Annotated in this window: 110 protein-coding genes (2 of these 110 cut by a window edge); 42 read left to right on the top strand and 68 right to left on the bottom strand. The window is 71.0% G+C overall.

The features are described 5' to 3' along the window. Both CHC09_RS13185 and CHC09_RS13180 read right to left on the bottom strand, forming a co-directional pair. Positions 1 to 192, bottom strand: the 5' end (the start) of a protein-coding gene (locus CHC09_RS13185; protein ID WP_089293360.1) for a phosphatase PAP2 family protein. The gene continues 498 nt to the left of window position 1, outside the view; the window shows 192 of its 690 coding nt (coding positions 1-192); it begins with the start codon at positions 190 to 192; its stop codon lies beyond the left edge, outside the window. 60 nt (positions 193 to 252) lie between these two features. Next, a complete protein-coding gene (locus tag CHC09_RS13180) occupies positions 253 to 885 on the bottom strand; it encodes an FMN-dependent NADH-azoreductase (RefSeq protein WP_089293359.1) in 633 nt (210 codons plus the stop codon). A 120-nt stretch (positions 886 to 1,005) separates the two neighbouring features. Between CHC09_RS13180 and CHC09_RS13175 the strand changes: the two genes are divergently transcribed. Both CHC09_RS13175 and CHC09_RS13170 read left to right on the top strand, forming a co-directional pair. Then, complete coding sequence (locus CHC09_RS13175) at positions 1,006 to 1,497, top strand: MarR family winged helix-turn-helix transcriptional regulator (RefSeq protein ID WP_089293358.1); 492 nt, start codon at positions 1,006 to 1,008, stop codon at positions 1,495 to 1,497. A gap of 54 nt (positions 1,498 to 1,551) precedes the next feature. Then, positions 1,552 to 3,174, top strand: coding sequence for an acyl-CoA dehydrogenase family protein (locus CHC09_RS13170; protein WP_089293357.1), 1,623 nt, complete (start codon positions 1,552 to 1,554; stop codon positions 3,172 to 3,174). Positions 3,175 to 3,204: 30 nt separating this feature from the next. Here CHC09_RS13170 and CHC09_RS48385 read toward each other — a convergent pair whose 3' ends face one another. Then, positions 3,205 to 4,650 (bottom strand): ATP-binding protein, encoded by a 1,446-nt coding sequence (locus CHC09_RS48385; RefSeq protein WP_089293356.1) that lies wholly within the window; start codon positions 4,648 to 4,650, stop codon positions 3,205 to 3,207. A gap of 405 nt (positions 4,651 to 5,055) precedes the next feature. Between CHC09_RS48385 and CHC09_RS13160 the strand changes: the two genes are divergently transcribed. Continuing rightward, positions 5,056 to 6,582: a M20/M25/M40 family metallo-hydrolase gene (locus tag CHC09_RS13160; protein WP_089293355.1), complete on the top strand. Its 1,527-nt coding sequence runs from the start codon at positions 5,056 to 5,058 to the stop codon at positions 6,580 to 6,582. Between the two features lie 100 nt (positions 6,583 to 6,682). Next, positions 6,683 to 7,486, top strand: a complete 804-nt coding sequence (locus CHC09_RS13155) for a class I SAM-dependent methyltransferase (RefSeq protein WP_089293354.1) — start codon at positions 6,683 to 6,685, stop codon at positions 7,484 to 7,486. 23 nt (positions 7,487 to 7,509) lie between these two features. On the opposite strand, the gene CHC09_RS13150 is transcribed toward CHC09_RS13155, so the two are convergent. After that, positions 7,510 to 8,436, bottom strand: coding sequence for an alpha/beta hydrolase family protein (locus tag CHC09_RS13150; protein WP_089293353.1), 927 nt, complete (start codon positions 8,434 to 8,436; stop codon positions 7,510 to 7,512). Positions 8,437 to 8,561: 125 nt separating this feature from the next. Between CHC09_RS13150 and CHC09_RS13145 the strand changes: the two genes are divergently transcribed. After that, a complete protein-coding gene (locus CHC09_RS13145; protein WP_179277073.1) occupies positions 8,562 to 8,966 on the top strand; it encodes an SRPBCC family protein in 405 nt (134 codons plus the stop codon). A 19-nt stretch (positions 8,967 to 8,985) separates the two neighbouring features. Here the strand turns inward: CHC09_RS13145 and CHC09_RS13140 are convergent, their stop codons facing one another. Both CHC09_RS13140 and CHC09_RS13135 read right to left on the bottom strand, forming a co-directional pair. Then, the gene (locus CHC09_RS13140) at positions 8,986 to 9,519 is read right to left on the bottom strand and encodes a GNAT family N-acetyltransferase (protein WP_089293352.1); all 534 of its coding nucleotides are present in this window, start codon (positions 9,517 to 9,519) and stop codon (positions 8,986 to 8,988) included. Positions 9,520 to 9,544: 25 nt separating this feature from the next. Next, positions 9,545 to 10,477, bottom strand: coding sequence for a hypothetical protein (locus CHC09_RS13135; protein WP_089293351.1), 933 nt, complete (start codon positions 10,475 to 10,477; stop codon positions 9,545 to 9,547). Positions 10,478 to 10,682: 205 nt separating this feature from the next. Here CHC09_RS13135 and CHC09_RS13130 point away from each other — a divergent pair, with 205 nt between their 5' ends. The 4 genes from CHC09_RS13130 (at position 10,683) to CHC09_RS13115 (ending at position 12,796) form a co-directional block, all read left to right on the top strand. Further along, positions 10,683 to 11,129 (top strand): hypothetical protein, encoded by a 447-nt coding sequence (locus CHC09_RS13130; protein WP_089293350.1) that lies wholly within the window; start codon positions 10,683 to 10,685, stop codon positions 11,127 to 11,129. 175 nt (positions 11,130 to 11,304) lie between these two features. Continuing rightward, positions 11,305 to 11,667, top strand: a complete 363-nt coding sequence (locus CHC09_RS13125) for an ArsR/SmtB family transcription factor (protein WP_089293675.1) — start codon at positions 11,305 to 11,307, stop codon at positions 11,665 to 11,667. Next, complete coding sequence (locus CHC09_RS13120) at positions 11,660 to 12,292, top strand: SRPBCC family protein (RefSeq protein ID WP_089293349.1); 633 nt, start codon at positions 11,660 to 11,662, stop codon at positions 12,290 to 12,292. The genes CHC09_RS13125 and CHC09_RS13120 overlap by 8 nt, the downstream gene beginning before the upstream one ends. Positions 12,293 to 12,457: 165 nt before the next feature. After that, positions 12,458 to 12,796, top strand: coding sequence for an MmcQ/YjbR family DNA-binding protein (locus tag CHC09_RS13115; protein WP_089293348.1), 339 nt, complete (start codon positions 12,458 to 12,460; stop codon positions 12,794 to 12,796). A 61-nt stretch (positions 12,797 to 12,857) separates the two neighbouring features. Here the strand turns inward: CHC09_RS13115 and CHC09_RS13110 are convergent, their stop codons facing one another. Then, entirely contained in the window at positions 12,858 to 13,523 is a 666-nt protein-coding gene (locus tag CHC09_RS13110; protein WP_239138318.1) for a TetR/AcrR family transcriptional regulator, read from the bottom strand. A 92-nt stretch (positions 13,524 to 13,615) separates the two neighbouring features. On the opposite strand from CHC09_RS13110, the gene CHC09_RS13105 reads away from it, so the two are divergent. Continuing rightward, positions 13,616 to 14,641 (top strand): MBL fold metallo-hydrolase, encoded by a 1,026-nt coding sequence (locus CHC09_RS13105; protein WP_089293673.1) that lies wholly within the window; start codon positions 13,616 to 13,618, stop codon positions 14,639 to 14,641. A gap of 19 nt (positions 14,642 to 14,660) precedes the next feature. Here the strand turns inward: CHC09_RS13105 and CHC09_RS13100 are convergent, their stop codons facing one another. Beyond that, entirely contained in the window at positions 14,661 to 15,695 is a 1,035-nt protein-coding gene (locus tag CHC09_RS13100) for an ABC transporter substrate-binding protein (protein ID WP_089293347.1), read from the bottom strand. Positions 15,696 to 15,911: 216 nt separating this feature from the next. Between CHC09_RS13100 and CHC09_RS13095 the strand changes: the two genes are divergently transcribed. From CHC09_RS13095 to CHC09_RS13085, 3 genes are read left to right on the top strand one after another with little or no spacing between them, the layout of a single operon-like run. Next, entirely contained in the window at positions 15,912 to 16,850 is a 939-nt protein-coding gene (locus CHC09_RS13095; RefSeq protein WP_203833133.1) for a FecCD family ABC transporter permease, read from the top strand. Next, positions 16,847 to 17,839 (top strand): FecCD family ABC transporter permease, encoded by a 993-nt coding sequence (locus CHC09_RS13090; protein ID WP_089293345.1) that lies wholly within the window; start codon positions 16,847 to 16,849, stop codon positions 17,837 to 17,839. Before CHC09_RS13095 ends, CHC09_RS13090 begins: the two co-directional genes overlap by 4 nt. A 28-nt stretch (positions 17,840 to 17,867) precedes the next feature. Further along, on the top strand, positions 17,868 to 18,680 hold the full coding sequence (locus CHC09_RS13085) for an ABC transporter ATP-binding protein (RefSeq protein ID WP_089293344.1): 813 nt from the start codon (positions 17,868 to 17,870) through the stop codon (positions 18,678 to 18,680). Between the two features lie 59 nt (positions 18,681 to 18,739). Here the strand turns inward: CHC09_RS13085 and CHC09_RS13080 are convergent, their stop codons facing one another. From CHC09_RS13080 to CHC09_RS13060, 5 genes are all read right to left on the bottom strand, one after another. Beyond that, positions 18,740 to 19,786 carry an Ldh family oxidoreductase gene (locus tag CHC09_RS13080; protein ID WP_089293343.1) on the bottom strand — a complete coding sequence of 349 codons (1,047 nt, stop codon included), beginning with the start codon at positions 19,784 to 19,786 and terminating at the stop codon, positions 18,740 to 18,742. Positions 19,787 to 19,795: 9 nt separating this feature from the next. Beyond that, on the bottom strand, positions 19,796 to 21,478 hold the full coding sequence (locus tag CHC09_RS13075) for a thiamine pyrophosphate-dependent enzyme (RefSeq protein WP_089293342.1): 1,683 nt from the start codon (positions 21,476 to 21,478) through the stop codon (positions 19,796 to 19,798). A 10-nt stretch (positions 21,479 to 21,488) separates the two neighbouring features. Next, a complete protein-coding gene (locus CHC09_RS13070) occupies positions 21,489 to 22,355 on the bottom strand; it encodes an amidohydrolase family protein (protein ID WP_089293341.1) in 867 nt (288 codons plus the stop codon). A gap of 110 nt (positions 22,356 to 22,465) precedes the next feature. Further along, positions 22,466 to 23,659, bottom strand: a complete 1,194-nt coding sequence (gene lhgO / locus CHC09_RS13065; RefSeq protein ID WP_089293672.1) for an L-2-hydroxyglutarate oxidase — start codon at positions 23,657 to 23,659, stop codon at positions 22,466 to 22,468. Between the two features lie 31 nt (positions 23,660 to 23,690). Next, positions 23,691 to 25,100 carry an aldehyde dehydrogenase family protein gene (locus CHC09_RS13060; protein ID WP_179277072.1) on the bottom strand — a complete coding sequence of 470 codons (1,410 nt, stop codon included), beginning with the start codon at positions 25,098 to 25,100 and terminating at the stop codon, positions 23,691 to 23,693. 154 nt (positions 25,101 to 25,254) lie between these two features. Here CHC09_RS13060 and CHC09_RS13055 point away from each other — a divergent pair, with 154 nt between their 5' ends. Further along, positions 25,255 to 25,542 (top strand): putative quinol monooxygenase, encoded by a 288-nt coding sequence (locus CHC09_RS13055; protein WP_089293340.1) that lies wholly within the window; start codon positions 25,255 to 25,257, stop codon positions 25,540 to 25,542. A 38-nt stretch (positions 25,543 to 25,580) separates the two neighbouring features. Here CHC09_RS13055 and CHC09_RS13050 read toward each other — a convergent pair whose 3' ends face one another. From CHC09_RS13050 to CHC09_RS12995, 12 genes are all read right to left on the bottom strand, one after another. Beyond that, positions 25,581 to 26,594, bottom strand: coding sequence for a hypothetical protein (locus tag CHC09_RS13050; protein ID WP_089293339.1), 1,014 nt, complete (start codon positions 26,592 to 26,594; stop codon positions 25,581 to 25,583). Next, positions 26,587 to 27,030, bottom strand: coding sequence for a GlcG/HbpS family heme-binding protein (locus tag CHC09_RS13045; RefSeq protein ID WP_089293338.1), 444 nt, complete (start codon positions 27,028 to 27,030; stop codon positions 26,587 to 26,589). Before CHC09_RS13045 ends, CHC09_RS13050 begins: the two co-directional genes overlap by 8 nt. A 61-nt stretch (positions 27,031 to 27,091) precedes the next feature. After that, on the bottom strand, positions 27,092 to 27,862 hold the full coding sequence (locus tag CHC09_RS13040) for an alpha/beta fold hydrolase (RefSeq protein ID WP_089293337.1): 771 nt from the start codon (positions 27,860 to 27,862) through the stop codon (positions 27,092 to 27,094). Beyond that, complete coding sequence (locus CHC09_RS13035) at positions 27,862 to 28,233, bottom strand: VOC family protein (protein WP_089293336.1); 372 nt, start codon at positions 28,231 to 28,233, stop codon at positions 27,862 to 27,864. Before CHC09_RS13035 ends, CHC09_RS13040 begins: the two co-directional genes overlap by 1 nt. A 16-nt stretch (positions 28,234 to 28,249) precedes the next feature. Continuing rightward, positions 28,250 to 29,011, bottom strand: a complete 762-nt coding sequence (locus CHC09_RS13030) for a fumarylacetoacetate hydrolase family protein (protein ID WP_089293335.1) — start codon at positions 29,009 to 29,011, stop codon at positions 28,250 to 28,252. 1 nt (position 29,012) lies between these two features. Further along, positions 29,013 to 30,443 carry an NAD-dependent succinate-semialdehyde dehydrogenase gene (locus tag CHC09_RS13025; RefSeq protein WP_089293334.1) on the bottom strand — a complete coding sequence of 477 codons (1,431 nt, stop codon included), beginning with the start codon at positions 30,441 to 30,443 and terminating at the stop codon, positions 29,013 to 29,015. Beyond that, positions 30,440 to 31,351, bottom strand: a complete 912-nt coding sequence (locus tag CHC09_RS13020) for a VOC family protein (protein WP_089293333.1) — start codon at positions 31,349 to 31,351, stop codon at positions 30,440 to 30,442. The genes CHC09_RS13025 and CHC09_RS13020 overlap by 4 nt, the downstream gene beginning before the upstream one ends. Before the next feature lie 81 nt (positions 31,352 to 31,432). Next, positions 31,433 to 32,353: a LysR family transcriptional regulator gene (locus tag CHC09_RS13015; protein WP_089293332.1), complete on the bottom strand. Its 921-nt coding sequence runs from the start codon at positions 32,351 to 32,353 to the stop codon at positions 31,433 to 31,435. A gap of 26 nt (positions 32,354 to 32,379) precedes the next feature. Continuing rightward, entirely contained in the window at positions 32,380 to 33,324 is a 945-nt protein-coding gene (locus tag CHC09_RS13010; protein WP_089293331.1) for a sugar ABC transporter substrate-binding protein, read from the bottom strand. Between the two features lie 53 nt (positions 33,325 to 33,377). Continuing rightward, complete coding sequence (locus tag CHC09_RS13005) at positions 33,378 to 34,343, bottom strand: ABC transporter permease (RefSeq protein ID WP_089293330.1); 966 nt, start codon at positions 34,341 to 34,343, stop codon at positions 33,378 to 33,380. Beyond that, positions 34,340 to 35,863 carry a sugar ABC transporter ATP-binding protein gene (locus tag CHC09_RS13000; protein ID WP_089293329.1) on the bottom strand — a complete coding sequence of 508 codons (1,524 nt, stop codon included), beginning with the start codon at positions 35,861 to 35,863 and terminating at the stop codon, positions 34,340 to 34,342. Before CHC09_RS13000 ends, CHC09_RS13005 begins: the two co-directional genes overlap by 4 nt. Then, the gene (locus tag CHC09_RS12995) at positions 35,860 to 36,432 is read right to left on the bottom strand and encodes a carboxymuconolactone decarboxylase family protein (protein ID WP_089293328.1); all 573 of its coding nucleotides are present in this window, start codon (positions 36,430 to 36,432) and stop codon (positions 35,860 to 35,862) included. Before CHC09_RS12995 ends, CHC09_RS13000 begins: the two co-directional genes overlap by 4 nt. Positions 36,433 to 36,582: 150 nt before the next feature. On the opposite strand from CHC09_RS12995, the gene CHC09_RS12990 reads away from it, so the two are divergent. Then, positions 36,583 to 36,993 carry a cupin domain-containing protein gene (locus CHC09_RS12990; protein WP_089293327.1) on the top strand — a complete coding sequence of 137 codons (411 nt, stop codon included), beginning with the start codon at positions 36,583 to 36,585 and terminating at the stop codon, positions 36,991 to 36,993. Positions 36,994 to 37,156: 163 nt separating this feature from the next. Here CHC09_RS12990 and CHC09_RS12985 read toward each other — a convergent pair whose 3' ends face one another. After that, entirely contained in the window at positions 37,157 to 38,182 is a 1,026-nt protein-coding gene (locus CHC09_RS12985; RefSeq protein ID WP_089293326.1) for a PrpF domain-containing protein, read from the bottom strand. 201 nt (positions 38,183 to 38,383) lie between these two features. On the opposite strand from CHC09_RS12985, the gene CHC09_RS48380 reads away from it, so the two are divergent. Continuing rightward, positions 38,384 to 39,073 (top strand): GntR family transcriptional regulator, encoded by a 690-nt coding sequence (locus CHC09_RS48380; RefSeq protein ID WP_089293325.1) that lies wholly within the window; start codon positions 38,384 to 38,386, stop codon positions 39,071 to 39,073. 16 nt (positions 39,074 to 39,089) lie between these two features. Here CHC09_RS48380 and CHC09_RS12975 read toward each other — a convergent pair whose 3' ends face one another. Further along, positions 39,090 to 40,517 carry a sensor histidine kinase gene (locus CHC09_RS12975; protein WP_089293324.1) on the bottom strand — a complete coding sequence of 476 codons (1,428 nt, stop codon included), beginning with the start codon at positions 40,515 to 40,517 and terminating at the stop codon, positions 39,090 to 39,092. Beyond that, a complete protein-coding gene (locus tag CHC09_RS12970) occupies positions 40,514 to 41,221 on the bottom strand; it encodes a response regulator transcription factor (RefSeq protein WP_089293323.1) in 708 nt (235 codons plus the stop codon). Before CHC09_RS12970 ends, CHC09_RS12975 begins: the two co-directional genes overlap by 4 nt. A 279-nt stretch (positions 41,222 to 41,500) precedes the next feature. Between CHC09_RS12970 and CHC09_RS12965 the strand changes: the two genes are divergently transcribed. Beyond that, a complete protein-coding gene (locus CHC09_RS12965; RefSeq protein WP_239138319.1) occupies positions 41,501 to 42,511 on the top strand; it encodes an LCP family protein in 1,011 nt (336 codons plus the stop codon). A gap of 1 nt (position 42,512) precedes the next feature. Here the strand turns inward: CHC09_RS12965 and CHC09_RS12960 are convergent, their stop codons facing one another. The 3 genes from CHC09_RS12960 to CHC09_RS12950 all read right to left on the bottom strand — a co-directional run bounded on the left by CHC09_RS12960 (position 42,513) and on the right by CHC09_RS12950 (position 45,009). Further along, positions 42,513 to 43,130 carry an MBL fold metallo-hydrolase gene (locus CHC09_RS12960; RefSeq protein ID WP_089293321.1) on the bottom strand — a complete coding sequence of 206 codons (618 nt, stop codon included), beginning with the start codon at positions 43,128 to 43,130 and terminating at the stop codon, positions 42,513 to 42,515. A 180-nt stretch (positions 43,131 to 43,310) separates the two neighbouring features. Further along, a complete protein-coding gene (locus CHC09_RS12955; RefSeq protein ID WP_089293320.1) occupies positions 43,311 to 43,784 on the bottom strand; it encodes a hypothetical protein in 474 nt (157 codons plus the stop codon). Between the two features lie 115 nt (positions 43,785 to 43,899). Continuing rightward, a complete protein-coding gene (locus CHC09_RS12950) occupies positions 43,900 to 45,009 on the bottom strand; it encodes a 5-methyltetrahydropteroyltriglutamate--homocysteine S-methyltransferase (protein WP_239138320.1) in 1,110 nt (369 codons plus the stop codon). A 222-nt stretch (positions 45,010 to 45,231) separates the two neighbouring features. Between CHC09_RS12950 and CHC09_RS12945 the strand changes: the two genes are divergently transcribed. Together CHC09_RS12945 and CHC09_RS12940 are read left to right on the top strand one after the other, a co-directional pair. Further along, a complete protein-coding gene (locus CHC09_RS12945) occupies positions 45,232 to 46,062 on the top strand; it encodes a DUF1028 domain-containing protein (protein WP_089293319.1) in 831 nt (276 codons plus the stop codon). A gap of 694 nt (positions 46,063 to 46,756) precedes the next feature. Then, positions 46,757 to 47,206, top strand: coding sequence for a peptidase associated/transthyretin-like domain-containing protein (locus tag CHC09_RS12940; protein WP_089293318.1), 450 nt, complete (start codon positions 46,757 to 46,759; stop codon positions 47,204 to 47,206). Between the two features lie 401 nt (positions 47,207 to 47,607). Here the strand turns inward: CHC09_RS12940 and CHC09_RS12935 are convergent, their stop codons facing one another. Both CHC09_RS12935 and CHC09_RS12930 read right to left on the bottom strand, forming a co-directional pair. Next, positions 47,608 to 48,258 carry a response regulator gene (locus CHC09_RS12935; RefSeq protein WP_089293317.1) on the bottom strand — a complete coding sequence of 217 codons (651 nt, stop codon included), beginning with the start codon at positions 48,256 to 48,258 and terminating at the stop codon, positions 47,608 to 47,610. 256 nt (positions 48,259 to 48,514) lie between these two features. Next, positions 48,515 to 49,810, bottom strand: coding sequence for a sensor histidine kinase (locus tag CHC09_RS12930; protein ID WP_089293316.1), 1,296 nt, complete (start codon positions 49,808 to 49,810; stop codon positions 48,515 to 48,517). A gap of 109 nt (positions 49,811 to 49,919) precedes the next feature. Here CHC09_RS12930 and CHC09_RS12925 point away from each other — a divergent pair, with 109 nt between their 5' ends. Both CHC09_RS12925 and CHC09_RS12920 read left to right on the top strand, forming a co-directional pair. Then, on the top strand, positions 49,920 to 50,675 hold the full coding sequence (locus CHC09_RS12925) for an ABC transporter ATP-binding protein (RefSeq protein ID WP_089293315.1): 756 nt from the start codon (positions 49,920 to 49,922) through the stop codon (positions 50,673 to 50,675). Beyond that, positions 50,672 to 52,996: an ABC transporter permease gene (locus CHC09_RS12920; RefSeq protein WP_089293314.1), complete on the top strand. Its 2,325-nt coding sequence runs from the start codon at positions 50,672 to 50,674 to the stop codon at positions 52,994 to 52,996. Before CHC09_RS12925 ends, CHC09_RS12920 begins: the two co-directional genes overlap by 4 nt. A 734-nt stretch (positions 52,997 to 53,730) precedes the next feature. Here CHC09_RS12920 and CHC09_RS12915 read toward each other — a convergent pair. Then, positions 53,731 to 54,840 (bottom strand): EAL and HDOD domain-containing protein, encoded by a 1,110-nt coding sequence (locus tag CHC09_RS12915; RefSeq protein ID WP_239138321.1) that lies wholly within the window; start codon positions 54,838 to 54,840, stop codon positions 53,731 to 53,733. Between the two features lie 238 nt (positions 54,841 to 55,078). Here CHC09_RS12915 and CHC09_RS12910 point away from each other — a divergent pair, with 238 nt between their 5' ends. The 8 genes from CHC09_RS12910 to CHC09_RS12875 all read left to right on the top strand — a co-directional run bounded on the left by CHC09_RS12910 (position 55,079) and on the right by CHC09_RS12875 (position 65,861). Then, positions 55,079 to 56,632: a long-chain-fatty-acid--CoA ligase gene (locus CHC09_RS12910; RefSeq protein ID WP_089293312.1), complete on the top strand. Its 1,554-nt coding sequence runs from the start codon at positions 55,079 to 55,081 to the stop codon at positions 56,630 to 56,632. A 171-nt stretch (positions 56,633 to 56,803) separates the two neighbouring features. Continuing rightward, positions 56,804 to 58,111 carry a hypothetical protein gene (locus CHC09_RS12905; RefSeq protein ID WP_089293311.1) on the top strand — a complete coding sequence of 436 codons (1,308 nt, stop codon included), beginning with the start codon at positions 56,804 to 56,806 and terminating at the stop codon, positions 58,109 to 58,111. After that, on the top strand, positions 58,111 to 59,094 hold the full coding sequence (locus tag CHC09_RS12900; RefSeq protein WP_089293310.1) for a glutamate ABC transporter substrate-binding protein: 984 nt from the start codon (positions 58,111 to 58,113) through the stop codon (positions 59,092 to 59,094). Before CHC09_RS12905 ends, CHC09_RS12900 begins: the two co-directional genes overlap by 1 nt. Next, positions 59,091 to 60,284, top strand: a complete 1,194-nt coding sequence (locus CHC09_RS12895; protein WP_089293309.1) for a hypothetical protein — start codon at positions 59,091 to 59,093, stop codon at positions 60,282 to 60,284. Before CHC09_RS12900 ends, CHC09_RS12895 begins: the two co-directional genes overlap by 4 nt. Next, the gene (locus tag CHC09_RS12890) at positions 60,281 to 62,623 is read left to right on the top strand and encodes a serine/threonine-protein kinase (RefSeq protein WP_089293308.1); all 2,343 of its coding nucleotides are present in this window, start codon (positions 60,281 to 60,283) and stop codon (positions 62,621 to 62,623) included. The genes CHC09_RS12895 and CHC09_RS12890 overlap by 4 nt, the downstream gene beginning before the upstream one ends. Positions 62,624 to 62,670: 47 nt before the next feature. Next, entirely contained in the window at positions 62,671 to 63,933 is a 1,263-nt protein-coding gene (locus tag CHC09_RS12885) for a PP2C family protein-serine/threonine phosphatase (protein ID WP_089293307.1), read from the top strand. Positions 63,934 to 63,942: 9 nt separating this feature from the next. Next, a complete protein-coding gene (locus CHC09_RS12880) occupies positions 63,943 to 65,208 on the top strand; it encodes a vWA domain-containing protein (RefSeq protein ID WP_089293306.1) in 1,266 nt (421 codons plus the stop codon). Further along, positions 65,205 to 65,861: a double zinc ribbon and FHA domain-containing protein gene (locus tag CHC09_RS12875; protein WP_089293305.1), complete on the top strand. Its 657-nt coding sequence runs from the start codon at positions 65,205 to 65,207 to the stop codon at positions 65,859 to 65,861. The genes CHC09_RS12880 and CHC09_RS12875 overlap by 4 nt, the downstream gene beginning before the upstream one ends. A 48-nt stretch (positions 65,862 to 65,909) precedes the next feature. Here CHC09_RS12875 and CHC09_RS12870 read toward each other — a convergent pair whose 3' ends face one another. After that, positions 65,910 to 66,425 carry a snapalysin family zinc-dependent metalloprotease gene (locus tag CHC09_RS12870; RefSeq protein ID WP_089293304.1) on the bottom strand — a complete coding sequence of 172 codons (516 nt, stop codon included), beginning with the start codon at positions 66,423 to 66,425 and terminating at the stop codon, positions 65,910 to 65,912. Positions 66,426 to 66,707: 282 nt separating this feature from the next. Between CHC09_RS12870 and CHC09_RS12865 the strand changes: the two genes are divergently transcribed. Beyond that, positions 66,708 to 67,937 (top strand): MFS transporter, encoded by a 1,230-nt coding sequence (locus tag CHC09_RS12865; RefSeq protein WP_089293303.1) that lies wholly within the window; start codon positions 66,708 to 66,710, stop codon positions 67,935 to 67,937. 53 nt (positions 67,938 to 67,990) lie between these two features. Here the strand turns inward: CHC09_RS12865 and CHC09_RS12860 are convergent, their stop codons facing one another. Further along, positions 67,991 to 68,785, bottom strand: a complete 795-nt coding sequence (locus CHC09_RS12860) for an inositol monophosphatase family protein (protein ID WP_089293302.1) — start codon at positions 68,783 to 68,785, stop codon at positions 67,991 to 67,993. Positions 68,786 to 68,881: 96 nt separating this feature from the next. Between CHC09_RS12860 and CHC09_RS12855 the strand changes: the two genes are divergently transcribed. Genes CHC09_RS12855 through CHC09_RS12845 form a run of 3 tightly spaced genes read left to right on the top strand, consistent with a single transcriptional unit; the run spans position 68,882 to position 71,683 of the window. Continuing rightward, positions 68,882 to 69,523 (top strand): TetR/AcrR family transcriptional regulator, encoded by a 642-nt coding sequence (locus tag CHC09_RS12855; RefSeq protein ID WP_089293301.1) that lies wholly within the window; start codon positions 68,882 to 68,884, stop codon positions 69,521 to 69,523. After that, positions 69,520 to 71,286, top strand: coding sequence for an AMP-dependent synthetase/ligase (locus CHC09_RS12850; protein ID WP_089293300.1), 1,767 nt, complete (start codon positions 69,520 to 69,522; stop codon positions 71,284 to 71,286). The genes CHC09_RS12855 and CHC09_RS12850 overlap by 4 nt, the downstream gene beginning before the upstream one ends. 10 nt (positions 71,287 to 71,296) lie before the next feature. Further along, complete coding sequence (locus CHC09_RS12845) at positions 71,297 to 71,683, top strand: VOC family protein (protein WP_089293299.1); 387 nt, start codon at positions 71,297 to 71,299, stop codon at positions 71,681 to 71,683. Positions 71,684 to 72,004: 321 nt separating this feature from the next. Here the strand turns inward: CHC09_RS12845 and CHC09_RS12840 are convergent, their stop codons facing one another. The 4 genes from CHC09_RS12840 to CHC09_RS12825 all read right to left on the bottom strand — a co-directional run bounded on the left by CHC09_RS12840 (position 72,005) and on the right by CHC09_RS12825 (position 76,957). Then, complete coding sequence (locus CHC09_RS12840; protein ID WP_089293298.1) at positions 72,005 to 73,234, bottom strand: fatty acid desaturase family protein; 1,230 nt, start codon at positions 73,232 to 73,234, stop codon at positions 72,005 to 72,007. Positions 73,235 to 73,318: 84 nt separating this feature from the next. Beyond that, the gene (locus CHC09_RS12835; protein ID WP_089293297.1) at positions 73,319 to 74,377 is read right to left on the bottom strand and encodes a ferredoxin reductase; all 1,059 of its coding nucleotides are present in this window, start codon (positions 74,375 to 74,377) and stop codon (positions 73,319 to 73,321) included. Between the two features lie 259 nt (positions 74,378 to 74,636). Beyond that, entirely contained in the window at positions 74,637 to 76,541 is a 1,905-nt protein-coding gene (locus tag CHC09_RS12830) for an alpha amylase C-terminal domain-containing protein (RefSeq protein ID WP_089293296.1), read from the bottom strand. 41 nt (positions 76,542 to 76,582) lie between these two features. Then, positions 76,583 to 76,957 carry a nuclear transport factor 2 family protein gene (locus CHC09_RS12825; protein ID WP_179277071.1) on the bottom strand — a complete coding sequence of 125 codons (375 nt, stop codon included), beginning with the start codon at positions 76,955 to 76,957 and terminating at the stop codon, positions 76,583 to 76,585. An 80-nt stretch (positions 76,958 to 77,037) separates the two neighbouring features. On the opposite strand from CHC09_RS12825, the gene CHC09_RS12820 reads away from it, so the two are divergent. Further along, a complete protein-coding gene (locus CHC09_RS12820; protein ID WP_203833131.1) occupies positions 77,038 to 77,556 on the top strand; it encodes a TetR/AcrR family transcriptional regulator in 519 nt (172 codons plus the stop codon). Here CHC09_RS12820 and CHC09_RS12815 read toward each other — a convergent pair. From CHC09_RS12815 to CHC09_RS12800, 4 genes are all read right to left on the bottom strand, one after another. Continuing rightward, positions 77,553 to 77,906 (bottom strand): STAS domain-containing protein, encoded by a 354-nt coding sequence (locus tag CHC09_RS12815; protein WP_089293293.1) that lies wholly within the window; start codon positions 77,904 to 77,906, stop codon positions 77,553 to 77,555. The genes CHC09_RS12820 and CHC09_RS12815 overlap by 4 nt on opposite strands. A 43-nt stretch (positions 77,907 to 77,949) precedes the next feature. After that, positions 77,950 to 78,780 (bottom strand): ATP-binding protein, encoded by an 831-nt coding sequence (locus CHC09_RS12810; RefSeq protein WP_089293292.1) that lies wholly within the window; start codon positions 78,778 to 78,780, stop codon positions 77,950 to 77,952. 109 nt (positions 78,781 to 78,889) lie between these two features. Continuing rightward, on the bottom strand, positions 78,890 to 79,579 hold the full coding sequence (locus CHC09_RS12805) for a hypothetical protein (RefSeq protein WP_089293291.1): 690 nt from the start codon (positions 79,577 to 79,579) through the stop codon (positions 78,890 to 78,892). 5 nt (positions 79,580 to 79,584) lie between these two features. Beyond that, on the bottom strand, positions 79,585 to 82,344 hold the full coding sequence (locus tag CHC09_RS12800) for a DEAD/DEAH box helicase (protein ID WP_089293290.1): 2,760 nt from the start codon (positions 82,342 to 82,344) through the stop codon (positions 79,585 to 79,587). 86 nt (positions 82,345 to 82,430) lie between these two features. Between CHC09_RS12800 and CHC09_RS12795 the strand changes: the two genes are divergently transcribed. Beyond that, entirely contained in the window at positions 82,431 to 83,156 is a 726-nt protein-coding gene (locus CHC09_RS12795) for an HAD family hydrolase (protein WP_089293289.1), read from the top strand. Between the two features lie 149 nt (positions 83,157 to 83,305). On the opposite strand, the gene CHC09_RS12790 is transcribed toward CHC09_RS12795, so the two are convergent. From CHC09_RS12790 to CHC09_RS12760, 7 genes are all read right to left on the bottom strand, one after another. Continuing rightward, positions 83,306 to 83,503 (bottom strand): hypothetical protein, encoded by a 198-nt coding sequence (locus CHC09_RS12790; RefSeq protein WP_089293288.1) that lies wholly within the window; start codon positions 83,501 to 83,503, stop codon positions 83,306 to 83,308. Positions 83,504 to 83,544: 41 nt separating this feature from the next. Beyond that, positions 83,545 to 84,444, bottom strand: a complete 900-nt coding sequence (locus CHC09_RS12785) for a diacylglycerol/lipid kinase family protein (protein WP_089293287.1) — start codon at positions 84,442 to 84,444, stop codon at positions 83,545 to 83,547. 88 nt (positions 84,445 to 84,532) lie between these two features. Further along, positions 84,533 to 85,489, bottom strand: coding sequence for a twin-arginine translocase subunit TatC (gene tatC, locus CHC09_RS12780; protein WP_089293286.1), 957 nt, complete (start codon positions 85,487 to 85,489; stop codon positions 84,533 to 84,535). Between the two features lie 9 nt (positions 85,490 to 85,498). Next, entirely contained in the window at positions 85,499 to 85,804 is a 306-nt protein-coding gene (gene tatA / locus CHC09_RS12775) for a Sec-independent protein translocase subunit TatA (RefSeq protein ID WP_089293285.1), read from the bottom strand. A 136-nt stretch (positions 85,805 to 85,940) separates the two neighbouring features. Then, the gene (locus CHC09_RS12770; RefSeq protein WP_089293669.1) at positions 85,941 to 86,183 is read right to left on the bottom strand and encodes a hypothetical protein; all 243 of its coding nucleotides are present in this window, start codon (positions 86,181 to 86,183) and stop codon (positions 85,941 to 85,943) included. Between the two features lie 15 nt (positions 86,184 to 86,198). Then, positions 86,199 to 87,188: a helix-turn-helix transcriptional regulator gene (locus CHC09_RS12765; RefSeq protein WP_089293284.1), complete on the bottom strand. Its 990-nt coding sequence runs from the start codon at positions 87,186 to 87,188 to the stop codon at positions 86,199 to 86,201. Then, complete coding sequence (locus tag CHC09_RS12760; protein ID WP_089293283.1) at positions 87,185 to 88,180, bottom strand: helix-turn-helix transcriptional regulator; 996 nt, start codon at positions 88,178 to 88,180, stop codon at positions 87,185 to 87,187. Before CHC09_RS12760 ends, CHC09_RS12765 begins: the two co-directional genes overlap by 4 nt. A gap of 94 nt (positions 88,181 to 88,274) precedes the next feature. On the opposite strand from CHC09_RS12760, the gene CHC09_RS12755 reads away from it, so the two are divergent. Further along, positions 88,275 to 89,351 (top strand): DUF3866 family protein, encoded by a 1,077-nt coding sequence (locus tag CHC09_RS12755; RefSeq protein WP_089293282.1) that lies wholly within the window; start codon positions 88,275 to 88,277, stop codon positions 89,349 to 89,351. Here CHC09_RS12755 and CHC09_RS12750 read toward each other — a convergent pair. From CHC09_RS12750 to arc, 9 genes are all read right to left on the bottom strand, one after another. Continuing rightward, positions 89,348 to 90,844 carry a GGDEF domain-containing protein gene (locus CHC09_RS12750; protein WP_239138322.1) on the bottom strand — a complete coding sequence of 499 codons (1,497 nt, stop codon included), beginning with the start codon at positions 90,842 to 90,844 and terminating at the stop codon, positions 89,348 to 89,350. The genes CHC09_RS12755 and CHC09_RS12750 overlap by 4 nt on opposite strands. 95 nt (positions 90,845 to 90,939) lie before the next feature. Further along, positions 90,940 to 91,155: a hypothetical protein gene (locus CHC09_RS12745; protein ID WP_089293281.1), complete on the bottom strand. Its 216-nt coding sequence runs from the start codon at positions 91,153 to 91,155 to the stop codon at positions 90,940 to 90,942. A gap of 65 nt (positions 91,156 to 91,220) precedes the next feature. Next, entirely contained in the window at positions 91,221 to 92,579 is a 1,359-nt protein-coding gene (gene pafA / locus CHC09_RS12740; protein ID WP_089293280.1) for a Pup--protein ligase, read from the bottom strand. 136 nt (positions 92,580 to 92,715) lie between these two features. Beyond that, positions 92,716 to 93,510 (bottom strand): proteasome subunit alpha, encoded by a 795-nt coding sequence (gene prcA / locus CHC09_RS12735; protein ID WP_089293279.1) that lies wholly within the window; start codon positions 93,508 to 93,510, stop codon positions 92,716 to 92,718. A 32-nt stretch (positions 93,511 to 93,542) separates the two neighbouring features. Then, positions 93,543 to 94,385, bottom strand: coding sequence for a proteasome subunit beta (gene prcB / locus CHC09_RS12730; protein ID WP_089293278.1), 843 nt, complete (start codon positions 94,383 to 94,385; stop codon positions 93,543 to 93,545). A gap of 190 nt (positions 94,386 to 94,575) precedes the next feature. Beyond that, positions 94,576 to 94,791 (bottom strand): ubiquitin-like protein Pup, encoded by a 216-nt coding sequence (locus CHC09_RS12720; RefSeq protein WP_089293277.1) that lies wholly within the window; start codon positions 94,789 to 94,791, stop codon positions 94,576 to 94,578. Positions 94,792 to 94,892: 101 nt separating this feature from the next. Next, positions 94,893 to 96,410: a depupylase/deamidase Dop gene (gene dop, locus CHC09_RS12715; RefSeq protein WP_089293276.1), complete on the bottom strand. Its 1,518-nt coding sequence runs from the start codon at positions 96,408 to 96,410 to the stop codon at positions 94,893 to 94,895. Between the two features lie 47 nt (positions 96,411 to 96,457). Beyond that, positions 96,458 to 97,732, bottom strand: a complete 1,275-nt coding sequence (locus CHC09_RS12710) for an acyltransferase family protein (RefSeq protein ID WP_179277070.1) — start codon at positions 97,730 to 97,732, stop codon at positions 96,458 to 96,460. Between the two features lie 63 nt (positions 97,733 to 97,795). Then, the gene (arc, locus tag CHC09_RS12705) at positions 97,796 to 99,577 is read right to left on the bottom strand and encodes a proteasome ATPase (RefSeq protein WP_089293274.1); all 1,782 of its coding nucleotides are present in this window, start codon (positions 99,575 to 99,577) and stop codon (positions 97,796 to 97,798) included. A gap of 174 nt (positions 99,578 to 99,751) precedes the next feature. On the opposite strand from arc, the gene CHC09_RS12700 reads away from it, so the two are divergent. Then, positions 99,752 to 100,039, top strand: a complete 288-nt coding sequence (locus CHC09_RS12700; RefSeq protein ID WP_089293273.1) for a ferredoxin — start codon at positions 99,752 to 99,754, stop codon at positions 100,037 to 100,039. 5 nt (positions 100,040 to 100,044) lie between these two features. Here CHC09_RS12700 and CHC09_RS12695 read toward each other — a convergent pair whose 3' ends face one another. The 3 genes from CHC09_RS12695 to CHC09_RS12685 all read right to left on the bottom strand — a co-directional run bounded on the left by CHC09_RS12695 (position 100,045) and on the right by CHC09_RS12685 (position 102,854). Further along, positions 100,045 to 100,635, bottom strand: coding sequence for a hypothetical protein (locus CHC09_RS12695; RefSeq protein WP_179277069.1), 591 nt, complete (start codon positions 100,633 to 100,635; stop codon positions 100,045 to 100,047). A 64-nt stretch (positions 100,636 to 100,699) separates the two neighbouring features. After that, entirely contained in the window at positions 100,700 to 101,674 is a 975-nt protein-coding gene (locus tag CHC09_RS12690) for a tRNA (adenine-N1)-methyltransferase (protein ID WP_179277068.1), read from the bottom strand. 28 nt (positions 101,675 to 101,702) lie between these two features. Continuing rightward, the gene (locus tag CHC09_RS12685) at positions 101,703 to 102,854 is read right to left on the bottom strand and encodes a site-2 protease family protein (RefSeq protein ID WP_089293271.1); all 1,152 of its coding nucleotides are present in this window, start codon (positions 102,852 to 102,854) and stop codon (positions 101,703 to 101,705) included. Between the two features lie 189 nt (positions 102,855 to 103,043). Here CHC09_RS12685 and CHC09_RS12680 point away from each other — a divergent pair, with 189 nt between their 5' ends. Together CHC09_RS12680 and CHC09_RS12675 are read left to right on the top strand one after the other, a co-directional pair. Continuing rightward, the gene (locus tag CHC09_RS12680) at positions 103,044 to 104,030 is read left to right on the top strand and encodes a RecB family exonuclease (RefSeq protein WP_307833940.1); all 987 of its coding nucleotides are present in this window, start codon (positions 103,044 to 103,046) and stop codon (positions 104,028 to 104,030) included. 190 nt (positions 104,031 to 104,220) lie between these two features. Further along, on the top strand, positions 104,221 to 104,892 hold the full coding sequence (locus CHC09_RS12675) for a response regulator (RefSeq protein ID WP_089293666.1): 672 nt from the start codon (positions 104,221 to 104,223) through the stop codon (positions 104,890 to 104,892). Here CHC09_RS12675 and CHC09_RS12670 read toward each other — a convergent pair whose 3' ends face one another. Further along, a complete protein-coding gene (locus CHC09_RS12670; protein WP_089293269.1) occupies positions 104,893 to 105,534 on the bottom strand; it encodes an HAD family hydrolase in 642 nt (213 codons plus the stop codon). 98 nt (positions 105,535 to 105,632) lie between these two features. Beyond that, positions 105,633 to 106,325 carry a neutral zinc metallopeptidase gene (locus tag CHC09_RS12665; RefSeq protein WP_089293268.1) on the bottom strand — a complete coding sequence of 231 codons (693 nt, stop codon included), beginning with the start codon at positions 106,323 to 106,325 and terminating at the stop codon, positions 105,633 to 105,635. A gap of 235 nt (positions 106,326 to 106,560) precedes the next feature. On the opposite strand from CHC09_RS12665, the gene CHC09_RS12660 reads away from it, so the two are divergent. Both CHC09_RS12660 and CHC09_RS12655 read left to right on the top strand, forming a co-directional pair. After that, positions 106,561 to 107,337 carry an ABC transporter ATP-binding protein gene (locus tag CHC09_RS12660; RefSeq protein WP_089293267.1) on the top strand — a complete coding sequence of 259 codons (777 nt, stop codon included), beginning with the start codon at positions 106,561 to 106,563 and terminating at the stop codon, positions 107,335 to 107,337. Next, positions 107,337 to 109,868: an ABC transporter permease gene (locus tag CHC09_RS12655; protein WP_089293266.1), complete on the top strand. Its 2,532-nt coding sequence runs from the start codon at positions 107,337 to 107,339 to the stop codon at positions 109,866 to 109,868. The genes CHC09_RS12660 and CHC09_RS12655 overlap by 1 nt, the downstream gene beginning before the upstream one ends. Before the next feature lie 240 nt (positions 109,869 to 110,108). Here the strand turns inward: CHC09_RS12655 and CHC09_RS12650 are convergent, their stop codons facing one another. From CHC09_RS12650 to CHC09_RS12640, 3 genes are read right to left on the bottom strand one after another with little or no spacing between them, the layout of a single operon-like run. Next, positions 110,109 to 110,549, bottom strand: a complete 441-nt coding sequence (locus CHC09_RS12650; RefSeq protein ID WP_089293265.1) for an SRPBCC family protein — start codon at positions 110,547 to 110,549, stop codon at positions 110,109 to 110,111. Further along, positions 110,546 to 110,875: an ArsR/SmtB family transcription factor gene (locus tag CHC09_RS12645; RefSeq protein ID WP_089293264.1), complete on the bottom strand. Its 330-nt coding sequence runs from the start codon at positions 110,873 to 110,875 to the stop codon at positions 110,546 to 110,548. The genes CHC09_RS12650 and CHC09_RS12645 overlap by 4 nt, the downstream gene beginning before the upstream one ends. Positions 110,876 to 110,934: 59 nt before the next feature. Beyond that, complete coding sequence (locus CHC09_RS12640) at positions 110,935 to 111,480, bottom strand: hypothetical protein (RefSeq protein WP_239138458.1); 546 nt, start codon at positions 111,478 to 111,480, stop codon at positions 110,935 to 110,937. Between the two features lie 115 nt (positions 111,481 to 111,595). On the opposite strand from CHC09_RS12640, the gene CHC09_RS12635 reads away from it, so the two are divergent. After that, on the top strand, positions 111,596 to 112,386 hold the 5' portion of the coding sequence (locus tag CHC09_RS12635) for a PAC2 family protein (protein WP_089293263.1). It continues 79 nt past the right edge of the window; the window shows 791 of its 870 coding nt (coding positions 1-791); the start codon lies at positions 111,596 to 111,598; its stop codon lies beyond the right edge, outside the window.

The following is a 112,386-nucleotide window of genomic DNA, read 5'->3' as shown; positions in this document are numbered from 1 at the left end:
GTCGACCAGGCCGGGTTGCGCGAGGGCCACCTCGTGCATCCGGTCGGCGATCCGGACGTCCAGGTCGCGCGGGACGGTAGCGTTCGCGGCCACGAGCGCGGCGATCACGCCGAACGGCACCAGCAGCGCGACGGCGGCCACGGTCGCCTGGGCCGTTCGTACCCCTAGGTCGATCTCCCGCGTATGCCGCATTCGCGGCTTATACCCAGCGTCCCCGCCGCGATGCGCGGCGGGGACGAGCCGGACCCGGGATCAGCGGGCGGCGAGGGCGCGGCCGGCCTCGGTGGCGGCCGCGTGCGCGGCCTCCTTCATCGCGGCCGCGGTCTCGGTGAAGGCGTCCAGCGCCGGGTTCACGCCGACCAGGGTGAACTCGCGCTCGACCAGGGTGAGGTCGGCGCCCCAGATGTCGGCGACGACGCGGCGCAGGTAGTCGGTGTTGTGGTCCCAGCCGTCGCGCGGGGTGCCCGGGCCGTACGCGCCGCCACGGCTGGTCACGACGATGACCGGCTTGCCCTCGAGGAACTTCTCGCCCATGGTGCCGCCGGCCATGGCCAGGTCGAACCAGGTCTTGACGTGCTGGGAGACGCCGTAGTTGTAGAACGGCAGGGCGAAGATGCCACCCTCGGCGTCGCGCAGCTCGGCGGCGAGCTCGCCGGCGAGGGCGACCGCCTGGTTCTGGGCGTCGCTGCGGTCGGCCTCGGGGACGTAGGCGGCCGAGACGGCGAGCTGCCAGGCGTTCGACGGCAGCGGCTCGTTGCCGATGTGCCGGCGGACGATCTTGGTGTCCGGCGCGGTCTCGAGCCACCCGGCCTCGGCGAGATCGGCCAGCGCGCTGCTCGCCGAGTTCGGGCCGAGGATGCTGGCGTCGATACGAAGAATGGCCATCGGTACTGCTCCCATTGCTTTCGGACTTGAACCGTCAACTCAAGGTAGGCCCTGATGAGTTGAAGCGTCAAGTCGCAATGGTCACGGTCGCGGTTGACGATTCAAGCTAAGGTGGTGCCCATGAGCACCGAGGAGCCACGCTGGCTCGACGCCGAGGAGCAGGCCACCTGGCTCGCCATGATCAAGATGATCACCCGGTTCCCGGCCGCCCTCGACGCCGACCTGCAACACCACGCCGGCGTGTCGCTCTTCGAGTACCAGGTGCTCGCCGGCCTCTCGATGAGGCCCGACCGCACCCTGCGGATGAGCACGCTGGCCGAGTTCAGCGCCTGCTCGCTCTCCCGGCTCTCGCACACCGCCCGCCGTCTGGAGTCCAAGGGCTGGCTCTACCGGATCCCCGACCCCACCGACGGCCGCTACACCCTCGCCGTGCTCACCGACGCCGGCTGGGAGAAGGTGGTGGCCACCGCGCCCGGCCACGTCGCCGAGGTCCGCCGGCTGCTGATCGACGCACTCACCAAGACGCAGTACAAACAGCTGCGCCAGATCAGCGAGCGGGTCAACGACGCCATCGGTCACGAGCCCTGCCCCGGCAACGGGAACGGTTGTTAGAAGAGCCCCGATCCGGCCACCCCACTGTTGGTTACCGGGGAGTAAGGTGCGGGCGTGACCCACGAGGTGTTCAACCAGGCTCCCCCGCTCGCTGGACATGACGTCACCGCTGACGCCGCTCTCGTCGCGGCCCTCGAGCGCGAGGGCGCCGGCTGGGCCGCCGGCGACCTGCACAAGCTCGGCCTGCGCGCGGGCACCGCGGAGACCTCGCGATGGGCCGACGAGGCGAACCGGTACGAGCCGCGCCTGCTCACCCACGACCGGTACGGTCACCGCCTCGACGAGGTCGACTTCCACCCGTCCTGGCACCGCTTGATGGACGTCGCCGTCTCCGAGGGCCTGGCCGGCGCCGCGTGGGCCGACCCGCGCCCCGGCGCGCACGTGGCCCGCGCGGCCGGCTTCTACGTCTGGTCGCAGCCCGAGGCCGGGCACGCCTGCCCGATCTCCATGACGTACGCCGTGGTCCCGGCCCTGCGCAACAACGCTGAGCTCGCCGCCCGCTACGAGCCGCTGCTGACCAGCCGCTCCTACGACCCCGGCCTGCGCACCCCCGCGTCGAAGGGCGGCCTGCTCGCGGGCATGGGCATGACCGAGAAGCAGGGCGGCTCGGACGTCCGGGCGAACACCACGACGGCCGTGGCCTCGGCGGACGGCACCTGGCTCCTGACCGGCCACAAGTGGTTCACCAGCGCCCCGATGTGCGACCTGTTCCTGGTCCTCGCGCAGGCCCCGGGCGGCCTCTCCTGCTTCCTGGTCCCCCGGATCCTGCCGGACGGCACCCGCAACACGTTCCGGATCCAGCGGCTCAAGGACAAGCTCGGCAACCGCAGCAACGCCTCCAGCGAGCCGGAGTTCGACCGCACGGTCGCCTGGCTGGTCGGCGGCGAGGGCCAGGGCGTCCGCACCATCATCGAGATGGTGTCGATGACCCGGCTGGACTGCGTGATCGGCTCCGCCTCCGGGATGCGCGCGGCGCTCGTCCAGGCCATCCACCACGCGACGCACCGCTCCGCGTTCGGCGGCCCGCTGATCGGCAAGCCGGCCATGCGCAACGTCCTCGCCGACCTGGCGATCGAGTCGGAGGCGGCGACCGTGCTGACCATGCGACTGGCCGGCGCGGTCGACCGGGCGGTCCGCGGCGACCGGGCCGAGCAGGCGTTCCGCCGGCTGGCCATCCCGGTCGGCAAGTTCTGGGTCTGCAAGCGGCAGCCGGCCGTGGTCGGCGAGGCCCTGGAGTGTCTGGGCGGCAACGGCTACGTCGAGGACTCCGGGCTGCCCCGGCTCTACCGGGACGCGCCGCTCAACTCGATCTGGGAGGGTTCCGGGAACGTACAGGCGCTGGACGTGCTCCGGGCGATCCACCGCGAACCGGAGAGCCTGGAGGCTTTCTTCACCGAGGTCGCCGCCGCGGGCGGCGCCGACCGGCGCCTCGACGAGGCGGTCCGCGACCTCCGGGCCCAGCTCGCGGAGAAGAGCGATCCGGAGGTACGGGCGCGGCGGATCGTCGAGCGGATGGCCCTGGTGCTGCAGGGTTCCCTGCTCGTCCGGCACGCACCGGCCGAGGTCGCCGACGCGTTCTGCGCGAGCCGGCTGGGCGGGGACTGGGGCCACACGTTCGGCACGCTGCCCGCCGGAGTGGACACCGCGAGCATCGTGGAGCGCGCCGCACCCGCCTGACCCCGGACCCCGGCGGGCGGGACGGCTCGGTCAGACGTTGCCGCGCAGGTCCCGCACCGCCGCCAGGAGCTCCGCCTGGGAGATCGGCTCGGCCCGTCCCGTCCGGGCCTCCTGCATCGCCTTGGTCATCTGCACCCGGCGCAGCGCCTCCTTGATGTCGGCGCCGGTCATCCCGGTGCTGGCCACCCCGAGCGCGGTCAGGTCCAGCTCGTCGGCGAACATCCGGAACCCGCCCCGCTCGTGCGCCGCGACGAGGCCCTCGATCATCTTCCGGAAGATCTCCGCGCGGCTCGCCTCGTCGGGCTTCGGCACGCTGATCTTGACGTCGAAGCGTCCGGAACGGATCAGCGACTCGTCGACCCGCTCCGGGAAGTTGGTGGTGGCCACCACGATCACGTCCGGGTTCGCCTCGATCAGATCGTTCATCTCCTGCTTGAAGATCCCGGCCACCGCGTTGAGCGCCTGGCTGGCGGCGTCCCCACCGGCACCGGCATAGCTCACGATCGAGTCGAACTCGTCGAACAGCATCAGCGTCGGAACCCGGTAGCGGCGGGCGTCGCGGAAGATCTGCTTGATGTTGCGCTCCGAGCCGCCGAGCCACTTGTCCAGGATCTCCGGGGTGCGGATCTCCCGGAAATCCGCGCCGATCTCGTTCGCGAGGGCGCGCGACAGCATGGTCTTGCCGGTGCCGGGCGGCCCGTACATCAGCAGCCCCTGCGGGCGGCGCGCGCCCCAGCGCGCCATCGCCTCCGGATGCCGGAACGACACCGCGATCTGCCGAAGCTCGGCGACCACGTCCACCAGACCGCCGACCATGTCCAGGGTGACCTGCTGGGTGGTGACCGGGGCCGGCGGCGGGACGGCCTCCCGGCTGAACACATAGCGGCGTCCGCGCAGCGCGTCCGGTTCGGCCAGCTCGACCACCGCCTGCAGGGTGAGGGTGACGAAGGCGCGCAGGTGGTTCGCGGTCACCTCGTCGCGCGGCACTTCGGCCCGCAACCGGATGACGTCGCCGTCCGCCTCGTGATCCACTTCGGCCCGCAGCCCGACGGCGGCGTCCGCGAAGACTCCCGGTGAGCGGTCCGGCGCCGGGCCGTTCGCCTTGTCGAAACCCAATTTCCGGTACGCCGCGGCCGCCGCCGCACCCACCCCGTCGACGAGCCGGGTGGCGACCGGATCCCCCTCGGCGATCCGCTTGGACAGCAGCAGGCCGATCGGGTCGTGGCCCAGCACCATCCCCCGCATCCGCTCGGTGGTCATCGGCTCCGCACCGGCGTGGAGCCGCGCGACGAACACGTGCGCCGGGTCGGCCGCGTCGGCTGTGCTCGACACGGTGAGCTCGACGCGTTGAACCGGAGCCGGCCATTCGGCGTGGTGCACCAGTTCGACCGGATTAACCCGGGCGGCCGCCAAAATCGTGGACGCGTCGACCAGTTCGACAGCTGCGCCAAAGTACTCGAAGATCTCCCGGTTCATGGCGCCACCTCCGCTTCGCTCCGGCGTCGACACGAACCAACAACTGTGCCAACCGATTCACTCGCAAGCTCGCTCATACCGCCACCTCCGCTTCGCTCCGGCGTCGACATGAGCCAACAACTGTGCCAACCGATTCGCTCGCAAGCTCGCTCATGGGGCCACCTCCGCTTCGCTCCGGCGTCGCCACGACCTTTTGACTGAGCTGACCGATTCGCTCGCAAGCTCGCTCATGGGGGCGCTTTTCCTCCGCTTTCCAACTTTCCCCAGAGTGACACGGTGGCGCTTCCCCGTCACATTCAGGTCAGTTAATCTTCGGACGCTGATCACCCTCGATGCCGTGGGCGCGGCCGGCGACCCCGGCGGCGGCACGCGGTCGTCGCGTCCGTCGAATGTGGAGGAACCACGTTGCGTAAACGCATTCTCGCCGTTCCGCTCACCGCCGCCCTGATCGTGACGCTGGCCGCGCAGCCGGCGTCCGCGGTGGATGAGATCAACACCAAGAAGCTGCGTGACGCGGTCACGGTCTCCGGGATCCTGGGGCACGAGCGCGTGCTGCAGCGGATCGCGACTCAGAACGGCGGGACCCGGGCCTCGGGCACGTCGGGCTTCACGGCCAGCGCCGCGTACGTCAAGGATGTCCTCCGGAAGGCCGGTTACCAGGTCAAGGAGCAGAAGTTCACGTTCCCGTTCTACCGGGAGCTGACACCCGCGGCGCTCACCCCGGTCTCGCCGGCCGGGCCCGCCTACGAGACGGTCACCTACGACTACTCGGGTAGCGGCGACGTCACCGGCCGGGTGGTGCCCGCCCTGAACAACGTCCTGCCACCCACCCCCGCGCCGAGCTCCACGGCCGGTTGCGCGGTCACCGACTTCGCGCCGGCCTCGGCGACCGCGCCCGAGATCGCCCTGATCCAGCGGGGCGGCTGCAACTTCTCGGTGAAGGCCGCCAACGCGGTGACCGCCGGATACGACGCGGCCATCATCTTCAACGAGGGCCAGCCCGGGCGGACCGAGCTGTTCCAGGGCACGCTGGGCGGGCCGGTCGGGATCCCGGTGGTCGGGCTGAGCTTCGCCGACGGCAGCGCGCTCGCCGGAGCGGCGTCCGCCGGCACCGTCAGCGTGCGGGTGCAGACCAGCACCGAGATCAACCTGGACGCGCAGACCAGCAACATCATCGCGGACACCCCCGGCGGCAACCCGGACCGGGTGCTGGTGGTCGGCTCGCACCTCGACTCGGTGGTCGACGGGCCGGGCATCAACGACGACGGCAGCGGCACCGCCACCGACCTGGAGATCGCCGTCCAGCTGGCCAAGCTGAAGATCAAGCCCCGGCAGAAGGTCCGTTTCGCCTTCTGGGGCGCCGAGGAGGCCGGCCTGCTCGGCTCCGAGCACTACGTCGCCAACCTGAGCGACACCGAGCTCACCCAGATCTACGCGAACCTGAACTTCGACATGCTCGGCTCGCCGAACTATGTCCGCTTCGTCTACGACGGTGACGGCTCGGCCACCGGCGCGTCCGGCCCGTACGGCTCCGACCAGATCGAGGCGCTGTTCAACAAGTACTTCGCCGCGCAGGGCCTGGCCACCGACCCGACCGCGTTCGACGGCCGTAGCGACTACGGCCCGTTCATCGACGCCGGCATCCCGGCCGGCGGACTGTTCAGCGGCGCCGAGGGTGTCAAGACCGCGGAACAGGCCGCGGTCTACGGCGGCACCGCCGACGCGCCCTACGACGCCTGTTACCACCAGGCCTGCGACGACATCAACAATCTGAACACCAAGGCCCTGGCCGAGCTGGGTGACGGCGCCGCGCACGCGGTGCTGACCCTGGCCCTCACCAAGTCCGGCTTCTACCCCGACGGCAGCCTCCGGGCCTCGGCCCGCGCCGCCGCGCCGAAGCTTCCCTACCAGGGCGACCACCTCGCCCGCTGACCCCACCAATGATTCCGGCCCCCGTCCCACCCGGCGGGGGCCGGTCACCCTGATCGAAAATCGCTCGCCGGCGGCGGCACCGCCCGCGAGGATTCGCCAGATGGATCAGGTGAGCTCCGAGATCATTACCTTCTACGAGAACCGCTACGACGAAGCCGCCCGGCTGGAGAGACGCCCGCAGAGCCGGCTGGAGCGGATCCGCACCCTCGAACTGCTTCGCGAGGTGTTGCCCGCCGCGCCCGCCAGGATCCTGGACGTCGGCGGTGGCCCCGGCGCCTACGCCCGGGAGCTACTCGCCGACGGTTACCGGATCCGGCTGGTCGATCTCGTGCCGGCGCACGTCGCGCAGGCCCGCTCCGGCGAGCCGCCGATCGACGCCGTCGTCGGTGACGCCCGTGACCTGCCCGAGCCGGACGCCTCACAGGACGCCACCCTGCTCCTCGGCCCCCTCTACCACCTGCACGAACGCGCCGATCGCGTGCGTGCGATCCGGGAGGCGATCCGGGTCACCCGCCCGGGCGGCCCGATCGCGGCGGCGGCGATCAGCCGGTTCGCCGGGCCGGTCGACTTCGCGGCGACCGCGCGGTTCGACGAGCGGATGCTCGCCGAGTCGCGGCGCCTGATCACGGACGGGGTCAACGACTCCTCGATCGGCTTCACCGTGGCCTACTTCCACCGGGTCGCCGAGCTCCTCGCGGAGTGCCGCGAGGCCGGCCTGGCGGACGTCGTCATCCATGGGATCGAAGGCCCGGCCTGGCCCGCGACGGAGGCGGCGGGGACCGGCCCGAACGCCGAGACGATCTTCGACGCCGCGCTGCACCTGGCCCGTGTCTACAGCAGCGAGCCCGACCTGCTGAGCGCGAGCGCCCACCTGCTCGCCGTCGGGACCGCCCCGCTCGGCTGAGGCGCGGGGCGGCCCGGCTGCCGCTACTTCACATAGGTGACGGCGACGTTCGCATCGGCCGCGTCGCCGGTGCTGTAGACGTAATCCTTCGCGGCGGAGTCGCCGAGCTGGGCCAGCAGCCACTGCGCCGACCAGCGCGCGATGGTCTCGACGCCGGTCGCCTGGCCGAGGGTCTGCGCCGATCCGTCCGGGGCCGCCCCGGCCGGGTTCTGCACGTCGGTGATGCCGTAGTGGTTGGCTCCGGACACCTCGATGAACGCCTTCGGGGTACCGCTGGTGAGGTTGTAGGTGGACCGGCCCTCGGCCGGGGCGGCAACCCCGTCGGCGGTGCCCTGGAGGTAGCCGACCGGCACGGTGTTGAGCACCGGCAGGACCAGGGACGTGCCGTACAGCGTGTTGTTGCCGCCGTAGGTCACCACCGCCTCCAGCTCGCTGGGTGCCGCGTTCGCGACGGTGCAGAACGGGATGACGCAGAGGCCGGTGCTCAGGCTGAGCGCGGTGGCCGCGCCGAACGAGTGCCCGGCGAGGACCAGGGTGTGCTCGTCGATCCGGTGGTACAGCGGCGAGTCCGCCCGGGAGTCCTCGGCGTCCGCCCAGTCGACGGTCCAGCCGGCCTGGGCGCCCTCCGGGTAGAGGCCGCTCGTGCCGAACAGGGAACGGCTGTGGTTCGGGACCACGACGACGAAGCCGTAGGAGGCGAGCGTCGACGCGTACACCGAGTAGTAGGACTTGTCGACGTTCGCGCCCTGCAGCAGCAGCGCCACCGGCAGCCGCTTGCCCTGGACCGGGTGGTAGACCTCGGCGGCGTCGCCGTTGATCGTCGTGGGGTAACTGGCCACGGCCGCGCCGGCGGCCTGTGCGGAGACGGGCGCGAGAAGCGACCCGGCGAGTGCGGCGACCGCGGCCACCGACACCAGTCGTTTCCAAGAACGAAACAGTGTCACATTCATGGATACGGACTATGTCCTCAGGGGCGGGCCCCGTCAAGAGCCGTTCCATCGATCGATCACGAGATCCTCCAGCGGCATCGGGCCGGTGACCGGCCACGATCCGGGCAGCGTGCGATGATGCGAACGTGGGCACCGAATCCCGGCATCTGAGCGAGCACATCGACCGCCCGGCCCAGCTCGTCTACGAATACGCCGCCGACCCGGCCAACCTCGCCCACTGGGCACCCGGCCTGGGCGCCTCGGTCCGGCTGGAGGCCGGCCGGTGGCTCGTCGACGTGCCGGGCGGCAGCGCCGAGGTGGTCTTCGTCCCGCACAACGACCTCGGCGTCCTCGACCACGAGGTGCACCTCCCCGGCGGCGGGATCGTCCACGTCCCGTTCCGGGTGCTCGCCGACGGCGAGCAGTCCGAGGTGGTGTTCACGGTCCGCCGCATGCCCGGCATGACCGACGCCGAGTTCGACCGCGACGCCGCCGCCGTCGCCGCCGACCTGGCCCTGCTCAAGGAGATCCTGGAGACCCGGCCCCGCTGACCCCCTTCAGGCGCCGGGGTCATCCCAGCCGTTGCTCCAGAACCTGGCCGGGCCAGCGGGCGTCGCCCTGGGGGACCGTGAACCGCTGGGTCGCGGTGAAGCCCTGGCCCTCGTAGTACCGCACCAGCGCCTGATCGTCCCCGGCATAGCAGTCGACCCGCAGCAGGCTCACCCCGGCGGCCAGCGCGAGGCTCCGGGCGTACGCCAGGAGCCGCCCGCCGACACCCTCGCCGGCATGGTCCCGATCGGTCACCAACAGCATGATGTACAGCTCGGGCTCGACCGCCGGGGTGACCCAGGCCGGGGGCCGGCCGATGCCGAGCGCGCCGACGACCTCGTCACCGCGAACCGCCAGGTGGAGGCCGCGGTCGGCGGCGATCCCGGAGATGAGGGTGGTCAGCCGCCGGCTCCCGGAGAGCGGTTCGGTGCCCCACTGGCCCGGCCGGTCACGCGCGGTCAGCCACCGCACCGCGCCGTCGAGCAGCGCCATCACAGCCGGGACGTCGTCCGTGTCACCCTGCCGGATGTCCGTCCACTCTGCACTGTCGCCCATCTGCCCCATTGTGCCGCAGCGACCGTCAGTGGCAGTTGTCGCCGATCTCCAAGGGGTGATCGGGCTTCGCCAGTGACTCCTGATCCTCGGTGCCGGCCAGGCCGGTCCCGGTCGCGTCCTTCGGGGTCGGCGCGAGCAGCCCCTTGTCAGCCGCGGCGCAGTCCAGCCAGGCGCCGTACGACGTGGCGTTGTGGACCCACATCCCCCGGTCCGCGTCGCGCAGGTTCCTGGTCTGCGGGAAGTCCCAGTCGATCTGATCGTGCCGCACGGCGAGCGGCCCGCTCAGGAACTCGCCCTCGAACGCGTACACCCAGACGAAGTTGGTGGTGATCCGGAGGGTGCGGATGCCGTCCTCGACCACCGACCGGTAGGTCACCCGCCCGCTGACCCGCGGCTCGTTCTTCGGGTCCAGCCTGACCGCCGGGTCGATCCAGGTGGCGAGGCTGACGAACGTGTCGCCCTCGAACCATTTCGCGATCTGGGCGCGCGCGCTCGGCGCGAGCATGAGGAGGAAGTCGTCCGGCCGATGACCGACGGTCATGTCCGGGTCGAGGCGGCCGGCCACCATCGCCTTGCGCACCAACTCCAGGTCGGCCTTCACCTGCGCCGCGCTGAAACCGGTCACCGCTCTGGCCGGCGGCAGCGTGATCCCCTTCTCCCCGACGGGGTACGTCGCGGCGGCCGTCCCCTCGAACGGGCTGGTGGTCTCGGCACGGGTCGCGGTGGTCGCGGTGATCCCGCTCGGGGTGGGCGCCGGCGCGGCGGACTCGCGGGGCCACACCTCGCGCACGAGCGGAACGCTCGCCCAGATCAGGGCTCCGAGCGTGACCGCCGCGACGACATACCGCAGTTTCGATACGACCCCGCCGAATCGGCGCTGCCGCTTGACCTTCCGCTCGGTCCTGCGCGCCCAATCCTGGAGGTTGACGATCGGATCGAGGTCGTCATGCTGGCTCACTATTGCGTTCCCCGTGTCACACGTAGATCAATGCCGCCACAGTATGGACGCTCCTCTCTGTTAACAGAAGACCGCTTTCGATCATCAGCTCGACGGCCGACGACGCCGGACCGCCGGCGACCTCGCGCCGGGTCCGGTTCCGGTTGATCTGGAGGGAAATTTACGGAGGGCTTGACCAGCGCGCATCCACGTCTACCGTTTGGTTATGGACGGCGAGGAGTTCATCCACACGGCCCTCGTCGTGGCGTTCACGGCTGACGCGGGACACCCCCGCGGTCTCCAGCACGCCATTGACGAGATCTACCGGCTGTTGCACGAGGCCCCGGCGGGCCATCCTGATCTCGTCATCGGGTGGGGAGTCCTCTTCGATCTGCTCCAGGAGCGGGCCGAGCGCTCCGGCGACCTCGGCGACTGGGACGCGCTGGTGGACGCGGCCGGCCGCATGGTCCTGGTCGCCGAGCCCGGCACCGAGCTGGCCGTGCGTGCCTGCCGCCGGCAGTGGCAGGCGCTGCTGCTGCGCCACCAGGTGACGCGCGACGCCGCCGACCTGAGGGACGCCGAGGTCGCCGCCGCCGCACTCGCCGCCGCGGCCGCCGCCGTTCCCGCCTCCCCGCATCAGCTTCGGCCGCGCCGGCCGTGGCGATGCGACTGACTGTCTTTACACGGGCCCGAGGGCGGGGTTAGAGTCGTCACCCTGAAGTGGGAGCGCTCCCAGATGCGCCCTTCTCAAAAGTTTCCCCTGCGTGCGGGCCGGGACCCTACTCCCGGCCCGCACGATTTTCCTCAAGGCCACGCTTATATAAGCGACTCCTGATAAGGTGGGCCCCGTGCATGCGTTCGACGTGCTGGGCGACCCGGTCCGGCGCCGGATCCTGGAGCTGCTCGCCGACGGCGAGCAGTCCTCCGGCGCGGTGACCACCGTCATCCGCGCCGAGTTCGGCATCTCCCAGCCGGCCGTGTCGCAGCACCTGAAAGTGCTACGCGACAACGGTTTCGCCACCGTCCGCCCGTCCGGCGCCCGCCGGCTCTACGCGGTCGACGACACCGCGCTGCGCCAGGCCGACGAGTGGCTCGGCCGGTTCCGGCGGTTCTGGACGCCACACCTCGCCGCGATGGCCACCGAGGTCGCCCGCGGCCGGCGGATTCGGCGCCTGACCGCGACCGACGACATCAGGAGCATCGATGATTGACGTGACCGAGCAGATCAACAGCGTCCGGCGCACCCTCGGCGACCGGGTCCTGGAGGCCGGGCAGGCCCGGGTGCTGACCATCAGCCAGGCCTACGACACCGACCTCGACGACCTGTGGGACGTGGTGACCGACCCGGAGCGCATCGCGCGCTGGTTCCTGCCGGTCTCCGGCGACCTGCGCGAGGGCGGGAAGTACCAGCTCGAGGGCAACGCCGGCGGCACGATCACCCGTTGCGACAAGCCCCGTTCGTACGCCGCCACCTGGGAGTTCGGCGGCCAGGTCAGCTGGATCGAGGTTCGGCTGACCCCGGAGGGCGACACCCGCACCCGCTTCGAACTGGAGCACACCGCCCTCGTCGACGAGCACTGGGGACAGTTCGGACCCGGCGCGGTCGGCATCGGCTGGGACTCCGGCCTGCTCGGCCTCGCCATGCACGTCAGCGCGCCCAACGCGCCGCGCGACACCGACGCCATCATGGCCTGGCTGGCGTCCGAGGACGGCAAGAGGTTCATGAAGCTCAGCGGCGACGCGTGGGCGGCCGCGGACGTCGCCTCCGGCGCCGATCCGGAGACCGCCGCAAAGCAGGCCGCGGCCACTTACGCGGCCTACACCGGCGCCGAGTGATCCGCTTTTCTTCCCCGTACGTCGTTCAGCGCGTCGTTCGCCCCGCTCTCCAGCGACCGTGCACTCCGCGGAGCGAAGGACGCGCCCTACTTTCACGGGCCTCCCCGCGAGGTTGACGCCGTGTCAGGCTTGCCTCCATCGGCCGGATGCCGTATGCCGGGCTCCATGGACCCGGAGAAGCTGTTGCGGTACTGCCTTGCCAAACCCGGCGCCTGGCAGGACGAGCCCTGGGAGGGCGACGTCGTCGTCAAGGTCGGCCCGAAGATCTTCGCGTTCCTCGGCACCGGCGAGGCCGTGGGCGTCAAGTGCGGCAAGGGCCGCGACGCCGCCGACGAGTGGCTGGTCCGCTACCCGCAGGACGCCACGGCCAGCGCCTACATCGGCCGGCACGGCTGGAACACGCTTCGCCTGGGCGGCGCCATCCCGGACGACGAGATCCTCGAGGCCGTCGACACCTCGTACGACGCCATCGTCGCCGCCCTCCCCAAGAAGGACCGCCCCTGACCTTCGTGCCGTACCCCGCGGCCGGCCCGAGCGGGGGCCGCCGTCCGTGACGGCCGCGTGCCTAGGCCCGGGTGGAGGTGAGGACGAAGTCGACCAGAGCGGTCGCGTACTGGTCGGCACCGGCGGCCACCTGGTCCCGCAGGTGCGGGGGCGTGGCCAGCACATGGTTCATGACACCGCCACAGACGCAGTCGAGGAGGAGGGTGACGCTGGTGTCGGGCCGCAGCTCGCCTCGGTCGATGGCCCGGCGGACGACGGCCCGGGCGGCCAGGACCTGGGATTCCTGGAGCCGGTGGAAGTGGTCCCGGACCTCGGGCACCCGCTGCGCGTCCACGCGTAACTGCAGAGCCGCGCGCCCGGATTCGCCCAGGTACGAGCGCTGGATCTGGCGGGCGAGGCTGATCAGGTCGTCGCGGACCGAGCCGGTGTCGATGTCCTCGATGCCGTTGAGGCGCGCGGTCAGAGCGGCGGCCAGCAGCGCCTCCTTGTTGGGCCAGCGGAGATAGATGGAGGCTTTGCCGACACCGGCCCGGCGGGCGACCGAGTCGACGGTGAACCGGTGCCAGCCGTTCTCGCCGAAGACCTCGGCGGCGGCGCGGGTGATGCGGTCGTCGACCTCGGGATCGCGAGGCCGGCCCTGCGGGCCCGCCGGCGCGGGGCGAACGGCGGGCGCTGAAGGCGGGGCGGTAGGGGGCTCCGAACTGGCACTCTGTGGGGTTGGTGACATCGAGCGGCCTCCCATTGCTGGCTGATCATGCCCACTATAGGGTCGGCTTCCTAGACGAGACTCGTCTAGGAAATGGGGTTCGGATGGCACCGATGACCCGCGCGAGCGGCGACGAGATCGTCGTGACCGGTGTCACGCAGCGTGAGGCCTGGAAGGCGCGCGTGCTGCCGCCGGTGGAGCGGCTCGCCGGCGGGATCTGGTCGGTGCCGGTGCCGATCCCGGACAGCCCCTTGCGATACACGTTGTGCTATCTGGTTCCCGGGGACGACGGGCTTGTCGTCGTTGACCCGGGCTGGGACAGCGAGGACGGCTGGGCCGCCCTGGAGCGCGGGCTGCGGACCGCCGGCGCGACCCGGCAGGACGTGCTCGGCGTGGTCGTCACGCACGTGCACTCGGATCATCACGGGCTCTCCAAGCGGCTCCAGGAGGGCGGGGCCTGGGTCGCCATGCATCCGCAGGAGCAGGACGCGCTGGTGCCGAGCGGGTCGCCCGCGGACTGGCTGCGGGCGCACCACGTTCCCGAGGGCGAGATCGCGGTGCTGGCCGGGATGATCGGGCAGCACCGGCTGGCCGGGCCGGCCGAGCCCGACGTGCTGCTCGAGGACGGGGACCGGGTGCCGCTGCGGGGGCGGAAGCTGACGACGGTCTGGACCCCGGGGCACACACCGGGGCACATCTGCCTGCTCGAGGCGGAGGCGGGGGTGCTGCTGACCGGGGATCATCTGCTGCCCCGGATCAGTCCGAACATCGGGCTGCAGCGGCCCGGCTCCTCGCCGCTGGGATCGTTCCTGGACTCGCTCGACAAGGTGGCAGCGTACGACGAGCTGGACGCGTTGCCCGCTCATGAGTACCGGTTCCGCGGCATCGGCGCGCGCGCCCGGCAGTTGCGGGTCCATCATGACCTGCGGTGCGAGGAGATCGTGGCGGCGGTCGAGCGACTGGGGGCGCCGACGGTCTGGCAGCTGGCCGCCGAGCTGACCTGGTCGCGGCCGTGGGAGGAGATCGGGCCGATGCGGGTCGGCGCGGTCGCGGAGACCATGGCGCACGTCCGCTATCTGGCCGATCGTGGCGCTCTGCGCTGGTCGGGCGCGGTGGTGACCCGGCCCGCCGCCGGTTAGCGGCGGGCCGGCCGGAGCATCAGGCGAGCTTCTTGGACTTCGTGATCGCCGCGGTGATGGCCTCGATCAGCGGGGCGGCGCCGTTCCAGGAGTAGATCGGCACGGCCTGCCACGGGAAGACCTGGTTGGCCTTGACGGCGGGCAGCGCGTTCCAGGTCGGCTTGGCGGCCAGGTCCTTCGGCTGCAGGGTGCCGGTCCGGGCGTCCAGGAAGATGATGTCAGCCTTGTACTTGTCGGCGTTCTCCCAGCTCAGCGACTCGTAGTAGTCCTGACCCTTGACCTCGGGCATGATCAGGTCGACGCCGAGCTCCTTGAAGTACATGAGGTCGGAGCTGACCGCGGCGCTCGAGACGTAGAAGACGTCGGCGGCGCCGGAGCCGAACAGGACCTTGATGCCGCCGGACGCCTTCGCGGCGGCGCTCAGGTCGGCGGCGGCCTTCTCGAAGCGGGCCTTGGCCTCGGTGACCTTGGGGGCGTTCAGGTCGGCGCCGAGGGACTTGGCCAGCTCGGCGTACCGCTCGATCGGCTTGTTCAACGGCACCCGGCCGACGGTGACCAGGGCCGACGGGGCCACGGCGAGGATCTTGTCCTTCGACTCGTCCGGCACGTACCAGTAGGCGCCCGCGTCGAACTGGTGGGTGACCAGCAGGTCCGGGGTAAGCGCGGCGTACTTCTCGACGGAGAACTCGCCCCACGCGTTGCCGATGATCTGAACCTTGTTGATGTCCAGGTCGCCGGCCTGGTCCTCGGCCGTACCGTCGGCCTTCTTGGTCTCACCGAAGACACCGACGATCTTGTCCTGGAGACCCAGGTCGACCAGGGCGGCGGCGGTGCCGGTGAAGGCGACGATCTTCGACGGGGCCTTGTCGGCCTTCAGCTCCTTGGGCTGGTCGTCGGTGAAGGCCCAGGGGCCGGCGGCAGCGGCGGTCGTGGTGGCCGGCGAGGACTTGTCGTCCTCCTTGCCGCCACACGCGGTCAGCATCGCACCGAGAGCAGCGGCACCGCCCGCTGCGAGCAGGCCACGACGGGACAGGGGAAGGGAGGAAGCAGACATCGTCACATCTTTCGCGGGACAAACAGGCCGGTCACTCGACCGACTGGATGGTTAGGCTAACCTAACGAACCGAACGCGCGTCAACAGGATCCGCCGAAAGCTGACGGGAGCCCGCAACTGTCCACCATCGACACCCTCTCTGACCAGCGGGTTCGCACCGAGCCACCACCGGCGGCGCGGCGCGCGTCCGTTCGTCTGGCCGGGCTCCTGGTCGCGCTGGCGGTGCTCGCCGTCGTGCTGGTCCTCGGCATCGGTTTCGGGGCGCGTTTCCTCTCCCCCGGCGAGGTCTGGGCCGGCCTGGTCGACCCCGATTCGCCGTACTACCGGATCGTCCACGAGATGCGGCTTCCCCGGACGCTGCTGGGCCTGCTCGTCGGCCTGGCCCTGGGCCTGGCCGGCGCGATCATGCAGGCCCTGACCCGCAATCCGCTCGCCGATCCCGGCCTGCTCGGCATCAACGCCGGCGCCTCGGCCGCCGTCGCCAGCGCCGCCGCGTTCCTGGGCATCACCACCTTCTCCGGGTACGTCTGGTTCGCCCTGCTCGGCGCGGCGATCGTCACCGCGCTGGTCTACGCGGTCGGCGGCGGACGCGCGGCCACCCCGGCCCGGCTGGCCCTGGCCGGCGCCGCGCTGAACGCCGCGCTCTACTCGTACGTGAGCGCCGTCCTGCTGGCGAACACCGAGTCCATCCAGGCCGTCCGGTTCTGGACGGTCGGCTCGCTGGCCAGTGCGGACTTCGACACGCTGCGGCGGCTGACCCCGTTCGTCGCGATCGGCGTGCTGCTCGCCGTCGCCATGGCCCGCCCGCTGAACGCGCTGTCGCTCGGCGACGACGCGGCCCGCGCCCTCGGCGCCCGCCCGGGACTGATCCGGGCCGTGGTGATCGTGGCGGTCACCCTGCTCTGCGGTGCGGCCACCGCGGCCTGCGGCCCGATCGTCTTCGTCGGCCTGCTGATCCCGCATTTGGTGCGCCCGTTCACCGGCCCCGACCTGCGCTGGATGCTGCCCTACACGGCGGTGCTCGCGCCGGTGCTGCTGGTCGGCGCGGACGTGCTCGGCCGGGTCCTGGGCAGCCCCGGTGAGCTGCAGGTCGGCGTGGTCACCGCGGTCCTCGGCGGTCCCCTCTTCCTCTACCTCGTGCGAGCGGCGAAATGATGGTCCTCCGTTCCCGCGCCGTGGTCACCGGCGGCGTCGCGCTGCTCGCCATGGCCGCCGTTGCCGTGCTCACCCTGGGCACCGGCGAGTTCCCGATCGCCCCGGCCGACGTGGTCAAAACCCTGGTCGGGCAGGGCAACGCGGCCCAGTCGTTCATCATCAACGAGTTGCGGCTGCCCCGGGTGATCACCGCGATCCTGGTCGGCATGGCGCTGGCCGCCGGTGGCGCGGTCTTCCAGTCGATCACCCGCAACCCGCTGGGCAGCCCGGACATCCTCGGCATCACCAGCGGCGCGGGCACCGCGGCGCTGGCCGTCGTGATCGTCGGTGGCAGCAGCACCCAGCTCTCCCTCGCGGCGGTGGCCGGCGGCATCGCGGTGGCCCTGCTGATCCAGCTGATCGGCGGCCGCCGCGGCCTGCAGGGGTACCGGTTCATCCTGATCGGTGTCGGCATGACCGCGATCCTCAACGGAATCATGGGCTGGCTGCTGACCAAGGGTGTGCAGATGGAGAACGCCCGGGCGATGCTCTGGCTCACCGGCAGCTTCGACGGCCGGGGCTGGGAGGAGGCGCTGCCGCTGCTCGGCGTGCTGGTCGTCACCATCCCGATCCTGGCCGTGGCCTGCGGGCCCGGCCTGCGGATGCTGGAGATGGGTGACGACATCGCGGCCGGTCTGGGCGTCCCGGTCAAGCGGCTGCGCAACGGCGCGCTGCTGACCGCCTCCCTGGTGGTGGCGTGCGCGGCGGCCGCGGCCGGGCCGGTTCAGTTCGTCGCCCTGATCGCGCCGAATATCGCCCGGCGGCTGACCCGGGCGCCGGGGCCGAACCTGCTGCCCTCGATGGCGATCGGCGCGCTGCTGACCGTCGGCGCGGACTGGCTGGCCGTGCACTCGGGGTACCCCCTGCCGGTGGGCGTGGTGACCGGCGCGCTGGGTGGCGGCTACCTGATCTGGCTGCTGGTGAGCGAACGCAAGGCGGGCCGGATCTGATGATTGCGAAGAGTGCGGGAGCAGGAGAATGAGCCGACTGAGCGGTACCGGGATGACCCTGGCGTACGACAAGCGGGTCATCGCGGAGGAGCTGAGCGTCGAGATCCCGGACGGCTCGTTCACCGTGATCATCGGCCCGAACGCGTGCGGCAAGTCGACCCTGCTGCGAGCGCTGTCCCGGCTGCTGAAGCCGACCGCCGGCACGGTCCTGCTGGACGGTGCCGACGTGCACTCGCTGCCCACCCGTACCGTCGCCAAGACGCTCGGCCTGCTGCCGCAGTCGTCGACCGCGCCGGACGGGATCACCGTGGCCGAGCTGGTGGCCCGCGGGCGATACCCGCACCAGGGCCTGCTGCGCCGCTGGTCGGCCCAGGACGAGCTGGTGGTCACCGAGTCGATGGCCGCCACCGGCGTCGGGGACCTGGCCGACCGCAACGTCGACGAGCTCTCCGGCGGGCAGCGCCAGCGGGTCTGGATCGCGATGGCGCTGGCCCAGCAGACCCCGCTGCTGCTGCTCGACGAGCCGACCACGTTCCTGGACATCGCGCACCAGATCGAGGTGCTGGACCTCTGCGCCGAGCTGCACGAGCGGCAGGGCCGGACGCTGGTCGCGGTGCTGCACGACCTGAACCACGCGGCACGCTACGCCACCCACCTGATCGCCATGCGCGGCGGCCGGATCGTCAAGGCCGGGCGGCCGGGCGACGTGCTGACCGCCGCCCTGGTCGAGGAGGTGTTCGGGCTGCCCTGCCGGGTGATCGACGACCCGGAGACCGGCACCCCGCTGGTGGTCCCGGCCGCGCGCCGGCGGGCCGCGGAGGCGGCGAAGGCCGAGGTCTGAGAGCCGGAGACGGTACGACGGAACGCCCGGGCCGTACGGTCCGGGCGTTCCGTCGTTCCTCAGGCCGGTGCCGGCACGCCGAGCTTCTCGGCGGCGACCTTCAGTTCGGCCCAGACCTTGGCGGCCACCGGGATCCCGTTCGCGGCACGGTGCGCGGCGACCGCCGCACTGCGCTCGCCGGGGTAGTGGATCTCCTCGTTCTCGTCCGCGCGGGTCAGGCCCTTGAGGGTGTCGAGGGTCTCGGCGACGGCCGGCCCGAACTCGGCGCCGCCGCCGAACGCGGCCGGGTCGAGCGCGATGATCAGCGCGTTCTGCCGGTGCACCCGGCCCGCCGGGTCGCCGGAGTGGAACGGGCTCAGGATCGGCGCGCCGACCAGAACGCTGGTCAGCAGCTCGAACATCAGCGACATGCCGGCGCCCTTGACCCCGCCCAGCGGCAGCGGCAGTTTCGCCAGGTTCGGGTCGGTGGTGGGCACACCGTCCGCGGTCGCCGCGGTGCCCTCGGGCAGCGGTTCGCCGGCGTTGCGGAACTGCGCGATCCTGCCGAGCGCGATGCCGGCGGTGGCCATGTCCAGCAGCGCCGGGGCGTGGCCGGGGGCCGGGACCGCGATCGACAGCGGGCTCGTGGCGACCGCGATGCCTTTGATTCCGGGGTACGCCATGTTCGGCATCCCGGCCACGAACGCGATGCCGACCAGGCCCTGCTCGGCGATCTTCGAGGTGTAGTACCCGATCGCCCCGGTGTGGACGGTCCGGCGTACCGCGACGACGCCGGCACCGCCGCCGCGGGCCCGGTTCACCGCCTCGCCCGCCGCCAGGCTCAGCGCCACCGGGCCGGGCGCGCGGTCGGCGTCCACGACGGCGACCGCCGCGGTGGTCGACTCGATCCGCAGGCCGGGCGCCCGATTCGCCTCGCCGGAGTCGAGCAGTTCCAGGTAGCGGGGCACCCGGGAGGCGCCGTGCGAGTCGACCCCGCGCAGGCTGGCCCAGGTGAGGACATCGGTGATGGTCTCGGCGTGGTCCGCGCCGACGCCGGCCCCGGTGAACAGGGCGGTGACGAAGGAGCGCAGCCGGTCGGCGGGGACGACTACCTTGGGTGCGGGCATGGCGGGCTCCTAGCGCGTGACGTGGACGTTGACGATCGCGGTCGTGCCGCCGCGGACGGCCTTGAACGCCCGGTCCAGCGCCGGGGCCAGCTCAGCGGCCCGCTCGACCGTCTCACCGTGCATGCCGAACGGTTCCGCGAACGCGGCGAGTTCCGGCTGGTCGCTGAGGTCGTTGCCGAGGAACTCACCGGTTTCGGCCGCCGCGCCGTGCGGGTAGAACCGCAGGTGGTTCAGCTTCATCGAGCGGTATTCCGCGTTGTTGAAGACCACGATCAGCAGTGGCAGGCCGTTCACCGCGGCGGCCTGCAGCGACTGGACGATCGGGTTGTAGAGGAACGCCCCGTCGCCGATGGTGAGGACCACCGGCCGGTCGGCGGCGGCCAGTTTCACGCCGAGGGCGACCGCGAGGCCCTGGCCGAGGCCGCCCTGCACGTAGAAGTACGAGTCGGGGGTGGTGGCCCGTAGATGCCGCTGGACGATCCGGCTGTGGGTGATGGTCTCGTCCACCACGATCGCGTCCCGCTCCTCGAGGAGGGCGCGCAGCGCGGCGGCGACCAGCACCGGGTCGATCCGGTCGGACGAGCGGGCCCGGGACTCGGCCTCCTCGATCGCCATGAGCTCGGCGGTGTGCCGGGTGGGGTCCACCGGTCGTACCGCAAAGCCCTGCTCGGTGTAGCGGACCGCGAGTTCCCGCAGCGTGGCGGCGACGCCGCCCTCCAGATAGAAGTCGGCGCCGAGCACCTGGTAGGCGATGTGCGGCCGCTGCGGCACCTCGTCGATCACGACGATCCGGGCGCGGGCCGGTTCACGGCTCGGTGGGTAGAACGGCGCACGGCAGTTGAGCAGCACGATCACGTCGGCGGTGTCCAGGAACGGCTCGATCTCGCCGCCACAGTGCAGCTCGTGGTCGCGCGGGAAGTTCACGCAGACCGCCGAGTTCGGTTCGACCACCGGGATGCGCAGGGTCTCGGCGAACTCGACGAGCGCCGCCAGGCCGCCCGGTTCGCGTCCGGTCGTCTCCGTGATGATCACCGGACGCTCGGCGTCGGCGAGCAGTTCGAGGACGGCATGCATGTCGTCGGCCGAGCTGATCGTGGCGCCGCGGGCCGCGACCGGTTTGGGCGCGGGGCCGGTCCACTCGTCGAGCAGCACTTCCAGGGGGATGTTGAGGTACACCGGGCCGGCCGGCGCTCGGGAGGCCAGCTCCGCACCACGGGTGATCATGGTGGTCAGGGTGTGGACGCTCGCCGCCTGGTTGGACCACTTGGTGAACGGGGTCGCGATCGTGTGCGGGCCGCCGACCACCGAGAGGTTGCGGTACCACTGGCTGCCCGGGTCGGGTCCCGGACCGTCGCCGTAGGTGATCGACTCCGAGGAGGCCACCACCATCGGGACACCGGCCAGCAGGGCGCCGTGCACCGCCATGGAGCCCTGCAGCAGGCCCGGCCCGGCGTGCAGGAGGACAGCCTGGGTCCGGTGGGTGACCAGGGCGTATCCGGTCGCCATGCCGACCGCAACGGTTTCGTGGAGCAGGTCGAGATATCTGGGGCAGGGCAGTCCGTCCCGGTGGTGGCGGGCCAGCGACTCCCACACCGGGGCCCACTCGGACCCCGGTGAGGAGAAGATGTAGTCCACCCCGACCGCGTTGAACGCGCTGACGACCGCATCGCCGCCATCGGTCTGGTAGGTCATGTCGGGGCTTTCAGTTCCCGGTCTCGATCGGCCAGCCGAGGACCTCGCAGATCCCCCGGCCCATGATCCACTCAAGCTCCTCGGCGGTGAGGTCGAAGTGCTTGGTGAACTGCTCGATGGTCTCCACATAGGTCAGCCCATGGCCGAGCAGCCGGGTGATGTCGGTGCCCCAGAAGCAGCGCTCCGGGCCCATCTTGTCCACCATCTCGCGGACGTACTTCTCGATGTTCAGGTTCGGGAACGGATGCGTCGAGTAGCCGGGCAGGGCCGACACCTTGACGTAGATGTTCGGGTGCTTCGCCAGGTCCGCGGTCTCCGAGACCCAGTAGCCGATGGCGTCGTCCACGCACCGGGCCATGATGCCCATGTGATCGATGATGATCTTCAGACCGGGGTGCCGGGCGGCGATCGCGCCCAGCTCGGCCTTCCAGATCGGGGCGTGCACCATGGTCGGGATGCTCAACTCCTCGGCGAGCGGCCAGTACCAGTCGTTGGTGCCGTCGATCATCCAGTTGCGGTCGACCGGGCGGTGGAAGGTCAACCGGGTGCCCTTGACGTACGGGTTCTGCGCGAAGTCCCGCAGCATGGCCGCGCCCTCGGCCGGCTTGTTCTGCGGGATCCGGGCCATCACCCCGAACCGGTCCGGGTGCGCCTCGCACGCCTGCAGGGCGTAATCGATGCGGTCGCCCTCCCAGGACGGCGGGAGGATCAGGGCCCGGTTGACGCCGGCCTCGTCCATCAGCGCGAGGCACTCCTCGTACGAGAAGGGGTCCTCCCGGTGACCGTTGAGCCGGATCCGCTCGCGAGCGCCCGGAACCCAGGGCCGGTCCGGGGTCTCTTCCTTCCAGACGTGCACCTGGGAGTCGACGACGAACATAGGAGCTTCCTTTCGATCCGGGCTTCTCGCCGAGAAGATGTGCTGAACGCTATGTGGGAAAAACCGCGGTGCGGAGTGCGCGCCGTGCAATCGGTTCTTGCAGGAACACGTCAGTCGAAAATCGCGTCCACGATGTGCTCGGCGATCGCCAGGGACGACGTCGCCGCAGGTGAGGGCGCGTTGCGAAGGGCTGTGACGGCACCGACGCGGTGGATCCGGAAGTCGTCGACGAGGCTGCCGTCGCGGTCCAGCGCCTGGGCCCGAACGCCGGCTCCGCACCGGTACACGTCCGTCGCGCCGATCTCCGGGACGTACTGCCGCGCCTCGGCCATGTAACGACGCTTGGAGAGCGAGCCGCGGACCTCCTTGACGCCGGTACGCCAGTGCCGGCCCGCCATCCGCCAACTGCCCGGCCAGGCGGCCAGGGCGGCCAGGTCCCGCAGCGAGAGATCGGAGCGCCGGTAGCCCTCCCGCGCGGTGGCCAGCACCGCGTTCGGGCCGACCTCGACGACCCCGGTGACCCGGCGGGTGAAGTGCACACCGAGGAACGGGTACCGCGGGTCCGGGACCGGGTAGATCATGCCGCGGACCAGGTCCGCCTTCTCCGGCCGGACCCGCATGTACTCGCCGCGGAACGGGATGATGACCGGTTCGGGCGCGTCGCCGGCGAGCCCGGCCACCCGGTCGCTCTGCAGGCCGGCGCAGACGATCAGCCGGTCGGCGACGAGGTGGCGCTCCCCCGAGGCGACCTCGATCCGGCCCCCGCGCTCGGTGATCCGGTCGACCGGCCAGCCGAGGCGTACCTCGCCCCCGGCCGCGACGATGTCCCGCGCGAACGCCTTCGCGACGCCGGGGAAGTCGGTGATCGCCGTCTCCGGGGAGTGCAGCGCGGCGAGGCCGGCGGCGTGCGGTTCGATCTCGCGGATCCCGGCCGGGTCGACGCGGCGCAGGCCCGGCACGTTGTTCTCGCGCGCCCGCTTCTCCAGGTCGTCCAGGCGCCCCAGCTCGTCCGGCCGGACCGCGACGACGAGCTTGCCGCATTCGTCGTACGCGATCGAGCGCTCCTGGCAGTACGCCTTGAGCAGCAGCCGCCCCCGGGTGCACAGCTGGGCTTTGAGGCTGCCCGGGGTGTAGTAGATGCCGGCGTGCACCACCCCGGAGTTGTGCCCGGTCTGGTGCAGGGCGACGTCGTTCTCCTTCTCCAGCACTACGACCCGGGTGCCCGGCCGCCGCAGCGTGATCTCCCGGCCGATCGCCAGCCCGACGATGCCGGCCCCGACGATCCCGATGGTCTCGTCAGCCATCATTTCCGCCTCTTTCGATAGGTCGACGCGTTCACCCGAAGTGGACGGCGAACGTCTTGACCTTGGTATAGAACCGCAACGCCTCGGCGCCCTGCTCCTTGAAGGCCGAACCGGAGTCACGGAAGCCGCCGAACGGCTGATGCACGTCCCAGCCGCTCGTCGTGGTGTTGACGGCGATCTGTCCACAGTCCACCTCGGTGAGGAACCGGTGTGCGGCGGAAAGGCTGTCGGTGAAGACCGCGGCGGCCAGGCCGAACCGGGTGTCGTTCACCGCGGCGATCGCCTCGTCCAGGCCGTCGATCGGGCGGACCGCCACGACCGGGCCGAAGACCTCCTCCCGCCACACGGCCATGTCCGGGGTGACGCCGGTCAGGAGGGTCGGCTCGACGTGGCAGCCGGGTCCGGGCACCGCCGCGCCGCCGGTCTCGACCCGGGCGCCCCGCTCGACCGCCCCCGCGATGTACGCCAGCACGCTGCCGCGATGGGCCCGGCTGACCAGCGGGCCGGTCCGCAGGCCGGCGACCTTCGCCCGGAGCAGGGCCAGGAGCTCGTCGTGGATCGCGCGGTCGGCCAGCACCCGGCTGGTCGCGGTGCAACGCTGGCCGGCCTGGCCGAACGACGCGGCGACGATCGCCGTCGCGGCCTTCTCCAGGTTCGCGTCGGCGAGGACCACCGAGGCGTTCTTGCCGCCGAGCTCGGATTGGAAGCGGACGCCCCGCGCGGCCAGCCGTACCCGCAGCGCCTCACCGGCCTCGTTGCCGCCGGTGAAGGTGACCGCGGCGATCCGTGGATCGTCCAGCAGGGCGGCGGAGATCTCCACGGTACGGCCGGTGACCACGTTGAGCACGCCGGCCGGCAGGCCCGCGTCGTGCAGGGCCCGGGCCAGGTGCAGCGCCGAGGTGGGGGTCTCGGTGGCCGGTTTGAGGACCACCGCGTTGCCGGCCGAGAGGGCCGGGGCCAGCTTGCGCGCCGGGGTGATCATCGGGTCGTTCCACGGGGTGATCGCGAGGACCACGCCGAGCGGTTCACGCTGGTAGCCGGTCCGGGTGTCCGGACGGGCGTCGTGGATCAGCGAGCCGTACTCCGCGCGGCCGGCCGCCGCGTAGTACTCGAAGAAGTCGGCGACCTTCTCCGCCTCGCCGGCGGCCTCTGCGGCGGTCTTGCCGTTCTCCCTGGAGATGGCCCCGGCGATCTCGGCGGCCCGGGCCCGCAGCAGCACCGCGGCCTTCGCGAGGATCCTGGACCGCTCGATCGCGGGGGTGGCCCGCCAGGTCTCGAAGCCCTCCCGCGCGGCCCGGTAGACGTCGGTGACCTGGGCGGCGGTGAGCGCCGGGACCCGGACGAAGGGCGCCCGCACATCGGCCGGGTCGAACACGTCGACCCAAGTCTCGGCGCCGACCCAGTGTCCGCCCGCCAGGGTCTGCATCGTGCGAACGGGCATCGCTACTCCTTCTGGACCGACTTGGCGTATCGCGAATGTTAGGAACCGTGGAATGGGCCGGACCATGCGTTTCCGAGGAAGCATTGATTGCATCCGGCGCACCCATTTCTCTGTTGAAATCCCGGCACCGACTTTCACGCCCGGGAGGACTTTCATGGCGTACGCCGTCATCGCGCACTACCGGTGTTCCCCATCGGACGCCGGTCTCGTCAGGGATTCACTGCTGAAGATGCGCGAGCACACCCGGGAGGAGCCCGGGAACCTGGCTTACGTGGTGCACGCGGAGACCGGGGAGGAGGGCGGATTCGTGCTCTACGAGGTGTACGTGGACCGGGCCGGTTTCGAGGCGCACGCCGCGAGCGCGCACTTCGCCGAGTGCATCGTGAACACGGTGCGGCCACGGCTGGTCGACCGGCGGGTCACCTTCGCCGAGGTGCTGTGAACCGTGCCGGGGCCGGCCCGAACCGGCCGGCTCCGGCGTCACAGCTCGTTGCCCCAGCACATCCGGGCGATCGTCTCGACGTGGATCAGCTTGCGCCACTGCTCCTCGGCCCCGATCAGGTTGCCACCGGCGACCGGGGAGAAGCCGGCGCTCGGGCTGACCGCCACGTCCTCGAGGTCACGCACGGCGCCGGCCACATCCATCCGGTCCATGATCAGGTCGATCTCCTCGAGCTCCGCGACGGCCGGGTCGACGATGCCGAGACAGACGTCCTTCTCCGCCGGGACGGCCCGGAGCAGGGTGACCTCGGCCTCGGTGCCCTTGTCGAACGGCAGGTTCCAGCGGTCGACGGGCACGCTCGCGAACAGCTTCTCGGCGACGGCGCGGTCCGCTCCGGTCGCACGGAAGAGCGGACAGAGCCCGATCCGTACGTCGGAAGGCTTGTCCCCGAGAGCGACCGCGAGCGAATCGATCTCGATCGCCTCCTCCAGGTCGATGCCGCCGCCCGCGCCGGTGAGCGGGCCGGCGTAGCCGGGATTGTCGATCTGGACGTACCGCACGCCGGCCGCGACCACCGCCCCGATCTCGTCCCGCACGATCGCCGCGAGCGCCAGGCCCAGCTCACGGACGCTGCCCCAGACACCCCCGGGAACGTACGTCCGCGCCGCGAGCCAGGCCGGCGAGGGCAGCGTCGCCTTGGCCGGGATCCGGGTCAGCTCGGTCAGCGCCGCCACGTCGTCGGCGACCAGCGACCGCTCCGGCTTCAGCTCGCCCTCGGCGGCCCATCGATCCGCCTCGACGTACCGGAAGCCACGCACCGCGTCGAACACCGCGCCGCGGAGGTCGGCCCGCCGGAACTCGCCGTCGGTGACCGCGGTGAGGCCGAGTCTGCGCTGTTTACGGACCGCCTCGGCGATCGAGGCGTCCTCGACCGCGCGCAGCCCGGCGGCGTCGAGCCGTCCCACCGCGAACGACGCGCGGGCGGCGAGCAGCTCGGGCGGCCGGACCAGGCTCCCGTGGTGGTCGATCCGGAACTTGAAGGTGTCAGCCACGGTTCTTCCCCCACGCCGCGAAGGTGAGCTCGTATCCCAGCCCGGTCAGCACCTCTTCGCAGACCTTCTGATCCTCCGCCGGGGTGCCGCCGGAGACGCCGAGCCCGCCGAGAATCTCCCCGTCCCGCTTGATCGTCACGCCGCCCTCGGTGGCCACGATCGGGCGGGCGGCCAGGTTCGACAGTTGCGCGAAGAAGCCCGGGTTGCTGTCGGCCCAGTCGTAGAGCATGTTGGTGGGCCGCTCCATGATCGCCGAGCTGTACGCCTTGGCGATCGCGATCTCCGGGGTGAGCGCCCGGGCGCCGTCGGAGCGCTTCACCGCGATCAGGTGTCCGCCCGCGTCGACAATCGCGACGCTCAACGCCTTGCCCAGCTCCGCGCCCCGCTGCAGGGCGCCGGCCAGGATCTCCTCGGCCTCGACCAAGGTCAACCTCATGCCGCCACCTCCGCTGCGCTCCGGCGTCGGCATGAGCCGACAACTGAGCTTGCCGATTCGCTCATGAGAGCTCCTCCCGGATCCTCGCCACGGCGGCGTTGTAGAGGTCGGGCGACTCCCAGTACATCGAGTGCGGGGCGCCCGGCACGATCTCCAGCCGCGAGCCCTTCACCAGGTCGTGCGCCCGGCGGACGGTGGCGGCCCTGAGCACCGCGTCGCTCTCCCCCGCCAGGAACCAGACCCGCACGCCGGACGCGACGACCTCGTCGATCGTCGGCCCGCCGGTCGACAGGTTCCGCAGATCGGCCATCCTGGCCACGTTGAACGTGCCCATCTGCTGGAAGAGGAACGTCTTGGCGGGCTCCTCCCGCTGGAACTCGCCGCTCATCAGCCGGTCGAGGACGGGCAGCTTGACCGCCTCGGCCCGATCGGCGGCGACCAGCTCGGAGAGCTCCGGGTGGTCGATACCGCCGAGGGAGTGGCCGAGCGCGACGCCGGCGACCCGGTCGGAGCGGCTCAGGGCGGCCCGCAGCGCGGCGACCGAGCCGATCGACTGGCCGACCAGCAGCACGTCCCGCAGATCCTCGGCGTCCAGGACGGCGATCAGGTCGCCGGGGAAGTCCTGGCCGTCGAACTCCGGCATGGACGAATCGGACCGGCCGAAGCCGCGCAGGTCCACGGTGACCACGGTGTACCGGCCACGCAGCGCGGCCACCTGCTGCCACCAGGCGGCGTGGTGCCCGCCCGAGCCGTGCACGAACACGATCGCGGGCCCGGAGCCGTGCCGCTCGTAGTAGATTCCGGCCCCGTCCGCGGCGGTGGTGATGGGCATCAGGCGGGCCGCTTTCCGTGGTGGACGAGCTCGATCATGGTGTGGTCGGGGTCGTGGATGTAGCAGAACTTCGACTGGTTCTCCGGGCGCTCGATCGGCCGGGTGTGCCGGATCCCGAGCTCCTTCAGGTGTGCGAGGAACCCGTCCCAGTCCTCCACCTCGATGGCGAAGTGGTAGGGCGCCATCCGGTCCATCTCCTCGACCGGGGTGAAGTGCAGATCGAAGTTGCCCCGGGTCATCAGCACCACCCGGGTGTTGCTCTTCGGGGTGATCGCCTTGAGGCCGAAGACCTTGGCGTACCACTGTTTGGTGCGTTCCGGGTCGGTGGTCGGGAAGTTCACGTGGTGGATGTACTTCGGAGCGTTGCTCATCGGGGGATGCCTTTCTCTACTCCGCGACGACGGGGTTCGACAGCGTGCCTATGCCGCTGATCTCGATCTCCACGACATTGCCCGGTTCCAGCTGGACGGTGCTGTCCGCGCCCATCCAGAGCACGTCGCCGGGGTGCATGGTGAGGTACTTCGTGGTCTCGACGATGAAGTCGAACGGATCGAAGATCATGTCGCCGGTGGCGAACCCGGCCCGGATCCCACCGTCCACGCGGACCGTGGTGGTCTGCGCCAGCGGGTCGACACCGGTCTCGATCCAGGGGCCCATCGGCTTGAACGTGTCGCTGTTCTTGCTGCGCCAGAACGAGCGGTCGGCGTGCTGCCACTCGCGGGCGGAGACGTCGTTGCCGATGGTCCAGCCGAAGACGGAGGCTTGCGCCTCCTGATAGGAAGCCCGCTTGAGGGTACGGCCGATGACCGCGACCACCTCGCCCTCCGCCTCGAACCGGCCGCTCACCCCGGCCGGCCGGACGATCGGCGTCCGGTGACCGGTCAGCGCGTTGTTCGCCCGGTAGCCGACCTCGGGCCGCGCGGGCGCCTCGGCCCGGTGACGTTCGACGTGGCCGCGGTAGTTGAAGCCGACCGCGTAGAAGACGCCCGGGATCACCGGCGGGAGGAAGTCCACGCCCGCCAGCGGGACGCGTTCCCCGGTCCGGCCGGCCCGCCCGGTGATCGGATCCGCGTCCAGGACGTGCGCGAGACCGTCGGCGACCTCGGCGAAGACCGGGCGTCCACGCAGCTGGATCCGGCTGTACCGCACGTCAGTCCACCAGCAGGTGCGAGACGCGCTTGGTGACCAGGTACGCGTCCAGGCCCTCGGGACCGCCCTCGCGGCCGTAGCCGCTGGACTTGACGCCGCCGGAGGGGGCCTCGTGCACCGAGCCGCCACAGTGGTTGATCGACAGGATGCCCGCCTCGAAGCCACGGACCAGCCGCTCGGCCGTCCTCGACGACCTGGTGAAACCGTAGGCCGCGAGCCCGTACGGCAGGGAGTTCGCGATCCGCAGGGCCTCGTCGAGGTCGTCGAATCCGATGATCGGAGCGATCGGGCCGAACGGCTCGTCCCGCATCACGCGGGCGTCCAGCGGGACCCCGGTCAGCACCGTCGGCGGGAAGAAGAACCCGGGCCGGTCAAGGCGCTCCCCACCGGTCTCGATCTTCGCGCCACGGCTGACCGCGTCGGTGACCAGCTCCTCCAGGGCCTTGAGCCGGCGCGGGTTGGCCAGCGGTCCCATCGTGACGCCCTCGTCGAGGCCGTCGCCGACCACGATCCGGGCGGTAACGGCGAGGAACGCTTCGACGAACCGGTCGTGGACGCTCTCGTGGACCAGGAAGCGGCTGGGCGAGGTGCAGACCTGACCGGCGTTGACGAACTTGGCGACGGCGGCCCGGCCGGCGGCCCGCACCGGGTCGGCGTCCGCGGCGACGATCACCGGGGCGTGGCCGCCGAGCTCCATCAGCGACGGTTTCATCGCGGCGCCGGCCTGCGCGGCGAGCAGCTTGCCGACCGGGATCGAGCCGGTGAACGCGACCAGGCGGATCCGCTCGTCGGCGATCAGGTGCCGGGACACCGCCGCCGGGTCACCGAAGACCAGGTTGAGCACGCCCGGCGGCAGCCCGGCGTCCTGGAAGCAGCGGGCCAGCTCGACCGCGGTGCCCGGGGTCTCCTCGGACGCCTTGATGACGATCGAGCAGCCGGCCGCGATCGCCCCGGCCATCTTGCGCATCGGCGAGCCGGCCGGGAAGTTCCACGGGGTGAACGCGGCGACCGGGCCGATCGGCTCCCGCCGCACGCTCAGCACGGTGTCGTCGGCGGACGGGATGATCCGGCCGTACGCCCGGCGGGCGTCCTCGGCGTCCCAGCGCAGCGCGCCGGCCACCCGCAGCACCTCGCCGCGGGCCTCCGGCAGCGGTTTGCCCTGCTCCAGGGTCATCACCCGGGCGACCCGGTCCGCCCGGGAGGCCAGCAGGTCCGCGGCGTTCAGCAGGATCGCGGTGCGCCGCGCGACCGGGGTGGCCCGCCAGAGGGCGAAGCCCCGCACGGCGGCCGCGATCGCGCGGTCGAGGTCGGCTCCGGAGGCCAGCGGCACCCGGCCGAGGACCTCCTCGGTCGCCGGGTTCAGCACCGGTGCGCCGCTTCCGGTCGAGCACCATTCGCCGTCGATGAGCAGCGACAGGTCCGGATAGGTCATGAGTTGCTCTCCCGGGAGGAGCGGAGGGTCCAGATGTGGTGCGGTGGCGTCGTCTCGTGCACGCGGGTGCCGTACGAGTCGTCGACCCGGTCCATGTCGGCGGCGAGTTCCACCCGGCCACCGCACGGGGCGTGCACGAACCGGAAGACGTTCGAGCCGACGGTGTGCCGGCCGAGCCGGCGCGCCTCCTGCCAGCCCTTCTCGATCATGTGGTTGCCGCCCTCGATCACCTCGTCGAAGCCGGCCACCTCGTACGAGACGTGGTTGATCCCGGCCCGGTCGGGCCGGTGGCAGAGCAGGAAGTTGTGCTGGTCGGCGTCACCCTCGACGCGCAGGAACGTGCCCATCGGCTTGACCACGTCGGTCGGGATGAACTCGAGGCGCTCGACGTAGAAGGCGACCGCCCGCTCCTGCCCGGCCTTGGGGATGTTCAGCGCCACGTGACACATCCGTAGCGGGTGGACCCGGCCGGCCGGGGCGAGCGCCTCGTTGATCCGGTGCACCGCGCCCATGGTGTTCGACCTGCGGGGCGGCGCGGGTTCGTACGCGGAAACCCCCGCGAGCGTCAGGCCCACGCCGAACCCGGTCTCGTCGACGGTGTGGAAGACACCTCCGGCGTCCTCGCGGACCTCGCGGTCCACCCCGGCCCTCGCCACCAGCCGGGCCAGCTCAGCCGGGGTGTCGACACCCCAGACGATCTCCCGCACGGTCGGGCCGCTCTCCACCGGTGGCGGCAGGCCGGGCCGGTCCCCGGTCTCGATCCGCAGGGTCTGGCCGATCCTGGTGCGGAACACCGCCACCGCCTCGCCGGCCGATTCCAGGGTGAGGCCGAAATCGGAGAAGAATCGAATGTTCACGGCCAGATCGCCGACGGTGTAAATCACCGACTCGATGCGCTGTACTCCCACTCCTCGCCCGCCTTTCCGGTCAGTCGTTTCCGATCGTAGGAGCGATTTCGCCCGGTCGACCCCCGTGAGATCCGCAATCGTTCATTGCGGATTCTGTTCGAATACCGGGAGCGGATTCTCGGCGAACCATCTGGTGAGGAAGCCCAGGAAGACCTCGACCTTGCGGGGCACCTGTGCGGACGGGCCGTAGATGGCGTAGAGCGAGCGGCTGGGCACCGGCAGCCCGGGCAGCAGCACCCGCAGCCGGCCGTCGACCAGGTCGTCGTAGGCCGATCGGCTGGGCAGCAGGGCGATCCCGCGCCCGTGCACGGCCGCCTTCAGAAGCGCGATGTACGAGTTGGACTGGAACGCGATGTTCCGGATCTTGTGCAGCGTGCTGGCGTGGCCGTGCCCGATCCGCCAGACCGGGTCGTTGACATGCACCAGGCAGTCGTGGTCGGCCAGGTCGTTCGGGTCGGTGAGCAGTCCGTGCCGCTCGATGTACCCGTCCGACGCGCAGAGCGCGAACGGCAGCGAGGCGACGCGTTTCAGCCGGACGCTGGAGTCCCGCAGGTCACGGGTGTGGAACGCGACGTCGAAGCCCGAGTCCAGGAAGTCGTAGGTGCGGTCGGACATGCCGCCGAGCTCGTACCGGACGGCGATCCTGGGGTGGGCGACGGCGAACTCGGCGATCGCGTCGCCCAGGTCCAGTCCGCCGATCCACTTGGGACAGATGATCGAGAGCGGGCCCTCGGGGCGGTCGTGGGCCTCGGCGATCCGGGCGTCCTCGGCGTCGATCTCGTCCAGGATCCGCTGGGCGAACTCGCTGTAGCGGACGCCCGGCTCGGTCAGGCTGACCGACCGCGCGGTGCGGTTGACCAGGTGGACGCCGAGCTGCTTCTCCAGGTCGGCGACGTGCCGGGAGATCAGCGAGCCCGAGGTGCCGAGCTGTTTGGCGGCGCCGCTGAAACTGCCGACCTTCGCGACCGTGACGAAGCTGCGCATGACCAGAATGCGATCCATGGGTCCTCCAGCGCGTTCCCGGCTCCTCAGCCCTTCAGGCAGTACTGCGGCGCGGTGTCCAGGTTGTCCTTGGTGATCAGCGAGATGGGGGTGTGCGCGATCTTCTCGGTGCCGCTGCCCGGCTTCAGCAGGGCGAGTGTGTTCTTCACGGCCAGCTGACCGGTGACCGTCGCGGAGTTCGCCACCGTCGCCGCGAACCGGCCGTCCCGCACCGCGGCCAGGCCGTCGTCGGTGCCGTTCACCGTCACGATCTTGACGCTCTTGCCGGCCGCCTGGAACGCCTGGTAGGCACCGAAGGCCATGTCCTCGTTGGCGACGAACGCGTACTTCAGGTCCGGGTGCGCCTGGATCAGGTTCTCCGCGACGTCCTGGGCCTTCTGCCGGTTGAACATGCCCGGCTGGTTCGCCACCACCGTGATGTTCGGCGGCAGCGCGTCGGAGAAGCCGCTGACCAGCAGGTCGGAGGCGGCGCCGGGGGCACCGGCGATGATGCCCGCCTCGGCGGTCGTGGTGCCCGCGTCCCTGCCGACCCATTCGGCGTCGAGCTTGCCGACCCCCTTCAGGTCGACCACCACGGCGCCGAGGATGTCGCTGGTGTCGTCGGTGACCACCGAGGTCAGGAAGATCGGAATGTTCGCGCTCTTCGCCTTGGCGATGTCGTTCTTGAGCGCGTCCACGTTGACCGTCTGCACGATCATCGCGTCCACGTTCCGCGAGATCATGTCCTCGATGTTGCTGAGCTCGGTACCCGGGTCCTGCTTCGAGTTGGCCGAGACGACCTCGGTGTTGTTCGCCGCGGCCTCGCTGTTGACGGCCTTCTCCAGACAGGTGTGGAACTCGGTGGTGGCGCCGTTGACGAAGCCGAGCGTGACGCCGTCGCTCTCGTCGGCGGCGCTGCCGCTGTCGCAGGCCGCGACGGACACGACGCAGAGGGACGCGGCGAACAACGTACCCAAAAATTGTTTTCTCATGAGATATCCGCCTTCCGGAGGGTGTGCGGGGTTATTGGAAGAGGAGAGGAAGTTCAGTGCCGGCGTCGCCGGACCAGGTTCGCGATCGCCGCGATGAGCAGCACCGCGCCGACCGAGATCTGCTGGTAGTACGACGAGATCTGGAGCAGGTTCAGGACGTTGGCGACCACGCCGAGCAGCAGCACGCCGAGCACGGTGCCGCCGACCGTGCCGCGGCCGCCGGCCAGCGAGGTGCCGCCGATGACCACCGCGGCCACCGCGGTCAACTGCAGTTGCAGGCCGCCGGTGCCGGGGCTGCTGGCCGCCAGCCGGGAGAGCAGCATGATCCCGGCGAGGCCGGCGAGGGCGCCGGCCAGGCCATAGAGCAGGAGCTTGTCGCGTACGACGTTGATGCCGGACAGCCGCGCCACGTCCTCGTTGCCGCCGATCGCGAACGCGTCCCGGCCGAACGTGGTGTACCGCATGACGAGCGCGGTCAGCCCCAGCACCAGCACCGCCACGAAGACCAGATTGGGCAGGCCGAGGGTGCGGCCGTTGCCGAGGGTGGACAGGTGCTCGCCGATCGAGACGCTCATCCCGTCGATCACCAGCAGCGCCACGCCGTCCAGCAGGGTGGCGGTGGCCAGCGTCGCGACGAACGGGGCCACTCCGGTGAACGTCACCACCGCCCCGTTGACCAGGCCGATCACGATGGCCAGGGCGATCGAGACGAGAAGGGTCAGCCAGGCGGGCCGCCCGTGCGCGAGCAGTTGCGCGGCCACCGCGGTGGTCACCGCGACGTTGCCGCCCATCGAGAAGTCCATCCCGCCGGCGGTCATCAGCAGGGTCAGCCCGGCGGCGATCACCGCGACCACGCTGACCTGGCGCAGCACGTTGATCAGGTTGTTGGAGCTGAGGAACGAGTCGGTCGCCACGCCGGCGTAGGCCACGATCAGCACGAGCACGACCAGCAGGCCGGCGTGCTGGAAGGATCGCGGAGTCACTCTCGGCAGCGTCCGGGCCGCGGTCTCGGTCGTCATCGCAGTGCTCCTCCCAGGGTGGTGGCGATCAGCTCGTCGCGGGTGATGTCGTCGACCCGGTGCTCGGCGACGCGGCGCCCGTCACGGACCACCACGACCCGGTCGGCGAGGCGCATCACCTCCTCGGCGGACGAGGATGCGAGAAGGACGGCGACACCCTCGGCGGCGAGCGCGTCGACCAGGGTGTGGATCTCGGCCATGGCGGCCACGTCGACCCCGTTGGTCGGGTCCTCGAGCAGGACCGCGGCCGGCCCGGTGCCCAGCCACTTCGCCAGCAGCACCTTCTGCTGGTTGCCGCCGGAGAGCTGCTCCACCGGCGGGTTGCGGACCAGCGAGACGACCCGGTAGTCGTCCCGCAGCGGGGCGGCCCGCTCGGCCAGCCGGCCCCATCGGTGCAGCTTGCGGCGGTCCAGGCGGTCCTGGGCGAGCAGCAGGTTCTCGTCGACGGTCAGGCCGGGGATCAGGCCCAGTCGCCGGCGGTCGCCGGTCACGCAGCGCAGGCCGCCCGCCAGCGACCGGTCGATGCTGCCGCTCCGGATCGCCCGGCCGGCGATCGAGACCGTGCCACTCTCCGGGCGGCGGCGCCCGGAGAGCAGGTCGAAGAGGCGGGACTGGGCGTCACCGGCCGGGCCGAGCACCGCGACGATCTCGCCACGGCGGACCTCGATGTCGAAGTCCTCGATGAAGCGGCCCTGGCAGAGCCGGCGGATGCTCAGGCCGACCTCCGACGGTTCGGCCGTGCGTGCCGGTCGCCGGGACACCACGTCGCGGCCGACCATGTCGCGGACCAGGCCGCGCTCGTCGGTCTCCTTGGCCAGGCCGCTCCAGGTGACCCGGCCGTCGCGGAGCACGGTGATCCGGTCGGCGAGGCCGAGCACCTCGGAGATGTGGTGCGAGATGAAGACGACGGCCACGCCGCTGTCGCGCAGGCGGGTCACCAGTTCACGGATCTGGGTCGCGGCCTCCGGGCCGAGGCAGGCGGTCGGCTCGTCCAGGATCAGCACCCGGCCGCCCCGGCGGACCTCGCGGGCCACCTCGACCATGGTCTGCTCGGCCACGGTCAGGTCACCGGCGACCGCGTCGACGTCGATCTCCAGGCCGAGGGCGTGCAGGGCGTCGCGGGCGGTCTGCCGGATCGACCGCCAGCGCACCACCGGCCCGCTGGTGGGCAGGTCGCCGAGCATGATGTTCTCCGCGACGGTCAGCGTCATCACCAGTTCACGGCGCTGCGGGACGACGGAGACGCCCAGTCTGCGGGCCTGCCGGGGATTCCTCGGAGTGTGGCCGCCGATCTCGAGGTGTCCCGAGTCCGGGCTCAGGACCCCGCTGAGGATCTGCACCAGGGTGGACTTGCCGGCGCCGTTCATCCCCATCAGAGCGTGCACCTCGCCGGGGAGGAAGTCGGCCGAGACGCCCTTGAGGGCGGCGGCGCCGCCGAAGCTCTTGGTCACGTCCCGTACCCGGAGTACCGCCTCTTCCGCACGCATCCCGGCTGTCCGCTCCATCATCGGGAGGCTCATGCCTCGACCCGGGCGTAGCCGCGGATGTCCGGGAACGGCGGCTCCCGGTCGGCCTGCAGGTCCACCTCGAAGGCGTTGAGGCACATCGCCAGCATGCTGAAGTTGCCGAGCGAGCCGACCGTGTCGACCAGGCCCTGATCGCCGAAGTACTTCCGGGCGTTCTCGAAGGTCTCCGTGGAGACGAAGTGGCTCTCCAGCAGCTCCACACAGAACCGGTGGAAGGCGGCGTCCTCGTCGCGGTCGAAGGACGGCTCGCGGCGCTCGGCGATCGCGCGGACCGCCTCGTACGGAATCCCCTCGGCGACCGCCTTCTCGAAGTGCGCGTTCCACGAGTACTGGGCGTCGAAGTGGCGGGCCGCGATCAGCAGCGACAGCTCGCGCAGCCGCAGCGGCAGGCTGGAGTCGAAACGGAGGAACGCGCCGAGCGACTCCACCCGGTCACAGAGCTCGGGGCTGCGCAACCAGACGCGGAACGGCCCGCGCACGGCACCCCGGCGGCCGGCGATGCGCTCGGCCACCTCGCGCTGCCGCGGGGACATCTCATCCGGGGAGATAACGGGAAGTCTCATCGACGACTGACCCCTCTTGTTGCGTGTGATCCCGCACACTCGGGCTGGGTGTTCGCAAGAACGTAACAACGTGGTGTCAGGGCCTCACACATCGTCGAGTGCAAGGTAAGGCTGCATCTCACGTCGCTTCGGCGGACCTACAGTCGCCTGATGACCGTGATCATCAAGGCCTCGCTCGTGCCCACCTTGGACCGTGGTGGCGCCGTCGTCACCACCCCGTTGATCACCACCACGTCGGCCGGCGGCGAGAACCGGATCACGAGCGGGATCAGCGTCTACCCGGCCGGCACGGGCGCACCGATGCACTCGCACAACTGCGACGAGCACGTGACGATCCTGGACGGATCGGCCGAGGTGGTCGTGGCGGGTTCGGTGACCCGGCTGAGCCGGTACGACACGACGTACATCCCGTCGCCGATCCCGCACCTGTTCCGCAATGTCGGCGACACCCCGCTGCGGATCCTGTGGGTCTACACCTCCGGGCACGTGACCCGGACGTTCACGGAGACCGGGGTCACGGTCGAGCACCTGTCCGCCGAGGACCAGATGGTCAAGGACTGACATCCCCGCACCCCACTCCCGCCCGGTGACCCGGGACAGCGCCGATCCAGCCGAGACCCGGCCGGGGTGCCGTCCGACGGGCGTATCCGGCACGTTACGAACGGTTGTCATTAATGTCAACAAAGTCGGTGACGTGCTTGCGACCATCGGTTCCACCAGGGGATCAGGACGACGGGGCGAAGACGTGGCCGTCGAGCAGCAGGCGGGCCGTGCTGACGACGGCGCAACCGCCGATCCGAGCGGCACCGGCCCGGCCGGACACCTCGGCCCGTACGTCGAGGTAGCCGTCCGGCAGTTCCAGGCGCAGCACGTCGCGTGGCACCCCGGCGGCCGCGGGCCGTCGTGACCAGGCCGCCGCGCTCCCCGGCAGGGCAGCGGCGGCGGCGACCGCCAGCGCGGCGCCGATGCTGATCGACGGGTGCACGCGGCGCGGCGCGAACAGCCGGACGCACAGCCCGCCACCGGCGCCGGGCGGGGCGATCAGGCAGATCTCCGGTTCGGGACGGGCCGAGACGTCGCCGAGCCCGAGCCGCTCGCCCGCTCGCAGTCGCAGCGTCTCGAGGCCGGCGCGGAGCCGTTCGTCGTACTCCAGGCGGGCCGGTGTCTCGTACCCGGTCACGCCGAGCGCGGCCGCCGCGACCAGCGCCACCGGCGCCCCGTTGCCGATCAGCGTGACCGGCAACCCGGCCACCTCCTCGACCACCCGGCCGGTCGGCAGCAGGGTCGATCCGGCGGCGGGCGCGAACTCGATCAGGACGCGCGCGGCGGTCCCCGGCACCCCGCTGATCGCGGTGTCGCCCGCGTACTCCGGCCGCCCCTCCCGCGTCGGCACGTGGACCGTGGCGACGGTCCCGGTCGCGGGTATCCGTACCCGCACCGGCACGACCCCCGGCCCGGCCCGGACCAGCTTTCGTTCCACCGCGAACGGCCCCACCCCCGCCAGCAGCTGTGACCAGTCGGGCGGCTCCCCCGGGAACCGGCAGTCCACGTCCGCGTCCGGATCGGTGGACGGCCCCACCACGACCGCCCGCGCCGTGCCGATCCCGTCGACCGGGGCCGCGCCGAGCAGCGTGCCCAGCAGCCGGTCCCGCTCGACCGGGTCGGCGGGCAGGTCGCCGGCCAGGAAGTACCCGGCCTTCGCCGTCCCACCGCGCATCACCAGCACCGGGATCCCGGACCGGACCAGCATGTCGTCTCCCCTCCGACGAACCGGCGCGGGCGCGTCTCCGCCGGAACCTTCGATGAGTGTTACCGGTGGAGGTAATTGTTGACAATCTTGTAAGCGCTGGGAAGACTTTCTGACATCGATCCCCCGGAGCTGCGCGGATCGGCACCGCTCAGGCATGATGAGGGGTCGGCACCGGCATCGACAGGAAGACGACGAGTACAGATGGCGTCTGAGCACGACACCGATCGGCGCACGGCACGGATCAGCGCCCCCAGCACGGCGTCCCAGGCCCGCGACACCCTGCGCGATGCCATCCTTCGCGGTGAATATCTTCCCGGCGAGCGCCTCGTCGAGGCGCAGCTCTGCGAGCGACTGCAAGCGAGCCGGTTCAACGTCCGCGCGGCCCTGCAGGACCTGGCGGCCGAGGGCCTGGTCGAGGTACAGCGCAACCGCGGCGCCCAGGTCCGCAAGGTCTCGATGGCCGAGGCGGTCGAGATCACCGAGGTCCGCATGGTGGTGGAGGGCCTGATCGCCGCGCGCGCCGCCGAGCGGGTCACCCCCGACCAGGCCACCGAGCTCGACGAGATCGCGGTGCTGATGCGCCGCGCGGTCGAGGCCGGCGAGTACCGGCGTTACAGCGACCTCAACGTCCGCCTGCACGCCCTGGTCCGCGAGATCGCCGGCCACCAGACCGCCGACCGGATCGTCGAGACGCTCCGTGGCCAGCTGGTCCGCCACCAGTACATGCTGTCGCTGCTGCCCGGCCGCCCGCAGATGTCGCTGCCCCAGCACGAACGGATCATCGCCGCGATCCGCGACCACGACGCCAAGGTTGCCGAGGCGGCGATGCGCGAGCACATCGCCAGCGTCATCGAGGCCCTGCGTTCCATGGACTACCTCGGGCCGGCCTGACCCGCGGCGGACCGGGTCAGACCGGCAGGCGAATGGTGATCACGGTGCCGGTGTCCGTGGCCCGGGCCGCGGTGGCGGTGCCGCCGTGCTGGGTGGCGGTCTGGGCGACGATCGCCAGGCCCAGACCCGAGCCGGGCATGGACCTCGCCGCCGTCGCGCGATAGAAGCGGTCGAAGACGTACGGCAGATCCTCCTCGGCGATGCCGGGACCGCCGTCCGTCACCGTCAGGACCGTCCAGTCCGGCTCCTCGGCGCTCAGCCGGATCTTGACCGTGCCGCCCGGCGGGCTCCACTTCGCCGCGTTGTCCAGCACGTTCACCACCATTCGCTCCAGTTCACCGGGCCGGCCGGGGACGGTCACCGGCTCCAGCACCGTGTCGTAGGTGAGCCCCGGCACCCGGATCCGGACCCGGGCCACCGCCGCCGACACCACGTCGGCGAGGTCGACCGGTTCGACCGCCCCCCGGGTGGCCTCCTCCCGGGCGAGCTCGACCAGTTCGGTGGTGAGCGTGGCGAGCTCGCGCACCTGGGCGTCCAGGTCGGCGAGCAGTTCGGCGCGCTCCTCCGGCGGCAGCCGGTGCGCCAGCTCGGGCCGCCGCTCCAGCTCGAGAAGCAGTTCCACATTGGTACGGATGCTGGTGAGCGGGGTTCGCAGCTCGTGCCCGGCGTCCTCGACCAGGGTGCGCTGGGCGCGCCGGGACGCCTCGATGGCGGCCAGCATCGCGTTCACCGACCTGCCCAGCCGGGCGATCTCGTCGCTCCCGTGCACGTCGATCGGATGGTCCAGGTCCTGGGTGACCGCGACGTCCTCGACGGCCGAGGTGAGCCGATCGACGGGAGCCAGCCCGGCGCGGGCGACCGCGCGCCCCAGCAGGGCCGCACCCGCGATACCGGCGGCGCAGCCCAGCGCGAGCAGCGCCCCGAACGCGGTAAGCACCCGCTCGCCGGCGTTCTCGTCCATGCCGACCTGGACCGCTCCGCCGCCGGCCAGCGGGAGGGTGAGCATCACGTAGTCGTCCGGGCCGAGCGCGATCTTCTCCTGCACGGACTGCCGCCGGGAGCCGGTGGCGATCTCCCTGGCGGTGTCGGTGACCGGCAGCGTGGTACGGCTGCCGCCGGCGGCCGCACCGCTGGAGTCGAGGATCTGCCAGCACGGGCCGATCTCCCGCTCCCGGCGGCCCGGGCCCCAGCCCCGGTCGAACGGTGGACGCTCGCCGGGGCCGCGGGTGCGCGACGACTCGGTCGCCAGCCACTGCGCGGGATTGGCCGCGATCGACGCGGCATCGCTGCTCAGCTCGAGAGCGACCTGGTGCCGCTGGATCTCCCGGACCGCGATCCACGCGCCGGCGGCCACCAGCACCACGGCGGCGCCGACCGCGCCGGTGACCAGCAGGGAGAGCCGTGCGTGCAGCGACCGCGCACCCCACCACCGGCCGGGCTTCACAACGGCTCCTCACGCAGGACGAAACCGACGCCGCGCACGGTGTGCAGCAACCGCGGCTCGCCCTCGGCCTCCAGTTTGCGGCGCAGGTAGCCCAGGTAGACGTGCAGGCTGTTCGAGCCCTCGCCGAAGTCGTAGCCCCAGACCTGCTCGAACAGCGCCGCCCGGGTGAGCACCCGGCGCGGGTGGCGCAGGAACGCCTCGAGGATGTCGAACTCCGTACGGGTCAGGCGCAGTTGCCGCGTCCCGCGGTGGACCTCGCGGGTGCGGGGATCGAGTCGTACGTCGGCGAAGGTCAGCCACTCCCCGGCCGGGGCCTCCGCGGGCGCGCCGCCCGGCGCGGTCAGCGCGGAGCGGCGCAGCAGCGCCCGGATCCGCGCCAGCAGTTCCTGCAAGGCGAACGGCTTGACCAGGTAGTCGTCGGCGCCGGCGTCCAAGCCGGCGACCCGGTCGCCGACGCTGTCGCGGGCGGTGAGCATCAGCACCGGCAGCAGCACGCCGTCGGCGCGCAGCCGCCGGCAGGTCTCCAGACCGTCCATCCGGGGCATGCTGACGTCGAGGATCAGCGCGTCCGGCTCGCCGGAGCGGACCGCGTCGAGGGCCTGCAGGCCGTCACCGGCGATAGCCACCTGATACCCCTCGAAACGCAGCGTTCGGGCGAGCGAGTCGCGCACCGCCGCGTCGTCCTCCACCACCAGGATCCGCATGCCCTCCACCCTGCCAGCCCGCGCCGGAGGTCAGGCGGGCGCACCGGCGTCAGCGCACCGGTGCGGGATGGCTGTCGCGGTCATGTCTCAAGATTCGGGTCGCTGATTAAGACCCGGCCCATGGGAAGCGTAAGTGTTCTCTAAGAAGCCGTCGCACCACCGAGAATCGTGCAACTATCCACATATCGGTCGAAATGGGAGATGGTGGTTGCGGTGGCCAGGTCGGCGAGGCGGCGGATGCCGCGATGGGCGCGGTTCGGGGTCGCCCTCGGATGTCTGGTGACGGTTCCCGCCGGGGGTGCTCTCGTCGCCGGAACAGCGGTGGCCGGCGTGTCCCTGCCAGGGATCCCGGCGGTGGCGCCCAGGCCACTGAACATCCTGCTGGTCGGGATCGACCCGCGGGACACCCACACCGCCCCGCTGGCGGACTCGATCATCGTGGCGCACGTGCCGGCGGACCGCAGCGGCACCGTGCTCTTCTCGATCCCCCGAGATCTGGTGGTACGGATTCCGGCGTTCCCGAAGTCCGGCAGCGGCGCGCAGCGGACGAAGATCAATGCCGCGATGGCGCTGGGAAGCCGGATCGGTGAGCGTTCGTACAGCGTCGCCCAGGGGTTCGAACTGCTCGCTCAGACGGTCGGCAACGTGACCGGGATCAGGAGCTTCGACGCCGGGGCGGTGCTCAACTTCGGCGGATTCCGGAAACTGGTCGACGCGATGGACGGCATCAGCGTGGTCGTCGACCAGAACGTGGTCTCCGAGCACCGCAAACCGGACGGCGAGCCCCGGGACCGGCTGCCGCAGTGCCCCGGGCACGACAACTGCCACCGGCCGTACGTCGGGGCGCAGAAGAGCTATCCGAAGAGCACCGGGCCGGTGCACTTCCGCGGGTGGGAAGCGCTCGACTACACCCGGCAGCGGTATGGGCTGCCGCGCTCCGACTACGACCGCCAGCGGCACCAGCGGCAGTTCGTCCAGGCGCTGGCGAAGAAGATGAAGCGGAAGATCCTCACCGAACCGGGCCGGCTGGTCCAGGTGACGATGGAGGTCGGTAGGTCACTGACGTTCATCGGCAACGGCCGTGACCTGGCCGGCTGGGCGCAAATGCTGAGGATCCTGCGGATCAGGGAGATGATCTCGGTCGGCCTGCCCGGGCACGCGCTCTTCGAGAACGGCCTGTACCGGGGGGAACAGCTACCCGCGACGGTCAGCCCGTTCTTCGCGGCCGTCGTGCAGGACAGGGTGAAGCCGTTCCTGGTGGCGAACCCGGGCGTGGTCGACCTCGGCTGACTCAGGCGCCGAGGGCGCCGCGCTCCGCCTCGATCGTGGTGTCGTCGCCGTGGCCGGTGTGGACGATCGTCTCGCCGGGGAGCGCGAACAGCTCGGCGCGGATCGACGCGACGATCAGGTCGGCGTCGGAGTAGGAGCGGCCGGTCGCACCGGGGCCGCCTTGGAACAGGGTGTCCCCGGTGAAGACACAGCCGAGGTCGGGGGCGTGGAGGCAGACCGCGCCGGGGGCGTGACCCGGGGTGTGCAGGACGGTCAGGATGGTGCCGGCCACCTCGATCCGGTCGCCGCCGGAGAGGTCCTTGTCCCAGGTGATGCCCGTGCCGTGGGTGAGTTCCCAGAGCGGCGACTCGGCCGGGTGCAGCAGGATCGGCGCCCCGGTCCGCTCCCGCAGCGCCGGCGCGACCCGGACGTGGTCGTCGTGTGCGTGGGTGCAGACGATCGCGGTGACCCGGCGATCGCCGACGACCGCCAGGATCGCGTCCACGTCGTGCGGTGCGTCGATCACCACGCACTCGGAGTCGTCGCCGACCACCCAGATGTTGTTGTCGACGTCGAAGGTCTGCCCGTCGAGGCTGAACGTTCCGCTGACCACACCGTGATCCACCCGTGCCCGTCGCATGCCCCGATTCTGCCCTCCCCGCCGGAGTGGGTCTCCCACCTCCCCCGGTTTTCGGGCGGTGACACCGACTACAGCGAGACACCGAAGCGGAACGGGTCTCCGGTCTTCGGTTACAGCGCCAACTCCGGCGAGACACCGAAGCGGGCCCGGCGGCCCCGGGCGAGGGCCGCCGGGGCCGGATCAGCCGGCTGCGCAGGCGGCCTTGAGCTCCTTGACCGCGGCGTCCAGGTCGGCCTTGCTCGGCGCCTTCTTGGGGTTCGCGTTCCAGGCCTTGTCCAGATCCTCCATGGCCGCGTTCACCTTGTCCGCCGCCGCGGCCACCGTCTCGTTGGCGCCGATCGAGTAGGCGCTCATGGCGGCGGAGCCGGCGATGTACTGGGTCGAGACCGCGACGTAGCCGACCGGCGGGCCGATCTTCTCGGCGTCGGCGGCGTTCTTGGCGGTCTCAGCGACGGCGTTGAGCAGCTCGCCGCAGGCCTTCTTGGTGGTGGCGTCCATGGCGGGGGCCGCCGCGGAGGTCGCGGTGGGGACGGCCGCGGAGCCCGCACCCACCTTCGGAGCGGGCGCGGCCGCGGGTTCGGAGGCCGGATCACAGGCGGTGAGCGCCGCGAGGGCCAGAGCGGACGAAAGGACTACCCCGTAAATGTTTCGCACTGCGTTCCTTACATTCAGCGAATTTTGCGGGGAGAACCTAACAGATCTTCATGTTTGGCGGCATGTGACTTTCCACCGGCAGGGGTCGATGGCGACAGCACGGCGGACGCCGATCTCAGCCCCAGATCTCGGCGGCGGTCTCCACGATCAGGCGAAGCTTGGCGACCTGCTCGTCGTAGGTGAGGACGTTGCCCTCGACCGTCGAGGAGAAGCCGCACTGTGGAGAGAGACTGATCTGGTCGAGCGGTACGTACTTGGCGGCCTCGTCGATGCGGCGCTTCAGCGTGTCCTTCGACTCGAGCTCGCCACGTTTGGTGGTGACCAGGCCGAGGACGACGGTCTTGCCTGCCGGGACGAAGCGCAACGGGGCGAAACCGCCGGAGCGTTCATCGTCGAACTCCAGGAAGAAGCCGTCCACCGCGAGCTCGCTGAAGAGGGCCTCGGCCACGAAGTCGTAACCGCCCTCGGCGGCCCACGAGGAGCGGAAGTTACCCCGGCACATGTGGGTGGTGACCCTCAGGTCGGCGGGCCGGTCGGCGATCGCGGCGTTGATCTGCCGGATGTAGCGCAGATGCTGGTGCTCGGCGTCGTCGCCGCGCTCGGTGAGCAGGCGCCGCTGGTCCGGATCGTTCAGGTAGGCCAGGCTGGTGTCGTCGAGTTGCAGGTAGCGGCAGCCGAGGGCGTGGACCCGGCGGGCCTGTTCGGCGTACGCGGCGCTCAGGTCCGCCCAGAACCGCTCCTCGTCCGGATAGATCGCCGGATCGATCGCGGCCCGCCCGCCCCGGTAGTGGACCATGCTCGGCGACGGGATGGTCAGCTTGGCGGTGACACCCGCCCGGACGGTCTCGGCGAGGAACGTGAAATCGTCGCCGAAAATTGTCTCGGTCAGGCGGACCGGCTCGTCGATGGCGAGCGCGGCCGACTCGAAGTCCAGCTCGCCGCCCGCGTTCCGGAAATGGACCTGGATCTTCTCGTCGGTCGGGTGGATGCCACCGAGCCGATAGATGAAATCCATATGCCAAGCCGTACGGCGGAACTCGCCGTCGGTGGCCGAGAGCAGGCCGACGTCGTGCTGCATCCGGACCACGTCCCGGATCGCGTCGTCCTCGATCGCGCGTAGCTCCCCGGCACTGATCTCGCCGGTGGCGCGTCTGGTGCGGGCCTCGATGAGGTGCGGCGGGCGGAGCAGACTGCCGACATGATCCGCCCGGAACGGTGGCGTCATTCCCTCACTCAACACCCGGAACCGCCGATTGAAAAGAACTTCATCGATCTGATGCAGGCGGGAAATTCGTACCTTTTTAAGCATCTTTGTCTGGTTTTTAGGGTTAATTGCCCTCGCAAATTGCGCCTTCCCGAGATTCACGAACAGGCCCTGCGCCGGCATTTCGGCGATCCTCACACCAGCAGCGACGGCCTGGCGGGCCGACCGGATAGCGTGCCGCCCATGACCTTCTCGATCGTGGGCCGGTCCGCGGACGGCGCGGCCCTGGGTGTGGCGGTGGCCAGCAAGTTCCTCGGCGTCGGAGCGGCGGTGCCGGCGGCCCTCGCGGATGTCGGAGCGGTGGCGACCCAGTCGTACGCGAACCTCGCCTACCGGCCGCAAGGGCTGGCGCTGCTCTCGTCCGGGGTGACGGCGGAGTTCACGGTCAAGGCACTGATCGCCGGGGACGACGGACCGGTGGGCCATCGGCAGGTCGGGGTGGTCGGCGCCGGCGGGGACGGGGCGACCTTCACCGGGGACGACTGCCACCCGTGGGCCGGCGGGACAGCCGGGGACGGGTACGCGATCCAGGGAAACATGCTGGCCGGGGCGGCCGTGGTCGCCGACATGGAGACCGCGTGGCTGGGGTCCTCCGCCGAGCCGCGGTTGGCGTCCCGGCTGGTGGCGGCGCTGCGCGCCGGAGACGAGGCCGGCGGGGACCGGCGCGGGCGGCAGAGCGCGGCGTTGCTGGTCGTCGCCAAGGGCCTCGGGTACGGCGGAACCAGCGACGTCCTGGTCGACCTGCGCGTCGATGACCACCCTGATCCGGTCGGCGAGCTGGAGCGGCTGCTCACCATGCACACGCTGTACTTCGAGCGGCCGGAGCCGTCGACGCTGCTGCCCCTGAGCGGAGAACTCGGGACAGAGGTGTCGCGGCGGCTCACGGAGCTGGGGCACGTGGACGTGGACCTGGACAAGGCGCTCGCGTCGTGGGCCGGCGTCGAGAACCTGGAGATGCGGCTCGTGCCGGGGGCGATCGATCCTCTGGTCCTCGCCCACCTGCGAAAGGCTTAGCGCTTTCCACTTTCGCGGGTCCGACCTCTCGGCGGCCCTTGGGCCTCTGGTGCACCCACCGACCCAGCAACACTCAACAACCGGGCCCGGCAGCGACCCCGACAGCCCAGACACACCCACCCAACAACCGCACCAGCCAGCGACCTCGACAGCCCTGACACACCCAACCCAGCCAACAGTCAACAACCGGGCCAGGCAGCGACTTCGACAGGCCGGAGACCGCTACCCGGCCCAGCCGACGTTCGACAGCTGGGCCGGGTAGTGGTTTCGTCGGCACCAAAGCCACAATGGAGCCCAGCCGACCAAATCCGGCTGGAGCGATGGTTGTAACCACCGGCGCCAGATCGATCGCGGCCGGTGGCGAAACCCGCGATGAGCCATTGCCGAACGACCGTCGCCGCCTCACGGAAAGGTCCCGATCGCAGGCCGGCCTTGTCAGCGTTACGTCGAAAGCAGCCTCGGGCCGCTATCCCGAGTTCTTCCCGATTCCGGCAAAACACGTGAATAACGCTTTCTACCCTGCAAGGATCATTTATGGGATGTAATGGTCAGGGGACGGTAGGCGTAAATGAGACAACAAAGGCGCGCCGCGCCGGCGACGAGTCGGCGCGACATCATCACGCTGGATTTTCCGGGACCGGCACAGGCGATCTGCCGGCTCCGGCCCGCAGGCCCAGCCCCTGAGAATCGATTCGTGGAGCGGCGCGAACTGGCGCCCGCCGACGCCGGGGTCCCCATGATGCTGCGGGTCCGGGTCCTGGACGCAGTCGACCGGCCACTGCCGGGCGCGGTCCTGGAAATCTCGCATCGACTGCCGAAACCCTCCGGTCCACTCGCGCGCGGCGCGCAGGTAACCGATCCCCACGGATACGCCGAATTCAAGACGGTGTTCCCCGGTTGGGACACGAACCACCCGGCAGGGATCGACGTGATGCTCCACCTGGCTGGTTCCCGGGAGAACGGCCGGCTCCACTTCTCGGCTCAGGTCACCGAGCAGGTGGCGGCACTAGCGGAGTACCAGGACAACCCGGCGCCACTCCCACCACCGGAGGAGCCAGCCGGGATCACGCACACAGTCCCCCGGGACCGCTACGACTTGACCGCCGGACTGCTGGCCACCGTCAACGCCCTCACCGACCGGTAGGCCCTCCTCTCCGGGGCATGCCTCCGTTCCATGCGCTTCTTCGTTCCATGCGCTTCTTCGCTTCGGACGCTCCTTCGCTCCAAGCGCTTCTCCGCTTCATGCGGCGGCGCGGCCAACGCACTCCTCCGCTCCGCGCGGCCGACCCACTCCTCCGCTCCCGCGGCCAACCCACTCCTCCACCTCACGCGTCTACGCCGCCAACCCACTCCTCCACCTCACGCGTCTACGCCGCCAATGTGCTTCGCCGCTCCACGTGGTCCACGCGCTTCACGCACTCTCCATTCCCTCCGCTTCACGCGTCCACGTGCTCCTCTACTCCACGTGATCTACGCGCTCTCTCTGTTCCATCGCTCCGTGCGCTCCTTCGTTTCCGGGTACTTCTTCACTCTGGGCGTTCGCGGTCAACCGCGTAGGTAGGCAAGGACAGCTCGGACGCGGCGATGGTCGTCAGCCCCGGGCGGGAGATCGAGCTTGGTCAGCAGGCTGTTGATGTGCTTGGCCACCGCAGCTTCGGTGACCACCAGGTCACGTGCGATCGCCGCGTTCGACCGGCCCTCGGCCATCAGCCCGAGCACCTCGAGCTCCCTGGCCGTCAGCCGATGCAGCGGGGTACGACGCCTGGACAGCAACTGGCGGACCACCTCCGGATCGACGACCGTCCGCCCGGCAGCCACCGCGACCAGCGCGTCGACGAACTCGGTCACCTGGCCGATCCGGTCCTTCAACAGGTAGCCGACCCCGGACGAACGGCCCGAGTCGAGCAGCTCGGCCGCATAGGTCTGCTCGACATACTGGCTCAGCACCAGCACCGGCAGCTCCGGGTCGGCCGCCCGCAACGCGATCGCCGCTTGCAGTCCCTCATCGCTGAAGCCGGGTGGCATGCGCACGTCGGTGACCACCACGTCCGGCTTGTGCCGCGCCACCGCCGCACGAAGCTCGTCGGCATCCCCCACCGCGGCCACCACCTCATGGCCGAAACGCTGCAGCATCCCAGCGACGCCCTCCCGCACGATCACGCCATCCTCCGCGATCACGACCCGCAGCCCGCTCACGCCCGCACCCCCACATCCCGACCGGCCCGGACCACCAGAGCCAAACACCGCCCCACAAGACCCGAGGCCACAACACCCAGCCCAGCCACGGCACCCACACCCCGACCAGCCGGGACCACCAGAGCCAAACACCGCCCCACAAGGCCCGAGATCACAACACCCAACCCAGCCACGGCACCCACACCCCGACTGGCCCGGACCGGCAAAGCCGAACACCGCCTCACGGGACCCGGGATCACAACATTCGGCCGACCGCTCACCCGGACACTCCCGACGATTGATCAGCGTGGAAGGCGGCAGGGAGTGGTGGCTCGTCTCGCGAAATCGGGATCTCCAGGCGCAGCACGGTGGGACCGCCGGGCGGGCTGGCAATGGCGACCGTGCCATCGACGACGGAGACGCGGTCGGCCAGGCCGAGCAGGCCGGAGCCTGCCGCCGGGTCGGCGCCGCCGCGGCCGTCATCGCGGATCTCGACGACCAGACGGCTCTGGTCGACGCTGCCGGAGATGCTGGCGCGGGTGGCGCCGCTGTGCTTCGTCACGTTGGCGAGCGCCTCGACGATCACGAAGTAGGCGGTGATCTCCACGGGAGCCGGGAGCCGGCCGGGCAGGGAAAGCTCCAGGTCGACAGGCAGCGGCATGGTCGACGCCACCTCACCGGCCGCCGCGGCCAGGCCACGGTCGGTCAGCACCTTCGGGTGCACACCTCGGATCAACTCCCGGATCTCGGTCAGCGCCTGCTTCGCCAGATCCTGCGCCTCGGCCAGGTATTTCTCGGCTGGGCTGCCGGCCGGCAGATCCAGCCGGGCCATGCCGAGCTGGATGCTCATCGCAACCATCCGTTGCTGTGCGCCGTCGTGAAGGTCTCGCTCGATCCGGCGGCGCTCCAGCTCGAACGCGTCGACCAGGCGGGCCCGGGACCTGGTCACCTCGATCAGTCGCTCATCGGCGTCATGCGCACGCGGCGCCAGGATCGCCCGGGCCATCGCGGCACGTGCCCCGGCCCAGGCCGTCACCGGCCAGGCCAGCACCAGCGTCAGCGGCACCCCGGCCGCGGCCAGGACCATGCGGTAACCGAGCTGCTCGTCGAGCATGTAGAAAGGCGCGCCGAAGGTGCAGAGCACCTCGAAGACCACACCGCCGACGACCAGTGAATCCATCCAGCACAACAGGCCCGCGGAGAGCATCGTGTAACCCAGCTCGCGCCAGGTGGCCTGCTCGCGGAGCCGGGTCGTCAGCCAGGCACGCACGCCGGGCTGGGGCACCGGCCGGTGCGGATCGGGCAGCTCGTCCGTGTCGACCAGACGCATCCGGCGTCGCTCCAGGCGGGCCACCACGACACCCGACAGGACCATCGCCACATAGGCGCCCAGCCCGATCACCACGATCGACAGCAGCGCGCCGACCAGCACCAGAGCGATCACCCCGAGCATCGTGGCGAACCCGAGCAGGGCACCCCCGCTCAGATAGACCAGCGAGCGCCACGGCCAGGCCGAGCGCAGGAACTCGGTCGGCCGGAGAGTAAGCGCTTCGAGCGCGTTGCGGACCGGCATGGGGGCACGGTACCGCCGTGTTCCGGCTGGGTCGGTAGTGCTGGCGTTACCTTCGAGACTCCACCCCGGATGACTGTGCCAGGCCCCGCGAACCGGTTGTCTGATCGGCATGACGACGACGCCACCAGAGACAGCCGCCGTGGAACTCCGCGCGGTCACCAAACGGTATGGCCACGCCGAGAATGCCGTCACCGCGCTCGACGCGGTGGACGCGCGGTTCGCTCCGGGCACCTTCACCGCGGTGATGGGCCCGTCCGGCTCCGGGAAATCCACGCTTCTGCAGTGCTCCGCGGGTCTGGACCGGGTGACCGGCGGCGAGGTGCGGATCGACGGCGTACCGATCACGGATCTGAGCGAGCGGGCCCTCACCCGGCTACGCCGCAGTCGGGTGGGCTTCGTCTTCCAGACGTTCAATCTGATTCCGGCTCTGACCGCGGCGCAGAACGTGGTGTTGCCGCTACGGCTGGCCGGCCGCCGGCCGCAGCCCAGCGAGGTGACCGCAAGGCTGACCGAGGTGGGCCTCGCCGAGCGTGCCGGGCACCGGCCCGCAGAGCTGTCCGGCGGCCAGCAGCAGCGGGTGGCGATCGCTCGCGCGCTGATCACCCGGCCTGCGGTGATCTTCGCGGACGAGCCGACCGGTGCGCTGGACGCGCGTTCCGGGGCCGAGGTGCTGCGCCTGCTGCGCACCGCGGTGGACCGGCACGGCCAGACCATCGTGATGGTCACCCACGATCCGGTGGCCGCCGCGCACGCCGACCGGGTGCTGTTCCTCGCCGACGGCCGGGTGGTGGACGACCTGACCGGACCGGTCGGCTCCGAGAAGATCGCGGTGCACACCGCCCGGCTCGAGGAGTCGGCCCGATGATGGCGTGGGCGATCGTCCGACACAGGTTCGCGAGCTTCGCCGGCACCTTCGTGGCGATCGCGCTGGGAGTGGCCGTGGTGGCCTGTTCGGTGACGCTCTACCTCTCGTCGCGACCACAGCCACCGGAGCGCTATGACGCGTCACCGGTGATGGTGCAGGCGCCGTCGGTCGGCACGAACGACTTCAGCGAGTCCGAGATCCGCTCGTGGACCACATCCGAGCTGACAGATCTGGCCACAAAGCTGCGACCGGAGCCACGTATCACGAACGTCATCCCCGACCCAGTCTTCTACGTGCAGGAACTGGGCACCGAGGACATGGGGACCGCGCAGCTGGACGGGCATTCCTGGTCGTCGGCCGCGCTCGGCGGCTACCGGCTGACCGCAGGCCGTGCGCCGGAAAAGAGGGGCGAGGTGGTCATCGGTACGTCGCTCCGCAAAGGCACCGGGGCGGGCGGCAGCATCGAGGTGCTGACCGCCGTCGGCCCGGAGACCTGGACCGTCACCGGCACCACCGACGGCGGCGGCTACTACGTGACGGACAGTGATGCGCTCGCACGATCTTCCGGCGTGCGGGTGATCGGCCTGACGGTGACCGGTGACCCGGAGCGGATCGCGGACAGCGCCCGGGCTCTGATCGGTACGTCCGGGACGGTCCTCACCGGCCCGGATCGCGCCGCCCTGGAGCCGGCCAAGGTGACCCGGATCCGCTGGATCGGCGCACAGTTGCTGATCGCGATGGTCGTTCTGGGCGCCTTCGCCACGGTCTTCGTGGTCGCCTCGACGTGCGCACTGACCGCTTCGCAGCGGCGACGCGAACTGGGCCTGCTGCGCGCGGCGGGTGCGACCCCGGCGCAGGTCCGCCGCTTGATGTACGCCGAAACCGCGCTGATCGCCCTGCTGGCCGGTCTGGTCGGCGCCCCACTGGGCGCCGTGCTCGCCCCGCTCGTGGCCGGCCCGATGGTCTCCTTCGGCCTGGAGCCGCCCGGCTACGAGGCGACCTGGCAGCCGGCCGCGGTCGGCGGGGCGGTCCTGCTCGGACTGGTGGTCGCCCTGGCCGGGGTGGCAGTGGCGGCGCGGCGGGCCAGCAAGGTTCCGCCCCTTGCCGCACTGCGTGAGGCAGCCGCCGAGACCCGTTCGATGACGCCGTCCCGCTGGGTGTTCGGACTGCTCAGTCTGGCCGCGGGAGCGGGGTTGCTGGCCGCGATGCCGACGATGGCCACGGAGAGCAAGACGACTGCCGGGATGGGCGCCGCGATGCTCCTGCTCACCACGGCCGCGCTGCTCGCCCCGGTTGTGATCGGCCCGCTGGTGCGGCTGGCGACCGGTCCGTGGCGCGGCTCGGCGACCGGGATGCTGGTGCGCGAGGGGACCCTGACCGGGGTCCGCCGGGTCGCTTCGACCGCGGCGCCGGTGCTGGTCACCGTGGGCATGACGGTGCTGCTCACCGGCATGGTCGCGACGATCGACGAGGCGGCGGGAATCGACGAGGCCGCCGACATTCCAGCGGCCACTGTGCTCGCTCCGGACGGTACGCCCGGCCTGGGTGAGACGGCGGTGAGCGCCCAGACCGGCACCTCGCGGCTCGACACCCGGGTGCTGGTGACGCACGGTTCGGCGGTCACCGGCGAGGATGCCACCGGCGTCGCCGGCGCACCCGTCACGCTCAGCCCGGAAGCAGCCAAGGAGCTGGGCGCCTCGATCGGTTCGGCGATCAACCTGCGGTGGGCCGACGGCACGGTCGCCTCGCTGCCGGTAGAGAAGATCGACGTGAACGCCGCCGCGCCGGTGGTCCTCCCCCGCGACCTGGTACGCCGGCACGACCCCGATGCGCTCACCGCCCTGGTCGTGTTGAAGGGCGATCCGCAGCCGGCCGCCGGAGGGCGGGTGCTGTCCGCTCGTGACTATGCCCGGGAGCAGGTCGATGAGGAGGGTGACCTGGTCGATCTGTTCCTGTGGGTGCTGATCGGGCTGACCGCCGGGTACACCGCTATCGCGGTGGCGAGCACGTTGCTGATGGCCACCGCGGCACGTGGGCCGGAGTTCCGTGCGCTGCGGCTGGCGGGCGCTGGGCTCGGCCAGGTGCTACGCGTCACCACCGCCGAGGCGCTGCTCGCGGCGGTCGTCGGGGCGCTTCTGGGTGGGGCTGTGGGCGTCTTCTCGCTGACCGGGGTACGCGCGGCAGTCGAGGACGAGATGGGCCGGGAGGTGGCGTTGATCATCCCGTGGGCTGCGGGGATCGGCGTGGCGATCCTGTGCGCGGTTCTGGCGGTGGCAGCCACAGCGGTGCCGGTCCTGCGCCGGACCGAACTCGCCCGGTGAAATGAACCGGCCCGATGAAACCGGATCGCCCAGACAAGGGACCCGCCCAGTGAAACAGGACCCAGGCAAGGAGCCCGCCGGAGGGAGAACAGGACACCCGGATGGACAGCCCGTCCAGGAAACAGGACGACCCGCCCGGCGAAGCGGGCAGCACGGCAAGGCGCCAGTCCGGGAACGGGGATCGCCCCTGCAAGAGGCCCGCCGGGCGGAGCGGGCCGCCCGGAAAAGCCCGTCCGGGAACGGGACCGCCCGGGCAAAGGCCCGCCGGGCGAAGCAGGCCGCTCGGAAAGGCCCGTCCGGGAACGGGACCGTTCAGGCAGGAAGCCCACCGGGCGAAGCAGGCCGTATGGCAAGGCCAGTCCTGGAACGGAACCCTCCAGGCAGGACGCCCGCCGGCGAAGCAGGCCGAATGGCAAGGCCAGTCCTGGAAACGGGTTTGCCCAGGTGAATCGGGTTCACCCGGTGAGCAGATGAGACCGGTGGGCGCATGCAACCGGTGGGCGCCCGAGATCGGTGGGCGCATGGGACCAATAGGCGCCCGAGATCCGTGGGCGCATGAGATCGGTGGGCGCCCGAGATCGGTGGGCGCCCGAGATCGGTGGGCGCCCGAGATCGGTGGGCGCCCGAGATCGGTGGGCGCATACGACCACCGAACGGATGAGGCTGGTGAGCGCATGAGACGAGCAGGCCCGGTCGTGGCGAGCACGGCCGGCCTCCCGCTGGCTGGACGGGGGTCAGCGAGGGGTGAAGCCGTGGGCGTCGGTGAGCGTGCGGGTGGACCAGCGCATCGCGTCCAGGGCCGGGACGGCCAGGTCCTCGTGGCCGCTCTCGCCGGCCTCGTAGGCGCGGACCGCGTTCAGCACCGCGCCGAGGCGGCCGGTGCCGCTCGTGAGTGCGTCCGAGACGTCCGCGGTGAGCGGGAGCTGCTCGGCCATCGCGGCCGCGGTGCAGCCCGTCAGCCGGGCCATGCCGGTGACCAGGCCGGAGATGAAGGCGGCACCCGGGTCGGCGCCGAAGCGCGGTGCCAGGTTCTCGCAGAGGCGGGCCAGGGTCAGCGCGGTGAGCAGCTGCTCCTCGGGCGCCTCGGCGACGTCGTCGACCACCATCAGGGTGGCCCAGCGGCGGATCCGGGTCAGGCCGACCAGCATCACGGCCTGGCGGACCGAGGAGATCTTGCTGGTCACGCCGGCCGCGGCCGAGTTGCTCACCCGGAGCACGCGCAGCGCCAGGGCCGGGTCGCTGACGATGATCGAGGTGATCTTCTCCAGCGGCGCGTCCGGGGACATCAGGGCGGCGACGAGCTCCAGGCGGCGCATGCGGGACGGGGAGAGGCTGGGCGTGCTGAGCACCTGGGGGCGGCTCAGGGCGTACCCCTGGCGCAGCTCCATTCCGTAACGGTCGGCCAGGGCGACGTGCTCATCGGTCTCCAGGCGCTCCGCGACCAGTTGGAGGCCCGGGTGCCGGCGGCAGGCGGCGACGATCTCGTCGAGCCGGGTCAGGTCGCCGTCGAGCAGGTCGAGCTTGACGTAGGAGGCGAGCCCGAGCAGCTGCTCGTGGCCGGAGCCCCAGACGAAGTCGTCCAGGGCGATCCGGTAGCCGGCCTCGGCCAGCGACGTGATCCCCTCGATCACGTCGTCGTCCACCGCGACCGTCTCCAGGACCTCGAGCACCACCTGCTCCGGGCCGAACGGCAGGGGCAGCCGTCCGGTCAGGAACTCTCGGGTGAGGTTGATGAAGCACGGCCTACTGCCAGCCACCTCGGCGATACCGAACTCGGTGAACGCGTTGATCATGACAGTGCTGGACGCATAGGTGTCCTGCCGGCCGGACTCAATGGCGTCCATCTGACCGCGGAAGAGCAACTCGTACGCGAATACAGCGCCCTGAGCGTCAAAGATCGGCTGACGACCGACGTGCACCGCATCCATCACCGGTATTCCCACGTCGACGCCATCGGCCTGAAACGGGCCGACCTGATGAATCCGAGCGAGGAATCAAAGCCGAAACGGTGGTTCCGCCGCGGCTGGCGCCCGTGTTGGGATGAGACCGCCATCACAAGGCCAGTTGAAAGGGAATCACCGGATGCTCAACCTCTCCATCCTGCTGGAGGACAGCGCCCGCCGCTACCCGGACCGCGCCGCCGTGGTGCTCGGCCCGCAACGCCTGACGTACTCCCAGGTGGAGGCCGCTGCGAACCAGGTGGCGAACATGCTGGTGGCGCGGGGCATCCAGCCGGGCGACAAGGTCGCCCTCTCCTGCCCGAACCTGCCGTACTTCCCGATCGTCTATTACGGCATCCTCAAGGCCGGCGCGGTCGTGGTCCCGCTGAACGTGCTGCTCAAGGGCCGCGAGATCGCGTACCACCTGAACGACTCGCAGGCGAAGGCGTACCTCTGCTTCCAGGGCACGCCCGAGCTGCCGATGGGCACCGAGGGTTACGCCGGCTTCGGCGGTGCCGACGGGTGCGAGCACTTCTTCCTGATCACGGCGGACCCGGCGGCCGCCTCGCCGGTCGAGGGCGCCGAGACGCTCGGGCAGGCTCTGGCCGGGCACGGGCCGGTCTTCGAGACGGTGCTGCGGGCCGAGACCGACGCCGCGGTGATCCTCTACACCAGTGGCACGACCGGCCAGGCCAAGGGCGCCGAGCTGTCCCACTCGAACCTGCTGCTCAACGCGCTGACCTGCAACCGGCTCTTCAACTCGCAGCCGGCCACCGACACCCACCTGCTGGTGCTGCCGCTGTTCCACTCGTTCGGCTCGACGGTCAACATGAACGCCGGCTTCTCGGTCGCGGCCACTCTGGTGCTGCTGCCGCGCTTCGAGGCGAACGCCGCCGTGCAGCTGCTGCAGAGCGAGGAGGTGACCTTCTTCGCGGGCGTACCGACCATGTACTGGGGTCTGTTGAACGCGCTCAGCGAGAACGAGGGCGTCGACGTGGAGCGGATCGCCGCCAACATGCGGGTCGCCGTCTCCGGCGGCTCCAGCCTGCCGGTCGAGATCATCAAGGCGGTCCGGGAACGCTTCGGGGTGACCATCCTCGAGGGGTACGGCCTCTCCGAGACCTCCCCGGTCGCCACGTTCAGCAATCCGGCGAGCGAGCCGCGCCCCGGCTCGATCGGCATCCCGATCTGGGGTGTCGAGGTGAAGCTGATCGACCCGGAGTGGAACACGGTCGGCGGCGTCGACGAGATCGGCGAGATCGCGATCCGCGGCCACAACATCATGAACGGCTACTACAACCGCCCCGAGGCGACTGCCGAGGTGATCCGGGACGGCTGGTTCCGCACCGGTGACCTGGCCCGCCGGGACAAGGACGGCTTCTACTACATCGTCGACCGCGCCAAGGACATGATCATCCGGGGCGGCTTCAACGTGTATCCCCGGGAGATCGAGGAGCTCCTGCTCACCCACGAGGCGGTCTCCCTGGCCGCGGTGATCGGCGTGCCGCACCCGCAGCACGGCGAGGAGGTCAAGGCCTTCGTGATCCTGAAGCCCGGCGCCACGGCCACCGAGGTGGATCTGGTCGCCTGGGGCAAGGAGCAGATGGCCGCCTACAAGTACCCACGGATCGTGAAGGTCGTCGAGTCGCTGCCGATGACCGCCACCGGCAAGCTGCTCAAGCGTGAGCTGAGCTGATCGGACAAGAAGCGGACAAGAAGAGCTAACGAAAGCCCAACCAGCGCCCGGCGGGTATCCCGCCGGGCGCCGGTGCTCCATAGACTCGCAGCCACCGAAGACCTCCCGTGATCCCTTGCACCGGTGACGCACAGTGGACGGGCAGGTACCCCGGCCGTACAGGAGGCAAGCGTGACCACAGCCCTGGCGCAGCGGCCCCCGGCGACCGCGGCCTATTCACCGCCGTCCTACGGTCTCGTGGACCGGGTCGCGGGGCTCCGTCACCACTCACCCGGCCGACTTCAGCTGATCCTCACCACTCTGCTCACCCTCGGCCTGCTCACCGGCCTGGTCGCCGGCCTGACGGCGCACTCGGCCAGCGCCGGCACCGCCGATCTCGGCAACCGCGCCCAGCCGCTGATGGTCGAGGCCGAGACGGTCTATTCGGCGCTGGCCGACGCGGACACCACGGCCGCCCAGGCGTTCCTGGCCGGCGGTCTGGAGCCGGCCGCGCTGACCCAGCGCTACGACGACGACCTGGCCCGCGCCGGGACCGCGCTGACCAACGCCGCCCGCCTGGTCCCGGACGACAGTGACGCCGCCCGGGCGGTCGCGGCGCTCTCCACCGGCATCGCGCGGTATTCCGCCCTGGTCGCCACCGCTCGTGCGAACAACCGCCAGGTCCTGCCGCTCGGCGCGTCCTACCTCGCCGCCGCCTCCCAGTTGAACCGCGAAACCCTGCAGCCGAAGGCGCAGGCGCTGTTCCGGCTCGCCACCGACGAGATCAGCGCGGGTTACGACGCGGCCCGCAGTTCGTGGTGGCTGATCCTGCTGCTGGTGCTCAGCGTGGCGCTCGGCGTCGCCCTGTTCTGGAGCCAGATCTACCTGAGCCGTACCACGCACCGCACGTTCAACGTCCCGCTGGTCGCCGCCACCGGCCTGTTCGCGGTCCTGATCCTGGCCGTCGGGGTGCTCTTCGCGAACCAGCGGACCCACCTGGACAGCGCCGCCCAGAAGGGGTCCGCCCCGGTCACGGCGCTGGCCCAGCTGCGGATTCTGGTGCTGACCGAGCGGGCCGACGAGGCGCTCACGCTGGCCGCGCACGGCTCCGCCGACAAGGAGGAGGACTTCGAGCGGGCCAGCGGCGCGATCTACTTCGACGATCCCCGGCTGGCCTACGCGGAGCGGTTCACCACCACCCTGAAGGACCGGCACGAGGCATACCTCACCATTCACGGCCAAGTGCGCAAACTGGACAAGAGCGGCGACTACGACGGCGCGGTCGCACTGGCCATCGGCGAGCAGGCCACCACGACCTTCGGCGACCTGACGACGACGCTGGACCAGGCGATCGACAACCGTAAAGCCGCTTTCACCGACGAGATCGGGGACGCCGGCGACGGGCTGGACCTGTTGTCCGTACTGGGCCCGCTGCTCGCGATCGCGGCCTGCGTGCTCGCCCTGCTCGGCATCCGCGCCCGCCTGGAGGAGTACCGGTGATGCGTACCCGTCTCGCCCCGATCGTCGCCACTCTGGCCCTGCTCCTCGGCGCCGCAGGCTGTGCCGGCGACTCGTCGCCGCGCTACGACGAGGTCACCGCCGCTCCCACCGGGCGACAGCCCGGGCCGGGATCAGCCACGCCGGGCTCGTCCACACCGGCGAAACCGGCCGTGGAGAACTGCAACCCGCGGGCCAGCCTGCGCCCGGCCGGCGCGCTGCCGCAGCCCGGGAAGATGCCGAGCGGCACCTGGATGGCGAAGGTCCACGCGCGTGGCCGCCTCGTCCTCGGCACCAGCCAGGACACCCTGCTGTTCAGCTCGCGCAACCCGCTCACCGGCAAGGTCGAGGGCTTCGACGTGGACATGGGCCGGATGATCGCCCAGGCGATCTTCGGGGACCCGGATCGACTGCAGATCAAGGTCATCGGGTACAACGAGCGGGTCAATTCGGTGCTCAAGGGTGAGGTGGACGTGGTCGCTGACACGATGACCGCGAACTGCGCCCGGTGGAAAGACGTCGATTTCTCTTCGATCTACTACGAAGCCGGGCAAAAAGTACTGGTCAACCGGGATTCGACGGCCAAGGGGATCGAGGACCTGGGCGGCAAGAAGATCTGCGCGGCGGCCGGTTCGACGTCGTACGACAACATCGGCACCGTGAAGAGCAAACCGATCGCGGTCGCGAAGGCCAGTTTCGGCGACTGCCTGGTCGCGTTCCAGCAGAACGAGGTGGACGCCATCTCCACCGACGACACCATCCTGGCCGGCATGGCGGCCCAGGACCCGTACGCGAAGGTGATCGGCGAGCGGTACACCGAGGAGCCGTACGGGATGGCGATCAGCAAGGGGCATCCCGAGTTCACCCGCTTCGTCAACGCGGTGCTGGAGAAGGCGCGGCAGGACGGCACCTGGGCGAGGACGTACGAGAAGTGGCTGGGCAGGTTCGGCCCGGTCCCGCAGCCACCGGGTGCTCAGTACCGATGACGGCGCCCTCGGTAGCCCCCGCCGACGCCGAGCTGGCCCGGCTCGAGACGGCGGTCGAGGCCATGTCCCGCAACCTCGTCGAGCTCGACCAGCTCCCGGCCCGCCGGGACCTGGACGGCAAGACCCTGACCGGCCACACCGCGACGGAGTGGGCGGACGCGAGCGTCGCGATGGCCACCCTCTGGGACGGCTACCGGATGCTCTCCGAGTCGATCGCGCGCGCCCAGTCGCTGCGCGGACAGCGGCGGCTCAGCGACAGTGACCGGGCGAAATACGTGCACGAGGTGCTCGGCCCGTCGATTTTGCTCTCCACCAGCGTCGTGCCGCTCGCCCAGCGCGGCCTGCTCGGCGCCGGCCAGATCACCACCACCTGCTCGCCGGCCGAGCTGCTGGCCGCGATGGACCGGTCGTTCACCACGGCGGTCGACGTGGCCACCCGGGCGGCCGACGCGTGGCAGCGGCTGCTGCCGGCCGCCGCGGAGGTCGCCGCCGCGCTCGAGCAGGGCCGCCGGCTGTCCCGCGAGGCGGGCGCCCCGACCACCCTGCTGGACCAGGCCGACCGGCTGCTGGGCGACCTGACCGGCGTCCTGGCCGGCGACCCGCTCGGCGCCGATCCGGCGATCCTCGACCGGGTGCGGGAGCTGATCCGGCGGGCGGACGCGGAGCGGACCTCCGCCACCGAGCTGCGTGACTCGCTCACCCGGCGGCTCTCCGAGGCCCGTGCCCGCGCCGACGAGCTGGATCAGGCCGAGCGGTCCGCCCTGGAGGCGCGCGCCCGGGTCGACGGCCGTTTCCCGGGAGCGCAGATCGCCACGGTGCGGGCCGTGAACCTGCGCCCCGACCTGGCGGCCGTCGAGGCCCTGGCGGCCGCCGGGCAGTGGGCGCTGATCAGCCCTCGGCTGGCCCGCTGGGCCCGGGACGCCCGGGAGCGGCTGGAGGCGCTGGCGCTCGTCCGGACCCACAACGACAAGCTGCTCGCCGACCGTGACGAGCTGCGTGGCCGGCTCAGCGCCTACCAGGCCAAGGCGTTGCGACACGGGCTCAGCGAACATCCCCGGCTGACCCCGCTCGCCGAGCGGGCCCGCGCCCTTCTGCACACCGCGCCGTGCGAGCTGGAGCAGGCTCGGGCGGCCGTCAACGCCTACCAGGAAATGCTCACCGCCACGATCGCGAGGGATGCCCGGTCATGAAATGCCAGCGGAACTGTCCCGGGACCATCGAAGACGGATACTGCGACACCTGCGGGCTCGCGCCGGCCGCCAGGACGGCCGCCCCGCCGGTCACCGGCGGGGCCGGTGCCGCAGGCGGCGGATGCCGGCGTGACGGGTGCGACGGCGCCATCGAGGACGGCTACTGCGACACCTGCGGGCTCGCGCCGGTCAACGGTGCCCCGGCCGGCAACACCACGGTGCCGAAGCCGCGGGAGGCGACCCCGGGATCCACCCGCACCGGAACCCAGAGCTCGTCGCGGAGCACCGGTGCCCTGTCCACCCGTACCGGTGGGAGCCGCCGTGGCAGCGGCCGCACCGGCTCGAGCCGCCGCTTCGGCAGCGGCCTGGTGGAGATCGCCCCGATTGCCAAGGTCGACCCGGCCAGCACCCTGATGGCCGATCCCCAGGTGCCGGAGGCGAAGCGGTACTGCGCCAAGTGCAACAACCCGGTCGGCCGTTCCCGGGGCGACCGTCCCGGGCGTACCGCCGGCTTCTGCCCGCACTGCGGCGAGGGCTTCAACTTCACCCCGAAACTGGCCAAGGGCGACGTGGTCGGCGGCCAGTACGAGGTGGCCGGCGCCCTCGCCCACGGCGGCCTGGGCTGGGTCTACCTCGCCGTGGACCTGAACGTGTCGCGGCGCTGGGTGGTCCTCAAGGGCCTGCTCAACTCCAGCGACGAGGACGCGCTCGCGGCCGCCCTGGCCGAGCAGCGGTTCCTGGCCGAGGTCGAGCACCCGAACATCGTCAAGATCTACAACTTCGTCGAGCACGACGGCGCCGGCTACATCGTCATGGAGTACGTCGGCGGCAAGTCCCTCAAGGACATGCTCAAGCAGCGCCGGGAGGCGAACGGCGGGGAGGTCGACCCGCTGCCGCTGGACCAGGCCCTGGAATACCTGATCGAGATCATGCCGGCCTTCGGCTACCTGCACGAACGGGGCCTGATCTTCTGCGACTTCAAGCCGGACAACGTGATCCAGTCCGGCGATCAGATGAAGCTGATCGACCTCGGCGGTGTGGTGCACGTCGACGACGAGGAGGCGGCGATCTACGGCACGGTCGGTTACCAGGCGCCGGAGATGGCCACCGACGGCCCGTCGATCGCCTCCGACCTCTACACCATCGGCCGCACCCTGGCCGTGCTCACCACCGACTTCCGCGGCTACCAGAGCACGTTCAAGGAGAGCCTGCCGGACCGCGACTCGTTCGACGTCTACAAGCGGCACGAGTCGTTCTACCGGCTGGTCGACCGCGCCACCCGGCCGCACCCGGGCGACCGCTTCGTGGACTCCGCCGAGATGCAGGACCAGATGCTCGGCGTGCTGCGTCAGGTGGTCGCCGCGCAGGGCTCGCCGAAGCCGGCGCCGTCCAAGGTGTTCACCGGCGAACTGCGCACCGACCTCAAATCGGACGCCCCGCGCTGGCAGGACCTGCCTACCCCACTGATCGACCTGACCGACCCGGCGGCCGGCTTCCTCGCCTCGATCACCGTGACCGACCCGGCCGAGGTTCTCGCCCTGCTCAAGCACGCCTCGCAGGAGACTGTCGAGGTGCGGCTGCGGGCGCTGCGGGCGGAGATCGACCTGGGCGCCCGGCGCGGGCTCTTCGGCGACGCGCAGCAGGCCCGGGACCGGTTCGCCGCCGCCGACGCGGCGGACTGGCGACTGGCCTGGTACGACGGCCTGCTCGCACTGGCCGTCGAGGACTGGGCGACGGCCCGGACCAGGTTCGACGCGGTCTGGGCGGCCCTGCCCGGTGAGCTCGCGCCGCAGCTCGCGATCGGTTTCGCCGAGGAGCTGGCCGGTCGGCACGGCGCGGCGGCCGGGTACTACGACGTGGTCAGCCGGACCGATCCGGCCTACACCACGGCCGCGGCCGGACTGGCCCGCTGCCGTCTCGCCGGTGGCGACCGGGCCGGGGCGGTGGAGGCGTACCAGCGCGTGCCCGGCACCTCCTCGGCGTACGCGATCTCCCAGGTCGGCGCGGTGCGAGCGCTGGTCCGGGCGCATCCGGCGGCCCACCTGGACGTCCAGGCGCTGGTCGACGCCGCGGCCCTGATCGAGCGGCTCGAGGTGGAGCGGGCGCAGCTCGCCGAGCTCCGGGCCGAACTGCTGGAGCAGGCGCTGACCTCGCTGCGGGGCGGGGTCAAGGTGCCGGCTTCGGTGCTGGGCGGGACGCGGAGCGGCGACACGGCGGAGAAGGACGTACGGTTCGCGCTGGAGAGCGCCTACCGGGAGATGGCCCGCGCGGTCCACGGCGCGGACCGGATCCGCCTGGTCGACCTGGCGAACGCGGCCCGCCCCCGCACACGCACCTGAAACACCTGCACCACCTGAAAGATGGCACCGTCCCGAGAGAAGGCAAGTTGATTCTGACCGAGTGCGACTCCTGTGCTGAGGGGCGCGCCTCCGGCGCTTCGTTCTGCGAGGCGTGCGGGCGCCCGCTGGACGAGACCGCCGCCGTCGGCTCCACCGACGGACTGTCCGGCAACGGTGAAGGCGGCGAAAGCGCCGGCCCGGCCGATTCCGGGACGAACGGGATGGCTGCCGCGGTCGCTAAGCGCGGCCGGAACTGCCCGCACTGCGGAGCTCCCGGAGCCGTCGACCCGGACGGCTACTGCGAGCAGTGCGGAATGCTCGCCGGACGGCCGCGCGACCACACCGAGGCGGACGGTGACCTGGTGGCGGCCGCGGTCAGTGACCGGGGGCGCCGGCACAGCCGCAACGAGGACGCGATGTGGCTGGCGGTCGGCGTGGACGCGGCGGACGTGGTGGTCTGCGACGGGGTGTCGTCGTCGTTCGACCCGGACGCGGCCTCCGAGATCGCCGCTCGGACGGCCGGCGAACTGCTGTCCCGTGCCCAGCACCCGGCCGAGCCCGGCACCGCCGGCGAGCCGGGTGCGGAACCGGCGGAGGGAACCGGTCCGGGGACCCCGGCGCTGGAGGACGACGGACCGGAGAAGCCGGAGCCCGCGCTCCCGATCGCCGAGATCGTCGGCATGGCGATCCAGGGCGCCGGCCAGGCCGTGGCGGCCCTGGCGAGCACCGGCGACCCACGCCGCAAGATCTCCAACCCGGCCTGCACGATCGTCGCCGCCGCCGTACGCGGGCCGCACGTGGGGTTCGGCTGGGTCGGCGACAGCCGCGCCTACTGGGTGAGCCCGACCGGCCCCGCCGCGCAGCTCACCGAGGACGACTCCTGGGCCCGGCACGTGATCGCGATGGGCGTCGACCCGCGGACCGCGATGAACGACCCGAAGGCGCACGCGATCACCGCGTGGCTGGGCGCCGACGCCGGCCCGATCATTCCGCACATCGGCGCGTTCACCGCCGGCACCGCGGGTCACCTGGTGCTCTGCAGCGATGGGCTGTGGAACTACCTGACCGACCCGGCCGACTTCGCCGACGCGGTCCGCTCCGCGCTGGGCCTGGCGACCGGCCCGCGGCCGCTGCTCGAGGCGGCGCGCGCGCTCGTGACGTACGCGAACTCCGCCGGAGGCGCCGACAACATCACCGTGGCCATCGTCCCGGTCCACCCGCGGTTCGAGGCGGAGACCGACAGCGACGCCGAGACCGAACCCATCGAGACCGCGACCGAAGCCAGCGACAACGAGCCCAGCGAAGCATAAGGAGTCCGAGTGTCCTACAGCGCCGAGGCTTTCCAGAACGAATACCTCGCCATGGGGGCGAGCGAGGTCAACGCGATCGTCACCGTCACCTCCTCAGGCGGCGAGGGTGGCCGCCGCACGGCCGAGGCGACAGAGATCATCATTGTGGACGCCTCCGGGTCCATGCAGGCCGAGGGCCGGATGGCGGCCGCCCGCCAGGCCGCCAAGGCCGCGGTGAACGCGATCGACGACGGCGTCCGGTTCGCCATCATCGCCGGGGTCAGCACCGCACAGCAACTCTTCCCGGACCCGGGTCAGCTGGCCGTCGCGACGCCGCAGAGCCGGGCCGACGCGCTGCGCTCGATCGACCGGTTGCAGGCCAGCGGCGGCACCGCGATGGGCGCCTGGCTGCTGCTCGCGACGCAGCTGTTCGACCAGCGGCCGGGCGACATCAAGCACGCCATCCTGCTCACCGACGGCGACAACGGCGAGCGGCACGGATATCTGGAGAGCGTCCTGGCCCAGATCGCCGGCCGGTTCGTCTGCGACTGCCGAGGTGTCGGCACGAACTGGAAGGTCTCCGAGCTCCGCAAGATCGCCACGTCGATGCTGGGCACGGTCGACATCGTGGCCCGCCCGGAGGGGCTGACCGCCGCGTTCGAGCAGATGATCACCGGGGCGATGGGCAAGACCTCCGCGGACGTCCAGCTCAAGGTCTGGACCCCGGTCAACGCGACGGTCCGGTTCGTCAAGCAGGTCGAGCCACAGGTGCTGGACCTGACCGGCAAGCGGACCGAGGACGGCCCGCGGGCCGGGCGTTACCCGCTCGGCTCCTGGGGGCAGGAGAGCCGCGACTACCACATCTGTGTCGACGTGCCGCCGGGCAAGTCCGGCGACGAGATGCTGGCCGCCCGGATCTCGGTGGTCGAGGGCGACACCGTGCACGCGCAGTCCCTGGTCCGGGCGGTGTGGACGGAGGACGCCGCGCTCTCCACGCGGATCAACCGGCAGGTCGCGCACTACACCGGGCAGGCCGAGCTGGCCGACGCGATCCAGGAGGGCATCGCCGCCCGGGAGGCCGGCGACGACCGGACCGCGACGCTGAAGTTCGGCCGGGCCGCGCAGCTCGCCCATGCGAGCGGCAACAAGGCCACCGAGGATCTGCTGGCCAAGGTGGTGGAGATCGAGGACGCGGCGACCGGCACGGTCCGGCTGCGGCGCAAGGTCAACGCGGCGGACGAGATGGCCCTGGACACCCAGAGCACCAAGACGGTCCGGGTTGGGCGGTCGCAGTGAGCTCGTTCACCTGCCCGAGTGGGCATGCCTCGACCGAGGCGGACTACTGCGACACCTGCGGGGCGAAGATCGGGGGTCCGCCGCCGCCATTGTCGTCATCGTCATCGTCGGAGGAGTCCGCACCCCGGACGGAGCTTCCGAAGGGCGAGCTGTGCCCGCACTGCGGCACTCCGCGCGCCGGGTCGGCCCGGTTCTGCGAGGACTGCGGCTACGACCACACCACCGGCAAGCTGCCGCAGCTCACCGAGGCGCTGCCGGAGCCGGTGACGCCCGGGGAGTGGACCGCGACACTCTTCGCCGATCCGGCGTACTTCGCGATGAACGCGGTCGAGGGGGTCACGTTCCCGGCGGACACCGGGGAACGGATCGTCTCGCTGACCCCGCCGCAGATGCGGATCGGACGTAAGAGCTCGTCGAAGGGCACCAGCCCGGAGATCGACCTGGCCGACACCGACCCCGGGGTGTCGCACAACCACGCGCTGCTCACGCTGAACGTGGACGGGGTCTGGCTGGTCACCGACCTGGGCTCGACCAACGGGACGTACATCGGCGACGAGGACCAGCCGCTCTCCGCGGGGCAGTCCCGCGCCCTCAAGGACGGCGACCAGGTCCACGTCGGAGTCTGGACCACGCTGACCCTGCACGCTCCCTAGAGCGACGCCGGAACGGTCCGGCCCGTGCGGGCCGGACCGGTGGGCAGGTCAACCGGCCCAGACGTACGTGGCCGGGGCCACCGTCACCGACGTGCCGAAGCTCCGGTTGACGGTCGCCGCCTCGGTGGCGTTCGGGTTGGCGTTGGTGCAGCTCACCGGCGCGCTGCTGCCGGACATCAGGTCGGCGCAGAGCCCGGTGCGACGGTCTGGCAGGCCAAGGATGTGGCCGAACTCGTGCGCGGCGATCCGCGGCTTGTAGTAGCCCTGGTTCACGGCCTCACGACCCATGTACCAGTAGCCGTTGCCCAGTGACGACGTGTACGTGCGCGGCCAGCCGTTGTCGGCGTACACCCGGATGTTCGGGGTCCGTCCGGATGGGACCGGCTCCAGCCGGACGTTGGTGACCTTGGCGTTCCAGATCTGCGCGCCCTGGTTGACCACGGCGACGAACTCCTGTGCCTGGCTGGCGTCGTAGTAGAGCACCCGGACCGCGGCGTTCGCCGGAGTGGCCCAGCCCAGCGCGAACACGAAGACGAGCGCGGCGGCGACTCTTCTCAACAGCATCGATGGCCTCCTTGGTGGGGACCTCGACCCTATGAGAGACAGTTATTGATATCGATGGGTTGAACCATACCGACTGGGGCCTCCCGGCAACGTGATGTCCACCGCGATCGGCACGCTAGGCTGCCCGGGCACATCCGTCTACGCAAAGGGGTTGAGCATGCGCCTCCACCTGGACACGGTCACCGTCTCGCCGCGAGAGCGCGCCGTCTGACCGGAAGGCGCCGACTCCTCGCCGCGAGCGGTCTCTCTTTCGACCGTTCATCCTTGGCTTGAGGAGCACTTTTGCTTGCCCTTGAACACCCGCGCCCCGGCGCGGGATTCGCACGTCTCTGGACTGCCACGGCGGTCTCCAACCTGGGCGACGGGGTCACCATGGTGGCCGGCCCACTCCTGCTCGCCACCGTCACCGACGAACCGGCGCTGATCGCCGGCGGCGCGTTCGCCGCACAACTGCCCTGGCTGCTGTTCGCGCTGGTCAGCGGCGCTTACGTGGATCGCCTGGACCGGCGCCGGCTGGTGGTCGCGGTCAATCTGCTGCGCGGGCTGATCCTCGCCGGGGTGGCGGCCGCGGTGGCGACCGGGCACGCCTCGGTGCCGTTGATCTACGCGGCCTGGTTCCTGCTCGGGGCCGGTGAGACCCTCGCCGACACCGCGTACGGCGCGCTGCTGCCCTCGGTGGTCGCTCCGGAGGAACTGGAGCGGGCCAACGCGCGGCTGGGCGCGACGTTCACCATCGCGAACCAGTTCGCGGCGAAGCCGTTGGGCGCGTGGCTCTACGGGATCGCGGCGGCGGTGCCGTTCGGCCTCGACGCGGTGACGTTCGTGGTCGCGGCGGCGCTCATCGCCGGGCTGCACCGCGTACCGGCAAGATCCGTGGCCGTCCCCGACGCGGTGCGGTCCAGCCTGCGGGAGGAGATCGCCGAAGGCCTGCGCTGGCTGTGGCGGCATCGCCTGCTGCGCACCCTGGCCGTCGCGATGGGCGTCGCGAACATCGCGTTCTGCGCCGCTTTCGCGGTCTTCGTGCTCTACGCCCGGGAGCGGCTCGGTCTGTCCGATGTGGGGTACGGCTTCCTGCTGACCACGTTCGCGGTCGGCGGGCTCGCCGGCGCCGGCCTCGCGGCCCGGCTCGCGCGGAGATTCGGGACGGCGGCGGTGCTGCGGGCCGGTCTGATCGTCGAGGTCCTCACCCACCTGACCCTGGCGATCAGCACGAATCCCCTGCTCGCGGGCGGCGCCATCATCATTTTCGGGGTGCACACGATGGTGTGGGGCGTGCTCGTCTCGGCCATCCGGCAACGGGCCGTCCCCGAGCACCTGCGCGGGCGGGTGGGCAGCGTCCACGGGCTGCTGGAGACCGGCGGCGCGGCGCTCGGCTGGCTGCTCGGCGCCGCGCTCACCCAACTCCTGGACGTCACCACGCCGTTCTGGATCGCGGCGTTCGCGATGGTCGCGGTGACCGCCGCGGCCTGGCGGACGCTCTCCCTCGCAAACCCTCTTCCGGTACGGGGGTAATCGTCAGGTTTCGACACCACCCTGACGGCCGGCCGCAGCAGCGCGGCCGGCCGTCAGCCGATCCGCGCAGCCTCCCCACGGAGAATCCGCAGCGACTCATCGAGCAACTCGGCGTCGCGGGCGAAGACGAACGGCCCCGCCCCGGGCCGATCCTGGCCGTTCAGCCCCCGGTAGCAGCCACCCGCCTCCGGAATGATCACCGAACTGGCCGCGAAGTCCCAGATCTGCCCGCCGGTCTGCACCGCCACATCCAGGTCCCCCTGCGCCACCAGCAGCGGCGGGTGCACCGGCCACGGCCGCTCGTCCGCCACCGCGATCAGCGGCTCGGCGATCTCCCGCCCCCAGTCCAGCGGCACCACCCCGAGCCGGCTCCCGGCCGCCCCGGACGATCCGCCGGCGACCTGGATCCGCTCCCCGCCGACGATCACACCGTCCGCGACCCGGCCCCGGTACGCCCCCTGGCCGCGCACGGCCCACCAGACCAGCCCCTGCACCGGCACGATCTGCACGCCGACGGTCACCTCGCCGTCCACCTCGAGGGCGATCAGCACCAGCCAGCGGTCGTCGCCACGGACGAAGAGCACGGTCCCGTCGATCGGGTCGATGATCCAGCGGCGGCCGTTCGCACTCGCCGTCTCGCCGTGCTCCTCGCCGAGGATCGCGTCGTCCGGCCGGGCCGTGGTGAGCACGTCGCGGATGGCGTGTTCGACGGCCCGGTCCGCGAGCGTCACCACGGTCCCGTCCTTCTTCGTCTCCTGCGGCAGGTCGGCCAGCACCGCGAAGTGGCGAAGCGCCTCGGCGGCGCCGGTCAGTGCGGCCCGCTGGGCCAGTTCCAGATCCGTCTCCACGGTTTCATCCTGCCGAATCGACGCGGAGCACTTGTCGGGTGACGCGAAACGGCATGCAAAGATTGGAGTAACAATGCGTACTCAGATGGGGAAATCTTGCCGGACCGGATCGCCAGCGGCGTCGTCTTCACGACGCCGCCAGCCCTGCCGCGCGGCCGCCACGAGCTTCCCCGCGAGCGGATTCTCGCCGCTCAGCGGGAAAAAATGCTGATCGCCGCGACCGAACTGCTCGCCGGCGAGGGCTACCGGGGCTTCGGGGTGCGGGAGATCTGCGCGCGGGCGGCGGTGTCCCGGGCCGCGTTCTACGAGTGCTTCGCCGACAAGGACGCCTGCGTCTACGCCGCGTACGACCGGTTCATCGAAGTGTTCCTGGAGCGGCTGGCCGACAATGCCGGGACGGGTGGGGACCGGGCCGCGGTCGTGGGTGGCTTCGTCACGACGTACCTGGAAACTCTCGATCGCGACCGGGTGACGGCCCGGGCCTTCCAGGTGGAGATGGACGCCCTCGGGCGGCCGGCGCGCCAGCGCCGCCGGCAGGCCGTCGAACGTCTCGCCCGGTTCGTCCGCGACCTGCGCGGCGACACGCCCGGGGCACCGCTCAGCGCTTACGTCGGAGCCATCTACGCACTACGGCAGATCGCCTCGGACGCCCTGGACAGCGGCGACGAGCCGGACCTGACGGCGCTCGCGCCGGAGCTGACGACCTGGTTGACCCGCATGGTGGAGGAGAACAGATGACGCGGACCTGCACCGCCCCGGCTGCCGAGGAGCAGACCCTGGCCCGCCTGCGGGAGGACGAACCGGCCTCGTTCGGCGCGATGTTCCTCGATCGTGCGGCGAAGCAGCCGGATGACGTCGCCTACCTGCGGCCCGGGCCGGACGGCTGGCAGGAGCAGACCTGGGCGCAGACCGCGCGGGCGGTCACCGAGATCGCGGCCGGGCTGCTCGCGCTCGGCCTGCGGCCCGAGGACCGGGTCGCGATCGCGAGCGGCACCCGGGTCGAATGGATCGAGGCGGACTTCGGCGTGATGTGCGCCGGGGGCGCGACCACCACGGTCTATCCGTCGTCGTCGCCGGAGGAGGTCGCGCACATCCTCAGCGACTCCGGCAGCCGCTTCGCCATCGTCGAGAACGCGACGCACCTCGCCAAGATCCTGCACGACGGGTCGCCGGTCGAGCAGGTGGTGCTGATCGATGGGGAGGCCGGCGCCGACCCGCGCGTGCGTACCCTCGCCGACCTGCGCGGACTCGGGGAGGTCGGCCGGGTCGAGGAGGCCGTGGCCCGGGTCCGCCCGGACGACCTCGCCACCCTGATCTACACCTCCGGCACCACGGGCCTGCCCAAGGGCGTCCGGGTCGCCCACCGCGCCTGGATCTACCAGGGCCTCGCGATCGAGGCGATGGGCATCGTCCACCCGGACGACCTGGGCTACCTCTGGCTCCCGCTCTCCCACGCGTTCGGCAAGGCGCTGCTGAGCTGCCAGCTCTCGGTCGGCTTCCCGTTCGCCGTGGACGGCGACGTGAGCCGGATCGTCCAGCGGCTCGCCGAGGTACGACCGACGATCATGCCGGCCGTGCCGCGGATCTTCGAGAAGGTGTACGCCGCGGTCAGCGCGTCCACCGGCCCGCAGAAGCTGCTCCTGAACTGGGCGGTCGGCGTCGCCGAGCAGCGGCGGTCGGGCCTGCGGTTCCGGATCGCGGACCGCCTCGTACTGTCCAAGGTCCGGGCTCGCTTCGGCGGCCGGATGCGGTACTTCATCTCGGGCGCCGCGGCCCTCTCCCCCGACATCGCCCGCTGGTTCGGCGCGATCGGCCTGCCGATCGCCGAGGGCTACGGCCTCACCGAATCCTGCGCCACCACCGTCTTCAACCGGCCGGACGGACCCGAGTACGGCACCGTCGGCATGCCCCTGCCCGGCACCCGGGTGCGGATCGCCGAAGACGGCGAGATCCTGCTCCGCGGACCCGGCATCATGCAGGGCTACCACGGCCTCGACTCGGCGGCGACGCTCGCGGACGGCTGGCTGCACACCGGCGACATCGGCGAGATCACCGCGCGCGGCTCGCTGCGGATCACCGACCGCAAGAAGGACCTGATCAAGACGTCGAACGGCAAGTACGTCGCGCCGCAGTCGATCGAGGCCCGATTCAAGGCGATCTGCCCGCTCGCCGGCCAGTTCGTCGTCCACGGCGAGAAGCGCAAGTTCATCACCGCGCTGATCGACATCGACCCGGACGAGGCCGGGAAGTGGGCCGCCACGCACGGCCTCGACGGCGCCTCGCACGCCGAGATCGCCGGCTCCGACGCGCTTCGCTCCGCCCTCCAGGGCCACATCGACCAGCTCAACGGCGCCCTCAACTCCTGGGAGACGATCAAGAAGTTCGTCGTCCTGGACCACAATCTGACCATCGAGGACGGTTCGCTGACGTCGTCGATGAAGCTGCGCCGGCGGGTGATCGAGGAGCGCTACCGGCCGCTGCTGGACGATCTCTACACGTAGAGTTCCTCCCATGCATCGAAGCCGGTTGTTCGGCGTCCTCATCGACTCACCGGCCGCCGACGCGGACGCCGCGGTCGCCTTCTGGGCCGCGGCGCTGGGCGGTCCGACCCGGAGCTCCGCCGAGGAGCCGGAGTACACGCGGATCCACGCCGGGCCGCCGGACCTCGCCCTGGTCGTCCAGTCGGTGGACGACTCGCCCCGCTACCACCTGGACATCGAGACCGACGACGTCGCCGCGGAAAGCGCCCGCCTGATCGGTCTGGGCGCCGAGCTCGTCACCGACCACGGCGGGCACAAGATCCTCCGCGCGCCGGGCGGCCACCTGATCTGCGTGGTCCCGGTCCAGAGCGCGGAAGATCTCTTCGCCGCCGACTCCCTGGCCTGGCCGTCCGCCTGAAACCCTGATCGGCGCGAGGCCGACTCCGGGCACGATCAACCCATCCATCCGGTACGACCGATGGGGCACCGTGGCCAGGCCTCTTGGCCGAGCTCAGTGCCGGTCCCGCGCGGTGTCCGCCCCAGTCAGGACTCCAGCCGCGCTCAGCGTCCGGCCGTCCTCGCTCCGCCGCGCCTACCGCTGGAGACAGCAGGCGCCAAGGGCGCCCTTATCGCAGCTCTTCGGCCCGCGGCGCCCGGACGTCCTGAGCGCAGCACTTCGGCCCGCGGCGCCCGCGACCATCGCCCCGCGGTGACTCGCCCTAGGAAAGCGAGGAGTGCACTACGCACCTGCTCTGACGCGAACACGCGGTCCGAGATCCGTGGAGGCCGAATCCGTCCCTGGGCGCTGCCAGCGGGTGGCGGGCTGCTTGCGGCCGGCGGCCGGCCGGGGAGCGTCCGCGGCGATCTTGGCGGCACCGCGGTTGGGCAGCGAGAGCCGGAAGACCTTCGCCCAGGCCGAGGCGACCTGCTTCAGAAACGGGCCGCTGACGTAGTTCAGGCCGTAGCGCTCGAACAGGTCGCGGACCCGTGGCGCGATCTCCTGGTAGCGGTTGCTCGGCAGGTCCGGGAAGAGGTGGTGCTCGATCTGGTGCGACGTGTTGCCGCTCATGATGTGCATGAGGCGGTTGCCGTCGATGTTGGCCGAGCCGAGCATCTGCCGCAGGTACCACTCGCCACGGGTTTCGCCATCGATCGAGGTGCGCTCGAAGGTTTCGACGCCCTTGGGGAAATGGCCGCACATGATCAACGAGTGGCTCCACAGGTTGCGGATCAGATTGGCGGTGGCGTTGGCTGCGATGGTGGTCAGCCAGGATCCGGTCAGCGCGGACAGCGCCGGGTGCAGGCCGTAGTCCTTGAGCACCTGCTTGCCGATCTTGCGAAGGAGTTGCTTGAGCCGGGCCTTGAACTCCGGCGACCGCCGCCGCTTCCTGCTCCTCAAGTTGCGGGCCAGTTCCATGTCGTAGACGGCGAAGGCGTACTCGTGGAAGCAGGCGCTGATGAAGTTCCAGAGCGGCTGTCCCAGGTAGAGCGGGCGCCAGCGTTGGCCCTCGTCGACACGCATGATGGTAAAGCCGAGGTCGTGATCCTTGCCGACCACATTGGTATAGACGTGGTGCAGCTCGTTGTGCGCGCGCTTCCAATGCTCGGACGGCGCCGCGTTGTCCCACTCCCAGGTGGTCGAGTGGATCTTCGGGTCGCGCATCCAGTCCCACTGGCCGTGCAAGACGTTGTGCCCGATCTCCATGTTCTCGAGGATCTTGGCGACCGTCAGGCCCGCCGTGCCGAGCAGCCAGGCCGGCGGGAACAGCGAGAAGAGTAGGACCGCGCGGCTGCCGAGCTCCAGATGCCGCTGCACGCTGACCACCCGCCGGATGTACTTCGCGTCGCGCTCGCCCCGGCTGGCCAGGAACTCGTCCCGCAGGGCGTCGAGCTCGCGACCGATGGCCTCGATGTCTTCAACGGACAGGTGCGCAATCGGGCTGACGCTCTTACGCTGCAACGTGGTCACGGCGATCCTCGTTTTCTTCAGGTGTGGCAACGGGGGAGAAAGCTCATGTAACGAACGTGCCTGGGTTTTCCGCCGCGGGTGGGCTCAGACGTCCAGCAGGCAGCGGCCGGCGGCGGCCGAGATGCAGGTCTGCACCAGGACGTTGTCGCCCTCGACGGCGGTGGTGATCGAGCCGTCACGCAGGTCACGGACGGCGCCCTCGGTCATCGGCAGCACGCAGCCGAAACAGATGCCCATCCGGCAGCCCGACGGCATCAGCACGCCGGCCGCCTCGCCCGCCTCAAGGATCGGCACGTCGCCGGCGGCGTCGACCACGCTGCAGGAGCGGGCGAAGGTGACCTTGCCGCCGTCGCCGGCCGCGACCACGGCCGGGCGGAAGCGCTCGACGTGCAACAGCTCCATGGCCCCCGCCTCGGCCCAGTACACGCCCAGCTCGTCGAGCATCTCGTTGGGGCCGCAGGCCCAGGCCTGCCGCTCGAACAGGTCGGGCACGAGCTCGGCCAGCTCCGCCGGGGTGATCCGACCGTCGGCGCGGGTGTGCCGCTCGATCAGCCGGATACGGCCGTCAGCGGCGATCCCGCGCAACTCGGCGCCGAAGACGACGGCGTCGCGCTCCGGCGCCGAGTGGACCACGACCACGTCGCCCAACTCGTGCAGGGCGCTGCGCAGCATGCCCATCACCGGGGTGATACCGCTGCCGGCGGTCACGAACAGCGCCCGCTCGGGCCGGGGCAAGCCGAGGGTGAAGTCACCGGCCGGGTTGTCCAGGTGCAGGATCATCCCGGGCCGGGCGTTGCGGATCAAGTGGTTGCTGACCACACCGTCGCGTACGGCGTTAACGGTCACCGACAGCTGCCCGGGCGCGCAGGTCACCGAGTACGCGCGCCACAGCCGTACGCCGTCGACATCGACGCCGAGGCGCACGTACTGGCCGGGCTCGTGCGGGCGCCAGCCGCGGCCGGGCCGCAGCATCAGGGTCACGCTGTCGGCGGTCTCGGGTCGGACGGCCACGATCCGCGCGCGCAGCACGCCGGCGTTACGCAGCGGCGCGACCGTGTCGAGATAATCGGCCGGCGCCAGAGGCGTCGTCAGCAGCTCGACGACGCGCCACGCGCCTGATCGCAGGGTCCGGGTCACCGTCATGCCCACCAGCTTGCGAGATTTGCGGGACCACCATCCGGCCTAATCTACGCATTCACCTCTCCAGCTATGAATCGATAGCAAATGGTAGGAAACCACCGCGATTGATGCTATTGCTCCCGACTGCGGATCTTGAATGGTTGGGTTGGTCGATGGATTGCCGAAGACGCACATCCTCACCGTCGTGGACACCGCCGGCCAGGTGAGCGAGCCTATCCAGCGCGGCTTCACCGACGCGGCGGGTGCCGAACGGGACGACCGGTCAACGGTCGTCATGCCGGAAGACCAGGAGGGCGTTGGCCGGGACGGTCAGCGTGGCTGAGCCGTTGGCCGCTTCGATCGAGCCCGAATTTCCGGACACCTGTGGGTTCGGGAAGTGGTCGAAATAGTCGGTGTTGAGCACCTCGCGCCAGCGGCCCGAACGTGGGAAGCCGAGGCGGTAGTCGTACAGGGTGGATTCGCTGAAGGTCAGTACTACGACGACGTCGCGGCCCTCGCCGGGTACCCAGCGGTGGAAGGCCAGGAGTCGGTTCTGCTCGTCGGCGGCCAGGACGGCCAGGCCATCGGCGCGTAGGGCGGGCAGGGAGCGGCGCAGCCGGATCAGGTCGCGGGTGCAGCGCAGGAAGTCTGCCATGTGCCGGTCGGCACCGAGGGCGCCGTCCCACCAGATCAGGTGGTCGGTGTGGCCGGGGCTGTCCGACCAGAGCTTGTCTTCGAGGAACTCCTGGCCCATGAAGAGCATCGGCACGCCGGGGGCGGTCAGCAGCAGTCCGGTCGCGACTCGGGAGCGGCTGCGGGCGTACCAGGAGCGGGGGTTCGAGCCGTCGGCGAGGCGGGCGATCCGCGGTGAGCGGTGATCGTCCATGTCGAGCACCACGTCGTGGTTCTCCAGGCAGTGGTAGGAGCGCCAGGACTCAAGCTGGAAGCGTAGCCCGTCGGCGAGGCGGGCGATCCCGGCGCCGCGGTCGGCCAGTACCGCCCGGACCGCGTTGCGCAGGTGGTCGGAGTAGGCGATGTCGAAGCCCATTCCGGTGGGCGGGGGCTGGACGGCCAGCCGGGGGAACTCGCCCCAGTATTCGGCGATCTGCACCGCCTGCGGTTTCGCGGTGCGCAGGGTCCGGGTCAGCTCCTGGCAGAACGCCCAGCCGCCCTTCGCGTCGATCACGCTGACCTCGTCGAACCGTAGCCCGTCGGCGTGATAGTCGTTCAAGAACATCAACGCGTTCGCGGTGAGGAACTCGCGGACCGGCTCGCGGTCGAAGGCGAACACCCGTCCGCCGGCCCAGCCCTCCGACGAAAAGTATGCGTTGTTGTACGGCCCGGGGTCGGCCGGCAGGTCGATGTAGTCCAGGCTCTCCGGGTCGAGGCCGCCGCCGGCGTGGTTGTAGACGACGTCGAAGATCACCGCCAGGCCGTGCAGGTGGCAGATGTCGACGAACGCCTTGAGCTGGTTCGCCTGCCCGGCGAGCTGCTCGAACTTGAGCGGACCGGCGCCCTTCGCGGCGAGCAGGTCGTTGATCGCGTCCAAGTACGGCGCCAGTGCGTGCGGGTCGACGCAGTAGTCCATCTCCGGGGAGAACAGATCCGTGCCGTTGTAGCCGAGGCTCCACTCCCCCTGGAACTCGACGACCGGCAGCGGCTGGACCGCGGTCACCCCGAGCCCGGCGAGGTAGGGCACCCGCTGGGCCGCGTCGAGCAGTTTCGCGGTGCGGTGTGCCCGCCGGTCGCGCCCGTTCGCGTCGGTCGCGGGGAACACTCCGACGTGGAACTGGTAGACGATCAGGTCGGCGAAGTCCGGTGGTGTCCAGTCCTGGTCGTGCCACGGGTACGCGTCGTCGTCGAGGACCAGCGCGTCGCACTCGGGATACCCGTACAGCTCCAGCTCACGGGCGCGCGGGTCGCGCTTGAAACCGGCGCCGCCGGGGCCGATCACGTGGAAGCGGTACTTCGTGCCGGCCCCGGCGCCGGGGAAGAACCCGGTCCAGTCGCCGGTCGCGGGGTCCTTCACCAACTCGTCGCCGGGGTCGGGGAGATAGCTCACGGCGCCGTCCAGCGCGACGTACACGTGTTGCGCGGCGGGCGCCCAGAACCGGAACGCCACGCCACCGTCCATCAAGGTCGCACCGCGCGGCAGGCCGGCGGTGATGTGCTCCTGCGAAGCCGCCATCCCAACACGGTAGGAGCCCGGCCGGGAATAAGCCGTCGGGTCTACGACTGCATCGCCGCCGTGAGCCCGGCGTGGTCGTGGTAGTCCCGGGACTCGACGATCAGGCCGTCGCGGACACGCAGAACCTGGATGTTGGCGACGCGGAAGCCCGGGCCCGCGTAGTCGTACTCCGCGATGATCACTTCAGGGTCTGCGGTCTCGTGCACGCGCACCCGGTCGGGTCGCATCGTGATCGGCAGGTTCGCCGCCGCCGCGAAGTGGCGGGCGACCTCCTCACGGCCGCGAAGTTCGGTGCACCGCGGGTCGAACGGCATGGTGACGACGGCGTCCGGGGCATAGAGATCGCCGAGCGTGTCCCACTCGCCGCGGCCGATGCCGCCGGAGAGCCGGGCGAAGATCTCGCGGGGTGTTTCCATGGTCCACCTCCGTGCAGAATAGGAGTGCGTACTCCGTTTCATCATACGGAGTGCCTACTCCGGTTAGGAAGGGTGCTCGGGTGCCACGTGCGGACGCGCAGCGAAATCGGGCACGGCTGCTGGAGGTCGCCGAGGCGATCTTCGCCGAGCGGGGCACGACCGTGGCGACCGAGGAGATCGCGCGAGCCGCCGGGGTCGGGATCGGCACGCTGTTCCGGCACTTCCCGACCAAGGAGGCGCTGCTGCGGGAGGTGTACCTGGCCCGGCTGCGACGCCTCACCGAGGACGCGGCCGGATCCATGACGCTCGCCGCCTTCCTCCGGCACGCGGTCGAGCAGTCCCGCGTGAAGAACGCGTTCGCCGAGGCGCTCACCGCGGCCGGGGTGGACCCGCTCGGCGCGGCGGCGGAGATCCATCGGGAGCTGCTCACGGCACTGGAGACGATGTTGCACCGGGACCAGGCCGCCGGGACGGTCCGCCCGGAGCTGCGGGTCGGTGACATCATCGGCCTGCTCGCCGGCACCTCCCGGGCGGTCGAGGTGGCCCCGGACAGCCGCGACCGCATCCTCGATGTCGTGCTGAGCGGGCTGAGACCCTAGTCCAGCCGGAACAGGTCGCCGGCCCGGGTCGCGTGCAGCAGCCAGCGCAGGTGCGGCTGCGGGTTGCGCAGGTGACAGGTGGCGTCCCGGGCGCCGGCCACGCAGCGCGCCGCGATCAGCATCCGCAGGCCGGCCGCGTCGCAGAAATCCACCTCGGCCACATCGATGTGGATCTGGCGGACCGGGACGGCCAGGCCGAGCAGGTCGTGCACCCGGGTCAGGTCGTAGAGCTGGGTCTGCAGAGCGGTCACCGACATCGCGTCCAGACTGCCCTGCAAGCGGATCATCAGGCGGTCACCGTGCCGGGCACCGTCGATCCTGGTGCCCGCGAAACGGGGGTCGGAACTCATCGCGCCACCTCCGCCGCGCCGACCGATTCACTCGCAAGCTCGCTCATGACAGCGCCTCCGGCCGGTTGCGCAGAATCGCCCACACGAGTTTTCCGCCCCGGGCCGGCAGCGCGCCCCACGCCGACGCGGCCGCCCCCACGATCCGAAGACCCAGGCCCCGGTCGGTGAGCGACATCCCGAGCGGCCCCGGCACCGGGTCCCGCACCCGCGGCAGCGCCGGATCGCCGTCGTAGACCGCCAGGTGCAGGGCCGCCGTGGCGCCCTGACCGCGCGGCGACACGATCATCTCGATGTCGGTCCCGGCGTGTTCGGCCGCGTTCACCACCAGTTCGGAGGCGACCAGCCGGCCGCGCTGCAGCAGGTGCGGCAGGTCCCAGCCCTGGCAGGCGTCGCTGATCAGGGAGCGGGCCAGCGCCGCGGCGGCGGGGTCGGGCGGCAGGGCCAGGTGCATCCGGTCGACCAGCGGGCGGCGGTGGGCCAGGGCGGTCCGGGCCTGCGCGACCGACGCGTACATCACCAGCCAGTCACGGGCGCCGAGCCGGCGCAGCCGGCGGGCGAGCGAGATGGGCGCCGGCAGGCAGACCCCGATCGCGATCGGCGGCTGGAGGGCGGCGCCCTGCGCGCACAGGGTGAGCCAGAGTGGTGCGCTGACCGCGTGCGGGTCGCTCAGCCGATGCAGGTCGACGATCATACCGGTCGGGTGCTCGGCCAGGCATTTGTCCAGCACCGCCCGCGCCCGCCAGGACAGGCGCCGGTCCCAGTGCCCACGCAGGGTCACCTCGATGACCGCGGTGTCCGGGTCGATGACGGCCATCACCGATTCTTCCAACGCGTCTCCGGACCACCCGATCAGATGCGGCGAGTCCGCAGCCATGTCCCCTTCTTCCGGAAGACGCACTCAGCAACATCAATCATTGTCGACGCAATTCTTGATTTGTCCCAAAGACACCGTCAACGCAGATTCACCATGCGCCGATGATCGCTCAGCCGTCGAGTCGCGCCCGGAGCGCTCTGGCAGCCGGACCGCGGTAGTCCCGGTCGAGGATCTCCGCAAGCTCCGCGCGCACCTCCGGGTCGGGGTGTTCTGCGAGGAACGCGAGAGCGGCCACCTCGCCGCGACCCCGCAGGCTCCATAGTGCCCCGAGGACCTCGTCCGAATCCTCGGCGTGCAGGGCGGTGAGGATTTCCGGGTACGGCGTACGGCGCTCGTCGTAGTCGAACCGCCGCCGCAGGCGGGCCGCGCCGAACTCACCGCGGCCCAGGCAGGCCGGGCAGGCGCAGGGGGCGCGGCCGTGCGCGGCCGGCAGGTACCGCCAGCCGGTGATCCGCGGAGCCGGGCGAATCGTGCGCACCTCGGCGGCGGTGACCCGGCGCGGCACGATCACCTCGTACCCCGTGGGGTCTTCCATGGCGCGCAGCAGCCCGACCGCCTCGGCTGCCGTGACGGTCGCCCGCTCCCGCCCGTAATGCCCCACCTCGACCGGCTGCGAATCCGGCAGCAAGAAGGTCACCGCGACCCACTCCCGCGCGCCACGCCGGCGAAGTTCCCGCGCCCACTGGTAGGTCACGGTGTGTGCGGCCAGCACCGGGAAGCAGTAGACCGGGCCGGCGACCCCGGCACGGCGGACCTTGGCGGTCAGCCGCGCCGGAGTCAGGTGCACGAAACGCGCCATCGGCGTCAGAGGCCACCCTGATAGGCGAGGACACCCCGGTTGACCGCGGTGATCGCCTTGCGGGCGGTCTCCTTGACGCTCGGCGACGCCGCCGACGCCTCCTTGACCTGGCCGAGCAGGTCGAGCACCTGCCGGGCCCACCGGACGAAGTCACCGGCCGGCATGTCCGCGTCATACTGATGCCCGCTGGCGAGCACCCGGGCGAGGGGCTCGCCACGGGCCCAGCGGTACATCGGCCAGACGAAGCCCGGGTCGGGCTCGCGGGTCAGGGACAGCCCGTACTCGCTCTCGTCCGCGGCGATGTCGCCCCAGAGCTTGGCGCAGGCGTCGACGGCCTCGGTGACCGGGCCCTTCGGCACCGAGGCGCGGTCCTCGCCCTCCCGCCGCGACTCGTAGAGCACCATGGACACCGCGGCGGCCAACTCGTCGGGGGCCAGCCCGTCCCAGACGCCCTGCCGCAGGCACTCGGCGATGAGCAGGTCGGCCTCGGACCAGATCCGGCCGAGCATCCGGCCGGCGTCGGTCACCTCACCGTCCTCCGACAGGTAGCCGCGGGCGGTCAGCACCGCGCAGACCTGGTCGAACGTGCGGGCCAGCGAGCCGGTGCGGCCGGCCACCTTGTCACGCAACGTGTCGGTGTCGCGCAGCAGCCGGTGCCGCCGTTCGGCCCAGCGGGCGTGGTCCTCCCGCTCCGGGCAGGCGTGGCACGGGTGCTGCCGCAGTTGCACCTTGAGCAGGGCGATCTCGGCATCCTCACCCGGGTTGGCGCGGCTGCGGCCGGAACGGCGGCGATCCGGGTGCCGGTCCAGCCCGGTCGCGCTGACCTGGGCGGCCAGGTCGCGGCGCGCGCCCGGGGAGCGGTGGTTGAAGTTCTTGGGGACGCGGACACGGGTCAGCACCTCGACCTCGCCGCCGAAGTCGCCCGGGCTGACCCGGCCGGCCCAGCGGTCCTGGGTGAGCACCAGAGGACGGGGCTCGCCGAAGCCGCTGGTGGCCGGCTCCAGCACGACGGCCAGGCCGGCGCGACGGCCCTGCGGGACCCGGATGACGTCACCGATCCGGAGTTTCTCGAGGGACGAGACGGCGGCCGAGCGACGCTGGGCCACGCCCTGCCGGGACAGCGACTTCTCCCGGTCGGCGATCGCCACCCGCAGGTTGAAGTACTCGTCGAAGTCGCCGTGGTGGCAGGCGGCGTCCTCCCCGTACGTCTGCATGGTCTCGACGTTGCGCTGCACCTGCCGGGCCAGGCCGACCACCGAGCGGTCCGCCTGGAACTGCGCGAACGACGACTCGAGCAGCTCACGGGACTTCTCCGCGCCGACCGTGCCGACCAGGTTGACCGCCATGTTGTAGGACGGCCGGAACGACGAGCGCAGCGGATAGGTCCGGGTGGAGGCGAGGCCGGCGACGTGGCGCGGGTCGACCTCGGGGCTCCAGAGCACCACGGCGTGCCCCTCGACGTCGATGCCGCGGCGCCCGGCCCGGCCGGTGAGCTGCGTGTACTCCCCCGGGGTCAGGTCGACGTGGGCCTCGCCGTTGAACTTGACCAGACGTTCGAGCACCACGCAGCGGGCCGGCATGTTGATGCCCAGCGCCAGCGTCTCGGTCGCGAACACCGCCTTGACCAGGCCGTTGACGAAGCACTCCTCAACCGCCTCCTTGAAGGCGGGCAGCATGCCGGCGTGGTGGGCGGCGACGCCCCGCTCCAGCCCGTCGAGCCACTCCCAGTAGCCCAGCACGGAGAGGTCCTCAGGGGGGATGCCGGCCACCTTGGCCGCGGCGATCTGCCGGATCGCGGCGCGCTCGTCGGCGTCGGTCAGCCGCAGGCCGGCGCCGAGGCACTGCTGCACCGCGGCGTCGCAGCCGGCCCGGCTGAAGATGAACAGGATGGCCGGCAGCAGGCCGGCGCGGTCCAGCCGGTCGACGACCTCGGTCCGCAGCGGCGGCTGCCAGCGGCGGCCCCGGCCACCCCGCCCGTTCCAGCCCGCGGCGCGCTCGCCCAGATCCAGGCGGCGCTCCATCTCCCGGGTGTAACGCAGCAGCTCAGGGTGCACGTCGTGCTTCTTCGCCGCGTCGGCGTCGTGGAACAGGTCGAACATCCGGCGGCCGACCAGCATGTGCTGCCAGAGCGGGACCGGCCGGTGCTCGCTGACCACCACCGACGTCTCGCCGCGGACGGTGACCAGCCAGTCGGCGAACTCCTCGTAGTTGCTCACCGTGGCGGAGAGCGAGACCAGGGTGACCGAGGCCGGCAGGTGGATGATCACCTCTTCCCAGACCGCGCCGCGGAACCGGTCGGCCAGGTAGTGCACCTCGTCCATCACCACGTAGGCGAGGTTCTTCAGCTGGTTCGACCCCGAGTAGAGCATGTTGCGCAGCACCTCGGTGGTCATCACCACCACGGGCGCGTCGCCGTTGATCGCGTTGTCGCCGGTGAGCAGGCCGACCTTGTCCGCACCGTAACGCTCCACCAGGTCATGGAACTTCTGGTTGGACAGCGCCTTGATCGGCGTCGTGTAGAAGCACTTGCGCTCCCCCGAGCGCAACGCCAGGTGCACCGCGAACTCACCGACCACGGTCTTGCCCGCGCCGGTCGGAGCGCAGACCAGAACCCCGTTGCCGCGCTCCAGGGCCTCGCACGCCTCACGCTGGAAGTCGTCCAGGTCGAAGCCGACGTCGGCCATGAAGTCCTCGAGCGCGGGGAACTCGGCGACCCGCGCCGTCCGCCGCTTGGATTCCGCATACCGTTCGGCGGGACTATTCATGAGCACAAGGCTAGTGCGCGGGTGTGACAATTTGCGACACGGTAGTGGCCGTCAGGAGCGACAGTGGGCATCGGTAAGGTGCACGAGTGCCGCAGACCACCGAACCTCCCCCGTCCGCGCGGCTCGTGGAAGCCGTGCTGTTCGACTTCCACGGCACGCTCGCCCAGGTCGAGGACCCGGTGACCTGGGTCGTCGCGGCAGCCGCGGCCTGCGGCGCCGAGCTCGACCGCGCCAAGGCCACGATTCTCGCCGACCGGCTGGTGACCGCCGGGCGCGCCGGTGGCCCGCTGCCGCACCGGGTGCCGCCGCGACTGGCCGATCACTGGGCCGACCGGGATCTCGACGCGCACAGCCACCGGGCCGCCTACACCGGGCTCGCCGAGACCGTGCACACCGATGTGGAGGGCCTGGCCGACGCGCTCTACGAGCGGCTGCTGATCCCCGACGGCTGGCTGCCGTACCCGGATACCGAACCCACCCTGCGCAAACTGCACGACGCCGGGATCAAGGTGGCCGTGGTCAGCAACATCGGCTTCGACATCCGGCCGCACTTCGCCCACTGGGGTCTGGACGGGCTGGTGGACGCGTTCGCGCTGAGCTACGAGGTGGGCCGGACCAAGCCCGATCCGGCGATCTTCCTGCGGGCCTGCGGGATGCTCGGCGCTGATCCGGAACGGACGCTCATGGTGGGCGACACCCCGGCGGACGCCGGCGCGGTCAAGGCCGGCTGCGCCACCCTCGTCCTGCCGGCCGCGGAGCCGGGCCGCAACAACGGATTGGGTGCCACCCTCGCTCTGGCCGGTTGCGTCTAAAACCATTTGGACGGTACGAACAATGGGGCCCCGTGACCAGGCCTCCCGGCCCAAGCCCCGTGGCGGCCTCGCGCGGCGTCCGAGCGACTCCGGGTCGCGGCCGCGCTCCGGCGCGCTTCCGGAGGCCGGCCGGCCTCCGGGGCGATCCGTCAGAGGTAACGGTCCAGAACCGTGCCGCGGCGCGCGTTCTTGCCGGCCACCGGCCCGGAGCCGGCCCGCTCGGCGTCGGAGTGGGCGTTGGTGGCCGCGTCGGCCATCGCCTTGAACGCCTGCCGGGCGTCGCCGAAGACGGACGTGGCCAGGGACGCCACCGAGGCCGAGTTTCCGGATACCGAGTTCATCGCCATGTACTCAGCTTCGGCAACGCCCGCGGAATCTGACACTCGGCTCAACGGAGCAACCGGATCGCACCCGGCACACATTTCAGGTCCAGGGGCAGCGGGCCGAGCCGCTCGCCGTCCGCATACCCGATGATCCCCTCGGCGGCGACCCGCACGTGCCGGGCCCGCAGCACGGTCACCCGCGCGTCGGTGACGTGCGTGCCGTGCCGCAGCCGCGGCTTGAGCCGGGTCAGCCCGCCACGGCCCAGCGGCCGCGCGTAGATCACGTCGAGCAGCCCGTCGGCCGGGTCGGCGTCCGGCAGGATCCGCATCCCGCCGCCGTAGCTGGCGGCGTTCCCGACCGCGACGATCTCGGCCGTTACGGTCAGCACCTCGCCGTCGATCTCCAGCGTGTAGGTGCGCGCCCGGAGCCGGGCGAGTTCGAGCACGATGGCCAGGTCGTATCGGCGTGGGCCACGTGGCCACGCCATCCGGTTGGCCCGCTCGTTGACCAGCGCGTCGAACCCGGCGGCCAGCACCGCGCAGAACCAGCGCTCGCGCCCGGCGGCGTCCACCGCCAGCGCGGCGTCGACCCGGTGGTCCCGGCCGGCCGCCAGCGCCGCGGAGATGCCGGTGGCGGCCGCGATCGGATCCCCGGGTACGCCCACCGCGCTCGCGAAGTCGTTCCCGGTCCCGGCGGCGACCACCCCGAACCCGACCGACGCTCCGGCGGCGGCCTGCAACGCCCGGTGCACGGTGCCGTCCCCGCCGACCGCGACCAGTGCGGCGGCGCCCTCGGCCACCGCCCGGTGGCAGGCCTCCTCGGCCGCCGTACCGCTCCCCGCCTCCAGCAGCCGCACCGGATGCCCGGCGGCGCCCAGCGCCCGCACCACCCCGGGAAGCAGACCGCGGTGCCGGCCGCGCCCCGCGTAGGGGTTGGCCAGCACCGCGATGAAGTCGCTCGTCACAGCCGCGAACCGTACCCGCCCGCGAATCGCCACCGTCTCCGGGGCGGCCGGCGTGCCCGCCCCGGAATCCGGCCGAGTGCGGGCGAGGTCAGGTCATGTCGTCGAAGCGCTGTTCCAGCGAGCGCGGGCTCTCCACCGGGGTGGGCGACTCGATCGGCGTGGGTTCCGCGATCGGGTCGGACGCGCCGACCGGGATCCGCTCCTCCTCGAGCGTGGAGATCTCGTCGTCGGACAGGCCCGCATAGATCTCCTTGCCGCGGTTCTTGCGCCTGTCGTTGATGAACGACACGCCGACGGCGACGAAGTACAGCGCGCTGATACAGGCGGCGAGCAGGGTCATGCCGAACGGGCCGGGGTCGGGGGTGGCGATCGCCGCGAACGCGAACGCCAGGAACACCACGGTCCGCCACCAGCTGAGCAGCCGGCGGCCGGTGACCACACCGGTGAAGTTCAGCATCAGCAGCAGCAGGGGGAACTCGAACGCGCAGCCGAACAGCAGCAGCATGTTCATCACGAAGCCGACGTACGACGTGACCTCGAGCTTGGTCGGCTCGCCGAGGACACCGGCGTCCATGATGAAGGCGAGGCTGTGGCCGACGACGAAGTAGGCCAGCACCACACCGCCGGTGAACAGCGGAACGGCCAGGCCGACGAACACGTACGCCCACTTGCGCTCGTGACGGTGCAGGCCGGGCGCGACGAAGGCCCAGAGCTGGTAGAGCCAGACCGGTGAACCGACGATCAGGCCGACCCAGAGCGCGATCTTGAGTCGCAGCATCAGCTGGTCGGTGACCGCCAGCGTGATGAACTCGCAGCCACCCGTGTTCGGGTTGAGCGAGCTCGGCAGAACGCAGTATGGGGCCTTCAGGACATCGAAGACCCAGTTGGAGATGATGAAGCCGACGATCAGGCCGGCGACGATGCCCAGCGAGGCGAAAAAGAGCCGACTGCGCAACTCCCGGACGTGCTCGATGAGGGTCATCGAGCCGTCGGAAGCCTGCTCGAACTTGCTGGGTCCCTTGTTACGGCGCAGGCTCAGTGCCATCGCCGGGGATCAGCGGTCGTTGGTGCGCTGCACCGGGTCCACGTACGGCTGGGCCGGGGGCTGCTGGTAACCGGGCTGCGCCTGCGGCTGGCCCGGCTGCTGCACCTCACCCTGCAACGGCTGGCGCGAGTGCTGCGCGTCGGACTTCTCCGCCAGGTTGTCGTTGCCGTCGTCGACGAGCCCCTTGGTCTCGGCCTTGATGATCCGCAGCGAGCGCCCGAGGGAACGCGCCGCGTCCGGCAGCCGCTTCGCGCCGAAGAGCAGCACGAGGACGACGACGAGAAGGATGATGTGCCATGGCTTCATAACGCCCATGGGAGGACTCCAGTCGGTCGGATCAGGTTGCGGGGTCCATCGTACGTGTCAATTCCGGTGATGTTGCACGCCGGAACCTGCGAGATTCTTACGCATTCGCTTCAGGTCCAGGACTTCGGGGCCGGAACTCCGCAGTTCACCGACCGAGGCCGGCCCGGATCTGTTCGGCCTGCTCCTGGGCCTTCCCGGCGCGCTGCTGCACGGCGCGCAGGGTCTGCTCCAGCTTCGCCGCGTCGGCCCGCAGGCGCATCGCCTCCTCCTGCCGGCGCTGCAGCTTGCCGGCCGCCCGGCGCAACTCGGACAACCGGCCGAGCAGCCGAACCGCGGCGACGACCAGGACGATCAGCGCGATCGCCAGCACGGCGATCCAGACCCACATCAGCACGGCGCAACCCTATCCGCCGGCGGGCGGGTCCGCCGCGAGCGCCTGCGGTGCGGCGTACTGGTCGAGGGCGGCGTGGGCCGTCGCGCGGATCTGCTCGACCAGTTCGGGCGGGCCGACCACGGTCACGTCCCGGCCCAGGCCGACCAGGAACCGCTGCGCCCAGCCCAGGTCGGTGACCCGCATGGTGACGTGCCACTCGCCGGGCTCCTTGAGCACCTGCTCGACCGGGTAGTACTCGGTGATCCACCGGCCGGTGCGCCCCACCCGCAGGGTGACCAGGGGCAGCTCCGGCCCGGGCCGGAAGACGCCGCCGCTGACGTCGTGCGGGACCGCCTCGACCGGCGGCCGGGAGGGCTCCGGAAGCTCGAGGAAGGCGTCGATCCGGTCGATCCGGAACATCCGAGTCGCCTCGGCCCGGCGGCACCAGGCCTCGAGGTAGGCGAAGGTGCCCACGGTCAGCATCCGCATCGGGTCGACCACCCGTTCGGTGGTCTCGTCCCGGGCGGGCGTGTAGTAGGTCAGCCGCAGCGCGTGCCCGGAGTCGACCGCCGCCCGCACCTTGGCCAGCTTCTCCTGGTCGGCGGGGAGCTTCACGGCCACCGGGGCGTCCGCCAGGTCGCCGGCCGCGCTCTCGATCTTGGCGAGGGCCCGCTCGATGGCGTCCCGGGAGCCGATCCCGGGTGTCTCGGCAAGCATCCGCAGCGCCACCACCAGGGCGAGCGCCTCGTCCGGGTTGAGCCGCAGGGGCTTGTCGATGCCGGCGTCGTGGCTGATCGTCACCCGGTCGCCGTCGAAGGCCATGTCGATCAGGTCGCCCGGTCCGTACCCGGGCAGGCCGCACACCCAGAGCAGCTCCAGGTCCTCGCGCAGCTGCTTCGGGGTGACGGCCAGGTCGGCGGCGGCCTCGGCGATCAGGATCCCGGGCCGGGCCAGCAGGTAGGGCACCAGGTTGAGCAGGCGGCCGAGCCGGTCGGCGGACGGGGTCCGCGGCGCGCTCACTTCGCACCCGCCGGGGCGGTCCGGTCGTGCCGGGCGGCGAGCTCCTTGAGCTGCTGGATCACCGCGTCACGCAGCTCGGGTGGGCCGTCCGCGCGGGCGTCCGGGCCGTAGCCGGCGATCCGCGAGGCGAGCCACTCCGGATCCCCGTACGAGATGAGAAGTTTGTCGGCATCCGGCCCCGGGACGACCTCGCGCGCCAGCCGGCGCAGACCGGCGGCGCGGCCGTGGCGGACGGTGACCGTCGCGCGGCCGGTGCGGGCGATCGGCCCGGAGCTGCGCGCCACGTGACTGATCAGGTCGGCGTCCTCCGGCGGGGTGAACGCGTCCGGCCGGCCGACCGCGCGGACGTCGCCGACGATCCGGGACAGCCGGAAGCAGCGGGTGGCGCCGCGGTCCTTGTCGTGACCGACCACGTACCACCGGCCTCGCCAGCAGACCACGCCCCACGGCTCCAGCCTGCGGGCACTCGGCTCGTCGACCTCGGGGACGCGATATTTGAAGGTCACCGCGCGGCGCGCCCGGGCGGCCGCGGTCAGCGGCCCGAACGCCGGGTCGACCGTGACCACCGGCTCCACCCCGAGGGTGGCCTGCGGATCCACCTCCACGCCGGCGGCCCGCAGCTTGGCCAGCCCCGACGACGCGGCGGCGGCCAGCCCGGCATGCTGCCAGAGCCGCGCGGCGATGCCCACCGCGGCGGCCTCGTCCGGTTCGAGCAGGATGTCGGGCAGCGCGTACTCACGCTGCGCGATGCGGTAACCCGGCTCCTGGTCGAAGACGCTCGCGGTCCCGGTCTCCAGGGGAACACCGAGTTCCCGCAGCTCGGCCTTGTCCCGCTCGAACTTGCGCTGGAAGGCCTCGTGGTCCCGCGGATCGTCGGGATCGTGCTCGTAGCCGGGCACGGTCGCGGCGATCTGCACAGCGGTCAGGAACCGCCGCGTGGACAGGAGGCAGATCACCAGGTTAACCAGGCGCTCGGTGCGAGTGCGCGACACGACAGGAAACCTAGCAGCCCGCGCATCCCGACCGTTATTCGTGACCCGGGACGCGACCGCATCGACGCCCGCCTCGACCGATAGGGTCCCGCACATGGTGCGGTGGCGGTCCGGGACGGTTCTCGCGGTACGGCGCGGCTGGCGGGGCGCCGTCGAGCTGGACGTCGTCTGCGACGGTGAGCCGACGCGGGCCCTCGCCTACCCCGCGCTCGTCGGCTCCCCCGAGCCCGGCGACCGGGTGCTGCTCAACGTCGGTGCGCTGGTCATGGGCCTCGGGACCGGTGGGTATGCGCTGGTGGTGGCCCTGCCCGACCGGCTCCCCGCGGATCCGGCCGACGACGGGACGACCCGCGCCCGGGGGCATCTGGTCAAGGCCCGCTACACCCCGTTGCAGCCGATCCTGCTCGGTGTGGACGAGGAGGCCTCGCCGCACCGAGCCGTCATGGAGGCGGCCGAGTCCCTCGACGGGATGCCGGTGGTCACCGCGGACCTGCACTCGGCGCTGCCGGCGATCCTGGCCGGGATCCACGCCGACCGGCCCGGCGCCCGCGTCGCGTACGTGATGACCGACGGCGGGGCGCTGCCGGCCTGGTTCTCCCGCACCCTCGACGGCCTCGCCGGTCACCTCGTCGGGACGGTCACCACCGGGCAGGCGTTCGGCGGGGACCTGGAGGCGAGCACGGTGCACACCGGGCTGCTCGCCGCCCGGCACGTCCTGGGCGCGGACGTGACGATCGTGGCGCAGGGGCCGGGCAATCTGGGCACCGGCACCACCTGGGGGTTCTCCGGGGTGGCGCTGGGCGAGGCGGTCAACGCGATCGCGGTGCTCGGCGGGCGTCCGGTGGGATCGCTACGGATCTCCGACGCCGACGGCCGCGACCGGCATCGTGGGGTGTCGCACCACAGCCTCACGGCGTACGGGAAAATCGCTCTGACCAGCGCGGACCTGCCGGTGCCGGAGGGTCTTCCGGCGGACCTGGCCGCCTCGCTGGAACCGTTGCGCGAGCGTCACCGCATCATCGGCGTTCCCGTCGACGGCCTGGACGAGGCGTTGCGGGCAAGCCCGGTGCCGCTCTCGACGATGGGCCGCAAGCTGGACCAGGACCATGTCTACTTCCTGGCCGCGGCCGCCGCCGGGCGGCACGCCGCGGCGCTCCTGGCGTCCCGCTAGGCCGCCAGGGGCATCTCGATCCGGTTCCGTCCCCGGTCCTTGGCCAGGTAGAGCGCCTCGTCGGCCCGTTGCAACAGCTCGTCCGAGGTCTCCTCGCCGTTCCAGACGGCCAGACCGGCCGAGAACGTCTGCCCGAGCGGGGTCACGGCGAGCATCCGGGTCAGCACGAAGTGCCCGTGCGCCGCGTCGGCCCCGGGCAGCAGCACGACGAACTCCTCGCCGCCGTAGCGGGCGATCAGGTCCACCTTGCGGAGCGTGCCGTGCCAGGCCGCGCTGGCCGCCTTGAGCAGCCGGTCACCGGCCGGATGCCCGAACGTGTCGTTGAAGTGTTTGAAGTGGTCCAGGTCGACGATGGCGACGGCGACCGACTCGGCGCCGCGGCGCGCCCGCTCCAGGGCGTGCGGCAGTTCGTCGTTCCAGGCACGCCGGTTCGGCAGCCCGGTCAGCTCGTCCGAGCGAGCCAGGGCGCGCAGCTGTCCGGCCTGCCGCTCGACCTCCCGGAGCAGCCCCGCCATCCGGCCCACCACCAGCAGGAACAGCACGGTCGAACCGACCACGATGCTCCAGCCGTTGGCCAGTTGCCCGTCGCCCAACTGCACCGCGAGCAGACCGGGCGCGATCAGCGAGGCACCGGTCAGCAGCGCCAGCAGCCCGGGACCGAGCCGGGTGGTCTGCTTCTGCGCCGACTGGCCCAGGCGGGTCGCGGCGGGATCCAGGGCGGCGATCCCGAAGAGCGCGAACGCCACCAGGAACACCGATTCCAGCAGCCGCCGGAACCACGGCGTGTCCTCGAGCGTCAGGCCGACGGTGCCGAGATTGTCCAGAACAACCCAGGCGCTGTCGCCGATCAGCAGGGCGGCCAGCGCGCCGCCCAGCCACCACAGCGACGCGCCCCGGCTGCCGCTGCTGCGCAGCAGGCGAACCATCATGGCCAGCAGCAGCAGGTCACCGATCGGGTAGGCGACCTGGGTGGCGTGCGCCCATCGGCCCATCGACTCGTCCAGGTCGATCGGGGCGATCACGTAGATCCAGGCGAGCAGGCCGAAACCGGTGGTGATGGTGGCCGCGTCGAGCAGCGCGCTCCGGTTGCGCCACTCGTCGCGGCGGCGGATCAGGAGGCCCATCCCGACCGCGCACAGCGGGTACAGGCCGAGGAAGAACGGGTCGGCCGGGGTGGGCAGGTCGTCCAGGTGCCAGACGTTCTCACTGATCTTGGCGACCGCGATGCCGGAGGCGTTGCAGAAGACGCCCGCGGCGAAGAACCACCAGGGGGTACGGTCGCGGCGCGGCAGCCGGCGCGCACCGAGCACGATCGCGGCCGCGGCGGACCAGCCGATCGCGATCTGCCAGGTGCAGGTCCACCAGTCATTGTCCGGAATGAACTGGTACGCCGCGAGGGCGAGGAACACCAGCGCGGCGAACGTCGCCTGCGTGGCGAACGCCGCCCGCGCCCGGCGGTGGCGGCCCGCCGTCATCACCGTCTCGAACGTCACCGGGCCAAGAACACGTCGGCCCGGTTGCCGGCGGGTTGCGAATACGCTGTTTTCCGGTCGCGGTCGTCTCCGTCGCCGGGCGCGGCCCGGCCCGGTTACCTGCTGGTGATGATCAGGTAGAGCCAGCCGGCCAGGAGGAGACCGAGGATCAGCGCCATCACCCAGGTCGGGACGATGTGGCGTCCGTGGCGTGCCTCGTGGATCTGCTGGCGGATGCGCTCCCGGCGGCGCTCGGCCCGGCTGAGCCGAGGCTTCTTCCCGGAACCGGAATCTCCGGGCGGTCCGGGCTGGCCGGAGTAGGACGATGTCATAGCCCGGCCAGCGTAGCTCCCGTCACCCGTGGTCGATCAGTCGGCCACATCCGTTGCCAGGTGCCTCACATGCTGGCGATGAGCCGCTCCACGCGCTCGTCGTAGGCGCGGAACGGGTCCTTGCAGAGGACCGTGCGCTGCGCCTGGTCGTTGAGCTTGAGGTGGACCCAGTCCACGGTGAAGTCCCGCCGCTTCTCCTGGGCGTGCCGGATGAACTCGCCGCGCAACCGGGCCCGGGTGGTCTGCGGCGGCGTCTCCTTCGCCTCGAAGATCTGCAGGTCGTTGGCGATGCGGTCGACCTGCTTGCGCTTCTCCATCAGGGCGTAGAGGCCCCGGCCCCGGCGGACGTCGTGATAGGCCAGGTCGAGCTGGGCGATCCGCGGATGCGACATCGGGATGTCGTGCTTGGCCTGGTAGCGCTCGATCAGCTTGTACTTCGTCACCCAGTCGATCTCGCGGGCGACCGGGTCGAGGTTCTCACTCTCGATCGCGGTGAGCACCCGCCCCCAGAGCTCGACGACGCGCTTGGCGACCGGGTCGCCGCCGCGGCGCTCGACGAACTCGGTGGCCTTCGCCAGGTACTCCTGCTGGATCTCGAGCGCGGAGACCTCCTTGTTGTTCGCCAGTCGGATCTTGCGGCGGCCGGTGATGTCGTGGCTGACCTCGCGGATCGCCCGGATCGGGTTCTCCAGGGAGAGATCGCGCATCACCACGCCGGCCTCGATCATGCGCAGCACGATGTCCGCACTGCCGACCTTGAGCAGCGTGGTGACCTCGTTCATGTTCGAGTCGCCGACGATCACGTGCAGGCGGCGGTAACGCTCCGCGTCGGCGTGCGGCTCGTCGCGGGTGTTGATGATCGGCCGGGACCGCGTCGTCGCGCTGGAGACGCCCTCCCAGATGTGCTCGGCGCGCTGGGACAGACAGAAGACCGCGCCGCGCGGCGTCTGCAGCACCTTGCCCGCGCCGCAGATCAGCTGCCGGGTGACCAGGAACGGGATGAGCACGTCCGCGAGCCGGCCGAACTCACCGTGCCGGGAGACCAGGTAGTTCTCGTGGCAGCCGTAGGAGTTGCCGGCCGAGTCGGTGTTGTTCTTGAAGAGGTATATCTCCCCCGCGATGCCCTCGTCGTGCAGACGCTTCTCCGCGTCGACGAGCAGGCCCTCGAGGATCCGCTCGCCGGCCCGGTCGTGCGCGACCAGGTCGGTGACGGAGTCACATTCGGCGGTGGCGTATTCCGGGTGGGAACCGACGTCGAGGTAGAGGCGGGATCCGTTACGAAGGAAGACGTTGCTGCTGCGACCCCACGAGACGACTCGGCGGAACAGGTAGCGGGCCACCTCGTCCGGCGACAGCCGCCGCTGCCCCCGATAGGTACACGTGACTCCGTACTCGGTCTCGAGGCCGAAAATTCGCCGTTCCATGACGAAACACTAGCCGTATCCGAGTCGTAACGGCAGTCACCACGAGGCCCCAGAATCAGGCTTCCGGTAGCTTTTGCCGGGATCGGTCCATGCAGAAACGGGCGCGGCCGGAAGGCCACGCCCGTCTCCTCGATCGTTACTCGGTGTCCTCCGAGGCGGCCGACTCGACCGGCTTGCTGTCGGCCGGTGCCGGCGGGGCCGCGTCGGTCTCACCGAGGTCCGCGTCGGGCACCGACTCGTGCCCGAGCAGGGTCAGCAGAGCGGCGTCGGCGATCCGGCGGAACGTCCGGCCCACCCGGCGCCGGTCCAGCACCGCGACCTCGAGCTGCTTGGCGGTCAACGTGCGGGTCTGCCCGTTCTCCCCACCGACGCTGCCCAGCGCCTCGGCGGCCAGGGCGAGCGCGGTCGGCAGGTCGGCGTTGACGTCGTGCCGCTCACGCAGCACGGCGGAGATCGCCTCGGCCTGCCCGCCCATGGCCATGAAACCGGGCTCGTCGAGCGCCGAGCCGTCGTACATGATCCGGTAGAGCTCGTCCTGGTCCGGGGTGGCGCCGACCTGCGCGATGCAGATCTCCACCTCGTACGGCTTCTGCGTCTCCGAGAAGATCGCACCGAGCGTCTGCGTGTACGCGTTCGCCAGCGCCCGCCCGGTGACGTCCCGGCGGTCGTAGGTGAGCCCGGTCATGTCCGCCATCCGCACGCCGGCCCGGCGCAGGCTCTCGAACTCGTTGTACCGGCCCACCGCGGCGAACGCGATTCGGTCGTAGATCTCGCTGATCTTGCGAAGGGTGGTGATGTTCTCGGCGACGAGCAGGATGCCGCCCTCGTACGAAAGCACCACGGCCGAGCGGCCGCGGGCGATGCCCTTGCGGGCGTACTCCGAGCGGTCCCGCTGGACCTGCTCGGGCGATGCGTAGAACTGCATGGCCACGGGTGGCTACTCCTCTTCTTCCGTAGTGCGGATCAACCGCCCGGGTTCTCCATGCGTCCCGAGACGACCTGCTCGGCCACCGTGGTGATCTCCGCTTCGCTGAGCCGGGTGGTTCCGTTCGCCGTAGCGGTCATCACCACCGGGTAAATCTTGCGGGTGAGGTCGGGCCCGCCGGTCGCGGTGTCGTCGTCCGCGGCGTCGTAGAGCGCCTCGACCGCGAGCCGCACGGCCTCGTCGGTGCTGACGCCCGGCCGGTACTTCTTCTTCAGCGCCGCCTTGGCGAACAGCGAGCCGGAGCCGATCGCCTCGTAGCCGGTCTCCTCATAGAGACCACCGGCCACGTCGAAGCTGAAGATGCGGCCGGCCCGGGCCGAATCCAGCGGCGAGAGGTCGAAGCCGGCGAAGAGCGGGACCACGGCCAGGCCCTGCATCGCCGCGCCCAGATTACCGCGGACCATCGCGGCCAGCCGGTTCGCCTTACCGTCGAGCGAGAGCATCGCGCCCTCGGTCTTCTCGTAGTGCTCCAGCTCCACCTGGAACAGCCGGATCAGCTCGATGCCGATACCGGCGGTGCCGGCGATGCCGATCAGCGAGTAGGAGTCGGCGGGATGGACCTTCTTGATGTCCCTGCTGGCGATCAGGTTTCCCATGGTCGCCCGGCGGTCACCGGCCATCACGACACCCTCGGCCGTCGCGATCGCGATGATCGTGGTGCCGTGCGGCGCGGCGTCGCCGGCGGAGAGGCCCGGCGGCAGCGGTCGTCGGCCCGGCAGCAGCTCCGGGGCCGCCGCGCTCAGGAACTGCGTGAAGGAGGACGTCCCTGTGTTGAGAAAGATGTCCGGCAGACGTCCGGATGGATCAAAGCCCGTCGCCACGTGGTTCCTTTCAGATACGTGATCGCACCGGCGCGGAAGGGCCGCCGCTGCGGTTGAAGAACCATATCCCGCACACCCATCCAGTGCGATGATCTTTAATTCCCGTGTCGTCCACGTCTATGACAGCCGGGCGCCCGAAACGGGCGCCCGGCTGATCCTCGTCCGATCCTGTCGAATCGGACAAACGCTGCTATTCCCCACCCTTTTGCACGTATCCCCGCACAAATTCCTCGGCGTTTTCCTCGAGGACGGAGTCGATCTCGTCCAGCAGGTCGTCCACGTCCTCGGTGAGCTCCGCGTGCCGCTCGGCTACCTCGGGGTTGGCCTCGACGGTGACGTCCTCGATCTCCTGGTCGCTACGACTGCGGTCGCTCTGCGACTGACCACCTGTGTCTCGGGTTGCCATGGATGTCCCCCTTTTCAGCCACCCGAAGCTCTTACAACATCGGGTACCAAAAACCTACCTCGCGGCTGTGACGAAACACCCCCGCCGCAACGGGTGTTTTATTACCGACTGGTGATCATCTCGAGCAGGTCCTTGGCGCTCTCACAGGTGTCGAAGAGGGCGCCGACGTGCTTCCTGGTCCCGCGCTCCGGCTCCATCATCGGCACCCGGACGAGCGACTCCCGCCCGACATCGAAGATCACCGAGTCCCAGCTGGCGGCGACCACTTCGGAGGCGAACTGGGCGAGGCAGCGGCCACGGAAGTACGCCCGGGTGTCCTCCGGCGGCTCGTACATCGCGCGCTGGGTCTCGTCCGGGTCCAGCAGGGTCTTCATCGACCCCCGGGCCACCAGGCGGTGGTAGAGGCCCTTCTCCGGGCGGACATCCGCGTACTGCAGGTCGACCAGCTGCAGCTTGGGCGAGGACCAGTTCAGGTTCTCCCGCTCCCGGTAGCCCTCCAGCAGCCGCAGCTTGGCCACCCAGTCCAAGGTGTCGGAGCAGAGCATCGGGTCCCGGCCGAGCTTGTCGAGCATGTCCTCCCAGCGGTCGAGCACGTCGGTGGTCTGCTCGTCGACGTCGTCGCCGTAGCGCTCGTCCACGAACGCCCGGGCCCGCTCGTAGTACGCCCACTGCAGGTCCAGCGCGGTCAGCCGGCGGCCGTCCCGCAGCCGCATCAGGTGCTTGAGCGACGGGTCGTGGCTGACCGCCTTGAGCTCGCTGACCGGGTCGGCGATGCCCAGCTCGCCGGTGAACACCTTCTCCTCGATCATGTTGAGCACCAGCGAGGTGGTGCCCATCTTGAGGTAGCTGGAGATCTCCGAGAGGTTCGCGTCGCCGATGATCACGTGCAGGCGCCGGTACTTGTCGGCGTCGGCGTGCGGCTCGTCGCGGGTGTTGATGATCGGCCGCTTGAGCGTCGTCTCCAGTCCGACCTCGACCTCGAAGAAGTCGGCCCGGGAGGAGATCTGGAAGCCGGCGCCGCTGCCGTCCTGGCCGAGACCGACCCGGCCGACACCGGTGAAGATCTGCCGGGTCACGAAGAACGGGGTGAGGTGCGCGACGATGTCCGCGAACGGGGTCTGGCGACGCATCAGGTAGTTCTCGTGCGACCCGTACGACGCGCCCTTGTTGTCGGTGTTGTTCTTGTAGAGCTGGATGCGGTGCGCGCCGGGGATGGTGGCGGCCCGCCGGGACGCCTCGGCCATCACCCGCTCGCCGGCCTTGTCCCACTTGACCACGTCGAGGGGGTTGGTGCACTCGGGAGTGCTGTACTCCGGGTGCGCGTGGTCGACGTAGAGCCGGGCGCCATTGGTCAATATCACGTTGGCCAGGCCCAGATCCTCGTCGGCCAGCGCCTCGGCCGGGTCGTAGGCGGCGCCCGAATAGGTGAACCCGCGCGCGTCGCGCAGCGGGGACTCCTCCTCGTAGTCCCAGCGTGCGCGCTGTCCCCGGTTGAGCTCCGGCCGGGCACCGTAGGCGTTGACCACCTGGGACGAGGTCACCATCGGGTTGGCTCCGGGCTGACCGGGCACCGAAATGCCGTACTCGACCTCGGTTCCCATAATTCGTCGAACGCTCATGCGACCACCCTGTCCGCCACGAAGCCAAGCCTGCTCATGCATCGAGCCTAGACGCTCTCACGTTGCAAGCCGAAGCTGCCCGTGCTCGGCGTGCCACCTTCCGTGTTGGCGATGGACACCCGTGTGGCCGGGCCGAACCGGCCCTCCAGGTAGCTCTCGACCCGCCGGCCCAGCTCCTGACCGGGACGTTCGACGAGGTGATAGGCCGCCCAGGAGACCACCAGGGTGCCGACCACGAAGGCGGCGAAGAGCTGGAACGGGTGGTCCCGCAGGAAATGCTGCGCCACGGCGAGCACCGGCATGTGCAAGAGGTAGACGGAGAAGCTGACCAGGCCGAGCCAGGACAGGAAGGCCGGGAAGGCCCGGTTCCGCAGCAGGAAGGCGATCGCGAAGCTGCCGGCGACCGCCCCGGCGACCAGACAGTTGCGCAGCAGCTGAGTCCCGTCCAGCAGCCACTGGTTGATTCCCTGAACGACCGTGACCAGGGTGAGCACAGCCGCGGCCACTCGCCGGTCGAGCTGCCCGTGCTGCGCGCGGTAGATGACGGTGCCGCAGAACATCACCGCCAGCATCAGGGTGGCGTTGCTGGACGACTTGGGGGTGGCGTACCAGGTGGGCTGACCGTTCAGCAGCGGCAGCAGAACCATGCCGAGACCGACGACACCGGCCACCAGGGCGGGGCCGCGGCGGCCGCTGAGGTACGCGGCTACGCAGCCCAGCACCAGCACGACCAGTACCGCGCCGGTGATCCGGCGCCCGTCGAAGGTGCCCGCGAACAGCCCGGGCGGCAGCGCCCGACCGGCGACCAGGACGATCAGCGCCAGACCCGCGGCCCACCACGCGCTGTCCCGGTGCCGTCGCCACACGAACAGTCCGGCCACGATCAGGTAGAAAATCATCTCATAGGAGAGTGTCCACATCGGACGGGTCAAGGTGCGCATGCCGAGTAGATCCGAAAGCATGGTGACGTGCCCCAGGACCGTGGCGACGGTGTCCTTGTAGAACGTCGGCTCCAGCCGCTGCCAGCCGGCGAACACGAGGATCAGACTGACCCCGCCCGCGAGCAGGTAGGCGGGGTAGATCCGGAAGAGCCGGCCGACCCAGAAACGGCGCAAGGAACCGTGCCGTTCCAGCGACATCGGGATGACGTAGCCGCTGACCACGAAGAAGAGCAGAACGCCGTAGCGGCCGAAATCGAAGTGCTCGTGCATCGCCAGGTGCCGCTCACGACCGATAACGGTCGGGCTGAGATGGAAGAGGGCGACGACCACGGCGGCGTACCCACGAAGCGCGTCAAGCCAGGTCAGGCGGGATCGGATCACGCGGGGCAGAATAGCTTGAAGGGTGGCGGGTATCGCCCGCCACCCTTCAGCCTTTAGGTCCGGTTACAGGTACTGACCGGTATTGCTCGCGGTCTCGATGGACCGGCCGGCCTCCGCGCCCTTGCCGCCGGAGACGAGCGTACGGATGTAGACGATCCGCTCACCCTTCTTGCCGGAGATCCGGGCCCAGTCGTCCGGGTTGGTGGTGTTCGGCAGGTCCTCGTTCTCCCGGAACTCGTCGACGCAGCTGTCCAGCAGGTGCTGGAGACGCAGGCCCTTGGTCCCGGAGGTGAGGAACTCCTTGATCGCCATCTTCTTGCCGCGATCGACGATGTTCTGGATCATCGCGCCGGAGTTGAAGTCCTTGAAGTACAGGACTTCCTTGTCACCGTTGGCGTAGGTGACCTCCAGGAAGCGGTTCTCCTCGGACTCCGTGTACATCCGCAGCACGACCGCCTCGATCATCGCGGCGACCGTGGCGTCCCGGTTACCGTCGTGCTCGGTGAGGTCGTCGTCGCTGAGCGGCAGATCGGCCAGGATGTACTTGGCGAAGATGTCCTTCGCCGCCTCGGCGTCCGGCCGCTCGATCTTGATCTTCACGTCGAGACGGCCGGGGCGCAGGATCGCCGGGTCGATCATGTCTTCCCGGTTCGACGCGCCGATGACGATCACGTTCTCCAGGCCCTCGACACCGTCGATCTCGCTGAGCAACTGGGGAACGATGGTGTTCTCCACGTCGCTGGAGACGCCGGAGCCACGGGTCCGGAAGATCGAGTCCATCTCGTCGAAGAAGACGATCACCGGGGTGCCCTCGCCGGCCTTCTCCCGGGCCCGCTGGAAGACCAGGCGGATGTGCCGCTCGGTCTCACCCACGTACTTGTTCAGCAGCTCCGGGCCCTTGATGTTGAGGAAGTAGCTGGTGTGCTTCTCCTCGCCACGACGCTCGGCGATCTTCTTGGCCAGCGAGTTGGCCACCGCCTTCGCGATCAGGGTCTTGCCACAGCCGGGCGGGCCGTAGAGCAGGATGCCCTTCGGCGGGCGCAGCTGGTGCTCCCGGAACAGGTCGGCGTGCAGGAAGGGCAACTCCACCGCGTCGCGGATCTGCTCGATCTGCGAGTGCAGGCCACCGATGTCGGTGTAGTCGACGTCGGGAACCTCCTCCAGGACGAGCTCCTCGACCTCGCTCTTCGGGATCCGCTCGTAGGCATACGCCGAGCGGGGCTCGATCATCAGCGAGTCACCGGCACGGAGCTTCGTGATCTCCAGCGAGTCGGCGAGGAAGACGATGCGCTCCTCGTCGGCGTGGGAGACCACCAGCGCCCGGTCGGCGGGGCCACCGGACGGGTTGTCCAGGACCTCTTTGAGCAGGACGACCTCACCCGTACGCTCGTAGCCGAACGCGTCGACCACGTTGAGCGCGTCGTTGAGCAGGACCTCCTGGCCCCGATTGAGCTCGTCGGCCGCGAGCGACGGCGAGACCGCCACGCGCAGCTTGCGGCCGCCGGTGAAGACATCCACCGTGCCGTCGTCGTGTGCCGAAAGGAAAACACCGTAGCCGCTGGGCGGCTGGGCGAGTCGGTCAATCTCTTCCTTGAGAGTGACGATCTGGGTCCGGGCTTCCTTGAGGGTCGCCACGAGCCGCTCATTGTTCTCTGTCACTCGGGAGAGCTGCGCCTGCGTTGCCGCGAGCCGTTCCTCGAGCTGCCGGACGTGTCGGGGGCTCTCGGTCAACTTTCGCCGAACCAGAGCGAGTTCCTCCTGCAGGAACGCGACCTGACTGGAGAGATCGTTGGCCTCTTTCTCCCATCGTGCGGCGCGGGAGTCCGCTTCGTCGCTACGTGCCACGTCCCACCTCCCCGGGGGGCTCGAACGTCTTGGGTCAACATTAGCTGTTGTGACGCGGATTTCGCCCCATGCAACACCCTCGTCACCGACTCTTGATCGATTGGTGCGACCGCCCATGAGCCGCTCGGATCGGGTTCCGGTACCGTCGGCCGCAAACAGTTGCGGGAGGTAGGGGTGTCGTCAGACACTGATGAGCTGCAGGTCTGGATCGATCAGGACCTGTGCACCGGTGACGGACTCTGCGTCCAGTACGCGCCAGAAGTCTTCGAGTTCGACATCGACGGCCTGGCCTACGTCAAGGACGACGCCGGCGAGTTGCTACAAAACCCGGGGGTCCGCACCGGCGTGCCCCGGCACCTGCTCCTCGAGGTCATCGACTCCGCGAAGGAGTGCCCGGGCGACTGCATCCACGTGGTCCGCGCGGCGGACGGCGTAGCGGTGGCCGGTCCCGGGGCCGAATAGGGGGCTCAGAGCGTGGGGCGTCCCACCAGGGACGCCACCACCCGGGAGAACTCCTCCAGCCGGGCGATCTGCCCCGGGCCGCCGTCGTCCAGGGTCTTGCCGAAGCGCAGCGCGTCGTGGCGCAGCGGCGCCCGGCCCTCCTCCTCGACCAGGCCGGGCGGCGGCACCGCGTCGTCCACCGAGCTGAGCAGCAGGTAGACGTCGATGCTGTCGACCCGGGCCTGCCCACCGGAGGTGCGGGTGAGCCGCCGCCGGCAGCCCACCTCGGTGATCGTGGAGAGCGGCACCACCCGCAGCGACGAGGTCATCGAGCCGGCCGGCCCGTCGCCGGGCGCCACGTCCTCACCGTGCCAGAGCACCAGCCGGCTGCCGTCACAGACGACGACCTCCTGCCAGACCCCGTTCACCTCGTTGACGAAGCGCTCCAGCGTGAAGCAGAGCACCGAGGCGCCGCGGAGCACCCCGAAGAGCGCCTCCAGGGCGACCTCGGGATCACGCAGGTAGGCGCGGGCCGCCGAGTCCAGGTCCGGATAGGGCGACCAGTCCGGAAACACCGCCGGCATCTCGTTGTTGCCGCCGAACGGTGGAGAACTCATCGCGCCCACTCCCTGTCCCCCCATCGATGCCCTGGCGAAAAACTACCGGACTCGGCGGATCCGGTCACTCCCCGGAGGTGTCCGCCGGGCCCTCCTGGCCGGTCTGCTCCTCGCGGCCGGCCGCCGCGGCGGCCAGCGCGGCCTGGGCGGCCCGGCGCAGTGCGTACGCCTCGGCGCCCTTGCTCGGCTTGCGCCGCCGCGCCGGGGCGGTAACCCCGGGCGCCAGCTTGCGTGACGAGATCAGGAACGCGGTGTGCGCGATCATCCGGTGGTCCGGGCGGACCGCCAGGCCGTCCGCGTGCCAGTCGCGGATCAGCGACTCCCAGGCCCGCGGCTCGGTCCAGCCACCCCGCTCGCGCAGCGCCTCGACCAGCTCGGAGAGCTGCGGCGTGGTGGCCACGTAGCCGATGAAGACACCGCCCGGGATCAGTGCGCGCTCGACCATGTCGAGCGCCTCCCACGGGGTCAGCATGTCCAGGACGATCCGGTCGAACCCGGTGATCTCGTTGTCCGCGACGTCACCTTCGTGCAGGTGCCAGGCCGGGTGCGGGCCGCCGAAGAACGCCTCGACGTTCTTGCGGGCGATCGCGGCGAAGTCCGGCCGCAGCTCGTAGCTGTGCACCTCGCCGGTCTCGCCGACGGCACGCAGCAGGGAGCACGTCAGCGCGCCGGAACCGGCGCCCGCCTCGAGCACCTTGGCGCCCGGGAAGACGTCGCCCATCGCGACGATCTGCGCCGCGTCCTTCGGATAGATCACCTGCGCGCCGCGCGGCATGGAGAGCACGTAGTCGCTGAGCAGCGGGCGCAGCGCCAGGTACTGCGTACCGCTGGTGGCGGTGATCACACTGCCGTCCGGCAGACCGATGAGCTGGTCGTGCTCCAGCGCGCCGCGGTGGGTGTGGAACGCCTTGCCGGACTCCAGCACGATCGTGTGCATCCGGCCTTTCGGGTCGGTCAGCTGGACGCGGTCACCCGCCCGGAACGGGCCGCGGTGGGCCGGCAGTTGTTCGTCGACGGCGGTGGCCGGGATCGTGGTCACTGACTCTTCTCTCAGTTCTTCGAGCTTCTCAGGTGCGCTGGGCCCGCCGCGGTTCGAGGACGGCCGCGACGTCGGCGACCCGCAGGACGCCGATGACATCCTCGCCTGCCGTCACCAGGTACTGCGCACCCGGGTGGGCCTGCAGCTCGCGGACCACCTGCTCACCGGTGAGCTCGACCGGCAGGCTGGTCAGCCCGTCCCGGGACCGGGACACGCTCTCCACGCTCACCCAGGGGCGCCGGTCGACCGGCACTCGCTCGGCGGCGACCGGATCGACCAGAGCGGTGAGGCTACCCGCCGAGTCGGTGACCGCGAGCACCACGTCCGGCCGCGGGTCCTCGGCCCGGCGCCGCTGCGCCTCGCCGAGCGGCGTGCCGGCCGGCACCGCCAGCAGCGGCCGGGCCAGCCGGCCCAGGTCGATCAGCGGGAAACGCCCGGTCATCCGGCCCAGCCGGATCGACTGCCCGGCCCCGTGCCAGAGGGTCAGCGTGACCAGCAGCACGAACAGCATCCCGAAGAGGGTGAGGATGCCCAGTTGGTAGAGGGCCAGCACGACGACCGCGGCGCCGAAGGCCAGCACCCGCCCGGCCCAGCCGGCCATCACGGTGGCCCGGTTGCGGTCCTTGAGCAGCGCCCACATGGCGGCGCGCAGGGCCCGGCCGCCGTCCAGCGGCAGGCCCGGCAGCACGTTGAAGGCCGCCACCAGCACGTTGCTGACCGCGAGCTGGAAGGCGATCTGCCCCGGCACGGTGTCCTCCGGCAGCACCAGCGCGGCTCCGGTGGCCACGCCGCCGAGCAGCAGCGACACCAGCGGGCCGGCCAGCGAGACGAGCGCGTCGACGCGGGGGCTGGGCGCGTCGCGCTCCATCTCGGTCCAGCCGCTGAGCAGCTCCAGGGTGATCCGGCGCACGCCGATCCCGTTGCGCCGGGCGATCACCGCGTGGCCCAGCTCGTGCAGCAGCACCGAGCCGAGCAGGCAGGCCACGAAACCCAGACCGATCAGGTACGCCCAGGGCTGCTCGAGGCCCAGCTCAGCCCGCGCGTAATTGCCGTAGACCACCGTGACCAGCAGCGCGAGCAGCACCATCGAGCCGTTCGCATGCACCGGGATGCCCAGCACACGCCCCACCGGGCGGCCCCCGGGCGGCACCGGCGGCCTGCGCGTCGCGCTCTCCTCCATCCGATTGATGCTACGGACCCGCCGCGTCTCGCGTGGATCTTGCATTTGCCTGGCGGGTGTCCACCGTTATCGTCGTACCCCTGCCCTAGCCTGGCTGGCATGACGGCACAGACGGTGTTTCCTCCCCCGCAGCCTCGGCCCGGCGGTCCAGCCGCCGCTTCCCCCGCCACGTCGGCCGGGCGACCGGGCCTGGGTGACCGGCCCGCCGGGCCGTCGCTGTCACCGTCGCGCGCGGCCGACTTCAAGACCTGCCCGCTGCTGTTCCGCTTCCGCACCATCGACAAGCTGCCCGAGCGTCCCTCCGCCGACCAGGTGCGGGGCACGCTGGTGCACGCCGTGCTGGAGCGGCTCTTCGACCTGCCCGCCGCCGGGCGCACCCCCGAGGCCGCGGCCGCCCTGGTCGCGCCGGAGTGGGAGCGGCTGGTCACCCACGAGCCGGAGCTGGCCACGCTCTTCGCGCAGGAGCCGGGTGTGGGACACGCCACTGACCCGCTCCGCGATCCCGCCGCCGTGGCCGCCGAGGCCGACGCGGCCGGGCAGATCTCCCTCGTCGACGCCCCGGCCGGCGCCGCCGAGGCGGCTCGGCTGGCGGCCTTCCTTGCCGGCGCCCGCAACCTGCTCAACGGCTACTTCGCGGTGGAGGACCCGCAGCGGTTGGAGCCCGCCGAGCGGGAGACGCTGATCGCCACGACGATCGACGACGAGCTGCTGATCCGCGGCTATGTCGACCGCCTCGACGTCTCCCCCGCCGGTGACCTGCGCGTGGTCGACTACAAGACCGGCGGCGCGCCGCGCGAGGCCTTCGAGGGCCGGGCCCTGTTCCAGCTGAAGTTCTACGCCCTGGTCCTGTGGCGGACCCGCGGGGTCGTGCCCCGCGTCCTGCGCCTGCTCTACCTCAAGGACGCCGAGGTCCTCGACTACAGCCCGGACGCCGGCGAGCTGGAGCGCTTCGAGCGCACCCTGGTCGCCCTCTCCCAGGCCGTCGAGCGCGCCAAGCGCGACCAGGACTTCCGCCCCAAGCGCAGCCGTCTCTGCGGCTGGTGCAACCACCAGGCGCTCTGCCCCGAGTTCGGCGGCACCCCGCCGCCGTTCCCGTCGGCCCCTGCCGACGGCCTGCCCACCGACTCCGAGCCCGACCGTCTGGCCACCGCCGTCCGGGACGATCTCGTTGCCTGACCATCCGCCCGTCCCGCCCGGTGACCCGCGGGCCACGACGAAGCCGGACCCGCCTGGCGACCCGCGGGCCACGACGAAGCCGGACCCTCCCGGCGACCCGCGGGCCACGAAGAAACCGGACCTAACCGGCGACCCGCGGGCCACGACAAGACCGGACCCAGCCGGTGACCCGCGGGCCGCCAGGAGGCCGATCCGGCTGCTCCTCGCGGATTCGTCGGCTCTGCACCGGGCCGGGCTAAGGACCGTCCTCACCGGCTCCGGCACGGAGGGCGGGGCGGAGCTGGTCGTCGCGGGCGAGGCCGCCGACGGGGCGGAAGCCGTGGAGCTGGCCCGCCGGCTGCTGCCGGACGTGCTCGTCGCCGACGTGGCACTGCCCAGGATGGACGGTGCGGCGGTGGCACGGGCGATCGTCGCGGCGCGGCTGCCGGTGCCGGTGCTCGCGCTCACCGCACACGACGGCGACGAGGAGCTGATGGAGCTGCTCGGCGCCGGCGCCACCGGCTACCTGTGCAAGGACGCGCCCCCGGAGGAGCTCTCCACGGCGATCCGCGCGGTCGCGGCCGGTGGCGCGGTGATCACGCCCCAGGTCCTGGCCCGGGCCCTGCCGCGCTTCGTCGCGGCGGCGTCCACGACCGGTGCCGGGAAGGTCGTCGACCTGCGCTCACTGACCGGACGTGAACGGGAGGTCCTGATGCACGTGGCGCGCGGTCACACCAACGCGGAGATCGCCGAGGTGTTGCGGGTCAGCGAGACCACGGTGAAGACCCACGTCGGTCACATGCTGGCCAAGCTGCGGCTGCGCGACCGGACCCAGGCGGTCGTCCTCGCCTACGAGACCGGCCTGGTCAAACCGGGTGGCTGATCAGAACGGCCGGCGCAACCCGGCCAGGTGAGCCAGGTCGACGCCGGCCAGCGACGAGCGCAGGTGAACCCCGTCGGCCGACGGCAACGCGACGTCGGACGGCACCGCGACCACCACCGCCCCGGAGGCGACCGCGCTGGCCACCCCGCTCGGCGAGTCCTCGATCGCCACGCACTCCGCGATCGGCACGCCGAGCATCCTGGCCGCGGTCAGGTACGGCTCCGGGTCGGGCTTCGGCGCACGCACCTCGTCGCCGCAGACCGACACGTCGAAGTTCTCCGCGCCGAGCGTCTTCAGCGCGACCTCGGCCAGCCGCCGACCGGTCGAGGTGACCAGCGCGGTCGGCACGCCCGCCGCCCGGACCGCCAGCAGCAGTTCCCGCGCGCCTGGCCGCCAGACCAGCCCGTCGGCGAAGAGCTCCGCGACCCGCTCGGTGAGCCAGGCGGCGTCCTCGGCGTACGGCCGGTCCGGCTGGCCCAGATCCTCACGGAAGATCGCCATGCTGACCGGCATGCTGTTGCCGACCATGGCCAGTCGCGCCGCGGCGGAGAGCCGGCCACCGGCGTGCACGGCCAGGTCCTCCAGCGCGACGCCCCACAGCTTCTCGCTGTCGACGAGCGTGCCGTCCATGTCGAAGAGCACCGCGGCGGGTCGTGTCGAGCTCAGCGGAATCTCCCCAGGTCGGCGAAAGCAGAGCGCCTATTCTTCGGCTCCGCGACCGCCCCGGCCGAACGAATGTCTCAGAGGTCACACACCTTCAGCGAGTCCTGGTAGCCACCGGCGAACGAGTTGATCCGCTGTTCCGGGGAGCCGTGTGAGCCCTCGGCGAACCACGGCTGCCCGGGGGCGTCACCCACCGACTCCAAGCCGCTGGCGAGCTCGGCGGTGTCGCCGCGGTCCAGGGTGAGCCGCCCGACGCGCACCTCGTCACCGATGAACGCGCCGGCCATGCAGTCGGCCTGCAGCTCCTGCTGGATGGTGAACTGCTTCTCGATGCCGAGCCGGGCCTGGATGCCGTGCGCGTACTCATGGCCGAGCAGGTAGTACAGGAACGCGTCGCCGATCTGCCGGTACATCCCGAAGGCCCAGTTCACGTCGTACGCGATGAAGTCCCCGGCCGAGCAGTACGCCGCGTTGTTGCGGGGCAGCGGGTCCCGGCCACAGCTGACCTCGCCCTCCCGCTCGTACGGAATCAGCTCCCGTACCGCCCGGAACCGCTGGTTCTGCCCGTCGAAGACCTGGCCCCAGTACGCCTCGGCGACCTGCTGCGCGACCTGGATGTCGGCGACGAACTCCTCCCGGGTGTCGGTGCCCTCGAGGGTGGTCGATCTGCTGACCTCGGGGGCCGGAGCGGGACGGTCGTCGGGCGGCGGGACCGTGCCGCAGCCGGCGAGCAGCAGAATCGTCAGGAAAGCGGCGAGTCGAGCGGACATGACGGTCCTCCTGAGCGGCCGGGAATTCCACCCTAGACGGAAGACCCCAACCTCCGCCGTCGCGGCGAGTCCATCGCTAGCAGTCAGGGGCAACCCTGAATCCACCTAAGGACCTCCCCCAGCGAAATCTCAGCGTCGGGCTACTCCACAGGACGGACGCCGCCCTCCGATTCCACCGTGAGACTGGGCTGGCCGACCGGAGCACCGTGCTCCGGCCAGGCCAGAGTTCAGGGGGATGACGACGGTGACAGCGACGAATGCCGGCGGGCCGGTGGCGGCGCGCGCGGACGAGATCTGGAAGATCTACGGCACCGGCGAGGCGCGGGTCACCGCGTTGCGCGGGGTGTCCGCCGAGTTCGGACGGGGCCGGTTCACGGCGATCATGGGTCCGTCCGGCAGCGGCAAGTCGACCCTCATGCACTGCCTCGCCGGACTGGACACGGTCGACAAGGGCACCGCGCACATCGGCGGCACCGAGATCAGCAAGCTCGGCGACAAGGCGCTGACCCGGCTGCGCCGGGACCGGATCGGCTTCATCTTCCAGCAGTTCAACCTGCTGCCGACGCTGAGCGCGGCGGAGAACATCAGGTTGCCGCTGGCCATCGCCGGCCGCAAGGCCGACCCGCAGTGGTGGGACCTCGTGATCGACACGGTCGGCCTGCGGGACCGGCTCGGGCACCGGCCAAGCCAGCTCTCCGGCGGTCAGCAGCAGCGGGTCGCCTGCGCCCGCGCGCTGATGGGCCGGCCCGACGTGATCTTCGCGGACGAGCCGACCGGCAATCTGGACTCCCGTTCCGGCGCCGAGGTGCTGTCGTTCCTGCGCGCCTCGGTCCGGGAGCACGGCCAGACCATCGTCATGGTCACCCACGACCCGGTCGCCGCGAGCTACGCGGACCGGGTGGTCTTCCTCGCCGACGGCAGCATCGTCGACGAGCTGGCCGACCCGACCGCGGAGACCGTGCTGGACACCATGAAGCGGCTCGACACGCACACCGACCCGGTGATGCTCTGATGCTGCGCGCCACCCTGAAGAGCCTGCTCGCCCGCAAGCTGCGGCTGGTCCTGTCCGGGCTGGCCGTGGTGCTGGGCGTGATGTTCGTGTCCGGCTCGTTCGTGGTCACCGACACGCTCAACCGCACCTTCGACTCGATCTTCGCGGACGCGTTCTCCGCGACCGACGTCTCGGTCCGCGCGAAACCCAAGATCGAAGTCTCCGAACTGGACGGTGAGGAGGTCGCGGCACCGCTCCCGGCGGCGACCGTCGACAAGATCAAGACCATTTCCGGGGTACGGTCGGCGACCGGCCGCGTCGACGCCGACGGCGCCCGGGTGATCGGCAGCGACGGCAAGGTCCTCACCTCGATGGGGCCGCCCCGGCTGGGCGGCAACTGGACCGGCGCCGACGGGCTGATGGAGCTGCGCGAGGGCCGCGGCCCGACGGCCGACACCGAGATCGCGGTCAACGCGAACACCGCCGAGCTCGCGGGCCTGAAGGTCGGCGACCGGGTCGGTGTGCTCACCCTCGAGCCGAAGCACGAGTTCACCCTGGTCGGCATCTGGGGCTACAGCGGCGGCCGGGACAGCATCGGCGGCGTCCAGGAGGTCGCCTTCACCACGCCGGTCGCGCAGAAACTGATGCTCGGCGCGCCCGGCTCCTTCACCTCGGTCGTGGTCGACGCCGCCGACGGGGTGACTCCGGAGCAGGTGCGCGACCGGGTGGCCGCCGCGCTCGGGGCGGACTACGAGGTGAGGACCGGCAAGCAGCTCGCCGAGGAGAGCGCCGACAGCATCCAGGAGGGGCTGGCGTTCTTCAACCAGATCCTGCTCGGCTTCGCCGGAGTTGCGCTGTTCGTCGGGATCTTCCTCATCCTCAACACCTTCTCGATCATCGTGGCGCAGCGGACCAAGGAGCTGGCCCTGCTGCGTGCGATGGGCGCGAGCCGCCGCCAGGTGATCGGCTCGGTGCTGGTCGAAGCGGTCATGATCGGCCTGATCGCCGCCGTCCTCGGCCTGGCCGCGGGCGTCGGGGCGGGCGGTGGCCTGGCGTACCTCTTCGGCTCCTTCTCCGATCTGACCCTGGCCTCGATCAGCGTCCCGCTCTCCGCCGTGATCAGCGCCTTCGTGGTCGGCCTGGTGGTCACCGTGATCGCCGCGGTGCTGCCCGCGCTGCGCGCCTCGCGGATCGCCCCGATCGCCGCGATGCAGGAGGTGAGCATCCCGGACCGGCCGCTCACCCGGCTCAGTGTCGCCGGCGGCCTGGTCTTCTCGGCCGGTGCGGCCACCCTCGGCGTCGGGCTCTTCGCGGACGCCGGTGACGCCACGCTGTGGCTGATCCTCGGCGGCGTGCTCGTCTCGTTCATCGGGGTCGCCCTGCTCACGCCGCTGATCAGCAAGCCGGTGATCGGAGCGCTGGGCCGGCTCTTCTCCTGGTCGGTGCCGGGCCGGCTGGGCCGGCTCAACTCGGGCCGCAACCCGCGCCGGACCGCGATCACCGCAGCCGCGCTGATGGTCGGGATCGCCCTGGTCACCGGGGTCACCGTGATCATGGACTCGGCGAAGAGCAGCCTCAAGGCGGAGGCCGCGGAGATCCTCAAGGCCCAGATCATGATCAGCGGGGATCAGACCGGGCCACGGCCGCCGACCTACGACCCGGCCGTGATCGACAAGACCGCCGCGCTGCCGGGGGTACGTGCGGCCGCCGGGCTCTGGAACGACATGGTCACGATCGACGGCGAGCAGCAGTACGTGACCGCGACCAAGGATCTGAGCACGCTCGCCGAGGCGTACGGGACGACCGCGACGCCGCTGACCGCCGACCAGATCGCGGTCAGCCGGCCGACCGCGGACGAGGAGCACTGGCAGGTCGGACAGCAGGTGACCGTGCAGACGGCCCGAGGCGACCCGCACAAATACACGATCGCCACGATCTTCGCCAAGGACTCGCTACCGGGCAGCGTCATCCTGCCGTCCGCCGCGATCAGCGGCTTCGGGCTCACCCAGCCGCTGCTCGGCTTCGTGCGGCTCGACGACGGTGTCGCGATCTCGTCGGTGCTGCCGCAGGTCAAGCAGTTGCTGGCGGACAGCCCGGAGGTGTCGGCGACGGACGCGGCGACCTTCGTCGACCAGCAGGCCGCCCAGTTCGACCAGATCATCACGATGATCCAGATCCTGCTCGGGCTGGCCATCCTGATCGCCGTGCTCGGCGTGGTGAACACCCTCGCGCTGTCGGTGCTGGAACGCACCCGTGAGCTGGGGCTGCTGCGCGCGGTCGGGCTGGGCCGGGCGCAGACCATGCGGATGATCACCGTGGAGGCGGTGGTGATCTCGGTCTTCGGAGCGCTCCTCGGAGTGGCGGTCGGAGCCGGGATGGGCACGGCGGTGGCTCACGCCCTGGCCGACGACGGCATCACCGAGATCGTGCTCCCGTGGGCCCGGATGGGCACCTATCTGGGGCTCGCCGCCCTGGTCGGCGTCGTGGCGGCGGTGGTCCCGGCGATCCGCGCCGCCCGGCTCAACGTCCTGGGCGCCATCGCCCACGACTGATCGCTCCAGGACGGGGCCGAGCACCGTGGCCCGGCCCCGGACCCCCGCTCAGCACCGGCCGAGATCATTCGGCCGGTGCTGAGCGCGGTTCCGTCACGACGTGGGGCCACCAGGCCCCACCCCGGCCCGGAGCCGCCTGACCCGAATCGCGGCCCGGAGCCACCTGGCCCAGTCACGCCCGGAGCCACCTGGCCCAGTCACGGCCCGGAGCCACCTGGCCCAGTCACGGCCCGGAGCCGCCTACGCGAGGAGCTTGTCGAGCTTGGTGAAGCTGCTGCCCCAGCCTTCGCGGGCGCCGGTCTCCATCGCGGCCGGGAACGGGCTCTGCGTCAGGACCAGCCGGGTGCGACCACCCTCCTCGTCGAAGAACTCGATGCGCATACGCAGCTTGTCGGCGCCGAAGTCGGGGATGTGGCTGACGTCTTCCTCGCCGACCAGAAGCTCGTTCTCGACCACCTCGACGAAGGTGGCGGCGACCGGCGACGTCATCGACGGGTCGTCGTCGTTGACCATGGTGAAGGCCTGCTTGCCACCCGGACGTGGGTCGATCTCGACGCTGTCGCGCGGCACCGACCAGCCCACCGGGCCGAACCACGCGGCCACCTGATCGGGATCGACGAAGGCGCGATAGACCATGTCACGGGGCGCGTCGAAGACACGGGTGATCACGAGGTCTGTCATGACTTTTCCTCCTGCAAGCGCTTGAGGTGGGCGTCCAGCCGGGCGAAGTTCTCGTCCCAGAAGCGGCGGTACCGCTCCATCCACGCGGTGGCCTCCCGCAGCGGCTCCGCCTCGAGGCGGCTGGTACGCCACTGCGCGGTGCGGCCACGCGAGATGAGACCGGCGTGCTCCAGGACCTTGAGGTGGCGGGAGATCGCCGGGAGGCTGATGTCGAACGGCTCGGCGAGCTCGGTCACGGTGGCCTCGCCCTCGGCGAGCCGGGCCAGGATGGCGCGACGCGTCGGGTCGGCCAGGGCCGAGAAGATCACACTGAGCCGGTCGGTCATTTAACCCTCTCGTTACTTAACTGATCGGTTAAAGACCTTAGCCGGACCCCCGGCACGCGTCAAACCTTCGAGGGAATCCGGCGGTGCAGCTCCGCCAGGAGGACCTCCGGCCCCGGCGACATCAGACCCACATCGACGACGTACGCCATCTCCTCGCCCCGGTGACGCGTCCGCGGATCGAACCCCGGCCCGTCGGCGACCCGCGCGTAGTCCGCGCCGGCCGGTGTCACCACCAGCACGGTGAACGGCCCCCAGCCGTGCAGGGCCACCGACCCGATGCCCGACCACGGCAGATGCACCGCCCTGCGCCCGGTCGCGGCGAAATCGATGCCGTACACCGACGTGTGCAGCCAGCCCAGCCGCCGGTACAGCACCAGGAGCACGACCGCGGCCGTGATGACCGGGGCGATCATCGCCACCTCGGCGTAGATGACGAGGGACGGCCGCGCCCCGATGATCACCGAGACGATGAGGCAGAGCGCCAGGATCATGGCCCAGACCGCGGCGACCACCCAGAGGACCGTCACGTAGAACAGGGCACGCGGCTGCATGAACGACACGGTGTCGTCGGACGGCCCGAGCACCTGATCCACATGGCTGGTCACGCCGGAAATTATGCTCGGTTATGCGCGGTTTCATGGCGAAAACCGCTCACGACCTGCGGAGGACCCCGGCGCGGCCAGCGGGTGCACCTCCAGCGCCGCACGTAGGCTGTTCACCATGACTGAGTTCGACGGCCTCCCGCTGCTCCGCTCCCCTGTGGCCATCGCCGCCTTCGAGGGCTGGAACGACGCTGCGGACGCTTCCACCGCGGCCGTGGAACACCTCGAGCAGGTGTGGGAGGCCCGCGAGGTCACCACCATCGACCCCGAGGACTTCTACGACTTCCAGGTGAGCCGCCCGACGATCACGATGGGCGACGGCGAGACCCGCAAGATCGAGTGGCCGACCACCCGGTTCACCGTGGCCAGCCCGCCCGGCAGCGACCGGGACGTGGTGCTGATCCGCGGCATCGAGCCGAGCATGCGATGGCGCACGTTCTGCGAGTCGGTGCTGGAGATCTGCCACAGTCTCGAGGTCAACCGGATCGTGCTGCTGGGCGCGCTGCTGGCCGACGTGCCGTACACCCGCCCGCTCCCGATCAGCGGCAGCGCCTCGGACAGCTCGATCGCCGAGAAGTACAACGTCGTCCCCACCCGCTACGACGGCCCGACCGGCATCGTCGGTGTCCTCCAGGAGGCCACCACGCACGCCGCGCTGGACGCCCTGTCGTTCTGGGTGCACGTGCCGCACTACGCCAACAACCCGCCCTGCCCGAAGGCCACGCTCGCGCTGCTCAGCCGGATCGAGGACGTGCTGGACCTGCCGGTGCCGATGGCCGACCTGGCGGAGCAGGCCGACGAGTGGGAGAAGCGCGTCCGGGCGGCCGCCGAGCAGGACGCGGAGCTCGGCGAGTACGTGCGGGAGCTGGAGGAGCGGGTCGGCGACGCCGGGATCAAGCCGCTGACCGG

This window comes from Actinoplanes regularis (assembly GCF_900188005.1).
GTDB lineage: Bacteria > Actinomycetota > Actinomycetes > Mycobacteriales > Micromonosporaceae > Actinoplanes > Actinoplanes regularis.
Note: the sequence above shows the minus strand (reverse complement) of the source record. Positions and strands in the feature narration are given on the sequence as shown.

Bases quoted from the DNA above. Each gene is read 5' to 3' on its own strand.
- CHC09_RS13110 (WP_239138318.1), bottom strand. From the start codon at position 13,523: ATGTCACCAACCCCACAGAGTGCCAGTTCGGAGCCCCCTACCGCCCCG.
- CHC09_RS12665 (WP_089293268.1), bottom strand. From the start codon at position 106,325: ATGTCCGCTCGACTCGCCGCTTTCCTGACGATTCTGCTGCTCGCCGGC.
- CHC09_RS13180 (WP_089293359.1), bottom strand. From the start codon at position 885: ATGGCCATTCTTCGTATCGACGCCAGCATCCTCGGCCCGAACTCGGCG.
- CHC09_RS13075 (WP_089293342.1), bottom strand. From the start codon at position 21,478: ATGACCTACCAGACCGATGGCGGCGATGCGGTCGTCAGCGCGTTCAAC.
- CHC09_RS12810 (WP_089293292.1), bottom strand. From the start codon at position 78,780: ATGGCTGCGGACTCGCCGCATCTGATCGGGTGGTCCGGAGACGCGTTG.
- CHC09_RS12910 (WP_089293312.1), top strand. From the start codon at position 55,079: ATGCTCAACCTCTCCATCCTGCTGGAGGACAGCGCCCGCCGCTACCCG.
- CHC09_RS12830 (WP_089293296.1), bottom strand. From the start codon at position 76,541: ATGGCGGCTTCGCAGGAGCACATCACCGCCGGCCTGCCGCGCGGTGCG.
- CHC09_RS13100 (WP_089293347.1), bottom strand. From the start codon at position 15,695: ATGTCTGCTTCCTCCCTTCCCCTGTCCCGTCGTGGCCTGCTCGCAGCG.
- lhgO (WP_089293672.1), bottom strand. From the start codon at position 23,659: ATGGCTGACGAGACCATCGGGATCGTCGGGGCCGGCATCGTCGGGCTG.
- CHC09_RS12695 (WP_179277069.1), bottom strand. From the start codon at position 100,635: ATGAGTTCTCCACCGTTCGGCGGCAACAACGAGATGCCGGCGGTGTTT.
- CHC09_RS12995 (WP_089293328.1), bottom strand. From the start codon at position 36,432: ATGAGACTTCCCGTTATCTCCCCGGATGAGATGTCCCCGCGGCAGCGC.
- CHC09_RS13070 (WP_089293341.1), bottom strand. From the start codon at position 22,355: ATGTTCGTCGTCGACTCCCAGGTGCACGTCTGGAAGGAAGAGACCCCG.
- CHC09_RS13010 (WP_089293331.1), bottom strand. From the start codon at position 33,324: ATGAGAAAACAATTTTTGGGTACGTTGTTCGCCGCGTCCCTCTGCGTC.
- CHC09_RS12890 (WP_089293308.1), top strand. From the start codon at position 60,281: ATGAAATGCCAGCGGAACTGTCCCGGGACCATCGAAGACGGATACTGC.
- CHC09_RS13055 (WP_089293340.1), top strand. From the start codon at position 25,255: ATGGCGTACGCCGTCATCGCGCACTACCGGTGTTCCCCATCGGACGCC.
- CHC09_RS13155 (WP_089293354.1), top strand. From the start codon at position 6,683: ATGGATCAGGTGAGCTCCGAGATCATTACCTTCTACGAGAACCGCTAC.
- CHC09_RS12850 (WP_089293300.1), top strand. From the start codon at position 69,520: ATGACGCGGACCTGCACCGCCCCGGCTGCCGAGGAGCAGACCCTGGCC.
- CHC09_RS12945 (WP_089293319.1), top strand. From the start codon at position 45,232: ATGACCTTCTCGATCGTGGGCCGGTCCGCGGACGGCGCGGCCCTGGGT.
- CHC09_RS12835 (WP_089293297.1), bottom strand. From the start codon at position 74,377: ATGACGGTGACCCGGACCCTGCGATCAGGCGCGTGGCGCGTCGTCGAG.
- CHC09_RS12720 (WP_089293277.1), bottom strand. From the start codon at position 94,791: ATGGCAACCCGAGACACAGGTGGTCAGTCGCAGAGCGACCGCAGTCGT.
- CHC09_RS13115 (WP_089293348.1), top strand. From the start codon at position 12,458: ATGGACCCGGAGAAGCTGTTGCGGTACTGCCTTGCCAAACCCGGCGCC.
- CHC09_RS12925 (WP_089293315.1), top strand. From the start codon at position 49,920: ATGACGACGACGCCACCAGAGACAGCCGCCGTGGAACTCCGCGCGGTC.
- CHC09_RS12915 (WP_239138321.1), bottom strand. From the start codon at position 54,840: ATGGACGCCATTGAGTCCGGCCGGCAGGACACCTATGCGTCCAGCACT.
- CHC09_RS13035 (WP_089293336.1), bottom strand. From the start codon at position 28,233: ATGAGCAACGCTCCGAAGTACATCCACCACGTGAACTTCCCGACCACC.
- CHC09_RS12645 (WP_089293264.1), bottom strand. From the start codon at position 110,875: ATGACCGACCGGCTCAGTGTGATCTTCTCGGCCCTGGCCGACCCGACG.
- CHC09_RS13130 (WP_089293350.1), top strand. From the start codon at position 10,683: ATGGACGGCGAGGAGTTCATCCACACGGCCCTCGTCGTGGCGTTCACG.
- CHC09_RS13140 (WP_089293352.1), bottom strand. From the start codon at position 9,519: ATGGGCGACAGTGCAGAGTGGACGGACATCCGGCAGGGTGACACGGAC.
- CHC09_RS12920 (WP_089293314.1), top strand. From the start codon at position 50,672: ATGATGGCGTGGGCGATCGTCCGACACAGGTTCGCGAGCTTCGCCGGC.
- CHC09_RS12825 (WP_179277071.1), bottom strand. From the start codon at position 76,957: ATGGAAACACCCCGCGAGATCTTCGCCCGGCTCTCCGGCGGCATCGGC.
- CHC09_RS12770 (WP_089293669.1), bottom strand. From the start codon at position 86,183: ATGTGGGTCTGGATCGCCGTGCTGGCGATCGCGCTGATCGTCCTGGTC.
- CHC09_RS13175 (WP_089293358.1), top strand. From the start codon at position 1,006: ATGAGCACCGAGGAGCCACGCTGGCTCGACGCCGAGGAGCAGGCCACC.
- CHC09_RS12870 (WP_089293304.1), bottom strand. From the start codon at position 66,425: ATGCTGTTGAGAAGAGTCGCCGCCGCGCTCGTCTTCGTGTTCGCGCTG.
- CHC09_RS13000 (WP_089293329.1), bottom strand. From the start codon at position 35,863: ATGAGCCTCCCGATGATGGAGCGGACAGCCGGGATGCGTGCGGAAGAG.
- CHC09_RS13105 (WP_089293673.1), top strand. From the start codon at position 13,616: ATGACCCGCGCGAGCGGCGACGAGATCGTCGTGACCGGTGTCACGCAG.
- CHC09_RS13005 (WP_089293330.1), bottom strand. From the start codon at position 34,343: ATGACGACCGAGACCGCGGCCCGGACGCTGCCGAGAGTGACTCCGCGA.
- CHC09_RS13040 (WP_089293337.1), bottom strand. From the start codon at position 27,862: ATGCCCATCACCACCGCCGCGGACGGGGCCGGAATCTACTACGAGCGG.
- CHC09_RS12650 (WP_089293265.1), bottom strand. From the start codon at position 110,549: ATGACAGACCTCGTGATCACCCGTGTCTTCGACGCGCCCCGTGACATG.
- CHC09_RS13085 (WP_089293344.1), top strand. From the start codon at position 17,868: ATGAGCCGACTGAGCGGTACCGGGATGACCCTGGCGTACGACAAGCGG.
- CHC09_RS12815 (WP_089293293.1), bottom strand. From the start codon at position 77,906: ATGAGTTCCGACCCCCGTTTCGCGGGCACCAGGATCGACGGTGCCCGG.
- CHC09_RS13150 (WP_089293353.1), bottom strand. From the start codon at position 8,436: ATGAATGTGACACTGTTTCGTTCTTGGAAACGACTGGTGTCGGTGGCC.
- tatA (WP_089293285.1), bottom strand. From the start codon at position 85,804: ATGGGCGTTATGAAGCCATGGCACATCATCCTTCTCGTCGTCGTCCTC.
- tatC (WP_089293286.1), bottom strand. From the start codon at position 85,489: ATGGCACTGAGCCTGCGCCGTAACAAGGGACCCAGCAAGTTCGAGCAG.
- CHC09_RS12755 (WP_089293282.1), top strand. From the start codon at position 88,275: ATGGTGCGGTGGCGGTCCGGGACGGTTCTCGCGGTACGGCGCGGCTGG.
- CHC09_RS12950 (WP_239138320.1), bottom strand. From the start codon at position 45,009: ATGACGCCACCGTTCCGGGCGGATCATGTCGGCAGTCTGCTCCGCCCG.
- dop (WP_089293276.1), bottom strand. From the start codon at position 96,410: ATGAGCGTTCGACGAATTATGGGAACCGAGGTCGAGTACGGCATTTCG.
- CHC09_RS12845 (WP_089293299.1), top strand. From the start codon at position 71,297: ATGCATCGAAGCCGGTTGTTCGGCGTCCTCATCGACTCACCGGCCGCC.
- CHC09_RS12685 (WP_089293271.1), bottom strand. From the start codon at position 102,854: ATGGAGGAGAGCGCGACGCGCAGGCCGCCGGTGCCGCCCGGGGGCCGC.
- CHC09_RS48385 (WP_089293356.1), bottom strand. From the start codon at position 4,650: ATGAACCGGGAGATCTTCGAGTACTTTGGCGCAGCTGTCGAACTGGTC.
- CHC09_RS12745 (WP_089293281.1), bottom strand. From the start codon at position 91,155: ATGACATCGTCCTACTCCGGCCAGCCCGGACCGCCCGGAGATTCCGGT.
- CHC09_RS13120 (WP_089293349.1), top strand. From the start codon at position 11,660: ATGATTGACGTGACCGAGCAGATCAACAGCGTCCGGCGCACCCTCGGC.
- CHC09_RS13080 (WP_089293343.1), bottom strand. From the start codon at position 19,786: ATGCCCGCACCCAAGGTAGTCGTCCCCGCCGACCGGCTGCGCTCCTTC.
- CHC09_RS12790 (WP_089293288.1), bottom strand. From the start codon at position 83,503: ATGGCGATGAACTCGGTATCCGGAAACTCGGCCTCGGTGGCGTCCCTG.
- CHC09_RS12660 (WP_089293267.1), top strand. From the start codon at position 106,561: ATGACGACGGTGACAGCGACGAATGCCGGCGGGCCGGTGGCGGCGCGC.
- CHC09_RS12655 (WP_089293266.1), top strand. From the start codon at position 107,337: ATGCTGCGCGCCACCCTGAAGAGCCTGCTCGCCCGCAAGCTGCGGCTG.
- CHC09_RS13090 (WP_089293345.1), top strand. From the start codon at position 16,847: ATGATGGTCCTCCGTTCCCGCGCCGTGGTCACCGGCGGCGTCGCGCTG.
- CHC09_RS12960 (WP_089293321.1), bottom strand. From the start codon at position 43,130: ATGCGACGGGCACGGGTGGATCACGGTGTGGTCAGCGGAACGTTCAGC.
- CHC09_RS12805 (WP_089293291.1), bottom strand. From the start codon at position 79,579: ATGGCGCGTTTCGTGCACCTGACTCCGGCGCGGCTGACCGCCAAGGTC.
- CHC09_RS13045 (WP_089293338.1), bottom strand. From the start codon at position 27,030: ATGAGGTTGACCTTGGTCGAGGCCGAGGAGATCCTGGCCGGCGCCCTG.
- CHC09_RS48380 (WP_089293325.1), top strand. From the start codon at position 38,384: ATGGCGTCTGAGCACGACACCGATCGGCGCACGGCACGGATCAGCGCC.
- CHC09_RS13015 (WP_089293332.1), bottom strand. From the start codon at position 32,353: ATGGATCGCATTCTGGTCATGCGCAGCTTCGTCACGGTCGCGAAGGTC.
- CHC09_RS12895 (WP_089293309.1), top strand. From the start codon at position 59,091: ATGACGGCGCCCTCGGTAGCCCCCGCCGACGCCGAGCTGGCCCGGCTC.
- CHC09_RS12970 (WP_089293323.1), bottom strand. From the start codon at position 41,221: ATGCGGATCCTGGTGGTGGAGGACGACGCGGCGGTGCGCGACTCGCTC.
- CHC09_RS12930 (WP_089293316.1), bottom strand. From the start codon at position 49,810: ATGCCGGTCCGCAACGCGCTCGAAGCGCTTACTCTCCGGCCGACCGAG.
- CHC09_RS13025 (WP_089293334.1), bottom strand. From the start codon at position 30,443: ATGACCTATCCGGACCTGTCGCTGCTCATCGACGGCGAATGGTGCTCG.
- CHC09_RS13060 (WP_179277072.1), bottom strand. From the start codon at position 25,100: ATGCCCGTTCGCACGATGCAGACCCTGGCGGGCGGACACTGGGTCGGC.
- CHC09_RS12990 (WP_089293327.1), top strand. From the start codon at position 36,583: ATGACCGTGATCATCAAGGCCTCGCTCGTGCCCACCTTGGACCGTGGT.
- CHC09_RS12985 (WP_089293326.1), bottom strand. From the start codon at position 38,182: ATGCTGGTCCGGTCCGGGATCCCGGTGCTGGTGATGCGCGGTGGGACG.
- CHC09_RS12800 (WP_089293290.1), bottom strand. From the start codon at position 82,344: ATGAATAGTCCCGCCGAACGGTATGCGGAATCCAAGCGGCGGACGGCG.
- pafA (WP_089293280.1), bottom strand. From the start codon at position 92,579: ATGGAACGGCGAATTTTCGGCCTCGAGACCGAGTACGGAGTCACGTGT.
- CHC09_RS12900 (WP_089293310.1), top strand. From the start codon at position 58,111: ATGCGTACCCGTCTCGCCCCGATCGTCGCCACTCTGGCCCTGCTCCTC.